The following is a 115,343-nucleotide window of genomic DNA, read 5'->3' as shown; positions in this document are numbered from 1 at the left end:
ATAACCTGTCCGCACGAACATAGTCTTTATAAACGGAATGCCGGGGAAGGCTTGATCTTCCCCGGCTTTTTGTTGATCCTTGGCGCCCGACGCCACGGAAACCGCATGACCGAACCCGCCAAACAGCCTCCTCCGCTCAACTGGGCGGCCATGGTCTTCCTGCTCAAGGAAACCTGGCAGGAATGGAACGACGACAACGTGCCGAGGCTGGGCGCGGCGCTGGCCTTCTACTCCATCCTGTCGATCGGCCCACTTCTGCTGATCGTTGTGTCGCTGGCCGGCCTAGCTTTCGGCGATGAGCGCGCCTCGGCCTTCATCTTCTATGAGATCAGCGGCCTGGTCGGCATAGACGGGGCGAGCGCCATCCGCACCATACTGACGAATTCGACCACGACAGAGTCGAGCCTGATCGCCACCGCCATCGGCGTCGTCACCCTGGTGGTCTCGGCAACGGGCTTCTTCGCCCAGCTCCAGGACTCGCTGAACACGATCTGGAACGTCGAAGGCGCCAACGCCGACATCATGTCATTTGTCAAAAAGCGCCTGCTGTCGTTCGGGATGATCCTGGGGATCGCCTTCCTGTTGCTGATCGCCCTCGTGGTTTCGGCGGCCCTGTCGGCGATCGGCGCCTATTTTGTCGAACTGCTGCCGGCTTTGGTCATGCATGGCGTCAACCTGGTCGGATCGTTCGCCGCCATCACCTTTCTGTTCGCCATCATCTTCAAGGTGCTGCCCGACGTCAAAATCCGCTGGCGCGACGTCTGGCTGGGCGCGGCGATCACCGCCCTGCTCTTTTCAATCGGCAAGACCTTGATCGGGCTTTATCTCGGCCAGAGTGCGTTTTCGTCGACCTACGGCGCGGCGGGTTCGCTGATGGTGGTGTTGGTGTGGATCTACTATTCGACGCAGATCTTCTTTATCGGCGCGGAATTCACCCAGGTCTATACGCGCTATCTCGGCCGCCAGATCGTCATCAAGAAGGGCCGCCGCAAGCCGGTCAATACCGCCAAGGAAGCGCTGAAGGGGGCCGCCGCGAAGAATGTGAAGGCGGCCGTCGATGTCGTGTGTGACGAGACCAAGGACGTGGCGGCAAAGAAGGCGGAGTAAAGCTCAGTCACTCTTCCCTGTCGCGGAGCGATGGGGAGGGGGACCGCTAGCGAAGCGCAGGCGGTAGACCCCACCACCACATCTCATTCGCTTCGCTCATTCGTCTTGCGCTTGCCGGAACTGTATTCCGGCGGCGCTCACCCGACCTCCCCATGCCTTCGGCACAGTGAGGAGAGACGGAAGCTAGCTCCTCTTTCGCTCCAGAAACGCATCCGCACCCCACTTGCCGGCGCCGGTCGTCATGAACACCAAGCCGATAAAGACCAGGATGGCGTGCGGATACTGTGAGCGGGCATCGGCGCCCGTCGTCGCGAACAGGATCACCGCTACCAGGAAGTTGACCGACAGCACCAGGCCGGCCCAGCGCGTGAACAAGCCCAGGATCAAAAGCGCGCCGACGATCAACTGTGCCCACACCGATACGACCGCGGCAACCTCCGGCCACGGACAGTTCATCGTCGCCAGGAACATGGCGAACTCGGTCATCCGGCCCTTCTCGGTGATGTTGTCCCAGACGCCCCAGATCAGGAACCCGCCAAGATACAGCCGCAAGGCCAGGAAGGCCAAAGGCTGGCCCAGCCGTTCGATCCAGTCGGCGTTCAGCTTCAATGATGCCATGCCACTCCCCGTACTTTTCAGGGGAAGCAGCATAACATCGTTCCGGAAAACGCGAACGAAAAAATGGTTACCGAGGGGTTAAACTTCCGCCGCGTCGCGGGTCACGCCGACACGCTGAGCCAGCGACGCGCCCATGAATTCGTCGAGGTCGCCGTCGAGCACCGCAGCGGTGTCCGAGGTTTCGACATTGGTGCGCAGGTCCTTGACCATCTGGTAGGGCTGAAGGACGTAGGAGCGTATCTGGTGACCCCAGCCGATATCGGTCTTCTGGTCTTCCAGCGCCTGCTGAGCCGCCTCGCGCTTCTGCAACTCGGCCTCATAGAGGCGCGCGCGCAGCATCTTCCACGCTTCGTCGCGGTTGGCGTGCTGCGAACGGCCGGCCTGGCAGGCGACCGCGATGCCGGTCGGGATGTGCGTCAGGCGCACGGCCGAGTCGGTCTTGTTGATGTGCTGACCGCCGGCGCCGGAGGCGCGATAGGTGTCGGTGCGGACGTCAGACGGGTTGATGTCGATGACGATGGTGTCATCAACGACCGGATAGACCCAGACCGAGGCGAACGAGGTGTGCCGCCGCGCGTTGGAGTCATAGGGTGAAATGCGCACCAGGCGGTGGACGCCCGCTTCGGTCTTCAGCCAGCCATAGGCGTTTTCGCCCGAGACCTTGAGCGTCACCGACTTGATGCCGGCCTGCTCGCCCGGGGTTTCTTCCTCGACCGCCACGGTCATGCCGTGCGCCGACGCCCAGCGCGTGTACATGCGCAGGAGGATGCCGGCCCAGTCGTTCGATTCGGTGCCGCCGGCGCCGGAATTGATTTCGACATAGGCGTCGTTGCCGTCGGCTTCGCCGGACAAAAGGGCTTCGAGTTCGGCGCGGCCGGCGCGGGCTTTCAGGCCCTTCAGCATGTCGCGCGCTTCCTCGATAAGGCTTTCGTCGCCTTCCATGTCGCCCAGTTCGGCGAATTCGATGGCGTCCTTCAGTTCCTTTTCGAGCGAGGTGACCGCATCGACCGATGCCGCCAGCTTGGAGCGCTCGCGCGAAATCTTCTGGGCTTCGTCGGGCTTGTCCCACAGCGTCGGGTCTTCGACGCGGGCATTGAGTTCATCGAGACGTCTTAGTGCGACATCCCAGTCAAAGACGCCTCCTGAGCAGGCCGACGGACTGCTCGATTTCGGAAGCTGCGGCTTCGATATCCAAACGCATGGGGGGATCCTTAAATTCGAACGCCGGGATGTATAGGGGGTCGCCTAGGATTTCAAGCTGAAAGCGTGGGTCCGAGTTATGCCTGCCCCCACCACCACATCTCATTCGCCATCTTTCGATGGCTCACTCGTGCGGTTCCCCTCCCCACTCGCATCTTTGCGTTGATACGTTGGAGGCGCTCATGGGGAGGAATAAGAAAAGAGCATTACGCTGGTGCCGAGCCTATCCTATTCCTCCCCATGAGCGACTCGGGAGAGGTTTCGCAAAAGATGTGAATGGGGAGGGGAACCAACGCGCCTTGGCGCGTTGGTGGTGGGGGCATTGATGACGAATATGGTGCCACCTGGCTCTGAAAGCACAGAGCTTAGTCGTTCGGCGTTCCGATTGGCGCTTCGTCGGCGGCGGGCGCATTGTCGCCGGCGTCGTCCCAGGCATCGAGATAGGGCGTCGGGCCGTCTTCGACCGGCGTATAGGTGATCTGCGGCTCGGTGCCCGGCTTGAAAGCTTCCTCGCGGCCGCGAATCGACATGTAGACCGCGTCCTTCGGCTTGTTGAACTGGCGCTTGGGCCGGTTGACATAGGCCGCCTTCATGAAGTCGATGAAGACCGGAAGCGCGGCCGATGAACCGGTTTCCTTGTCGCCAAGGCTGCGGTTGTCGTCGAAGCCGATATAGACGCCGACCACCAGATCAGCCGAAAAGCCCATGAACCAGGCTGAGCGATAATCATTGGTCGTGCCGGTCTTGCCGCCAACCGGGAAGCCCAGTTCGCGCGCCCGCACGGCGGTGCCGCGTTCGACCACGCCCTGCAGGAAGGAATTCATCTGGTAGGCGGTGATCGGGTCCATCACCTGGGTGCCCTGAGGCAGCAGGCGCGGACTTTCCAGACCGTCGAAGGCGTCCTTGCAGGCGGTCGGGCATTGGCGCTCGTCGGCCTTGTAGATCACCTTGCCGTCGCGGTCCTGGACCTGGTCGATCAGGTGCGGCTTCACACGCCGGCCACCATTGACGAACATCGAATAGGCACTGGCCAGGCGATAGGGTTGAACCTCCCCTGCCCCAAGCACCACGGCCATTTCGGCCGGCATCTTGTCGGCGACGCCAAAATCACCAACGATTTTCTGCGTGATCGGTTTGATGCCGACGCGTTGCGCCAGACGGACCGTCATCAGGTTGCGCGACAGTTCGATACCCCGGCGGATGGGCTGCGGGCCCATATAGTCGTGTTCGTAGTTCTGCGGCGTCCACATCTTGCCGTCGCCGCCCATCATCGAGATCGGGCCGTCTTCGACGATCGAGGCGGGCGTGAAGTCGCGTTCCAGCGCCACGGCATAGACGAACGGCTTGATCGACGAACCCGGCTGGCGTAGCGCCTGGGTGGCGCGGTTAAACTTGGACAGCGAGAAGGAATAGCCGCCGACCATGGCGACGATGCGGCCCGAATAGGGATCGACCACGACCATGGCGCCGTTGACGATCGGCACCTGGTGCAGACGATAGGCGCCATCGGACACCTTTGAGACATAGACCAGGTCACCGGCCTTGAGGCCCTTGCCGGCCTTGGCCCAGGCGACGTCCTCGCCGCGCAGGGTTCCCGATCCGCCGTCGTGGGCGCGCACGCCGCCCGATGCCGAGGTGACGAGGCCGATCTGCCAGTCGCGGCGTTCGGACGGCGACTTGCGGTTCATGGCCAGACGGTTTTCGACGTCCTGGGCTTCGCGTTCCCACATGTCGGTGACGGGAATATTGCCCCACGCCCCGCGCCAGCCGTGGCGGCGGTCATAGACTTCGAGCCCGTTCATCAACGATTGCAGGGCGATGGTCTGGAGCTTGGGTTCCAGCGTCGTCTTGATATAGTAGCCCTGGGTATAGATGGCGTCACGGTCGGGGAAGAGCGATTTGGCGCGGCGCTCGACCTCAGACACGAAGTAGTCGGCGTCGTGGTACTTGGCGCGTTCGGGACGGGCCTCTACGACCAGATCCTTCTGCATGGCGGCCAGCGCGTCGGCGCGCGTGATCCAGCCCGCCCTGTCCATTTCACCGATCACCCAGTTGCGGCGCGCGATCGCGGCCTGCTTGTGCGTCGTCGGGCGATAGTTTTCAGGACCCTTGGGCAGGGCGGCCAGATAGCCCACCTCTTCAAGCGTCAGGTCATCGACCGACTTGCCGAAATAGTTGAAGGCGGCCGCGCCCACGCCGTAGGAGCGGTAACCGAGATAGATGTCGTTGAGGTAAAGCTCGAGAATCTGTTCCTTCGACAGCGAATTTTCCAGCCGCCGCGCCAGGATCACTTCCTTGAGCTTGCGGCCCAGCGTCCGTTCGTTGTTCAGGAGCAGGTTCTTGGCCACCTGTTGCGTGATGGTCGACCCGCCTTCGAGGCGGCGACCGCGCACGAAGTTCAGCACGTTCTTCATCATGGCGCGGCTGAGGCCCGAGGCATCGACGCCCGAGTGGGTGAAGAAGTTGCGGTCTTCGGCGGCGAGAAACGCCTGGCTGAGCTTTTGCGGAATGCGATGATAGGGGACGTAGATGCGCCGTTCCTGGCCATATTCGCCGATCAGCGTACCGTCCCAGGCAAAGACGCGGGCCGAGGTCACCGGATGGAAGTCGGCCAGTTCGGAGCCGTCGGGCATGTCGTGGAACAGCCATGCCGCATAGGCGGCCACGGCGAAACCGGCAAGGCCGATCACCGTCATGACGCCCGCGGCGATCATTCCAAACAAACGCTCGGACGACTTTACCAAACGACTTCCCTCACCTCTCGTGGCTTAACCTTTAGCAAAAGCCCGGGAATAGGCAAAGCCATTCGGCGAAATTTCGGAATGGCTTCGCGAATGTGGCGAAATTGCCCAAAGGAAAAGGCCCCGCCGTAATCGACGGGGCCTTATAAATGCGGTCTTGTGCGGTTGGCTTAGCGGAAGCCGGCCAGCGAGGCGTAACGCACGTCGTTTTCGAAATACTTGTCGATCGCCTTGGCCACCTGCCCCATCATGGCGTCGCGCGACCGCGAATCGGTCAGCATGGCTTCATCCTTGGCGTTGTTGACAAAGCCCATTTCCAGCAGGACGGCCGGGACGTCGGGCGCCAGCAGGACGACGAAACCGGCCTGGCGCAGGCTGGTCTTGAGCAACGGCGTCGTTTCGCCGATATTGTCCATGACCAGCTGGGCGAAGGTCGCCGAACGGTTCTTGGTGGCGCGCTGGGTCAGGTCGACCAGAATGCGGCTGACGATGGCGTCGTTCGGCATGTCGTTAAGCGACCAGTCGCCCTTGACCAGGGCCTTCTTGGCAATGCGCTCGCTGCCCGAATCCGACAGGGTATAGATGCTGGCGCCGCGCGCCGTGCCGTCGCCGCCCGAATCCGAATGCAGCGAGATGAACAGGTCGGCGTCGGCGCCGCGGGCGATGCGGACGCGCGCCGGCAGGTCGACGAAGCTGTCGGTGTCGCGGGTCATGATGACCTTGTAGCGGCCGGTCTTTTCAAGACGATCCCGCAGGGCCTTGGCGGCGGCCAGGTTGATGTCCTTTTCCCAGCTCTTGCTGCCGCGCGCGCCGGGGTCCTTGCCGCCGTGGCCGGCATCGATGACGATGACCTTCTTACGCTTGGCGGGCGCTACGGGCGTGGCCTGGGCGACGGTTGCGGTCACGACCGGCGTCGCCTTGGGCGCCGTGTTCATGGGGGTATCGCCCGGCACGACGTCGATGACGTAGCGGTAGACGCTGATGCCGTCGGCGGGCGGCAGCAGGAAGCGCTTATAGATGCGCGCGCCGGTGCGGAAGTTGAGCTTCAGGCGCGCGGAACCCATGTCGTTTTCCAGCGCCCAGTCCTTGATAATACCCTGGCCCGCGCCCGACATCGGCGCGTCCATGCTGACATCGCCCAGGGCAAGGACATGGCGCGTCTGGTCGGCGCTGGTCGAGACGACCTTGCCGGCCGCGCTCTTGTCGAGTTCGATGACGATGCGGGTCGTCGAGCCGGAACCGCCCATGCGGACACGGACGACGTCGCCGGACGGCGCGGCCATGGCAGGAACAGCGACAGCGGCGGCCAGGCACACCAGGCCAGCGGCGAACACCGCTTTCAGTCGCTTGAAATTGCTTACACCCTTGCTTTTCAGGGCATCAGCCGGAAGACACATTCGGAACTCCACGCACCACATTTTCTATGTTTGCAGAAGGTTATCTGTGGCACCACTATGCCTGACCGGTGTAGAAATCCGATTAAAAGGCGTGGTTACTGCTACTTTAACCTCTTTCCTTACCAAAGCCTTAAGCACGTGAAGCCATAGCCCACTTTTTCGCGGGCTTTTTCAGGGCTTGATAAGTAAGGATTAAGGACTGACCCGGGTGGTCCATTCGGGAATTTTTACGCAGCGGGGAATACGCCCCGGACGGGTCAGTTGGGACATTATCCGCATACTCGGGACATAACGCTATTGGCTGCCTGTTTCATATCTCAGGATACCATAGGGGTCAATAATTCGCCATCTACGGCTGAATTCGGTGGCGCAATCGCCGCAGGTGTCGAAAATTGCGTTGACGCACGGTGCTTTTTCGCGCCATGTTGCAAACAGGTATCGCCACTTTCCCGAGTCCGATACGGCGCCGACAGCGCTGGACAAAGAATACGGCGAACCTTGTCATGACGAAATTGCGGCACTATCTCGCAGTCTGTCATTCAGCGGTGGCCCCTTATAGCCATTTTCGCCTGATGGTCTGCACTTTCTGCCGCCGGACCGTCATGACGCCGAATAAGTTGCGCACCTTACATGGAGCGCAAATCCGAGTTGGAACAATATCTTATGGGCTGCGCCTTACACGTCCGCACTGGAATGTCCGTGAGCACTAACGTCGTACATGACGTTGCCGCTCCCAGCGCGCGCCCCAACACCCCCTATCAGCGCCCCGCTCCCGCCACCGCCCAACGCCGCCAAAGCGCGGCCTTGCGTGCGCCTGCGTGCCGGCGCTCCGGAGACCCCTTTAATGTCAAAAACCATGTTAATCGACGCGACGCACACGGAAGAGACCCGTGTCGTCGTGCTCAACGGCCAGCAAAACGGTAACCCCCGCGTCGAAGAATTCGATTTCGAAAGCCTCAGCCGCAAACAGCTTCGCGGCAACATCTATCTGGCCAAGGTCACGCGCGTCGAGCCGTCGCTGCAGGCCGCCTTCGTCGAGTATGGCGGTAATCGCCACGGCTTCCTGGCCTTCAACGAAATCCATCCCGACTACTACCAGATCCCGGTCGCCGACCGCGAGAAGCTGATGGCCGAGCTGGCCGCCCAGGCGCAGGCCAATAATGGTCACGCCCACGACGACGACTCAGAGGACGAGGATCACGAGGACGAAGGCGACGACCTGCCCGACGAAGAGCGCCGCCTGCGCCAGCACCTGATCCGCCGCTACAAGATCCAGGAAGTCATCAAGCGCCGCCAGATATTGCTGGTCCAGGTCGTCAAGGAAGAGCGCGGCAACAAGGGCGCGGCCCTGACTACCTACCTGTCGCTGGCCGGACGTTACTGCGTGCTGATGCCGAACACGGCGCGCGGCGGCGGCATTTCGCGCAAGATCACCAATGCGGCCGACCGCAAGCGTCTCAAGTCCATGGTCCAGTCGCTGGACGTGCCGCACGGCATGGGCCTGATCGTTCGCACGGCCGGCGCCAAGCGCACCAAGCAGGAGATCAAGCGCGACTACGACTACCTGCTGCGCGTCTGGGAAACCATCCGCGAGACGACCCTGCGCTCGAACGCCCCGGCGCTGATCTACGAGGAGGAAGACCTCGTCAAGCGCGCCATCCGCGACATGTTCGACAAGGATTTCGCGGGTGTGCTGGTCGAGGGCGAGGAAGGCTACAAGTCCGCCCGCGACTTCATGCGCATGATCATGCCGTCGCAGGCCAAGAAGATTCAGCCCTATCGCGCCAATTCGCCGCTGTTCGCGCGCTATGGCGTCGAGGACATGATCTCCAAGATCTACTCGCCCGTCGTGGCTTTGAAGTCCGGCGGCTACCTGGTCATCAACCAGACCGAAGCCCTGGTCGCCATCGACGTCAACTCGGGCAAGTCGACCAAGGAACGCAATATCGAGGCGACGGCGCTCAAGACCAATCTTGAGGCCGCCGAAGAGGCCGCGCGCCAGATGCGCCTGCGCGACCTGGCCGGCCTGGTCGTCATCGACTTCATCGACATGGACGAGCCCAAGAACAACCGGGCCGTCGAAAAGAAGCTCAAGGACGCGCTGGCGGAAGACCGCGCCCGCATCCAGATGGGCAAGATTTCCGGCTTCGGCCTGATGGAAATCTCGCGCCAGCGCCGCCGCACCGGCTTCCTGGAAGGCACGACCGTCACCTGCCCGCACTGCGAAGGCATGGGCCGTGTCCGTTCGGTCGATTCCGCCGCCCTCTCGGCCATGCGCCGCATCGACATGGAAGCGATGCAGAACGGCGCCGGCGCCATCACGGTCAAGCTGCCGATGACGGTCGCGCTCTACATCCTCAACGAAAAGCAGGCGCACCTCGCCAAGCTGCGCACCGAATGGGGCCTGAAGGTCAATATCGAGGTCGATACCGATCTCGGCCATACCGACCTGCAGATCATCCGCACCGTCACCGCCGATGAGGTCGACTTTACGCCGCCCGTCCGCCCCGAACCCGTTGCCTTCGACTTCAGCGTCGACGTCGAGGATGAAGAGGAAGACGAGGAGGACGAAGAGGCTATCGAACGCGAGGACACGGATGACGACGAGGCCTCGGCCCGCGTCCAGACCCGTGAGGATCGTGACGACGGCGAAGGTGGCCGCCGCGGCAAGCGCCGCCGCCGCCGCCGGGGTGGCCGTGATGGTGGCCGCGAGCGCGGTGAAGGTGAAGCTGAAGCGGCTGCGGACAGCGCCGCCGAAGACGGCGATGACGAGGATGGCGAAGAGGACGATGGCGATTTTCGCCGCAATGGCCGTGGCCGTCGTCGTCGTGGCCGCAGGGGTGGCCGCCGCGCCGGCTTCGAGAGCCGTCCGCGCGAGCCCTACGGCTGGGTGCGTGCCCGCACGCCGTCGCTGGAAGCGCCCTATGTCTGGATCGATCCGTTCGAAGAGCAGCAGCAACAGCAGGCGGCGCGTCCGGCGCGTCCGGCCGTCGCCCCCATGGGTGACGTCGCGGGTGTCGCGGCGGCCGGCGCCATCGGCAGCACCTCGACCGCTCCGGTCGTGAACCAGCCTTTGGGCGCGGAGAACACCCAGCCGACCTCGCTGGTGCCCGACGACCTGCGCAATCAGCCGGCGCCCAAGCGCGCCCGTCCGCCGCGCAAGGGCCGCAATGTCGTGACGACCGAAGAGGCGCCCGCCGAACCGGTCGCGACCGAGGCCGCGCCTTTGGAAGCGGTTGAGGCCGAGCTGCCGCCGGTCGAGGTCCGCGCCCGTCCGAAGCGCTCGCGCAAGAAGGCCGAGGTCGCCGAGGCTGTTGAACCGACCGAAACCGTTGTCGCCGACGTGGCGGAACCGGTCGTGGCCCGCCCTGCCCGCGCCACCCGTTCGCGCAAGAAGGCCGCCGAGACGCCGTCGATCGTCGCCGCCCAGGAGACCGACCTGACCGCGCTCGATCCAGTCATCGTCGCTCCGGAACCGGCCCTGGCCGTCGCCAAGGAACTCGAAACGGTTGTCGCGGAGCCCGCGCCCGCCGCCATCGATCCGAACGACATCTCGAGCGCCGCCCCGCCGGAAAAGCCGAAGCGCGGCTGGTGGAAGCGGTAGAAGCGATATCCAAAAAGCGTGAAGCAGTTTTGGATAAATATCGCGACAAGCAAATGTGAAACAAAGGGCTTCGGTTTCATCCGAAGCCCTTTTTTATTGCCGCTCAGCGCCTTAGATTTGTCATGCTTGCCGGATAGCGATAAGCTGCTGGGGAAGTCGCGATGAAACATAAGAAGGGCGCTGATCCTGTATCGGCGCCGGGATTTACGTCCATGAACCGAGGTCCTTCGAAGATTGGTGCTGCGTTGCGCACCGGCGTTTGCATGGCGGCGGCGTTGCTGGCCTTCGCCCTGGCGGGCAATGCCCAGGCGCAGGGTGTCATCCGTGACACGGAAGTCGAGCTGTTCCTGAAAAAAGAAACCCGGCCGATCATGGTCGCGTCGGGCCTGGACGCCGACAAGGTCCAGTACCTTTTGATCGCCGACGACGAACTGAACGCCTTTGCCACCACCGGCCTGCGCATGGGTCTCAATACCGGCCTGATCCTCGAGGCCAAAACGCCCAACGAGCTGTTCGGCGTCGTCGCCCACGAAGCCGGCCACCTGAGCGGCGGCCACATGATGCGCACGGACGAGATCATGCAGGCGGCCAAGATGCCGACGGCGATCGCGCTTGGCTTAGGTGTCATCGCCTTGATGGCCAAGGCGCCGTCCGCCGGCGCCGCGCTCATGGGCTCGTCGACGACCTTCGGTACGCTGAATGCCCTTCGCTACATGCAGACCCAGGAATCGGCCGCCGACGCCGCGGGCGCCAAGGCGCTGGAGCGCGCCGGCATGTCGGGCAAGGGCCTGGTCGAGTTCTTCTACAACTTCCGCAATGTCGAGACCTTCTCGAACGCTGAACGGTACAAGTTCTTCATTACCCACCCCCTGTCGCGCGAACGCATCCAGAGCCTGCGCCGCATGGTCGAGGCGCAGCCGCACTACAATGCGGTCGATCCGCCCGAGACGGTGGCCCAGTTCAAGATCGTTCAGGCCAAGCTTGCGGGCTTCCTGAATGACCCGATCAAGACCTTCAACATGTATCCGGAGAGCGATACCTCATATCCGGCCCGCTATGCGCGCGTCATCGCGACCTATAAGCGCGGCGACTGGGACAAGGCGCTGACGCAACTGGATGGCCTGATCGCCGAACAGCCCGGCAACGCCTATCTGTGGGAGCTGAAGGGCCAGATCTATTTCGAAACCAGCCGGGCGGCCCTGGCCGAACCGGCGCACGAAAAGGCCGTTGCCCTGATGCCGGACGCGCCGCTTCTGCGCCTCAACCTGGCCCAGACCCAGATCGCCCTGGGCGACAAGGACAATCTGAACGCGGCCCTGGTCAATCTTCAGGAGTCGCTGAAGGCCGAGGAGGACAACAGCTTTGCCTGGGAGCAGATGGCCCAGGCCTATGACGGCCTGAAGCAGCCGGGCATGGCGCGGCTGGCCCAGGCCGAGGCGCAGTTCTATGGCGGCGACTATATGGGCGCGCGGACCTCGGCGGTGTGGTCGCAGAAATATCTGGAGGCAACCTCGCCGGAATACCGCCGGGCGCGTGACATCGTCATGGCGGCATCCTATGAGATGGGCGTGGCGCCGGTCGACGGCGAAACCAAGCGCCGCCGGCGTAATTAAGAACTGAAAGACATAGCCAAGTGACCGAAGACAACACCCCGGCGCCCGAAGCGCCGAAGCCTGCTCCCGCACCTTCCGCGTCGCCGCTGGCCGGCGTCTTCACCCAGGCCAATATCACGCTGGGCCTGTCCGTCCTGGCGGTCATCCTGGCGGCGGCGCCCTATGTCGTGCCGCAACTCCAGGCCTACCAGGTGCGCTCCGGCCTGATGGCCAAGCCGTCCATGCTCAAGGACGCCAGCCTGGAACTGCAAAGGCAGCAACTGGCCGAGGCGTCGGCCAAGACGCTCGAAGGCGTCAAGACGCACCAGGCGTCGCTCTACAAGGACGCATCCGACCCCGTCCTCGGCAATCCCAACGCGCCGATAAAGGTCGTCGAATTCCTCGATTACAATTGCGGCTACTGCCGCGCCGCCGCGCCCAGGCTGAAGACCTTCCTTGAGGAAAACAAGGATGTCGCGATCATCGTCAAGGAATATCCGGTCATCAACCAGAACTCGCGGCCCCTGGCGGCGTTCGCGCTGGGCGCCGCGAAGACCGGCCAGTATGAGGCGATGCATTACGCCCTGATGGAGGGCAAGGTCACGAGCGAGGCCGACATGATGGCCCTGATGACCCGCGCGGGACTGGACATCAAGGCGGTCAGCGAGGCCGCGTCGTCAAAAGAGGTCCATGACCATATCGACCGCGTCATCACGCTGGGTTCGGACCTTAACATCACCGGCACGCCGATGTTCATCGTCGGCACACGGATCATCGACGGCGCCAAGATGGATGACCTGAAAGCGGCCGTCGAAGCGGAACGCCAGAGATTAAAGGCGGGTTAATCCTTTAATTAAGAAATTCGTAGTAAACATTGATTTAAGTTTACTTTTTCACGATTTGCAATCTCTGGCTGTCCTAATCTCGGCGCGCGTCCAGCGTTTTCCGGACGATGTGTCAGTGAGAGGACAAATCATGTCTATAGAGAAAACGGTCAATGTTGCCCGGGCCGTCCAGGTCCAGATCCGCGCCGCCGAGGAAGCCATCGATACGGCGCTTGGCGAAGCGGCGCACCTGATGGAAACCTATATCACCTCACGGCGCGCACTGGAGCTGTCCCCTGCGCGGTCGACCGAGGTCAACGAGAATACCCTTAAGGCGATGCAGGCACTGAATGAAGCGCAAGGCTACATGGCCGAGGCGCACCGGGGCCTTACGCGCATTCGCAAGCATATCGGTGTTCCTGCGGCGATGATGCCGCTTGATGACAGCCCAAAGGACGGGGACAAGCCCAAGGACGACACGTCGGTCAGCCGGCTGGCCGCACCTCTTGCGACGACTTGACCGAGAGTTGAGGTTTAGCCTTGTCAGACATGCCCTTTCCCTGTTCTATCCGTCCCTGACGACGAGTCGGGCAATAACGGGGAACGGGCATGTTGCAGTCATGGGTGACACAACTTGGCGCGTGCGCCGTCGCCTTGGTGTGTCTCTACGCGATTGTCGCGGGGACATGGCGCGAACGATTCGGCGCGTTTATCTACCTGTCAGGCTATCTCCTGACCATGGGATTTTCCCTGGTTTCAAGCGATCACATCGCCGCCTATATGCTGGTGGCCGACGTCATCTGCCTGCTCGGCTTCTATATTGCCTGCTGGAACACCCAGCACCCTTGGCCGCAATGGGCACTGTTGGGGCAGATCGTCAGTGTGGCCATCGATATCATCGTGTTGCTGAATATCGGCGTCGGCGTCACGGCGTTGCTGGTTGTTCAGACTATCGCGGCGTGGGGTGTGCTGCTGGCGTTGCTGATCGGCACGATAGCCGTGACAAAGGCGCGACGGGCGGCGCGTAAGTCCGGCGTCAAGAAGGCGCCGATGACCAAGTCTCCCCTTACAAAGTCGTCGTAAGACGGTGCTCCACACAGCTTCTTTATTTTGAATGCGTTACAGTCATGGATACCGCCGTCCGCCGGTATCCCCAAAACTGAAATGCTGTCTATGTCCTATTCCTCTGCGCTTATTGCGGAACGCGTGTTCGTGCCTTCGTCCTCATCTCAGGATGACCCGTTGCGTATCCTTGTCGTCGACGACAATGTGCCGTCGGCCATGACTTTGGCCTGGGCGGTTGAATCGCACGGCTATACGGTGGAGGTATGTCACGACGGACGGTGTGCGCTTGAGGCGGTCGAGCGGTTTCAGCCGGACGTCATCCTGCTCGATCTCGGCATGCCGGGTCTCAACGGGCTGCAAGTCGCACGCGCCCTTCGCGCCGATCCGCGTCATTCCGGCATCAAGATCATCGCGCAGACCGGTTGGGGCGATTCGGAAATGCGCCGCCGCACGGCCGAGGCCGGCTTTGACCTGCATCTGGTCAAGCCCGTCGATCTTGCCGTGCTCGAGGACATGCTGGCCCTGCTGGGGCGGAAGCCGGCCTTCAAATAGGTCCCGTCAGATCAGCCCGGCCAACGGCGACGACGGATCGGCGTAGAGCTTGCGCGGCATCCGTCCGGCCAGATAGGCTTCGCGGCCGGCGATGACCGCGTGCTTCATGGCGCGCGCCATGCGAATTGGGTCCTTGGCTTCGGCAATCGCGGTATTCATCAGGACAGCATCGCAACCCAGTTCCATGGCTTCGGCGGCTTCGGAGGCCGTGCCGACCCCGGCATCGACGAGAACCGGCACCTTGGCGTTTTCGATAATGATGCGCAGCGTCACCGGGTTCTGGATGCCCAGGCCCGAACCGATCGGCGCGGCCAAAGGCATGATGGCGGCGGCCCCCGCCTCTTCCAGCTTGCGGGCATAGACCGGGTCGTCCGAACAGTAGACCATGACGCTAAAGCCGTCCTTCACCAGCAGCTTCAGCGAGCGCAGCGTTTCTTCCATGTCGGGATAAAGCGTCTTGGGGTCCGACAGGACTTCGAGCTTGACCAGGTCCCAGCCGCCGGCTTCGCGCGCCAGGCGCAGAGTGCGGACGGCGTCTTCGCCGGTAAAGCAGCCGGCGGTGTTGGGCAGGTAGGTGAATTCGTCGGGCTTGACGAAGTCCATCAGCATCGGCTGGTTCGGATCGGTCAGGTTGACTCGGCGCACGGCGACCGTAACGATTTCGGCGCCCGAAGCGCGCGCGGCCGCGGCGTTCTGGGCGTAGTCCTTGTACTTGCCCGTGCCGACGATCAGGCGCGACGTGAAGGTCCGGCCAGCGACGGTCCAGGTTTCGGCGGTGTTGAGCTCTTGAGCGATGGTATCGGGCATATCAATCATATCCTAGATAAAGCCTGACCACTTCGCCCTCCCATTTATGGGGAGGGGGGACCATCCGAAGGATGGTGGGCGGGGCCAACATACAATGTTACATGTTCGGTGTTCGGAATTTCTACAAGAAGCCCCGCCCACCGCCTATCGGCGGTCCCCCTCCCCATAAATGGGGAGGGCGAATAGTGTCCAATTTTCCATTCGATCTTGCGAAACGAGTAAGGAAGGGAAAGAAAGCAACTATCCGCCTCCCACAAAATGGACGATTTCGATCCGGTCGCCGTCGCTCAAAGCCGTCCCCAGGTACTGTGATTTGGGCACGATCTCCAAATTCCGCTCGACCGCCACCTTGCGGCCATCCAGGCCGATTTCGTCGATTAAAGCGGTGACCGTCCCCGCGGCAACCTGTTTTTCCTCGCCGTTCAGCACGATATTTACCATTTGGGAACCATATTTTTCCTAAAGCGGCGGGATTGCGGAATAGTTCGACTTGTGGCGAAACGTCCCCGTTGATACAAGTGCCGCTTCGTCAACCCGCCCGTGAGCCCGATGACTCAGACCATATATGTCCTCAACGGCCCCAACCTCAACCTGCTTGGGGTCCGTGAACCGGAAATTTATGGCTACACCACCCTCAAGGACATCGAATCGACCTGCCGTACCCGCCTTGAGGGCACCGGCTATGATCTCGTCTTCCGCCAGAGCAATCATGAGGGCGAACTGATCGACTGGATTCACGAAGCACGCGAGAAAGCTTGCGCGCTGATCATCAATCCGGCGGGTTACGGCCACACCTCCGTGGCGCTCCTCGATGCGCTGAAAGCCCTCAGCATACCGGTCATCGAGTGCCACCTGTCCAACCCTCAGACCCGCGAGCCTTTCCGCCATCACTCTTATGTGTCACTGGCGGCCAAAGGCATTATTGCGGGTTTCGGCGTGTTTGGTTATGAACTGGCGATTCAAGCCGCCCAGTCCATGACAAATAAGGCCTAACTCAGTCTTTTCCCGGGAAAAGACGGCATACAAGGTTATTACATGACGACTTCCAAAACCCCAGCCGATCCGATCGATCCGAAGCTGGTGCGCAAGCTGGCCGACATCCTCAAGGAAACCGATCTGTCGGAAATCGAGGTCGAACAAGGCGAGCTGAAAATCCGCGTCGCGCGTCAACTGACCGCCGCCCCGGCCGTGTCCTACGTCGCGGCGCCGCAAAGCCCTGCACCCGCACCCGCCGCTGCCGCCCCACAGGCCGTGCCCGCTGCGACTCCTGAAACGGCAGCCGCACCGGCCGGCGCCCCCAAGGACGCCATCAAGTCGCCCATGGTCGGCACGGTTTACCTGTCGCCGCAGCCCGGCGCGCCTGCCTTCATCAAGGTCGGCGACAAGATCAAGCAGGGCCAGACGCTACTGATCGTCGAAGCCATGAAGACCATGAACCCGATCCCGTCGCCGCGCGAAGGCACGGTGGCCCAGATTCTCGTCAGCGACGCCCAGCCGGTCGAATTCGGCGAAGCCCTCGTCGTTTTCGAGTAAGCGTCAGATGAAAACCTTCGACAAGATCCTCATCGCCAATCGCGGCGAGATCGCGCTGCGCGTCATCCGCGCCGCCAAGGAAATGGGCATCGCCACCGTCGCCGTGCATAGTGAAGCCGACGCGTCGGCCATGCACGTCCACCTAGCCGACGAAAGCGTTTGCATCGGGCCGCCGGCGGCGTCCAAGTCCTACCTCAACATCCCGTCGATCATCGCGGCCGCTGAAATCACCGGCGCCCAGGCGATCCACCCGGGTTACGGCTTTTTGTCGGAAAATGCCCGCTTCGCCGAGATCGTCGGCGCCCACGGCATGACCTTCATCGGCCCCAAGGCCGAGCACATCCGCGTCATGGGCGACAAGATCAGCGCCAAGCAGACGGCCAAGGATTCGGGCATCCCCGTGGTCCCGGGCTCCGACGGTGGCGTCTCCTCGGTCGAGGAAGCCATGGCGGCGGCCGAAACCATCGGATTCCCCGTCCTGATCAAGGCGGCGGCCGGCGGCGGCGGACGCGGCATGAAGGTCGCCAAGGACAAGGACGCCTTGGCCGAAGCGGTCATGAGCGCCCAGACCGAGGCCGCCGCGGCCTTCGGCGACGGTACGGTCTATATGGAGCGCTATCTCCAGAAGCCGCGCCATATCGAAATCCAGGTGATCGCCGACAGCCACGGCAATGTCTGCCACCTGGGCGAACGCGACTGTTCCTTGCAGCGCCGCCACCAGAAGGTGCTGGAAGAAGCGCCCTCACCCGTCATCGACAAGGCGGCGCGCGACAAGATCGGCATGACCTGCGTCGACGCCATCAAGAAGATCGGCTATCTCGGCGTCGGTACTATCGAGTTCCTCTATGAGGACGGCGAGTTCTTCTTTATCGAAATGAACACCCGTCTTCAGGTTGAACACCCGGTCACCGAATACGTCACCGATATCGACCTGGTGCGCGAACAGATCCGCATCGCCGAAGGCCATCCGCTGTCGTTCAAGCAGTCGGATATCGACATCCGCACCCATTCGATCGAAGTGCGAATCAATGCTGAAAACGCGCGTACTTTCGTGCCGTCGCCCGGCACGGTCACGGACTTCCATGCCCCGGGCGGCTTAGGGGTGCGTCTCGATTCGGCCATGTATAACGGCTATTCGATCCCGCCCTACTACGACAGTCTGATCGGCAAGCTGATCGTCCACGGCCGCGACCGGCCCGAAGCCCTGGCCCGCCTCAAGCGCGCCCTGGGCGAGACGGTCGTCACCGGCATTGACACGACGATCCCGCTGTTCCTCGACCTGCTGGGTGAGAAAGACATCCAGACCGGCGATTACAACATCCACTGGCTGGAAAAGTGGATCAAATCGCAGGAAGCGCACTGATCAACGACGCGCCTGTAAAATTATAAAAGCCCTGTGTGAACCGCAGGGCTTTTTTCTTGTCTTCCGATGCATTGATCCCCTGCTGCCGCGTGATAGTGTTAACGCAGACCGTGGGGCTGCGGTCAGGAAACAGGGACAGGGATAGGGAATGGCGCGCAAGGCGAAAGGCTCCGGCAAGGCGGCGTCGCAGCTGGTCGATGACCTGGCGACGTCGCTGGATGGCGACCGCATCACGGTCGGCACCCTGCTGAAGCATCTCGAAGGCCGGGGCCTGGGGCTCATCCTGCTCATCCTGTCCCTGCCCATGTGCGTCCCGAACATTCCGGGCATTTCGACCCTGTTCGGCCTGTTGCTGCTTGGGCCGTCGTTCCAGATGATCTTCGGCAACAAGACGCTGTGGATGCCGGGGTTCGTCAAGCGCTGGTCGTTCAAGGGTAACGACCTGCGCAAGGCCCTGCGTGCCTGCGGCAAGCTGCTGCATAAGCTGGAGTATCTCGCCAGGCCGCGTCTGACGGCCCTGACCAGCCGGCCCGGCATGTTCTATGCCGGCCTCCAGACGCTTGTCATGGCGCTGGTCCTTCTGCTGCCCATGCCGGGCGCCAATTTCCTGCCCGGTATCGCTGTCGCCTTGACCGGCCTTGGCGTTTTGCAGCGCGACGGTATCTTCATGCTGGCGGCGATGGCGGTAGCGGCCGGCACTCTTGTCTTTGTGTATATGTTCGGCAAGTACGCCATCGAGGTCGTCGTGCGGATGTATGAGCGCTATGTCGGCCTGCTCTACGAAATCTGGCTGTCGCTGGGGATTCAGATTCCCGAACTTTCCTTTTGATAGCTTCGATTTCCACTTGGAAATTTTGTGGGAAATCAGGCTAGATCGCGTCTCTTTCTCTGCTGCGACCAAGCCTTGCCAAGCTTTACCCTCGACGACCTGATCAACTGCTATCGCACCGGCGTGTTCCCGATGTCGGACCGGCGCGACGACGAATACCTGTTCCTGGTCGATCCGCCGCTGAGGGGCGTTCTGCCGCTCGACGGCTTTCACATCCCGTCACGGCTGGCGCGGACGGTGCGCAAGGACGACTATGTCGTGCGTATCGACACGGCCTTCCAGCAGATCATCGAGCTGTGTGCCGAAAGCGCAGATGACCGGCCGTCGACCTGGATTTCGCATTCGATCCAGGCGCTGTACCAGGCCTTGTTCGGCCGGGGGTTGGCGCACAGCGTCGAGGTCTGGCGCGACAATGAACTGGTCGGGGGGCTTTATGGTGTGGCGATCGGCGGCGCCTTCTTCGGCGAAAGCATGGTGTCGCGCGCCACCGACGCGTCTAAAATTGCTTTGGTGCATCTGGTGGGAAGGCTGCGCGCGGGCGGGTTTACGTTATTGGATTGCCAGTTCCAGACCGACCATCTGCGTCAGTTCGGCGTAGTTGAGTTGCCGAAGACCGAGTATCTGAAACTATTGGCCAATGCCGTCGATGAGAAGGCCGATTTCTACGCCTTGCCCGGCGCGACACCCGGGCGCGAGATTATGAAGCTGCTGTCCGGTTGTTAAGAGAAGGGTGTCCACAGATTACACAGATTGCACAGATTATGCCTGAGCAGGTGGCGCTTGAATTGCCCATTGGTTGCCGGAAATGACGGCGCCTTGCGCCGTCGTCATCCGATGATGATTGCGCAGGGCGACGTCCCAAAACGCGAATCATCTGTGCAATCTGTGTAATCTGTGGAGACTCTTGCGTCCGAGGCCGCGAACGCAGACCTACGACTTCGGAGCCGCAGCAGGTGCCGCCGGGGCCGGAGCCGCCACAGCGACGGGTGCGGCCAAGGGCTTGCGGCAGGCAATCACCCAGGCGTCGTAGATCGGGTGTTCCAGCGGGTTGAGGCTGGGCGTTGAGGCATAGGTCCAGCCGCGGAAGATTTCCTTGGAGCGTACGGTCTGCGTGTTGTTCGCCGCCGTCACCGGATTGGTCCGGACCTGCATATAGGCGATGACATCGGCCATGGGCTCGTCATCGGCTGAGGTCTCGCACGCCTTGATCGTATAGATCAGGCCCTTGTAGCGCACGGGCTGCCCGATCGGCGCCTCGAAGCGCACGCTTTCCGACGAGATCTTGTCGAGCGCCTCGATAATCGCCACGCCGTAGCGCGGGCGCTTGGCGCGGGCGTAAGAGGGAACGCTGGTTGACGAAGACGACGACTGGGCGTGCTGGCGCGGCGCGGCCGATGAAGCCTGGGCCGAAGCCGACGACGGATTGAACGGCCGCAGTTCGGTTTGCGGCGCCGGGCTGACATAGGCAGGGTCCTGGCTGCCCTGAGACTGGGGCGCGGCCTTTACCTGCTCGGCGGCGGGCCTGGCGGAAGGGCGCGACGGCTTCTTTTCCGGCACATAGGGTTTGTATTCGACGCCGTCGACATAATAGGGCTGACGGTCGTAATCGGCATTATCGACATAGTTGGGACGGTCGCGGTCACGGTCACCACGCGACGGCGGGGCGACCTGCGCGATCACGGGGACAACCGCACACAGCGCCGCCCCGGCCAGCAGGAATGCTGCCAGGCGCGAGCGCGACATGTGCGGCAGTCCCTTGCTCATGCTACGGTTTCCATGCCTCGTAATCACCGGTCGACGCCTGGCGCTCGCCCTCGGCATTCAGCGAGCCGGTCGGGAAGCGCGCCAGCGGCGTGCCGCTCATGTTCGGCATGTGCGGCAGTTCCCAGGCCTTGCGTGGCAGGGGCTGCTCCGACGGCGGTGTGTCGTAGATATAGTGCATCCAGCCGTGCCAGTCGGGCGGGATCTTCGAGGCGTCGGCATAGCCCTTGTAGATCACCCAACGGCGCTTACGGCCGGCGTCGTACGAATTCTTGGCCGTACGGTCTTCGTAGTACTTGTTGCCGAACTCGTCGCTGCCGACCAGGCGGCCACGCTTGCCGATGGTGAACAAGGTGCCCAGCGTCGCGCCGCTCCACCACAGAAAAACCTTGTCGAGCAAGATCAAAACCCTCTCAAACCGGAACCGGCGTCCCGTACACGTCAAAGGCAGTTATAATAAGCCGGCCGCGCAAGGTAAAGGCGCGCCTATGCCGCACATGGAAATAATTTCGCCTGAGGCGGAATGGTTCGACATCAATATATTGTGGACGACTTTGCATTTTCCCACCAGATTTATTGAAGCTTCGCGTGGATGGCGATAGCTTGGTCCAATTGCGTGAACCCCCGGGAGGTTGTCATGGCCTTTTTAACCCCTGCCCTTAGCCGCCTGAGCACGGTCGGCGACCTGGAATCGCGGGTTATTGAACGGTCTGAGGCCTTTATCGAGGTCATCTGTCCGCGCAGCCTGACGTCCGCGCAGGCCGAAGCCTGGCTCGACTGGGCCGAATCACTTGCGCACGATCTGCCGTCCGGCACCTGGGCGCGCGCCGGTGACGCCGACAGCGATGCTTTTGGCGGGGCGACCGCCGATTACGCGCATCGTCTGGCACAATGGGGGCTGCGGCTGGGCCATTTCAGTGACCCGGACCAGGCGGCCGATTTCGCTGAAGCCATCGAAGCGACATTGCTGTCGGGCCTAGCTGCGCCGGCCGTGGCGCTGGCGTCCGGGCATCGCGTCCATCCGACCGCCGGCGATGTCGTGGCGCGCGCAGCTGAAACCGCTCCGCTCTATCTCGACGATCATGTCGGCCGCCAGACGCTGAATCGCCTGCTGCTCGATACGCGCGCCCAGACTTTGCGCGACGCCAATCAGACGCGGCTGGCCGAGGCGCTGCAGGAGATCCATAGCGCCGTCCAGCGCGCCGAAGGCGAGCACCGCGCCAGTCCCAAGCATAACACTGCCCTCGCCCGCGCCTGCGCCAAGGCAAGGCGTTTAGGCGCCAATGACGGGCTGATCGCGCGTCAGATCCTGCTCAGCCACTCCGGCGGCGCGCCTTGGCAAGTGGGTGAGGCTTCTGGTCCGCGAGCCGTCCGCCACCACGCCGTCATCGCCCAGCGCGACCTGGTCAGCGCCGGTGATCCGTCGGCCGTCCTGCTGGCCGAAACGGCGCTGGAGGCCTCGGGCGTCCACCTCGTCTTTTCGCCGTCGGACGCCGAAGCCGTCGAGGCCCAGAACGTCGCGCCCAAGGCCGCCATCCAGGTCGAGCGCTTCCTGATCGACGGCGTTTTCAGCGAAGACGCCTTTATCGACTGCGTGAACCTGTGGGTGCACGCGCTTGATATCGAAGCGTCTATTTCTTACGCCGCCTCTTCCGCGGATGCCCAGCGCCGTGCTTCGGAACGGCCCCTGGCCCTGACGATCGGCGGCCTGGCCGAAGCGGCGATGACGCAAGGCCTGTCGCTGCGCGGGCCGGAAGGGCTGGATTTTGCCGGCCACCTGTTCGCCCTGTTCGAAGCGGCCGCCGTCAACGCCTCGGCCGCATTGGCCGTGCGCATCGGCGCCTTCGATGGCTTTACCGCCGGCAAGGCCGAGCAGATCGACCGCCTGAGCCGCCAGCTCTATCAGGTAACGGCGTTGAACGGCGTGTCGGCCTTCAAGGGCCGCGCGCTCGACCTGCTGCAACAGGGCCTGAAGCTGGCCAAGAAGACCGGTCTGCGCAATGCCCAGGTGACGGCGCTCTATGCCGATGCCGAGCTGTCGCTGCGGTTGGGTGTTGGATTGGGCGACCAGCAGGTCGGCGATATCGCCACCTTCATGGAAAGCGACGATGGCCTGATGCTGCCGGTGCTGAAGGCCTGCGTCCTGTCGGGCATCAAGGTCATCGGGGTTGATACGACCCTGGTGCGCGATGCGCGACTGGGTCATCGCAACCTGGCCGACGCCCCGCATATCAATGATTTGAGCCTGAAGGCCAAGGGGTTGAGCGACTTCGAGACCGGCCGTCTGCATGAGGCTCTGGCCGAAAGCACCTGCTTGCGCGATGTCGTTTCGCTCAACCATCTCGACGCCAATTTCGTCCGTGATATCTGGGGTTTGAGCGAAGCGGACCTTGCCGATCCGGGCTTCGACCTGCTCAAGACCATGGGCTTTACCGCGGAGGAGATCAATGAGGCCGACGCCTACCTCTTTGGTACACGCGAGCTTGACGGGCTGAAGGCCGTCGATGACATGGCCTGGGCGCTGCTGGCGCCTTTGTCGATCAAGGCACGCCTGACCCTGCGGCAAAGACTGGATGTCCTGGTCGATTCGCCGTCCACGGCTCCGGTCGAGCTCCAGTGGGACCAGGGCGTGACGGACGCCATGAAGGTCTATTCGCTGGCCGCCGGCATCCAGCTGCGCAGCCTGTCGGTGGCGCGCGCCGATGCGCCGGAGGATTTCGCGCTCGATATCCCGGAAATGGAAGAAGCGCCAAAACGTGCGCCTGCGGTCGAAAAGGCCGCTTCGCCGCGCGTCGTCGAAAAGATCATCGAACGCGATCGCACGCGCCACAAGCTGCCCGACCGCCGCAAGGGCTATATCCAGAAGGCGGCCGTCGGCGGCCACAAGGTCTATATCCACACCGGCGAATATGGCGACGGGGCATTGGGTGAGATATTCATCGACATGCATAAGGAAGGCGCGGCCTTCCGGTCTTTGATGAACAATTTCGCCATCGCGATTTCGATCGGTCTGCAATACGGCGTGCCGCTGGAAGAGTTCGTCGATGCTTACGTGTTTACGCGGTTCGAGCCGGCCGGGCCGGTGACCGGCAATGACCGGGTGCGCTCGGCGACCTCGATCCTGGACTATATCTTCCGCGAGCTGGCGATTTCATATCTTGACCGCGAGGACCTCGCCAATGCCGATCCGGATGCGCTGAATGCAGATGGGTTAGGTGCCGGGGATAATCCGCCGGATGAGGCACTGCCCGCTTCGCAGTTGATTTCAAAGGGTTTTGCGCGTGGGACGGCGACTGGCAATCTGGTTGTTGTGCCGTTCGGGCGCAAGGCTGCCGCGGAAGCGGACCTTCGTGAATCGGTCGAGGAAGACGTGGAGAACGGATGAGCCGGTAAGGCCCCCACCACCACATCTCATTCGCCATCTGCCGATGGCTCACTCGTGCGGTCCCCCTCCCCAAATCTATTGGATTTGGGGAGGTAGATGCTGCAGCGATACCTACTTTAGTGCCATGCGATTTATGTAACTTACGTTCCTGCCTCCCCAAATCCAGTAGATTTTGGGAGGGGGACCGCGCCGTGGAGCGGCGTGGTGGTGGGGGCCTCTTGGTGGCCGTAAAGCGCTCACGGCACCTATCTTGCTCTGCCTTCCGCCAAACAGCGAAGGTGTTCCCTTATGAAACGTATCGTTCTCGCCATCCTGGCCCTTGCCGCCCTGTCAGCGCCCGCCTATGCGCAGAACGCCGGCCAGATCAGCCGCGCCCAGTCCGGCGCCAGCTGCCCGAAGTGCAACCTGTTCCAGGCCGACTTCAACGGCCGCGAACTGCGCAATAAGAACTTTGCCGGCGCCCGTTTGCGCCAGGCCGACCTGTCCATGGGCGTGTTCAACGGCTCGACCTTCGCCGGCGGCGACCTGCGCGACCTGGATGGCACCGCCTCGCTCTTCGGCCGCGTCAGCTTCGCCGGCGCCAACCTGACCAATGCCACCTTCGTCGGCGCCTACCTCGAAGGTGCCAATTTCAAGGGCGCGATCCTGGACGGCGTCAACTTCTCGGGCGCCGAGATGCGTTCGGCCACCGGCCTGACCCAGCGCCAGCTCGACCAGACGTGCGGTGACGAAGCGACCGAACTTCCGCGCGGCCTGCGCATCCCGGTCTGCACCCTGCGTTAATTCCAGTAACCGCCGCGTAAAAAGCCCGCCTGAGCGATCAGGCGGGCTTTTATCTTTAGGGTGCGATGTAAGGCCATCCGTCGCTATCGAAGGCCAGTTTGTTCAGGCCCAGCTTCGGCGCGCCGTTCGAAGCGCCATCATAATAGTGGTAGACCAGCATGGGCTGACCCGCCGCGTCGATGACGCTCTGGCCGCCCGGGCCCTTGATATTGCCATGGGCGCTCAACAGGATCGTGCCGCCGCCGTCCAGCAGGTTCAGCCCGCCGCGATCGAAGTACGGCCCCGTCGGCGACGTCGCGCGCCCGACCAGGACGCGATAGCGGCTGTTCGGGTTGCAGCACGGATTGGCCGAAGCAAAGTAGTAGTAATATTTCGTGCCGTTGACCGTGTAGGGGAAGATGAACGGACCTTCGACGCCGCCTGGGCGCTTGGCGATGTCATGGAAGGCCGTACCCTTGCGCAGGCCCGTAACCGGATCGAGCTCAAGGATGTGCATGCCGTCTTCCCACGAGCCGAAGATCATCCACCACTTGCCGGTATCGTCGACGAACGGCGCCGGGTCGATGGCGTTGTACTTTGTCGTGCAGCCCGGCCGTGTGCCGCAACTTGCGATGATTTCGCCGGCGTCGGTCCACGGACCGGTCGGGGTCGGGCCGGTCGCCAGCGCGATGACGGCTTCGGCGCCCATATTTGTGCCGGCGACGCCCGGCGTGCCATAGATCGGGATCGAATAGTAGTGGTAGTACTTGCCGTTGGCGAACATGACGCTTGGAGCCCAAAGATCGGTGCGCCCTCCGCCGCCGGTCGTGTTCTTTGACGCCCACCAGCTGAAGTCGGTGGCGAACGATCCCGTCGCGACCTTGGTGAAGGTGGTCAGGTCGGCCGAACTGGCCAGGGTATTGTGGGTGCCGAAGAGCCAGTAGGTGCCGGCGCTGTCGCGGATCAGGTTGGGGTCGTGGACATCGACGCCCGCGCCGGACACGGCCTTCGGCGCCGGATAGACGGCCGAGCCGGCCGTCAGCTGCCATTCCTGGGCATTGCCCGATGTGGCGCGGGCGCCTTGGGTGACGTTTGTTCCGTCGGTTTGCAGGTAGAGGTTCGAGCGGGCATTGCGGATCAGGTAGTTGCCATTTGTCAGTCTATACAGCGTCCACAAATGGTCGTTCGTGCCGTTGTCGGCCCATTGCACGGCTTCGGCATTGGCGGCGGTCGAGGCGTCCTTGATGCCCGCGACCTGGTGCGTCAGCATGTTTTCCAGCACATACTGGCTGCTGTCCATGGTGATGGCGTGCCACAGCAGTTCGCGGCCTGAGCCGTCGGCGCCGTGCGCCAGTTTCGCGCCGGCGGTCTGGCTGGCGCCCGCGATCGTCAGATACTGGCCGCTGCTGGCATTTTTTATCTTCAGCGTGACAGTATCATCGACGACGGCCACGGTGCCGGCCTCCGGACCCGCGGATGAGGACGATGCGCCGCCTCCTCCGCCGGAGCTTCCTCCGCCACCGCCGCCGCCTCCACAGGCGCTGATCACGACCGTGGAGGCGACGAGACACAGTACGGCGGCCAACGCCTGCCGTGTTCCCTTTTTCATAACACTACTCCCTGCTCTATCGGCTTTGCGCCTTATTTGTCCGACAAATTGATATAGTCAGACAAATTATCTGTCAAGGGGATCTTCTCGGGCGCGTTATGGGGTTTGGGGCCTGAGGCACCAAGTCTTTCTAAAACCAATGAAAAAGCCCGGCCCCGAAGGGCCAGGCTTTTTCGTTGGTATCAATAAGGTTTGTGGGTCCCAAGACGCTCTTTGGCCCCACGCCCCATAATTCGTCTGAGCAGATTACACCTTGATCGGCAAAGCCGTCCGGATATGCAGTTCCTTCAACTGCTTCTCCTGCACGCCCGACGGTGCGCTCATCATCACGTCCTGGCCCTGCTGGTTCAGCGGGAAGGCAATGACTTCGCGGATCGCCGTCTGGCCGGCCAGCAGCATGACGATGCGGTCAATGCCCGGCGCCAGGCCACCGTGCGGCGGCGCGCCGTACTTGAACGCATTAAGCATGCCGCCGAACTGCGCCTCGACCACGTCCTGGCCATAGCCGGCGATCTCGAACGCCTTCAGCATGATCTCCTGCTTGTGGTTCCGGATCGCGCCCGAACACAGCTCATAGCCGTTACAGACGATGTCGTACTGATAGGCCAGAATCTCAAGCGGATCCTTGGTCAACAGCGCGTCCATCTCGCCCTGCGGCATCGAGAACGGGTTGTGCGAGAAGTCGACCTTCTTTTCGTCCTCGTTCCATTCGAACATCGGGAAGTCGACGATCCAGCAGAATTTGAACTGGTCTTCATCGACCAGGTTCAGGTCGGTGCCGACCTTGGTGCGCGCCGAGCCTGCGAACTTGTAGAAAACCTTCGGGTCGCCGGCGGCAAAGAAGGCGGCATCGCCCTGCCCCAGACCCAGCGAGCTCATCAGTGCGGTCGTGGCGTCGGCGCCGAGGTTCTTGGCGATCGGGCCGCCCCATGCGCCCTGGTCTTCCGACCAGAAGATGTAACCCAGGCCCGGCTGGCCTTCGCCCTGCGCCCACGAATTCATGCGGTCGCAGAAGGCGCGCGAACCGCCCTTTGGCGCCGGAATGGCCCAGACAGCGTTGGAAGGCGTCTCAAGGATACGCGCGAACAGGCCGAAGCCGCCGCCGCGGAAGTGATCGGACACGTCCTGCATCTCGATCGGGTTGCGCAGGTCCGGCTTGTCCGACCCATACTTGGCGATCGATTCCTTGTAGGGAATGCGCACGAACGGATAGGAGGACACGCGCTTGCCTTCGCCGAACTCGGTGAACAGTCCGTGCATCAAGGGCTCGATGGCCGCGAAGACGTCTTCCTGCGTCACGAAGCTCATCTCGACGTCGAGCTGATAGAATTCGAGCGAGCGGTCGGCGCGCAGGTCTTCGTCGCGGAAGCACGGCGCGATCTGGAAATAGCGGTCGAAACCGGAAACCATCAACAGTTGCTTGAACTGCTGCGGCGCCTGCGGCAGGGCGTAGAACTTGCCCGGGTGCAGACGTGACGGCACCAGGAAGTCGCGCGCGCCTTCCGGCGACGAGGCTGTCAGGATCGGGGTCTGGTATTCGAGGAAGCCCTGGTCGACCATGCGGTTGCGGATCGACTGGATGACCTTGGAACGCAGGACGATGTTCTTGTGCAGGGTCTCGCGGCGCAGGTCGAGGAAGCGGTTCTTGAGGCGCAGCTCTTCCGGGTAGTCGGGCTCGCCGAAGACCGGCAGCGGCAGTTCGGCCGACTCGGACAGTATCTCTACATCATTGACGACGACTTCGATCGCGCCGGTCGGCAGGTTGGCATTAACGACCTCGGCGTCGCGCGCGACGACCGTACCGTCGATCCGGATGACGCTTTCGGCGCGCAGGCGCTCGACTTTTGCGAAACCGGGCGACGACGGATTGAACACCAGCTGGGTCAGGCCGTAGTGGTCGCGAAGGTCGATAAACAGCAGGCCGCCGTGGTCGCGCTTGCGATGAATCCAGCCCGAAAGGCGGACGGCCTGGCCCGCGTCGGAGGCCCTCAGGGCGCCGCAGGTATGTGAACGGTAGATGTGCATGTATCAATCCAGCCCATGGAAAATCAGGCGGCGAAGGGCACATGTTGCGCCCGCGTTGTCAAGACGGAAAGCGATATGGTTTCCGTGTTTTAGAGCATGCTCCGAAAAAGTGGAAACCGGTTTTTCGGACAAGCATGCGACCACTAACAAGCTGGACCGTACTGCGTTTCTTTCAAAACGCAGTACGGTCCGCCACCTTAAGGACCTCCGCCGCGACGGATGACGGCTGACGCGGCGGATGGTGCGGCGCCCAGCCTGCGCTACAACTCGCGGTATGGATGCGGTAAACCTCGACGACACGCACATCAAGGTGCGCTGGAAGGACCTGGAGGTCGCCTGGGACATGCTGGCGACGCCGGAGAAACAGGCGCAGGTCGCCGACACTCTGGCGGCGCTCAAGGTCATGAGCCGGAACGTCGGACCGGAAAAAATCGTATTCACCATGATCGCGGCGACCGCCTGGTTGACCGACGATGGGCCAGCCTTCCCGAAGGACTGGCAAGCCTGACAGGGCGGAAGGGCGAAGGCGCCGGACGTGTTGGAGGGAGGGTGTGATCATGACCACACCGCTCGCGTTCGTCATCATCGCCTGGAGGTCTTCCGGGTGGCGCGCCGGACTGTCCGAGGGGGGCAGTCCGGCGGCTCGCGTTTTAGGCACGGCGATCAATCAATGTTGATCCGGAGTCTTTTCGGGATCCTTGCCTTCAAAGGGGAAGGCGCCTCTGGGTGTGCTCGACTTCGGCTTGATCAGCAGCGACAGGATCATGGTGATGACCAGAATGATGCCCGTGGCGCCCAGCGACCATTCGACCGGAATCTTGTAAAAATCGATCATCAGCATCTTGGCGCCGATCAGCACCAGAACCAGCGACAGGCCGTAAGGCAGCAGGTGGAACTTTTCATGGACGCCGGCCAGCAGGAAGTACATGGCGCGCAGACCGAGGATCGCGAAGACGTTCGAGGTCAGGACGATGAATGGATCGGTCGTGATGGCGAAGATGGCCGGGATCGAATCGACGGCGAAGACGACGTCGACAATGCCGATCAACAGCACGACGACCAGCAGCGGCGTCGCCATCGACTTGCCGTTAAATCGCGTGAAGAACTTCTCGCCATCGTAGCTGGGCGAGATCTTGAAGCTGCGGCGCACCCATTTCAGCGCCGGATTGTCGTCGAGTTCGGCCTCCTTGCCGGCAGCCAGCCACATCTTGAGGCCGGTGAAAACCAGAAAGGCGCCGAAGACATAGAGTACCCAGTGAAACTCGGAGATCAGCCAGGCGCCGACCAGGATAAGCGCGCCGCGCAATACCAGGGCGGCGAGGATGCCGATCATCAGGGCGCGCTTCTGGAATTCGGGCGGCACCGCGAAATAGGTGAACAGCATCAAAAAGACGAAGATGTTGTCGACCGCCAGCGCCTTTTCGACAAGGTAGCCGGTGACGAATTCGATGGCCTTGGTCTTGGCCAGCGCCTGTGCCGCCGGATCGGGCCCAAGCCCGCCCAGCTGCCACCACAGGAATGCGACGAAGGCAAAGGAGGCCGCGACCCAGACCAGGGTCCACAGCAGGGCTTCGCCGATCGAGACCTTATGGGCCCCCTGCTTGTTCATGGCGAAGAAATCGAGGATGAGCGCGACGACGACGAAGCCGCCGAACAGCGACCACAGTAACGGCGTACCGACGGAGAGCATGGCGAGGATCCCTCAAATAAACATGGTGACGGAAGTGTCCGTCCCTGGTCTCGCCGCACCGCGCAGAACTTTCGCGGTCATGGTGCCGGGACCGGAGGCTGTCCGATCCGTGCTGACGACACCTCTGGAACCTGGCACGCGGTTCCGGCTACTCCCCGAGGGCAGGCAGAGTTAACCAGCAAGCGCATTCGGCTGTCAACGCGAAAGCCCGGCTTAGTTGGTAAAAGTGGCGCTGCCCTACGAGGCCCGAAGATTTCCGGAGCAAAATCAAATCGATTTCTGATGCCCCCTGCCCCAGGCTTGCAAAGGTTTTTCGGGGGCGGGCAGTCCTCAGGTGTCATCATGCGTAACGGTCGCTTGGCGCATCGTCAAAACGACGATCATCATGCCGAAACCCACCATACCGGTCTTGCCGATGCGGGTCATACCGCCATCGATACGGCGCGCGAGTGGCTGCGCAAGGCTGGGATACTGGTCGCGGACGCCGCCCGTGCCTTCTGGCGCGACCTGAAGAGCCTGCCGCGCCTGGCGCAATGGGCCATCATCATCGCTGGCGTACTGATCGTCGCGGTCTTCCTGTTCCTCGCCAATCCGAACTGGAACTGGGCGCGCGGAATCGTATCGTCGCTCGCATCTACCAAGCTCAACCGGCCGGTCGCCATTGACGGCAATCTCAGGGTTCATCTCTTCCGCTGGACGCCCGATGCAACCATTGACGGATTGCGGATCGGCTATCCGGACTGGGGGCCCAGGCAGAACGTCGCCACGGCGAAGCAGGTCGCCGTCGAAGCCGAGTTCCTGCCCATCCTGACCGGCAAGATCGTGCTGCCACGCCTGCGGATCGATCAGCCAAACGTCTTCCTCTACCAGGACGCGCAAGGCCGCGCCAACTGGGACTTCTCGAACGGCAAGGCCAAGGGCGAGCCGACCAAGCTGCCGCTGATCAAGAACTTTATAATCAATGATGGCAAGGTCGAGCTGACCAGCGTGCAGCGGAAGATCAAATTCAAGGGTACCGTTAATGCCCATGAACGCGCCACGGCGTCGCGCCAGGCCTTTGGGCTTACCGGCGACGGTTCGCTGAACGGCAAGGTGTTCGAACTGAACGCCACGGGAGGACCGCTGCTCAATATCCGCACCAGCCAGCCCTATCCGTTCGACATGACCGTGCGCGCCGGGGCCACAAAACTCACGGCCAATGGCCGCGTCATCCATCCGTTCGACCTGGGCCAGTTGGAAGGCGCGGTGACGGTGTCAGGCCACAACCTGGCCGACCTCTATTACCTCACTGGCCTCACCCTGCCCAATACGCCATCCTATAGTGTCGCCGCCAATGTCCGCCGCGACGACATGGTCTACAGGATCAATGCCATCAAGGGCCGCATCGGCGGCAGCGACATCAACGGCGTTATGACGGTCGATACGCGCAACAATGGCCGGCCTTACCTGACGGCCGATCTCAACTCGCGCGCACTCAATTTCGAAGACCTGGGCGCGGTCTTTGGCGCGACTGGCGCCAATGCCCCGCAAGGCGCGGAACTGAGCGCCGCCCCGCGTCCGACCGCCGGCCGGCGTTTGCTGCCCGACGCGCCGCTGGATGTCGCGCGTATCCGCGGCATGGACGCCAAGGTCCGCTACCGCGCCCTGTCGGTGAAGGCGGTGCCCAACATGCCGCTGCGCGAGGTCAGCGTCGGCGCCACGCTCGACAAGGGGCTTTTGACAGTCGACCCGATCGATTTCGCTTTCCCGCAAGGTAGGTTGCAGGGCACGGCGAAGATCGACGCGCGCAACGCCACCCAGACCAATGACATCGACCTTAAGCTGACCGGCGTGCGCGTCCAGGACTTCGTGCCGCAGATTGGCGGCGGCGAGCCGCTGGAAGGGATTCTCAACGCCCGCGTCGTTGCCAAGGGCGCGGGCAACTCCGTCCACAAGGCCGCATCGACCGCCAATGGCGAGGTCACCGCCGTCATCCCCGCCGGCACGATACGCCAGAGCCTGGCTGAGCTGATGGGTGTGAACGCCTCCAAGGGTCTGTTCATGTACCTGTCGAAGGACAAGAAGGAGACCGATGTCCGCTGCGCTGTCGCCCATTTCGATGTGAAAAACGGCGTGCTTCAGTCGCGCTACATCGTCTTCGATACCGGCGTGGTGCTGTTGACCGGCAAGGGCACGGTCAATCTCAACGACGAGAGCATGCGGTTCGTCTTCAAGGGCAAGCCCAAGAAGTTCCGCCTGATTCGCATCAATGCCCCGATCGTCATCGGCGGCCAGCTGACCCAGCCCAAGGTCGGCATCGATGCTGGTCCGGCGGTCGTCCAGGGCGGGCTGACCCTGGCACTGCAATCGATCGTACCGCTGCTGCCGCTCGACTATGCCAAGGACAGTAATTGCGGCGCCTTGCTGGCCAGCGCCAAGGCCGAAGGCGCCTCGATCTCGACCAGGCCACCGGCCAGGAAGGCCGTCGCGGCGCCGGCGCAGCCGAAGGGGTGAAATGGCGTACCCCTCCGTCACCGCTTCGCGGCGCCACCTCCCCACGATGTGGGGGGAGAGGATGGCGAAGGCGGACGCGCACACTTCTCCTCCCTACGCTAGCGTGGGGAGGTGGCATCGAGCGAAGCGAAGATGACGGAGGGGTATTTGAATGAGGCAGCCCCTTGGCATTTCGGTTTCTCATCGATGCGCCGGTGATCCACAAGCGGTTTTAGCCGTCCACAGGCTTTCGGTTGTCATGACGCCATACACGGCCTAGATTCCCGGCATGCAGCAGTTGCCCCTCGATCTTGTCGCCATCGACGCCTTCAGCCGCGACCGCTTTGTCGAAAGCGGCTCGGTGCGGCCGGTGCTTGACGCCCTGCTGCACCCTAACACCTGGCTGGCGCCGCACTTGCTGATCACCGGGCCGGAAGGCAGCGGCAAGACACACCTCGGGCACATCTTCGCGAAGACCCATGGCGCGGTTTTCGTCGGTTCGGCCGACAGCGCGGCACTTCAGATCGCTCCTGGCCAGAGCTACGTTATCGACGACGCGGACAGCGCTTCGGAAGAGACGCTCTTTCACCTCTTCAACACCGTCCAAGCTTCGGGCGGATACCTGGTCCTGCTCAGCCGCGTCCATCCGCTGCAATGGGCCGTCACCCTTCCCGACTGGCAGTCGCGCCTGCGCGCCATGCGGCTCGTGACTCTGCCCGAGCCCGACGACGACCTGCTGGAAGCCATATTGTCGACCCTGTTCGCCCAGCGCGCCATTTCGCCGTCAACGGATGCGGTCGCCTATATCGCCAGCCGCGCCGACCGCTCGGTCGCCGCCCTTCAAAAAATCGTCACGGAGCTGGAGCACTATGCCAATGGCCGCGCCTTCACCCGTGGACTGGCGCGCGACTTCTTCGAACACAGCCAGACGCTGCCGTTCGATGAAACCGAAAGTGACAGCCGCTAAGGCTGTTTTCTTAAGGCTTTCGGCGTATTGTCCCGGTATAGTTAAAGCGTTCCCTGAAATTCCTTTCCTGCCGATGGCTTCATGACCGATTCCAGCGCCGCCACCCTGCCCTCAGAACCCGACGCCGACGCGCTTGCCGAAGCGCAAGCCGGCCTCGGTGAGCCTGCGCCGGCCAAGCCGGAAATCATCGACCTGTCGCAGCTGGAACGCCTCGGCGGCGCCTTCTACATCAACCGCGAACTGTCGTGGCTGGCCTTCAACAAGCGCGTCATCGAGGAAGCGGAAAACCCTAATCACCCGCTGCTGGAACGCCTGCGCTTCCTGTCGATTTCGGCCAACAACCTCGATGAATTCTACATGGTGCGCGTCGCCGGCCTGCAGGGCCAGGTGCGTGAGGGCGTGCGCGTCCTGTCGGAAGACGGCCACACGCCGGCCGAACAGCTCGAATCGGTCAACCGTGTCGCCAGCCAGCTTATGGCCAAGCAGCAGGCCATCTGGCTGAAGATTCGCGACGAACTGGAAGACAAGGGCCTGATCGTCCTTGACCCACAGGATGTCAACAAGACCGACAAGGCGTGGCTGGACCGCGAGTTCGACAGCCAGTTGTTCCCGATCCTGACGCCGATGGCGATCGACCCGGCGCACCCCTTCCCGTTCATTCCGAACCTCGGCTTCTCGATCGTGCTGAAGCTGGTGCGCCGCTTCGACACCAAGTCGATGTATGCCCTGGTGCCCATCCCCAATGGCGTCAAGCGCTTCTGGGAAATCGACACGGCGCGCCGCACCGCCGACGGCAGCCCGTCGCGCCGCAAGTTCATCTCGCTCGAGAACTTCGTCTCCCTGTTCATCCACCGCCTGTTCCCGGGCTTCGACATCGCCGGACGCGGCCTGTTCCGTGTCCTGCGTGACTCCGATATCGAACTGGAAGAAGAAGCCGAAGACCTGGTCCGCGAGTTCGAGGCCCTGATCAAGCAGCGCCGCCTGGGGTCCGTGGTCCGCGTCGAAATCGACGCCGGCATGCCCGACGACCTGCGCGCCTTCATCATCGAACAGCTCCATGTCGCCCCGCAGGACGAGGTCCAGATCAACGGCATCCTCGGCATGGCAGAGCTGTCCAAGCTGATCCCGTCGGACCGCAACGATCTCAAGTTCCGCCCGTTCGAGCCGCGCTTCCCCGAGCGCATCCGCGACAATGGCGGCGACATGTTCAACTCGATCCGGGAAAAGGACATCCTGGTTCACCACCCGTTCGAAAGCTTCGATTCGGTCATCCAGTTCGTCCGCCAGGCGGCGCGCGATCCGAACGTCATCGCTATTAAGCAGACCCTTTACCGCACATCGAAGGACTCGCCGATCGTCGCGGCGCTGATCGAGGCCGCCGAGCAGGGCAAGAACGTCACCGCGCTTGTGGAAATCAAGGCGCGCTTCGACGAAGAAGCCAACCTGCGCTGGGCGCGCGCCATGGAACAGGCCGGCGTCCACGTCGTCTACGGCTTCGTCGAGTACAAGACCCACGCCAAGCTGTCGGTCGTGGTCCGCCGTGAAGGCGACAGTCTGCGCACCTATTGCCATTTCGGCACCGGCAACTATCACCCGATCACCGCCAAGGTCTATACCGACCTCAGCCTGTTCACGACCAATGCCGAAATGTGCCGCGACGCCATGCGCGTCTTTAACTTCATTACCGGCTATGCCCGGCCCGAGGTCATGGAGAAGCTCTACTTCTCACCCGTTACCTTGAAGCTGGGCCTTATGCACCTGATCGACCAGGAGATTTTGAACGCAAGGGCTGGCAAGCCGGCGCAGATCTGGGCGAAGCTGAACGCGCTGGTCGATCCCTTCGTCATCAAGAAGCTGTACCAGGCCAGCCAGGCCGGCGTGCAGATCGACCTGGTCGTGCGCGGCATCTGCTGCCTCAGGCCAGGCGTACCTGGCGTGTCCGACAATATCCGCGTCAAGTCTATCGTCGGCCGCTTCCTGGAACATTCGCGCATCGTCTGCTTCGCCAACGGCCAGGCCATGCCGTCGGACCAGGCGCGCGTCTTCATCTCGTCCGCCGACTGGATGAGCCGCAATCTCGACCGCCGCGTCGAGGTGATGATTCCGGTGGAAAATCCGACCGTCCATCGCCAGGTGCTGGACCAGATTATGGTTGCCAACCTCAATGACGAAGGCCATTCCTGGCAGTTGGGTACCGACGGCACCTATTCGCGCATCGATATAAGCGCGCTGGACAAGCCCTTCTCGGCGCACGATTATTTCATGACTAACCCGTCGCTGTCCGGCCGTGGCCGCGGCGTCAAGGACATGCCCCGGGCCTTCGACCACGTCGGCGCGCGCAAGGCCGTGCGCTGACGGGCGGTCACCGTCGCATAAATATGTCTTGCATTCCAACTGCCCGGCGGGGCAAAGCCACAAGGTCTTCCATTGTGGAGCCCTGCTTTGAACTACAACAGTGCTGTCATCGACATCGGCTCCAACTCGGTGCGTCTGGTCATCTATCGTATCGAGGGCCGGTCGATCTGGCCGGTGTTCAATGAAAAGGTGCTGGCGGGCCTTGGCCGGGACATGTGGACGACCGGCCTTTTGCATCAGGACGGGGTGCGCGACAGTCTGATCGCGCTGCGCCGCTTCAAGGCCATCCTTGAATCGTTCGAACTCGACGGCCTGCACGTGGTGGCCACGGCCGCGGTGCGCGAGGCGCGCGACGGGCCGGACTTCGTCGGCGCCGTCAAGGCGCAGACCGGCTTCGATATCCGCGTACTGACGGGTGTCGAAGAGGCGTATTATTCAGCCCAGGGCGTGCACTGCGGCCATCTCGACGCCAAGGGCGTGGTTGGCGACCTCGGCGGCTCCAGCCTGGAACTGATTGGGCTCGATATCGAACCCGGCCACAACGGCATCACCCTGCCGCTGGGGCCATTTGCCCTGGGCGCCCCCAAGCCGGTCGATGCCGACAAGACCTATGCCACCATTGTCCGCCAGCTCGAGCCGCTGAAGGACCGGTTTTCCGGCGGCCAGTTCCATGCGGTCGGCGGGGCGTGGCGGAATCTGGCGCTCATCTGGATGCAGAAGCAGAACTATCCGCTGCATGTCATTCAGCAGTTTGAACTTCCGGCGCGCGAGGCCCTGTCGATCGCACGCCTGATCGCCCTGCAGTCGCCATCGTCGCTGGAACGCGTGCGCGGCATCACCAAGCGCCGTGTCGAAAACATCGGCTATGCCGCCCTAGTCCTGCAGGGGCTGATCGAAACCTTCCGGTTCGACTCGATCTGCTTCTCGGCGTTCGGCCTGCGCGAAGGGCTTTTGTTCGACGCGCTCGATCCGGCCGTCAAGGACGACGATCCCCTGATCGCCGGCTGCGCTGCGCTGGGCAGCCGGCTGGGACTAAACGATGACCTTGGTCCCGCCCTGTCAGACTGGGCGCTGGCCTTCTACAGCCGCGCCGAAGGCATTGTAGATCGGCCGGATGACAAGCTGATCCGCGCGGCGGCCAAGCTGTCGGATATCGGGGCGCGCCTGCATCCCGATCACCGCGCCGACCTGGTGTGCGATCAGGTCCTGCGCGCGCCCATAGCCGGCCAGACCCACGAAGAGCGCGTCTTTTTGGCCTGTGCTTCGTTCACGCGCTACAGCGGTGATACGTATCTCAAGGAGCCGGTGCTGATCAGTCGCATCCTCGGTGAGGATGGCCTGACCCAGGCAACGCAGCTGGGCCTGCTGCTGCGGCTGGGCTGCGACCTGTCGGCCAAGTCGGCCAAGCTTTTGAAGCTGGCCTCGGTCCGTCAGCACGACCGGCAGCTGACCTTGCGCGCCGAACCCGGCTGGGAGGACCTGCTGCTGGGCGAACAGACGCGTAAACGCGCACGGGCATTGGCGCAGGCGCTGAAACTCAACCTGACGATCCTTGCCAATTGACGAAAAACGTCGTTATCTCACATCATCGTTAACGGGGAGATGTGTGATGAAGCGTCCTGGACTTGCGATTTGCGCCGCCGCCCTGCTGGCCGCACCGGCCTTTGCGGCGGCTGACAAACCCGCCGATCTCGAAGCCGCATACAAGGCCGCCGGCATGGTCAAGAAGGCCGGCAAATGGGTCGGTTGCGCCGATGACCAGTACGCCCGCGCGGAAGTGGCCGAAGACGGCTATCGCGATCTGAACGGCGACGGCATCAAGGACCTGGTCATCAGTGACTTCGGCAGCTTCTGCTATGGCAGCACCGAACAGGGCTTCTTCGTGCTGACGAAGGCGACTGCGGCCGGTCCGTGGAAGGTGCTCTACCAGAGCCAGGGTATTCCGACGTTTCTGCCGACCAAGGTCAAGACGCCCGGCGGCTGGCCTGATGTCGAAGTCGGCGGGCCGGGATTTTGTTTCCCGATCCATCGCTGGAATGGCAAGGACTATGTCTTCAACCGCAACAAGGAATACGAAAAAGGCGCGTGTAAGCAGCGGTGAGACTGCTCATCTTATTCCTCCCCACTTGTGGGGAGGGGAACCGCACGAATGAGCCATCGACAGATGGCGAATGAGATGTGGTGGTGGGGGCCGTCTCGGTCGGTTTGTCAAACGCGGCTGGCGCCATGTCCTGTACCTGAACAGGGCCCCCACCACCATTCGCTCCGCTCATGGTCCCCCTCCCCACTCTCGTGGGGAGGAATAATATTTTAACGCCTCGCTGACGCTTCAAACAGAAATTGTTAACCAGCCCTACAGCTTGATCCGAAACAGCTTGGCCAGGTTAAAGCCGATGCCCATCCAGAACATGGTGTAGAGCCCGACAATCAGGGCGCCCGCGGCCAAGGCCATCACGCTATAGATGCCCGTAAGGACGCTGAGGATGGTATCGCCCAGCAGGTAGAAACCCACCGCGCCCCAGCCGACCAGATTGTGCTTCGCCGGTTCAATGCGCGAGTAGATCCACCAGCCGACCATTGGCGCCAGCACGAACAGAAGCGCAAAGGTCAGCGGCACCAGGGCCAGGCCAAGGATGGCGCTCAATGCCACGGCATAATCGGTCACGTGCCAGGCGCCCAACAGGGTGTCGAGCTGCGGCAGCGCGAATACTCCCCAGAAAAAGCCGTAGAGGCCGCCAGCCAGCCGCATCATGACCAGCAGGAAAATGCCGGCCTTCAGCGCCGTGACCCACGTCGCCGATCCCGCGGCGGTTGCGGGCGCGGCCGTTGTCGTTGCCTTGTTCATGGAAGCCCTCTCGTCGTTTCCGTCTCACCTGTCAAAAAAGGTTAACAGACGATTCCCGAGGGCCCTAATAAAATCGGATTAGTCCAGTTCGACGAGCTCGACCCTGGTGCCATTCAGCACCAGTGCCAGTTCACCGCGCTTGAGCTTAAGCGCGTCCTCACCGAACAGCCGCCGCCGCCACCCCTGAAGCGCCGGGACATTGGCATTGTCGTCCAAGGCGATCTTTTCCAGGTCCGACACGGTCGCCAGCAGTTTCGGCGCGACGTTTTCCTCTTCGCAGCGAATGCGCAGCAGGACCTTCAGCAACTCGACCACGGAGGCCGGCACCTGGACCGGCGGCGGCGATTTCTCGACCTTGGGCGCATAGGCATCGGGGTTCTTGAGCACGGCGCGGATGATGTCGGTCAGTTCCAGACCGAACTTCGAGGCGCCGAACCCTTTCGACGTCGAACGCAGTTGGTCGAAGGCCGCGGAGTCGGTCGGGCATTGGGTGGCGATTTCGTCGATGCCCTCATCCTTGAGGATACGGCCGCGCGGCATGTCGCGTTCCTGGGCCGTGCGTTCGCGCCACGCCGCGACCTGAGCGAAGACGCCCATATATTTGGTCGAGGTCTTGCGCGGCTTGAGACGCCGCCAGGCCTCGTCGGGGCTGGTCGAATAGAGGGTCATGTGGGTCAGGGCCTTCATCTCGTCCTGGACCCATTCCAGCCGGCCTTCGTTCGAGAGGCGGTCGCGCAGGCGGATATAGACCTTCGCGAGGTGCGTGACGTCGCCCAAGGCATACTGCAACTGCTGATCGCTCAAGGGACGGCGCGTCCAGTCGGTGAAGCGCGAGCCCTTGTCGAGGTCGATCTTCAGCTTCTGGCGCACCAGCGAATCGTAGGCGACCTGGTCGCCGAAGCCGGCCGCCATGGCCGCGACCTGGGTGTCGAACACCGGTGTCGGCATGACGCCGAGATTGACGAAGATTTCCATGTCCTGGCGGCAGGCGTGGAAGACCTTGAGAATCGATTCGTCGGCCAAAAGGTCGAGGAACGGCTTGAGGTCGATGTCGCGGGCCAGCGGATCGATGATGCCGGAATGATCGCTGCTGGCGGCCTGAATGAGGCACAGTTTGGGCCAGTACGTGGTTTCCCGCATGAATTCCGTATCTACCGTGATAAACGGCGCGGTTCTCAGCAGATCACAGAAGGCAATCAGATCAGTAGTATTTGTAATTGGACTCATTTTGTCGCTATAGCAGAGCCGAAACGCAGCCCATACCCTAATTTGCAGGATTTTTCCACAATGGCGGAATTAAAGAACGGTCTGACCTACGCCCAGTCGGGAGTCGATATCGACGCCGGCGAGGCCCTGGTCGACGCCATCAAACCCTTGGCCAAGGCCACGCGCCGTCCGGGCGCCGAGGCGTCCCTGGGTGGGTTCGGCGCGCTGTTCGACCTGAAGGCGGCAGGCTACGATGATCCCTTGATCGTCACGACCACGGACGGCGTCGGCACCAAGCTGAAGATCGCCATCGAAACCCACCGTCACGACACAGTCGGCATCGATCTGGTCGCCATGTGCGTCAACGATCTCTTGGCCCAGGGCGCCGAGCCTCTGATGTTCCTCGACTACTATGCGACGTCGAAGCTGGATGTCGATACCGCCCGCCGGGTGGTCGCCGGTATCGCCGAAGGCTGCAAGCGCGCCGGCTGTGCGCTGGTTGGCGGCGAGACGGCGGAAATGCCCGGCATGTATGGCGACAGCGATTACGACCTGGCCGGCTTCTCGGTCGGCGCGGTCAATCGCGACGCCGTGCTGCCGAAATTTGACGATCAGCGCGAAGGCGACCTGGTCATCGGCCTGGCCTCATCGGGTCCGCACTCCAATGGTTATTCGCTGATCCGCAAGGTCGTGGAGGTTGCCGGTCTGACGTGGGCCAGCCCTGCCCCGTTCGCCAAGGACCAGTCGCTGGCCCAGGCCCTGCTGGAGCCGACACGCATCTACATCAAGTCGGTCCTGCCGCTGATGAAGGCGGGCCTGATCAAGGGCGGCGCGCATATCACGGGTGGTGGGTTGATCGAGAACCCGGACCGCGGGGTGCGTGAGGATTTGACGGCGACCTTCGATTTCGACGGCTTCGAGTTCCCGCCGGTGTTCAAGTGGCTGATGGAAGCCGGTGGCATCGACAAGCACGAGATGCTCAGGACCTTCAACTGCGGCGTCGGCTTTGTGCTGTATGTGTCGCCAAAGAACGCCGATGCGGTTCTGGCGGCGCTGCTGAATGCCGGCGAAGATGCGTTTATCTGCGGGCAATTGACGAAGAAGTAGAAAGCCGGAGCCCTACTCCTTCTCTCCTCCCTGTTGCGAAGCAATGGGGAGGGGGACCGCTAGCGGCGCGAAGCGACTGCGCAGCGGTGGAGGGGTACAGCACAGGCGGTATACCCCACCACCACATCTCGCCGGTGCAAGCACCGTCTCGTGTGGTCCCCCTCCCCATCGCTTTGCGACAGGGAGGAGAAGTGAGCGAAATGACCTCTCAAAAGACAAAAACCGCCATCTTTATCTCCGGCCGTGGCTCCAACATGATGGCGCTGGTCGAAGCCGCGTCGGCGCCTGACTTTCCGGCCGAGATCGCCCTCGTCGTGTCCAACGATCCGTCAGCCGCCGGCCTCGCCTGGGCGGCCGAGCGCGGGATCAGGACGGTCGCGGTCGACCACAGGCTGTTCAACAAGGATCGCGAAGCCCACGAACGCGCCATCCACGGCCACCTGACGGCGCACGGCGTCCAGTTCATCTGCCTGGCCGGTTATATGCGCATCCTGACGCCATGGCTGGTCGAGACCTGGAACGGCCGGATGATCAATATTCACCCTGCCCTCCTGCCCGACTTCAAGGGTCTGCACACCCACGAACGCGCCATCGAAGCCGCTGTCGCCGAACACGGCGCGACGGTCCATTGGGTCACGCCCGGCGTCGACGAAGGCGAAACCATCCTGCAGGCGCGCGTGCCGGTCTTCCCGGAAGATACGGCCGATGTCCTGGCCAAACGCGTCCTTGCCGAAGAACACAAGCTTTACCCCGAGGCCGTGAGGCTGGTATTGTCCAAGCCACTTGGTGAAGACCTTACGAATTTGTAATAGCTGATTTCTTTGCCTGTTAAGGTTGCTACTGTAACATTGTCAGATGAAGTTCATTAAAACCGTCCAGTTTCTTGCCGGAATTCTGCTCGCCGGCGCCGCGCCCGCCGTGGCTGAGGAAGGCATGTGGACGTTCGACAATGTGCCCGTGACGCGCATCAACAAGACCTATGGCACGCATATCGACAAGCCATGGCTGAACCGGCTCCAGGCCGCCATTGCGCGCATCAATAGCGGCTGTACGGGGACGATTCTGTCCTCCGAAGGGCTGATGCTGACCAATCATCACTGCGTCTTCGAATGCCTGCGCGCGGTTTCAAGGCCCGACGAGGACCATATCGCCGAGGGCTTCATAATCCGGTCGAGGGAGGACGAGGAAGCCTGCCCCGGCATGGCGGCAGAGGTCCTGCTCGACGTCAGCGACCACACCGCTGATGTCAACCGCGTGACGCGCGGCTTGAAGGGTGATGCTTTCCTGAAAGCCCAGAACGCCCGTTTCGCCGAGATCGAAGCGGCGGGTTGCGGCGATGATCCGGCCGTGCGCTGCCAGATGGTAACGCTCTATCAGGGCGGCCAGTACAAGCTCTACAAGTACCGCAGGTATAACGACCTGCGCCTTGTTTTCGCTCCGGAATTTCAGTCCGCCTATTTCGGCGGCGACCCGGACAATTACAACTTCCCGCGCTATGGTTTCGATGTCGCCTTCATGCGCCTCTATGAAAACGACGCGCCGGCCGCAACGCCCCAGCACCTCGACTGGGCGCCGGTCGAGCCGAAACCGAGCGAGCCGGTCATTGTCGCCGGCAATCCCGGCTGGACCCAACGGCTCTTGACCGTATCGCAGCTTGAGACCCAGCGCGACATCATCAATCCGCCTAGTTTGGCCATGAAGTCGGAGCTGCGCGGACGCCTGATCGCCTATTCTCGCATCAATGACGACACCAAGCGTGTTTCATCGGACGCGCTGTTCGGCGTCGAGAATGGCTTCAAATCGCTGGCCGGGCAGGACCTGGCGCTACGCAATCCGCGCATCATGGCCGCCAAGCGCAAGGAAGAAGCCGCGCTGAAGGCCAGCATGAAGGGCCGTTTCAAGACAGAGATAGGCAATCCGTGGGCCGAGATCGCGGCGGCGCAGAAGGCCAGCGCCGAGCTGTACCTGCCCTATCATTTTCTCGAACAGGCGCCGAACAATTCCACCCTGTTCGCCATCGCGCGCAAGCTGGTCCGTCATGCCGCGGAGATGGAAAAGCCGTCGGCCGAGCGCCTGCCGGAATTCGCCGATCCGCGCCTGCCGACATTGCGCCGCGACCTGCTGTCGCCGTGGCCGATCGAAAAGCCGCTGGAAAAGCTCTATCTCGAATTCCGCCTGTCGAAGGCGCGCGAATACCTGACCAATGACGCGGCCGAGACGAAGCTCCTGCTGGGGGACGAGTCGCCCGAAAGCCTGGCCGAACGGCTGGTCGACGGCACGCGGCTGGACGATACCGAGTTCCGCACCCAACTGTGGGAAGGCGGCATGGCGGCGATTGCGGCCTCCGACGACCCGATGATCGAGTATGCCATCAAGCTCGATCCCGCGGCCCGCGCCCTTCGCCAGGCCTATGATGAGCGCGTCAACAGCCCTGTGCGCATCGCATCCGAAAAGATCGCGAAGGTGCGCTTCCGTTACTACGGCACTTCGACCTATCCGGACGCGACCTATTCACCGCGCCTGACCTTCGGCAAGGTCGACGGCTGGACGTGGCGCGGGAAGACAATTGAACCGGTGACACGGATTTCGGGACTGTATGCGCGGGCGACCGGGCATGATCCGTACGTACTGTCATGGCGGTTCGAGGGGGCCAAAGACAAGCTGGACGGCAATACGGTGCTGAACTTCACGACCACGACCGATATTGTCGGCGGCAATTCAGGCTCGCCCGTCGTCAATGCCGAGGGTGCTGTGATCGGCACGATCTTCGACGGCAATATCCATTCGCTGGGTGGCAACTTCGCCTACGATCCGCAATTGAACCGGTCGGTGTCGGTATCGGCGGCAGCGATCAGTGAGGTACTCGGCAAGGTGTACGGGTTGCAGGCCCTCACAGAGGAGTTGGAGCGCCGGTAACCTCGTGGGGCCTGACTTGCGAAAAGGAAGAGGCCCCGCCCACCACTCGCTCCGCTCGCGGTCCCCCCTCCCCATAAATGGGGAGGGCGAAATGGGGCAACCTGGATTACAGCCGAAAAGTCAATTAAGGCCGTTAACATCGCCCTCCCCATTTATGGGGAGGGGGGACCGCCGTCAGGCGGTGGGCGGGGCCATGCCGGCTTTTCCAGCAGCGCCTTAGCCCGTTCCGATAGGTTAGGTTATCGCATAAAGAAAAGCCCGACCCCAAAAGGTCAGGCTTTTTATTTGAAGAATAGACCTGGGGCCACAGGCCCCAGACCCCATTCGTTTAGCCGACGATCTGGTCTTCGGTGAAGAACTGCGCGATTTCAATCGCCGCGTTCTCGTCCGAGTCCGAGCCGTGAACCGAGTTTTCACCGATCGACAGGGCGAACAGCTTGCGCAGCGTGCCTTCGGCGGCCTGTTCCGGGTTGGTGGCGCCCATGACTTCGCGGTACTTCGGCACGGCGTTTTCGCCTTCCAGGACCTGGACGACGACCGGAGCAGCCGTCATCTGGCCAACCAGCTCACCAAAGAAGGGACGCTCCTTGTGGACGCCGTAGAATTGCTCGGCCTGGGCTTGCGTCATCAGGATGCGGCGCTGGGCGACGATGCGCAGGCCGGCCTCTTCGATCACGGCGTTGATCTTGCCGGTGATGTTGCGGCGGGTGGCGTCGGGCTTGATGATCGAGAAAGTACGGGACATGTGATGTTCCAATTTTGTTTTGCGTTTGCGTTGCGCTGCCTTATAGCGAGGGCCACCGCTTTCGCAACCCCTTTTATTATTGCGTTTTTCTGAATGCTGCAGATCACCAATCTGACATACGACGCCTATGGCCGCCGCTTCTTCGACGGCGCCACCCTAAGCCTGACGCCCGGCACCAAGGCCGGACTGATCGGCCTCAACGGCGTCGGCAAGTCGACCCTGTTCAAGCTAATCCTCGGCCGCGCCCAGCCCGGCGGCGGCGAAATCACCACGCCCAAGGCCTGGCGCGTTGCCTCCGTCGACCAGGAAATCGCCGCTTCGCCCCAGCACCTGATCGATGCCGTTCTTGAGATCGACACCCGCCGCCATAACCTGTTAAAGGCGCTCGAGACCGCCGATCCAATCCACCAGGCGGAAATCCACCACGACCTCTATGCCATCGGCGCGGATCGCGCCCCGGCGAAAGCGGCCGAAATTCTGAGCGGCCTCGGCTTTTCCAATGCCGACCTGACGCGTCCGATCTCGGCCTTCTCGGGCGGCTGGCGGATGCGTGCGGCGCTGGCCGGGGCGCTGTTGGCCGAGCCCGACCTGCTGCTGCTCGACGAACCGACCAACTACCTCGACCTCGAAGGCGCCCTGTGGCTGGAATCGCGCCTGAAGCGTTATCCCAATGCCGCCCTGATGATCTCGCACGACCGCGACCTGCTCAACGAGTCGGTGGACGCCATCGTTCATGTCGTAGGCCAGAAGCTCGACCTATATACCGGCAACTACGACAATTTTGAGCGGATGCGCGCGGAGAAGGCCCGCCTCAATGCCGCCAACCGCGCCAAGCAGGAGGCCGAACGGGCCCACCTGCAAAGCTTTGTCGATCGTTTCCGCGCCAAGGCGTCCAAAGCCGCCCAGGCCCAGTCGCGCATGAAGAAGCTGGAAAAGCTGCCGCCTATCGCCGCGACCGTCGAGGACCGCGTGGCGCCCTTCATCCTGCCGTCGCCGGAAAAGGAACTGGCGCCGCCGATCCTGCGTCTTGACGATGCGAGTGTGGGATATGGCGATACGGTCATCCTGCGTCACATCAATATGCGTCTCGATCCCGATGATCGTATTGGGGTTTTGGGCGTCAACGGCGCCGGTAAGTCGACTTTTGCCAAACTGCTGGCCGGTGCTTTGACCGAAAGCCACGGCACGCAATGGCGCGACCGGCGGATGACGGTCGCCTGGTTCCACCAGCACCAGATCGAGGCCATGGACCCGGAGGACACGCCGCTGGAGATGATGCGCCGTGCCCGGCCGGAAGAAACCGAATCGAGACGCCGGGCGCGCCTGGGGTCGTTCGGCATGACGGTCGAAAAGGTCGAAACCAAGGTCAAGGACCTGTCGGGCGGCGAACGTGCGCGCCTGCTGCTTAACATGGTGGCGATGGACGGCCCTCACCTGCTCATCCTCGACGAACCGACCAACCACCTTGATATCGACAGCCGCCGGGCCTTGCTGGATGCACTCAATGACTATGAAGGCGCGGTGCTAATCATCACCCACGACCGGTCGCTGATCGAGCTGGTGGCCGACAAGCTGTGGCTGGTCAATGACGGCACGGTGAAGACCTATACCGGCTCGATGGACGATTACGCCAAGCTGGTCGTCGAACGCGCCAAGACGGCGACGCGCGAGGAAGCGCAGGCCAATGCCAAAGAAAAGCCGGCCAACGTCAACACCAAGGACGCCCGAAAGGCTGCCGCGGCGGCGCGCAACGCCATTGCACCGCTGAAGAAGAAGGCGGATGAACTGGAACGCCAGATCGAGACGACGGGCAACCAGATCAAGCTTTTGGACCTGAAGCTGGGCGATCCGGACATTTACAGCAAGCGCCCGCAGGAAGCCGTCAGCCTTGGCAAGGACAAGGCGCGGCTTGAGGAAAAGCTGGTAGCGCTTGAGGCTGAGTGGATGGAAGCGGCGGAGGTGTATGAGACCGCGAAGGCTGAGGTCGGGATTTAGGGCTGTTTCCCGACCGGGTAAGCTCCTCCAATCTTATTCCTCCCCACTTGTGGGGAGGAATAAGATTGGAGAGGCCACTTCGCCCTGCCCTACTCCGCCGGCAGCGTCTGGGCCTCTTCCTTTTTGGTCGTGGCAACAGCGCCGGCGGCGGCCGCGACAACCGCTAGGATAGCCAGCCATTGTTGGCCTGACAGGTGCTCGTGGACGATAATCAGGCCCGCCAGGGCGCCGACGGCCGGGTCGGCGCTGATCATGACGCCAAAGGTCCGTTCGGGCATATGGCGCAGGGCGAACATTTCCAGCGTGTACGGGATGGCGCTCGACAACAGCGCAAGCGCCAGGGCCGGCAGGATGAGGGCCGGGTTGAACATGGCCGCGCCCACATTCGCCACGCCGATGGGCACGATGATGACGGCGGCGATGACCATGCCGATTGATACCGACGCACCGGGATGGACGCCCGCCAGCTTGCGGCCGAAGACGATATAGAGCGCCCAGAAGACGCCGGCCACAGCCGCCAGCGCCATTCCGATTGGATCGAGATTGCGCGCCTGTTCGCCCAGCGGCAGAAGCAGCAGGATACCGACGACGGCAAGGCCGACGCACACGAAGTGGACGGGCTTGCGGGCGTGCATCAGCGCCAGCGCCAGCGGTCCCGTGAATTCAATCGCCAGCGCCGGGCCGATCGGCAGGCGCTCGAGCGACATGAAGAAGAGCAGGTTCATGCCCGCGACCGACAGGCCATAGAGAAGCATGGTGCCGAGCGATTTTTGCGTCAGCTTGAACCGCCAAGGCCGCCAGATGGCCACCAGCAGCAGCGCCGCCAGCCCGACGCGATATGCGGTCGTGGCTGGCGCGCCGATGACCGGGAACAGCGTCTTGGCGAACGACGCGCCGATGCTGAACGAGATCATGGCAAGGACAACCGCCACATAAGGGGCCGCGCGTGCAAGGATGGGGTATCGTATACTGTATGCTGACATCTGGCTCATGTCGTTGTTATAGCGAGATCGTGTTTGTGTTTCCCGGCGATTTTGGCTAAATCTGTGCCTGAAACTGTCATCAGGATGGCTCATATGACGAATTTCGTCACGCTTGACGACTTCGATTACAAGCTTCTGGAGCGCGTCCGGCGCAACAACCTTGAGCCCGCGCGGGTGACGGCTGAAGCGGTGGGTCTGTCCGAGTCAGCGGTATTGCGGCGCTTAAGACGGTTGCGCGCTGAAGGGGTGATCGTCGCCGACGTCGCCATGGTCGATCCGTCGCGCATCGAGCCAAAAATCCAGATACATGCGCTGATCACCATGAAGAATCAGGAGCGCGCCGTGACCGATGCATTCAAGGCCGCCATAGCGCGGTCGCCGGAAATTCAGGGCGCTTGGGATGTGACGGGCGAGACCGACTTCCTGTTGACCCTGGCGGTCGATTCGATGGCGGAGTACGAGCGCTTCTGCCAGCGTGAACTGACAACGGACCACGGCGTGCAGTCATTCCGGACGATGATCGTTATCCGCGAAGTGGTGGGATTCGATCCGTCGCGGGCACAGCTAACCCGGTAAGCAACTGCGTGTGCGGCACCGCCGACAATACCCCTCCACCGCTGCGCTGTCGCTCCGCGCCGCTAGCGGTCCCTCTCCCCACCTTCGGTAGGGAGGAGAGAGCTTGTCGAGCCGGTTCGGCCTAGTTGGGCTCTCTCCTCCCTATGCGGAGCACGGGGAGGTGGCGGCGAGCGCAGCGAAGACGACGGAGGGGTACGACGCAGGTGTCGGCCCAACCATCGCTACCGCCCCGTTGGCGTTGTGCCGAAGTGTTCGCGGTACCGCCGCGCGAAGTGCGAGCGTGAGGCATAGCCTGCCGCTTCGGCGGCAGCGATGCTCAAGGCCCCTGACTGGATGGCGTCGCGGCCGGCGCGCAGGCGTTCGCGCGCCACGATCGCCCGGAATGAGGTTCCCGCCGCCGCCAGTTGCCGCCGCAAGGTCGAAGCGCCCAGACCAAGACGGCCGGCCACGTCCGGCACGGTCCAGGCGCGCGATGGCTGGCTGGCGATCAGCCACGCCACCTGGTCGGCCAACCCGACATGGAACAGGCACCGCGCCGCCGGATATGGGCGCATAAGCGTCAGCACTTCGGCCATGCGCAACGCCTTCAACACTTCGCTCTGGCCGTGGTCGGCGATCACCGTCGCGGCGTGGATCAGCGCCTCCATCAGGTCGCTGCCCGGCTTCACGCCGAAATCCAGCACGGGCGCCGCGGCTTCGACGACGGGCGCGATGCCGGCGGGCAAGGCCGGGACCTCCATGATCATGGCCTCGTAGAGGCACTGCCCGTCGTCACCGGGAATATTGATCACCTCCATGTCCAGGTCCGGCGGCAGGACAAACACCGCGCCCGGGCCAAATGCCTGCGCGCGGCCGCCGACCCACACCTCCTTGCAGCCCTGAAGGACAACAAGGATCGAGGGGTGCTTCATCCGCACCGAGGCGATGCGTTCGCGGTCGAACGCGCAATAGCTGAACAGGTGGCGCGCATGACTGTTGAAGCCCGAACGCGCCGACGGCAGCAGCGCCTGGAGGCGGCGGATAAAGGTCCGCGATGGGTCGGGTTCGAAATGCTGCGTGTCCATGCCGGCATCATATCGCGCCGGCCGCATTCAAAAAAGCGCGGCGCGAGCGTTTCGGGCGCATATCGCGTCAAACTCGGGCCGGTCTGTGGTCTTACAGGGGGTAAGCCGGGCGTCTCATTCGGGAGATTTTCATGAAACGCATTGCTACCGCCCTCCTCGCCTTGACCGCCGCCTTTGCCGCGCCCGTTCATGCCGCGCCCAATCAAACGCCAGATGTGGAGTTGTGGCGGCTCGATTGCGGCCAGATCACCGTCCGGGACCTCAGCGTCTTTTCCGACACGTTTGCCTATGCCGGCCTGACGCGCATCCTGACCGACAGCTGCTATCTGATCCGCCATGGCCAGGACTATATGCTTTGGGATTCTGGGCTACCGGCAGGCTTGCTTGGCGCCAAAGTCGATCCATCAGCGATGTTTGGCCCGACCTTGAAGGTCGATCTGCCGACGCAGCTGGCGCAGATCGGCGTCAAGCCGGATCAGATCCGGTATCTCGGTCTCAGCCACAATCACTTCGACCATACGGGTCAGGCAGCCACGTTTGCCAAGGCGACGCTGTTGATCGGCGCTGCGGATTTAGCCGCCTTGAAGCACGAGCCGTTGCCATTTGCGGTCGATCCGGCGCCGCTTCGCCCGTGGCTGGACGGCAAGGCGAAGACCGATCCCGTGACGGGGGATCGCGACGTCTTTGGCGACGGCAGCGTGGTCATGCTGGCGGCGCCCGGCCATACGCCGGGCGAGACGGCCCTGCTGGTGCGATTGCCGAGGACCGGTGCGGTGTTGCTGTCGGGTGACGTGGTGCACTTCGCCGAGCAGTGGGAAAAGCATGGCGTGCCGACTTTCAACGCCGATCGCGCCGACACACTGGCGTCGATGGCGCGCTTGCAGGCTGTGGCGGCGGAGTTGAAGGCGACGCTGATCATCCAGCACGAGCCGGCGGATATCGCGAAGCTGCCCGCATTCCCGAAGAGCGCGCGCTAAGCCGCCTTTATGTCGTTGGACCGTTGGGAGAAAGCCCCACCACCATTTGCTGCGCAAATGGTCCCTCCCCACTCTGGCGGGGAGGAATAAAAGAGGGCTGGCCTCAAAACGTCTTGGCGCCGTTGACGGCCAGCATCACCGAATAGAGGCTGGTGGTGGCGGTGATGAACAGGCGGTTGCGCTTGGCGCCGCCGAAGCAGACATTCGACACCGGCTCGCCGATCATGATCTTGCCGAGCAAGGTGCCGTCGGGTTCATAACAGTGGACGCATTCGGTGGCGCTGGTCCAAACCCGGCCGTCCGTGTCCAGGCGCAGACCGTCGTAATTGCCATTGTCGGCGAAGACCTTACCGCCGGTGAGCTTGCCGTCTTTGGTAACGTCGAAGACGCGGATGTGGCGCGGGCCGTCCTTGACGTGGGTGCGGCCGCTGTCCACCACATAGAGCCTTGTTTCGTCCGGGGAAAAAGCCAGGCCGTTGGGTTTTACGAAGTCGTCGAGCACGCGGGTGACGGTGCCGTAGGGATCGACGCGATAGACGTGGCTGCCGTCCTGTTCGGCGTCGGCCTTGTGGCCTTCGTAGTCGGTGTCGATGCCGTAGGTCGGGTCGGTGAACCAGATCGAGCCGTCCGATTTGACGACGACATCGTTGGGACTGTTGTAGCGTTTGTTGTCGTAGTGCTGAGTGATGACGGTGATCGTGCCATCGTGTTCGGTGCGGGTGACGCGGCGGCCCCCGTGTTCGCAGGTGACCAGACGGCCTTCGCGATCAATGGTATTGCCGTTGGAATAGTTGGCGGGATGGCGAAAGACGCCGACACTTCCGGTCGTTTCGTCCCAGCGCAGCATGCGGTCGTTGGGGATATCGCTCCAGATGAGCGCGCGGTGTGCCGGGAACCAGGCCGGGCCTTCCGCCCAGCGCGAGCCTTCATAGAGCTTTTCGATGCGGGCGCTTGACCGGATGCAGTTGCGGAAGCGTTCGTCGAGGATTTCGTAGAAGGGTGTCATGCGTCGCCTGCGATTTACGGAGCGGGGGCCAAAAAAAATGTTTTCTGGGGACCCCACAAATCTTCTGATACCAAAAGAAAAAGCCCGGCCCAAGGGGCCAGGCTTTTCTTTTGGTATTAAAGACTTGGGGCCACAGGCCCCAAACCCGTAACATTACGAGCGCGCAGGCCCAGCCTTCGCCAGCGTAAACACCACGGCCGTTCCGCCCGAGGGTGACGCCTCGATATGCATATCCCCGCCGTGCTGCAGCACGATCTTGCGCGCCAGGGTCAGCCCCATGCCCACGCCCGGAAAGGCATCGTCCGTATGAAGCTTGCGCAGTGGCCGGAACACATCGTCATAGAACATGGGATCAATGCCGATGCCGTTGTCCGACACGCAGAACTCCCATTCCGCCGGCCGTTCCTCGATAAAGATGCGGATATCCGGCGCGACGCCCGGCTTGTGAAACTTGATGGCGTTTTCGATCAGGTAGAAGAACAGCGAAAACATCCGGCGCGGATCTGCTACCAGTTCCGGCATGCGTGGATAGGACAACTGGGCCTTGGTGACGTCGATCAGCGGCTGCAGTTCCATATGACAGCGCGCCAGCGTGATCTCCAGGTCGACCATCTCCGGCGCGCGTGGCACCGTGTTCAGCCGCGAAAAGGCCAGAAGGCCCTGGATCATCTCGTTCAGCTTCTGGCTGCTTTCCTGGATCAGCTCCAGGTGCAGCCGGTCCTCCTCGCTGGCCATCTTCTTCGCGTCTTCGCTCAAAAGCTGCGAAAATCCGAGGATCGTCCGCACCGGCCCCGCAAGGTCGTGCGACACAATGTAGGCGAAATCGCGAAATTCTTCGGCCGGGTCAGTCTGGGCTTGCGCCGCGACCTGCTTAGTCTCCTGCATTTCTTTTCTCCGCCGCTCAGTCATGGGCCGCCACCGGCAATGCCGCCAGTTCCAGATAGAACCGTTCGATAATGTCTATGGCGGTCCGATACTGAGTAAGGTCTCCAGGTTTGATCAGGTAGGCGTTTGCATAAGACCGGTAACAGTTCATGATGGTATCCGATGCGCCCGAACCCGACATTACAATTACCGGTATATGCTTGAAGCGGGGATCGCCCTTGATAAGATTTAAGACGTCCATACCACTCATACGCGGAAGTCTAAGATCCAGAAGGATAATATCCGGTAACACACAGTCGGCATATTCACCCTGACGGCGTAAAATATCCATCGCCAATTCGCCAGTTGACGCAATTGTCACCACGGCGTCCATCCGGCTTTCGGCCAGAGCTTTGCGGGCCAGCATCGCATCGCCGCGACTGTCGTCGATGAGAAGAATATTAGCGGTGCGGCCAAGGCGACCAACCGCCCCCGATCCCGAACGTGCGCCTGAGCCTGCCGGTTCCTGCAAAACATGCGGCTGTGCCATGAAACCCTCATTCGCCGGCCCTGATCCGGCGCCTCGTCCGGGCGACTCGTCCGGGCTACCCATGGTAGCATCCCCGATCCCACCCTGCCATCGCAAAGCGATTAAACCGTATACTGAACTGTGAGATGTTTTTGGCTACCCGCCAAAGACTACCCACAAGTGACGGATTTGATGATCCCCGTATCAGTATCGAAAACAATGGTCTGGCGGTCGGCGCGGAACTCCTGCGTCACCACGCAGGTCGAGCAGACCACGCGGCGGCGGTCCGGATAGAGCGGCACCGGAATCTCCGTGCGCGGCTTGCCGACCAGGCTCTGGAGCGGTTGCGCGCCGCAGGTGTCATTGGCCAGGGGCTTGTATTCCGGCGCGCGCGGTGGCGGGGCCGGACGCGGCGGCACCGGCGTTGGTGACGGCACGGCCACAGCGGGCGGTGTGCTGCGCGCCGGCGGTGGAGGCGCCTCCTCGGGACCCGAGGCGCAGCCATAAAGTCCGGCGGCGATCAAACCGAGGGCGAGTACTTTTTTCAAGATCATTGCATCTTCTCCCAACGTCCGGTGTCCGACTGCTTCCAGTAGGCCAGCGACAGGCCCTCACCTTTTAGCTTTTTCCACTGGGCGCGCGCCCAGGAAAGGTGTTCCGCGTCCCGGTCCTCGAAGACGATCAGCGCGCGTTCGGCACCCGAAAGATCCGGAATGTCGGCCGGGGCGACCGACACATAGACCTCAGCGCCGTTGACCCGCTTACCGCTCTTGCCCAGCAGGATGGGCTGGCGCTCGGCGAACGGTTCGTCCTCGCGGCCATGGGCCAGGAATGAAGCCGGACTGTAACTCCACAGGTGCGAGTCTAACCCGGCAATCGTGTCATCCTCAAGACCGTGGACATAGGCGCGCCACCCCCGGCCCATCACCTTTTCGAGCAGTTCCGGCAGGGCCTGCTCCAGCGACGTGCGCTCAAGGTGATAGAACCAGATATCGGTCATCGGTTACTGTTCGTAGAACTTTGATTTTCGTAGAACTGGGCGACCAGGGCGTCGAGCGTCCGCACGCCGAAGCCGGTCGCGCCTTCCGGCACCGACGGGATGCGCTGTTCGTTCGTCCAGGCGGTCGGCGCGATGTCGAGGTGCGCCCACGGCACATTGTTGACGAAGCGCTGCAGGAACAGAGCGGCGGTGATCGAGCCCGCCGGACGGCCGCCTATATTACGGATGTCGGCGATCTTGGAATCGATCTGCTTTTCGTACTGCGCCGGCAGCGGCATGCGCCACAGATTCTCGGACGCCGATTTCGCGGCTTCACCCAAACGTTCAGCCAGTTCGTCGTTGTTGCTGAAAACGCCGGCATAATCGGTGCCCAGCGCAATGATCATGGCGCCGGTCAGCGTCGCCAGGTCGATCATGAATTGCGGCTTGAAGCGGTCCTGGCAGTACCAAAGGGCATCGGCCAGGACCAGGCGGCCCTCGGCGTCGGTATTGATGACTTCGATCGTCGTGCCCGACATGGCCGTGACGACGTCACCAGGACGCTGGGCATTGCCGTCCGGCATGTTTTCGACCAGGCCGATGATGCCCACCGCGTTCACCTTGGCCTTGCGGGTGGCCAGGGCGATCATGGTGCCGACGACAGCGGCCGACCCGCCCATGTCCCACTTCATGTCCTCCATGCCCTCGGCCGGCTTGATCGAAATGCCGCCGGTATCGAAAGTCACGCCCTTGCCGACGAAGGCCACGGGCTGGGCATCGGCACCGGCGCCGTTCCACTGCATGATGACGAGCTGGGATTCCTTGCGCGATCCCTGCCCCACGCCCAGCAGCGAATGCATGCCAAGCTCGGCCATCTCCTTTTCGCCGAGCACTTCGACCTTGAGGCCGGTGCCAGTCAGGCCCCTGACCCGCTCAGCATAGGATTCGGGATAGAGGACATTGGCCGGTTCGGACACCAGGTCGCGAGCGAAGAGGACGCCGTCGCGGATGGCCGAAAGCGGCTGCCAGGCGGCCTCGGCGGAGGCGACATCGTCGCACACCACGGTGATGGATTTCAGCGTGGGGGCCTTGTCGGCCTTGGCCGGGCCGAAATAGCGGGCGAAGCGGTAGGAGGCCAGGTGCAGGCCCAGCAGCGCCCGCGCCACCAGTTCCGGGCCATAGCCCGTAAGGTCGAGACTTAAGGCGTCGATGCCGGCGGATTTTACCGCATGATAAAGCGTGGCGGCGGCGTGTTCGATGCCTGTGGCGTCCAGCGCCTTAAGGTCCCCGACGCCGACAAAGGCGAGCGCCGCGCCGTCAAAGCCCGGAGGGGCGGCGACAACCTGGGTCTTGCCCTTGGCGGCCTTGAAGCCGGTGACCGAGAGCGCCCGGCGGGCATGGTCGGCGACGCCTGCGTCGAACGCGCCGAAGCCCGGGCTCGCCGCATCCCCTTCGCCGAGGATGACCGCGTGGATGGCATTGGCGGGGGCAATGGTGGCAAGTTCGATCTGCATGAGCGTCTCCGGTAGGCTGGTAGTCGATCTATGCGCTTTTTCGCGCGACGCAATACGCTTTTTTCGCAAGGCCAGCGTTATGCGTCTTATTTTGCCGGAAAGGCCGCTTAGTTACTTGTAATTAACTGTGTATGCGGTCAAAAGGAAGCGACGAAACCGGCGGGTTTGGCGCCCCGCCTTGCCCAGAACGGACAGCCTCCCGACCGCATGCGCATTCTCGACCGCTACATATTCCGCCAGCTGATCGTACCGGTGCTGGGCGCCGTCGCGGCCCTCACGGCAATCGCGCTGCTGAGCCAGTCGCTGAGCCAGTTCGACCTGATCGTCGAACGCGGCCAGAGCGCCTGGACTTTCATGCGCGTAACGCTCCTGTCCCTGCCCCAGTTGGCGGGACTGATCTTTCCCATCGCCATTTTCGTCGGCACCCTGATCGCGCTGACGCGCCTGCAGAGCGAACATGAAATCACCGCCGTGCGTGCCGCCGGCTCTTCCCTGATGCGCCTGGCCTCGCCTATGATTCGCATCGGCGTGTGGTTCGCCCTGATCAGCCTGGTATCGAACCTGTTCCTGCAGCCATTGACGGCGCGCGCCATGCGCGGCGAGATGTTCCGCATCCGCAACGACCTGATTTCCAGCCTGGTCAAGGAAGGCGCCTTTTCCACCGCCTCATCGGGTTTGACCATCTACGTCCAGCGCATCGACCAGAACGGCCTGCTGCGCCAGATTTTCATCCGCACGCCCGAAGCCAACGGCAAGGACCGCACTTACGTCGCCAGCGAAGGCAAGATCAGCAATGTCGATGGCGCGAACATCCTGATCATGCGCCGCGGCTCGACCCAGCAGGTCAATGACTCCGGCGCGATCACCAACGCCACTTTCGACGAAACCAGCTTCGACGTTTCGCGCTACTTCTCCAGCGACGACTTCCTGCATTACAAGGAAGGCGACCGCTATATCCATGAGCTGTTCTTTCCGAACATTGCGCTCGACTGGGAAAAGGGGAACCGGACCAAGCTGCAGGCCGAAGGGCACGCGCGGCTGGCCGGCCCGCTGTACAACCTGACCTTCATGCTGCTGGCCATCGTCGCCGTGCTGGGCGGGCAGTTCAGGCGCGGCGGTTATGGGCAGCGCATCGCTGCGGTCGCCGGCATCGCCGCCGTCGTGCGGATTCTGGGCATCGCGGCGGAAACGGCGTCGGCCGGAAGCGTCGTCATGAACGTGCTGCAATATGCCGTGCCGATCATCCCCATCGTCATCTGCCTGCGCCTGCTCCACAAGCGCGACAGCAAGCGCGGCCTCGCCCGCTCCCAGCGCATGTCCACGCTTGAAACGCTGAGGCCCGCCGCATGACCTGGCTTAACGCGTTCAGCTACCTCAACCCGTGGCGGCACAGCCGCATCGAGACCTATATTCTCCAGGCCTGCATCGCGATGTTCGCCTCGGCCCTGGCGGTCGTCTCCAGCCTGATCCTTTTGATGGACTATATCGGTGTGTCCAAGCTGGGCGCCGAGGCCGACCTGTCGGGCGTCGACGTCCTGCTTCTGATCCTGCAGAAGTCGCCCAGCCTGATCCTGGTGCTACTGCCCTTCGCCTTCCTGTTCGGGTCGATCTTTGCCTTTATCGGCCTGAACCGGCGCAGCGAACTGATCGCCATGCGCGCGGCCGGTATGTCGGCCTGGCGCTTCGTGACGCCTGCCGCCGTCACAGCCTTCGCCTTTGGCGTGCTGACCATAACCGCGCTCAATCCGATCGCGTCGCGGCTGCAGGAAAACTACGACCGCAGGGTGTTGGCCATCCAGAAGGCCGCCCCGGACGCCCCGGACGCCGGCGGAGTCTATATCCGTCAGGGGGGCAGCCGTAAACAGACCATCGTCCGCGCCGATGCCGGCTCCCCCGCCGAAGGCCGCCTACAGAAGGCGACCTTCTGGACCTATGAACTGGATGCGCGCGGCGTGCCGGCCTTCACCAGCCGCGTCGATGCGGATTCGGCGGTCCTCACGCCCGGCTTCTGGCAGTTGCGCAATGCGCGCGAAACCAAGCCCGGCGAGCAGCCCCTATATTACGAGCGCCTGTCGATCCCGTCCAATCTTGACGCCCAGGCGGCCTTCCGCAGGCGTGCCTCGACACAGTCGGTGCCGTTCTGGGAACTTCCTGTGCTGATCCAGCGCAACGCCACCGCCGGGCTGCCGACGACCGTCTATCGCCTCAAGCTGCACCAGTTGCTGTCGACGCCGTTGATGTTCGCTGCCATGGCCATGCTGGGGGCGGTCTTTTCGCTGCGGCTGATGCGCCTGGGCGGGCTGACGGCGCTGGTGGTGTCGGGCGTCTCGCTGGGCTTCATGATCTTCTTCGTCAACCAGCTGTTTTCCAGCCTGGGGATGGCGGACCTGATCCCGGTTGAACTGGCCGGCTGGTCGCCCGCCGTCCTGGCCATGCTTGGGGCCATGACCCTGCTTGTCTACACCGAGGACGGCTAGAGGAGACGGAAGGGGTGTTCCGGGGGATGGCCGGAACAGATTTTGTGCTATAGAACCGTGACCGCGAATAATAAGGCCGTGATGAATCGCAATTCTTTCAAGCTGGGTGTGGGACTTATGTCCCTGGCCATCGGCGCCGGGATCGGACCGGCCGCGGGTGCGCAGGGCCGTGACGCCTCGCCCGCGCGCATGGCGACCGGATCGCAGCTGGCCTTCGAACTGGCGATGGCTCAGGCAGCCCAGAGTCAGGCAGCCCAGGCGCCCGGCCCGCAGGCCACAGAGACCATTCCCGGTCCGGACGGACTGACGAAGGGCGCGGCCTTCATCCAGTCGCAGGAACTGACGACGACGGACAAAGACACCATCGTCGCGCGGGGCAATGTCGAAATGCGCCAGGATGACCGGCTCATCCGCGCCGACAGCGTCACGCACAATTCCAAGACTGGCGTCACGACCGCCGAAGGCAATACGCAAACCATCAATGCCGACGGTTCGGTGCAGTATTCCGACCGCATCACCTACGACGATGAAAACCAGTCGGGCGTCAGCAAGAACTTCGCCGCCATCGCCGCCGACAATTCCAAGGTCTTCGCCCGGCGCGTCGAACGCGTGAACGACTTCACGACGCGGCTGACCAACATCATCTATACGCCCTGCCAGCTGTGCCAGAAGAACGGCGTGACGCAAGAGCCGTCATGGTCGATCCAGGCTAGCGAGATCACGCAGCGCAAAGACAAGAAGATGGTGTACTACAACAACGCCGTCGTGAAGCTCAAGGGCGTGCCGGTGCTGTACATGCCCTATATGTGGTCGCCGGATCCGGAGCTTGAACGCGCTTCCGGCTTCCTGCAGCCCGACGTCCAGTTCACGCGCAAGCGCGGCGGCTTTTCGTACCAGCAGCCCTATCTGTGGTCGATTTCGCCTTACTCGCAGTTGATCATCAGCCCGCAATTCAATGCCGGCGTCAATCCGCTGATCGCGCTGGAATACGGCCGTCACTTCTATTCCGGCAAGCTGCGCGTGCGTTTCGGCTTTACCAATGAAGCCTATTTCGACAATTCGGGCGAGCGGATCGGCGAGGCCGAGACGCGCGACTACTTGCTGGCGGATGGCGACTTCACCATCAATCCGGACTGGCGCTGGAACTTCACCGCCCAGCACGTGAAGGACGAGAGCGGATATAGCCGTACGAATCCGTCGGATCCCGCCTTTGGGCGCCCCTATGACAACGCCAACTTCTTCGAACGCTATAGTGTCGATGACGCCTTCGAGGAGGATATTGGCGAGTGGCAGGCGGAACACCGCCAATTGGTCAACCAGGCACACCTGATCCGCCAGACGCCGACCAGCTACGTCCAGTTTTCCATCGCCAACTTCCAGAGCCTGGCGGTCGGCGGCTATCTCGATCCAATGACGGGTGCGGTCGCTTCTACGATCACGGATTACCCGATCGCGGTCAATTCGGACCTCTACCCCGCCATCCTGCCCATGGTGCAGGCGTACTGGTCGCCGCAAAGCCGTCTGCTGGGCGGCCAACTGACGCTCAGTGTCAACGCCCTGGCCCTCCAGCACAAGCTGTACACCAGCGCCGGCGCGCCGGACTTCTTCCGTCAGCCCGGCGTCCTGCCGTCGCCCTACGATACCGCGCGGGCCAGCATTGGCGCGTCGTGGTACGGCAATATGACCACACGCGGGGGGCTGCGCTGGGGGCCGTTCTTCGACTACCGCCACGATCAGTATACGGTGTCGCACCTGGACGCCGCAGGCCGAGAGGAATCGATCTCGCGCGATCTTGGGACGGTCGGCTTCAACTTCAGCTATCCGATGGTGCGCAAGTTCGAGCACTTCACCGCCGTGCTGGAGCCCATGGCCCAACTGGCCGCGTCGCCCGAGCATCAGGTCAGCCCCTATCTTCCGACCGAGGACAGCCAGTCCTTCGAGTTCGACACCACAACCCTGTTCCAGGCCAACAAGTCGCCGGGTTTCGACGTCTATGAAGGCGGTACACGCTTAAGCCTCGGCCTGCGCTCGCAACTGCAGTTCAAATCCGGGCTGGAAGTCCAGGCCATGGTTGGCCGGATTCTGCGCGACAAGCCGGAAAACCAGTTCCTCAATACCGTCCAGGCGCGATTCAACGGCACGGCTTACGACAGCTACACCTATTACAACGGCGTGCCCGACACGCCGCCGCCGGCCGGTTACATCCAGCGCACCTACGACATTTCCGGGCTGGGCGGCAAGTCGTCCGACTGGGTGGTCGATGCCAGCTTCGACACTGGCAAGGGGCTTTACGGCTATACCCGCCTGCGCCTCGACACCGACAGCTTCCGGCTGGCCCAGGGCGAAGCGGGCCTGAGCGCCTTTACACCCAATACCACGGCCACGCTGCGCTACATCTTCAACGACGTCATGATCCAGCCGACGCTCGATCCGGACGGAAAGCTCAGGCGGTTCGGCGACAATTATCGCAACCTGCAGTTCTACGCCCGCCACTTCTTCACCAAGAACTGGGGCGTCAGCGCCCGCCTCGACCGCGACCTGGTCGAGAACCAGTGGCGCCGATCGACCGTCAGCGCGATCTATCGCGACGACTGCATCTGGTACGAACTCGTCTATCAACGCAACGATACGGTCTTGACCCGCTTGAACGGCAAGCCGCAATCTTCGATACTGTTCCGCCTTAACCTCGCCACATTGGGCAAGTCTGGTGCAGACTTCGCCAATGTCCGCTAAACACCGGGTCACCTGTTCATCCATGCCGATCTTGTCCTCGTTCCGAACCGCGCTGAAACTTCACACGGCCAAGGCTTGTCTTATGGGGGCCTGCATCGGGCTTGCCGTCCTGGCTGTTCCCGCTGTCGCGCAGGAAGCCACGCCGGACACGGGTGACGCCGCGCTGGCCTCGGCCTCGACGCTGGGCCACGACGCCCAGGCGCCGCAACTGCCGGCGCTTGGCGAAGGCATACTTATGTCGGTCAACAAGGACATGATTACCTCCTACGACCTCAAGCAGCGCATGCTGCTGCTCATGGTCACCTCCGGCGTCCAGGTCACCCAGGAGAACTATTCGTCCTTCCAGCAGCAGGCGGTCACGTCGCTGGTCGAGGAGCGCCTGCAGAAGCAGGAGATGGAGCACTGGAAGGTCAAGGTCGAAGAAAAGGAAATCGACGAGGAAATCGAGCGCATGGGCCGCCAGAGCGGCATGGACGGCAAGCAGCTGCTGGCGGAGCTCAAGAAGCTGGGTATCGAGCCTCAGACTCTCCGCGACCAGATCCGCGCCCAGACCGGCTGGAGCATGCTGGTCGGCGGCCGCTACCGTTCCAACGCCGCCGTCGGCAAGGCCCAGGTCGAGGCCACCATGGACAAGGTCGTCGCCGATGGCCAGAAGCCGCAATACTACGTCGCCGAAATCTTTATCGACCCGGCGCAGGCAGGCAGCCTGGCCAACGCCCAGGCCGGCGCCCAGCAGCTCTATCAGCAGATGCAGGCCAAGGTCGCCCCCTTCCAGGCCGTTGCGCGTCAGTTTTCGCACGCCCCATCGGCCGCCCAGGGCGGTGACGCGGGCTGGCTGGTGTCCGGCAATATCGATCCGCAGGTCGAGGCCGCCCTCGCCGCGGCCAATCCCGGCGACATGATCCCGCCGATCACCACCAAGGACGGCGTCTACATCTACCTGCTGCGCCAGAAGTCCAATGGTAACGCCGACATGGTCTTTCATGTCCGCCAGGCCGCGGTGCCCCTCAGCCCAAATGCCTCGCCGGCCGAGGTCAGCCGCGCCGAGGCCGCGCTCAACGCCGTCCGCGCCAAGGCCCGGACCTGCGAGGACATCGACGAGCTGAAGGCGTCGGGCGTCCAGATCACCAATCTGGGTGAGGCCCAGCTGAGCCTGCTGAAGCCCACCTATGCCGACGCCCTGCGCCCGCTCAAGGCCAACCAGGCGACGGCGCCGATGCGCAACGACCAGAACATGAACGTCCTGTACGTCTGCGACCGCCAGCTGGCCGGCGACAACGCCGTCACGCGCGACCAGATCCAGAGCAGCCTGGTCAATGAGCGCATCTCGATGCTGGGCAAGCGCTACCTGCGCCAGCTCCGCGCCGGGGCGACGATCGAGCAGCATCAGTAGGTTTGGGCTTGACCCCGGGAACGGCTGAGCCTAGCTCCGGGGCATGACTTCCCTACCTCCCCTTGTCGTCAGCCTGGGCGATCCCTGCGGCATCGGTCCCGAGATCGTGGCCGCCGCCTGGCAGGCCGTGCGCGGCGATCCCGACCTTGCCTTCTGCGTCATCGGCGATGCCGGTGTCATGGCCAGCCAAGGTGTGCCCGTGGGGGTAATCGCCCATCCGTCCGAAGGCCCAGGTGGGTTTGGCGCTGCTCTTCCGGTGATCGATCAACCATTGACGGCGCACCCCGTGGCGGGTCACCCCAACCCTGCGCACGCGCCGCACATCATCGACTGGATCAAGGCCGGCGTCGGCTACTGCCGTTACGGCTCGGCGCGCGGGCTGGTGACCGCGCCGATCGCCAAGTCGGTGCTGTATGCGTCGGGCTTCAGCTTCCCCGGCCACACCGAATATCTGGCCGAGCTGTGCCGCGACGGCGACGCGCCTGCGCCCATGCCGGTCATGATGCTGGCGGCCAAGGATCTGCGCGTCGTGCTGGCGACCATTCATACGCCGCTCTCGGAGGTCGCGGCTCGGCTGTCGGGCGAAGACCTGAAGGCGCTGGTCCGCATCACGCATGCGGCGCTGATCCGCGATTTCGGCCTGGAGACGCCGCGCCTGGTCATGGCGGGCCTGAACCCGCATGCCGGCGAGGACGGCACCATCGGCCGCGAGGAGATCGATGTGCTGGCGCCACTGGTGGCGTCGCTGCAGGCCGAGGGCATCATTATCCGCGGCCCCTACCCGGCCGATACGCTCTTCCACGACGAGGCACGCGCGGAGTATGACGCCGCCGTATGCATGTATCACGATCAAGGATTGATTCCACTGAAGACGCTCGACTTCTGGGGCGGGGTCAATATCACGCTCGGCCTGCCGATCGTGCGCACCTCGCCCGACCACGGCACGGGCTTCGGCATCGCCGGCAAGGGGATTGCGCGCGCCGACAGTTTCATCAACGCCCTGCGCATGGCCGACAGCATCAGCCGTAACCGAGCCCTGACATGAACGACCTGCCCACTCTGCGCGAAAGCCTTGAACAGCACGGCCTGATGGCCAAGAAGGCGTTCGGCCAGCACTTCCTGCTCGACCTCAACATCACGCGCAAGATCGTGCGCTTGGGCGGGCCGTTCGATGGCGACGCGGTGATCGAGGTTGGTCCCGGACCTGGCGGTCTGACGCGCGCTCTGCTGGAGACCGAGGCTTCGAAGGTCATCGCGGTCGAGAAGGACGCGCGGTTCATCGAATTGCTGGGAGAGCTGAACGCCGTCTATGGCGAGCGCTTTGCCGTCATCGAAGGCGATGCGCTGAAGGTGTCCGAGGCAGACCTGGCGCCAGCAGCGCATATCGTGTCGAACCTGCCCTATAATGTCGGTACGCCGCTTCTGGTCAAGTGGCTGACGGGGCCTTGGCGGCCGCTGTCGATGACGCTGATGTTCCAGCTGGAGGTCGCCTTACGCATCGTCGCGCCCGTCGGCGATGACGATTACGGCCGGCTGAGCGTGCTGGCGCAGGTTTTGTGCGACTGTGAGAAGATCATGGACCTGCCGGCGCGGGCCTTTACACCGCCGCCCAAGGTCGACAGCGCCGTGGTGAAGCTGGTGCCCAAGGCTGCGCGCCCGGATGATGCGATCGTACGCAACCTGGAGAAGATCACCGCCGCCGCGTTCGGTCAGCGCCGCAAGATGCTGCGCTCGTCGCTGAAGGCACTGGGTGGCGAAGCCCTGCTGGAAAAGGTCGGGATCGAACCGACTGCCCGGGCGGAAGTCGTGGCGCCTGCGGACTTCCTGCGATTGGCGGAAGTGCTCTAACCTTATGCCTCCCCAAATCTATTGGATTTGGGGAGGCATAAGGGATTAAATCTTCTCCGCCATCAGCTCATCCACAAACGGCGAGATCCACAGTCCCCGCGACCGACGCGAAATCTCGGCATGATAGATGTGGACCAGTTCGGCGTACGACCGGTCGAAGTCGTCGTTCAGGATGACATAGTCGTATTCCGCCCAGTGCGAAATCTCGCTCTTGGCGCGCTGGATGCGGCGGGCAATGACGTCCTCATCATCCTGGGCGCGGGCGTTCAGGCGGCGGTTCAGTTCGGCGATCGACGGCGGCAGGATGAACACCCGCACCACATCCGAAGGCGCCCGCGCCGAAATCCGCTGGGCGCCCTGCCAGTCGATGTCGAACAGGACATTGTGGCCCTGGCTCAGTGCCTTTTCCACAGGGTCGCGCGGCGAACCGTAACGCGCGTCGTGGACCGAAGCATATTCCAGCAGGGCCTGCTCCTTGATCAGACGATCCATCTCCTCGTCGCCGATGAAGTGGTATTCGCGGCCATCGCGCTCACCGGGACGCGGCCCGCGCGTCGTCACCGAGATCGACAGTTCGAGATCGGAGTGATCGGCCACCAGGCGACGGCACAGCGACGTCTTCCCTGCCCCCGACGGCGCGGCGACGATCAGCATCAGGCCACGGCGAATCCGCTCGAAACTCATATGGGGGTTAGGCGACATGGGTTACTCCAAATTGTTTAGTTCAGGAACTACCTGAAAAAACTGAACAGACTATTCTACGTTCTGAACCTGTTCGCGGAACTGGTCGATCACCGCCTTCAGTTCCAGGCCGGTCTGGGTCAGCTCGATAAAGGCCGCCTTGGAACACAGCGTATTGGCTTCGCGCATGAACTCCTGCGCCAGGAAATCCAGTTTCCGGCCGGGCGCGGCTTCTCCGTCGATCAGGGCGTGCGCCTGGTCGAGATGCGACGACAGCCGGTCCAGTTCCTCGCGCACATCGGCCTTGGCGGCCAGCAATGCCGCTTCCTGAAGGATACGCTCCTCGAGGCCCTCCTTGGCGTTGTCGGGCAGGATTTCTTCCAGCCGGCGGGTAAAGCGTTCGCGGATGACCTCGGCCTGCTGGTCGGCGACGGCCTTTGCGCGCTCGACGGCCGCGCCGATGGTCACCAGGTGGCCTTTCAGCACGGCTTCGATGGCGCGGCCTTCGCTGTCACGTGCGGCCTTCAGGCGGTCGAAGGCTTCGGTAAGCGTCGCGGCCAAGGCCGCCTCGCCGTCCTCCGCCAGGCCGGAACGCTCCTCGCCGGCGGCCTCGATGACACCACGCAGCGACAAAAGACCATCCGAGGCCGGCATGACCGCCTTGCCTTCGGCCAGAAGCCGGTCGCTGGCCGCCAGATAGACGTTCAGCACGTCTTCGTTGATGGTGACGCCGGCGTTTGCGCCCGGCGTCTGGACCTGCAGCGTCAGGTTCATCTGACCGCGCTGGAACCGCGCCTTGGACAGGTCGCGCCCCAGACGCTCGGCGGCCTCATAGCCCGGCGGAAAGCGGTATTTGATATCGAGATTGCGGCCGTTGACGCTGCGGACTTCGACTGTCCAGCTGACGTCCCTCAAGCCGCCGTCGGCGCGGGCAAAGCCCGTCATGGAGGACAGAGACATGGGTTAGTTCTTGCCTTTTGTGGCCGCGGCGACGGGTTGACCGGCAGCGGGCGCCACGGCCGATGCATTGACCGCCGCATCAAAGGCCGGGGTCGTGTACAGGCTGACCTCGGCCTCGACCTTGCGCCACTTGGCGACATTGGCCAGGTGTTCGTCGTAGGTGGCGGCGAAGACGTGCCCGCCCGTGCCGTCGGCGACGAAGAAGATGTCCTCGGTCTTGGCGGGATTGAGCACGGCGCGCAGCGCGTCGCGGCCGGGATTGCCGATCGGCGTCACCGGCAGGCCGTCGATGATGTAGGTGTTCCACGGTGTCTTCTTGTCGAGCTCCGAGCGCAGCAGGCCACGCCCCAGGGGTTCGCCATTGCTGATCCCGTAAATGACGGTCGGGTCAGATTCCAGCCGCATCCCCTTGCGCAGGCGATTGACGAAGACAGCGGCGACGCGCGGACGCTCCGAGGCGATGCCGGTCTCCTTTTCCACGACCGAAGCGAGGATCAGCGCCTCTTCCTTGGTCTTGACCGGCAGGTTCGGCTGACGTTTAGCCCACTCTTCGTCCAGTGCCTTGCGGCCGGCGTCCAGCATGCGGTCCAGCACGGCCTGGCGTGTTTCACCGCGCTGGTAGTCGTAGGTTTCCGGCAGCAACGAGCCTTCCGGCGGCACGTCGATCTCGCCGGTCAGCTCAGGCACGGCCTTGAGAATGCGCACGGCCTGGGCCGAGGTGCGTCCTTCCGGGATGGTGACGAAGCTGCGGATGACCTTGCCGTCCTCGATCTGGTGCAGGACGGTCATCATCGACGCCCGCGCCGGGAACTGGTAGGTGCCGGCCTTGAAACGGTTGGCCTTGCCGCCCAGGCGCGCCGCGACGCGGAAGGCCAGGCCAGACCGAATGATCTTCTTGTCTTCGAGCTGGCGCGCCATGGCGGCGACGCTGGTGCCGGGGGCGAAGCTGATTTCAGACACTTGCGCGGGGCCAGGACCGAAGACGGTCGACCATGTAAACAGCAGCGCCGCCAGGCCAAGGAGCAGGATGCCAATGCCAAGTCCCGCCAGCGGGCCTTTCAGCCCCTTGCGTTTCACAGGCGGTTCGGCACCCGGCTCAATGCGTATCATGGCTCGACCTGGCCGAGGATCAGCGCCGCGTTGGTGCCGCCGAAGCCGAACGAGTTCGACATCACCTTCTTGACCGTCATCTTCTTGGCCTTGTGCGGGACCAGGTCGATGGGGGTTTCCACATCCGGGTTGTCCAGGTTGAGCGTCGGCGGGACGATCTGGTCGCGGATGGCCAGGGCGCAGAAGATGGCTTCTACGGCGCCGGCGCCGCCCAGCAGGTGGCCGATGGCCGACTTGGTCGACGACACGGTGCCGGTCTTGGCGCGTTCGCCCAGGAACTTCTCGATGGCCTTGAGCTCGATGCCGTCGGCCATGGTCGAGGTGCCGTGAGCGTTGACATAGTCGATCTCGGCCGGATCGATGCCGGCATCCCTGGCGGCCGCGACCATGGCGCGGTAGCCGCCGTCGCCGTCTTCGGAAGGCGCGGTGATGTGGTAGGCGTCGCCCGACAGGGCATAGCCCAGGACTTCGGCATAGATCTTGGCGCCGCGCGCCTTGGCGTGTTCGTATTCTTCCAGGACGACGACACCCGCGCCTTCGCCCATCACGAAGCCGTCGCGGTCCTTGTCGTAGGGACGCGAGGCGCGCGTCGGCTCATCATTGAAGGCGGTGCACAGGGCGCGGCAGGCGATGAAGCCGGCAATGCCGATCGGCACGATGGCCGATTCCGCGCCGCCGGCGACCATGAGGTCGGCGTCGCCATGGGCGATCAGGCGGGCGGCGTCGCCGATGGCGTGAGCGCCGGTGGCGCAGGCCGTAACGACCGAGTGATTCGGCCCCTTGAGGCCATGGCGGATCGATACCTGGCCCGAAGCAAGATTGATCAGCGACGACGGAATGAAGAAGGGTGAGATGCGCTTGGGACCCTTGTCGCGCAGTTCCAGCGCGGTGTCGGCGATGATGCCCAGACCGCCGATGCCGGAGCCGATCATCACGCCGGTGCGGATCTTGTCCTCTTCGCTTTCGGGGTGCCAGTTGGCATCATTCAGCGCCTCGTCGGCGGCGGCGATGGCGTAGAGGATAAAGTCGTCGACCTTGCGGCGTTCCTTGTTCGACAAGGTCTTGGACGGATCGAACGACCCTTCGACATCGGGTCCGCCGCCGCCACGGCCCTCGACGGTCGGCACTTCACAGGCGACCTGGCAGGCATAGTCCGTGGTATCGAACGCGGTGATCTTTCCTGCGCCGGACTCGCCGTTCAAAAGGCGCTTCCAAGTGATGTCGACGCCTGCGCCCAGCGGCGAAACCAGACCCAGACCTGTAATGACAACGCGACGAACCATGTAGTCTCCACCCTGATGGCGTGCGGCCTCTAACGCGGCCCGCCATTCCTGCCCCTGGCCATTCCGCGCGTTTCCCCCGGCACGGCACTCAATGTAATGATAGTTGGCCGCATTTCCCGCCGCGTTCAACCCCTTCTTCCGAAAAAGCCTGCCGCAACGGAAAATGCCAGCCCGAAACGCGAATTGGAAATGCCAATCAGAAACGAAAGAAGCGCGGTCAAACCCTGGAAAAAGGGCCTGAGAACCGCGCTCCGTGAAAGCCGTTTCCCGGCCTTAAGCCGCCAGCTTTTCCTGAATGTAGTTGACGGCGTCGCCGACGGTCAGGATGTGTTCGGCCGAATCGTCGGGGATTTCGATATCGAATTCCTCTTCGAAAGCCATGACCAGCTCGACGATGTCGAGGCTGTCAGCTTCCAGATCGTCGATGAAGCTCGCCTTTTCGGTGACCTTGTCCGGATCAGCATCCAGGTGGTCGATCACAATCTTGCGAACACGTTCAAGAACTTCAGACATTTAACGTCCCTTCAGAGGTTTAGACATTCGGATACCTCGTGAGCGTTCGCCTGCGGGGCCATCAGAATCCGGGTTTGACTTTTATTCACACAATCAGCGCGATTCAAGCGATTTCGCGCTGTGTTTAACCAACTGTCCGTTGCGCCGCAAGATATGGCGCGTTTATGTGTACGGACTGGTACGGTTTGATGGCCTAAATCATTGCCATGCCGCCGTTGACGTGGAGGGTCTGACCCGTCACGTAACCGGCTTCGTTGCTGGCGAGGAAGACGGCGGCGGCGGCGATATCCGCGCCCTTGCCGAGGTCGCCGGCCGGGATTTTGGCCAGGATCGTCGCGCGCTGTGCTTCGTTCAGTTCGTCCGTCATCGGAGAGGCGATGAAGCCCGGCGCGATGCAGTTGACCGTGATGCCGCGCGAGCCGACTTCCTGCGCCAAGGCCTTCGAGAAGCCGATCATGCCGGCCTTTGAGGCGGCATAGTTGGTCTGGCCGGGATTGCCGGTGACGCCGACGATCGAGGTGATGCCGATGATGCGGCCATGGCGGCGCTTCATCATGCCCTTGGTGGCGGCGCGCGCCAGGCGGAAGTAAGCTTCGAGGTTGACCTTGATGACCGTGTCCCAGTCCTCGTCCTTCATGCGCAGGATCAGGCCGTCGCGCGTGATGCCGGCATTGGCGATCAGGATGTCGAGGCCGGCGCCCGCGACCTCTTCGGCCTTGGCGACCAGGCCGTCAACCGAGGCTGCGTCCGACAGGTTGGCGGCGGCGACGAAGGCGTTCTCACCCAGTTCACCGGCGAGGTCGGTCAGCACGTTTTCGCGGGTGCCGGAAAGCACGACTTTGGCGCCTTGCTTGTGCAGCGCGCGGGCGATTTCGGCGCCGAGGCCACCCGTGGCGCCGGTGACAAGGGCGGTCTTGCCGGTCAGTTCAAACATGTGATCTCCCGCGATATGGTGTTTTCAGTGGTCGCGCCTTACGCGATGAAGCGGAAAGGATCAAGCAGTTTACAAAGCCGTATAAACTTCGCCCTCCCCATTCATGGGGAGGGGGGACCGCCGAAGGCGGTGGGCGGGGCGTCTTGCAAAGCTAGCCAGCGCCCCAAGGCCAGGTTGACTACGCCATTAGCGGTCTCATCTGGATCAGCCAGCAGATCGACCGCGTTGATTCGATGAACATAAATGCCCTGCTCTGTAAGCCATTGATCGCGCTTTTCATCATGCGCGCGCTGGTAATCACGAGTATGAATTTCACCGTCAACCTCGATGCATAACTTCGCCTTTGGGCAGTAGAAGTCGAGTACATACGTGCCAATCGGATGTTGATTGCGAAAGACAAGGTCGCCTGTTCGCTCCTTCAACCGCAGCCACAGCCAAAGCTCCGGTTTCGTAAGTTGCTTGCGCAATCGTCGAGCCGTCTTGTTAACAGCGCCTTGCCGTAGTGTGCGTTTCATCTTTCAAAGGCCCCGCCCACCGCCTGCGGCGGTCCCCCCTCCCCATGAATGGGGAGGGCGAAGGATAGATGATTTATGCTTTCAGCGATTGCGCGAATGCCTCGAAGTCGGCAGCCGAGTTGAGCGCGACGGCGTTGGCTTCAGGGGCGATGCGCTTGATCATGCCCGTCAGAACCTTGCCGGCGCCCAGTTCAGCGACGGTGGTCGCGCCGCCCTCGCCTGCCAGCCATTGGACGCTTTCGCGCCAGCGCACGCGGCCCGTCACCTGCTGCACCAGCAGGTCGGCGATTTCGGACGTACCGCCAATCGGACGCGCCGTGACGTTGGCCACAAGCGTAGAGACCGGTTCGTTGATCGTGGCCTTCGCCAGGGCCGCGCGCATTTCCTCCGCTGCCGGCTCCATCAGGGGCGAGTGAAACGGCGCTGATACATTCAGCAGCATGCCCTTCGCGCCCAGTTCCTTGGCCTTTTCGATCGCCAGTTCGACCGCAGGCTTCATGCCGGAAATGACGATCTGGCCGGCATTGTTGTCATTGGCCACCACGACCACGCCCGCCGCCGATCCGGCCTCGCACGCCTTTTCGGCCAGTTCGAGGTCAGCCTTGCCGATCAAAGCCGCCATGGCGCCCACGCCTACGGGCGCCGCGCGCTGCATGGCCTGGCCGCGCAGCTTGAGCAGGCGCGCGGTTTCTTCAAGCGAGAATGTTCCCGCCGCCGCGTGCGCCGAATATTCACCCAGCGAATGGCCCGCGACGTATTTCGCCGCCGAACATTGAATGCCGAAATCACCTTCCAGCACTTTCGCCACCGCCAGGGACACAGCCATGATGGCCGGTTGGGCGTTTTCGGTCAGGGTCAGTTGATCCTCAGGCCCGTCCTTCATCAGCTGGAACAGCTTCTGGCCAAGCGCCGCATCGACGGCGTCGAAGACCTCACGGGCGCGGGGGAAGTTGTCGTAAAGCTCCGCGCCCATGCCGACGCTCTGCGAGCCCTGACCGGGAAATACGAAAGCCAAGGTCATGACGCTGTCTCCGGAATCTGTGGATTTGTGGCCTGACTAGGCCAAAGCTCAAGCCTCGGCAAGCGCAAACCACCGGCGCGGAATTGTCCTCAGACAGAATTAACGAGGACGAATTTGGGGGCTGACACCTGCCTGGACCGTGATATGGTTGCATTTGATAAAGTAACGCTTGGGGGCATTCCATGACGATCAATAGACGCCACACCATTGCATCCGCAATGGCGCTTATGCTTGCTGCAAACGCCGGCAGCGCCTTTGCCGCCGCCAATCCGCTGGGCGCGCCACCGCCACTGGAGGTCTATGGTCACCTGCCTGCGATCAGCCACGTCACGCTGTCGCCTTCGGGCACGCATGTCGGCATGGTCATGCGCAAGGGCACCGAGCAGTTCGTCGTCGATTACGACATCGCGACCAAGGCGGTCGAAATGCAGCCCGTCGGCAAGCTCGTCGTCGAGGACCTGGACTGGGTCGACGACACCTACATGACCTTCGTCAACCGCCGTACCCTGCGGTCCGGCGAGACCATGACCGTCAACCAGGGCCTGATCCTGAACGTACGGGCGCACAAGACCATTCCTATCGGGACAGGCCGAAACCAGGACCCGTTCCTGTACGACCAGCCGCGCGTCATCGAAAAGGACGGCCGCAAGCTGATCTACATGATGCTGATGGAGCAATCGCATGACAGCCGCCTCGAAGGCCGGAACATAAAGCTCTACAGTGTCGATCCCGCGACCGGCAAGGCGACAGAGATATGGACCGACATCCCCGTCGAGGCATACTTCCCGAGTGGGAAGGGTGATTTCATCAGCGGCATTGAGTACAAATGGGATGCGCAGATCTGGCGGTTGAAGTTCAATCAAAACGGCGACTGGAAGACCGTACTCGAGCGTCGGGGTCGTCTCGACCTGCCGGAACTCTGGGGTCTTGGGCGTGACGACACCTCCGTCACTCTATTCATGAATGACGACACTCAGGAAGGCTATTACGAAGTAAAATCGGACGGCACGCTGTCAGCCGAACTGAACCCGGACAATCCCGAAAGCCGCCCGGTGCACAACCGCAGGACCAAGCATCGCGTTGGCTTCGCCAATTATGGCGATTGGGTCAGCTACGATTTCGCCGATCCTGTCATGAAAACCCTGCCGGCTCTGACGGCCAAGGCTTTCGAGGGATATAGGACCAGCTTCGCCGCCTATGCGGATGACCCGCGCAAGGTGGTCGTCTACAGCGAAGGCGAAGATGACGCAGGCACCTATACCTTCGTCGATTTCGCCAAGGGCGGCTACACCGAAATTGGCCGCACCTATCCGGACCTGGCGCCGGAATGGATCGCGCAAAAGACGGCGTTCGATTTCACGGCGGCCGATGGCCTTGAGCTGCGTGCCTATCTGACGCTGCCCCCGGGCCGGGAGGCAAAAGACCTGCCGCTGATCGTCCTGCCGCATGGCGCGGCCGAAGGACGCGACAACCTGTCGTTCGAGTACGATGTGCAGGCGCTGGCCTCGCGCGGCTATGCTGTCCTTCAGGTCAATTCACGCGGATCGGACGGCAAGGGCCGTGCGTTCAATCAAAAAGGCTATGGCGAATGGGGCCGCAAGATGCAGACCGACCTGTCGGACGGCGTTCGCTATCTGGCGGCGCAGGGGAAGGTCGATGCCAAACGCGTCTGCATTGCCGGCTGGTCGGCCTACGGCGGTTATGCGGCGCTGGCCGGCGTGGCCTTCGACCCGGGCATCTATCGTTGCGCCGCGTCGGTGTCCGGCGTCAGCGACCTTAAGGAGTTCGTCGACTGGAAGGTCCACGACAGCGGCGGCGAGACCTCAGTTCCTGCGCTCTACTGGAAGCGCATGCTGGGAGATCAGGCCCAGTGGGGGACCTATTCGCCCGCGCAGAACGCCGCAAAGATCGGCGTTCCCGTCCTGGTTATGCACGGCAAGGACGACACGAGTGTACCAATCAAGCAGAGCCAGATCATGGTCAAGGCTTTGCAGGCGGCCGGAAAGCCATACGAGTTCGTCGAGCTGGCCAATGAAGACCACTTCATGTCGACCAGTGAGAACCGTCTGAAGATGCTCCAGACGCTAATCAAATTCATGGAAAAGAACAACCCGGCTTACTGAGCCGGAACGGGGGGATCGATATGCGCGTGCTGGCCGGTTTCTGTTCCGTCATGGCCCTGATCGCCGGAGGCGCCCAGGCGCAGAATCCGCTGGGCGCGCCACCGCCGCTGGAGGTGTTTGGCCAGTTGCCCGAGGTCCAGCACGTCGATCTGTCGCCTGACGGCAGGCATGCCGCCATGGTCGCGACGCGGAGCGGCCAGCGCTACCTGGTCGACCTGGACCTGACGACGGAAAAGACGGTGGCCCAGCCACTGGGCGACATCCGCGTCCGAGACGTGATGTGGGTCGGCAATCGCCACGTGGCCCTGGTCAAGAGCTGGACCACCACGGCTCCGATCTATTCGACGTTCAAGACCGAGCTCTATACTGTCAATCTGCAGGATATGGTGACGGGCAAGTCCCGCCAGCTGTTTCTCGGCATGGAGGACAGGGAAGTCGATCCGGTCGTGACCGGCGATATCCATGTCGTAAAGGATGCCCAGGATTACCGCGTCACCGCCTCGGCCTTTTCCAGGGCCAACGAGGGCAACTACCTGTTCTACAGCTTCGGCGCCAATGACAACAGGACGAACCAGATCGACTTTGCCGGCCGCAACGTCGTTGATTGGGTGCTGACTTCGGATGGCAAGCCGCATGCGCGCTCGGAATATGACTTCGAGCGCAAGATCTGGCGACTGAGGTTTCGCTCGGGAAGCGACTGGATGAGTGGGCTGGAAATTCCGGCCACGATCGATATTCCCGATACCCGAGGACTGGGACGCGACGGCCAGTCCGTCCTTGTCTTTCAGGAAGGCAAGGGCTTTTTCGAAGTATCCGCCGACGGCACGACCGGCGCCCTGGAGTCAGGGACCTATTCCAGCCCCCTCTTCCACCCCCTGACAAGGCGTTTCAATGGTTTCGCCAGTCACGGCGGCTGGGTCGATTACGACTTCCTCGATCCGGACATGAAAGCCCTGCCGGCGAAGGTCGCAAAGGCCATGCCGGGCTACCGGACGCAATTCGCGGCCTTCGCCGAAAATCCGCAAAAGCTGATCGTCTATGGCGAAGGTCCCGGCGACGCGGGCAGCTATACCTTCATCGACTTCGCCACCGGTACGTCCGTGCCGGTGGGCGCGACCTATCCGGACATTCCCGAGGCCTGGGTGCCGGTCAAGCAGGCGATAAAGTACAAGGCCGCCGACGGGCTTGAGATCGAAGCCTACCTGACCCTGCCGCCCGGCCGCGACGCGAAATCCCTGCCGCTGATCGTCCTGCCCCATGGCGGGCCGGAGACGCGCGACGACCTGTCATTCGAATGGGACGTCGCGGCCTATGCCTCGCGCGGCTATGCGGTGCTTCAGCCCAATTTCCGCGGTTCGGCGGGCTATGGCGCGGATTTCGTCGCCGCCGGTCATGGTGAGTTCGGCCGCAAGATGCAATCGGACCTGAGCGATGGCGTGCGTCACCTTGTCTCCGGCGGGCTGGTCGACGCCGCGCGCGTCTGCATCGTCGGCTATTCCTATGGCGGCTACGCGGCCCTGGCCGGCGCAACCTTCGAAAAGACCTATCGTTGCGCCGCCTCCTATGCGGGCCTCAGCGACCTGCCAGCCTTCACATCCTATATTTCCACCAAGACCTATAGCGACAAGAGCGCGGGTAGCCTTTACCTGCGCCGCTACCTGGGCGACATGGCCAGCCAGGCCGCCGTATCTCCCGCCCGTCACGCTGCCGGTGTCGATATTCCCGTCCTGATCATCCACGGGCGGGACGATACCACCGTGCCCGTCATGCAGGCCCTGACCATGCGCAACGCCCTGAAGGCCGCCGGAAAGGCCCACGAGTATGTCGAACTGAAGGGCGAGGACCATTATCTCAGCCGCGCCGAAACCCGTCTGCAGATGCTGAAGGCCGTCGTGGCCTTCGTCGAAAAGCACAATCCGGCCTACTGATCCCGCGGTGTGCAGGCGGCCGGCGCGAGGTGGCCTTGCCGATTTTCCGAATACGAACTAACGTGGCTATCGGCAGGGCACTGCCAGGGGAAGACACCGGGGGCATAATCATGATCAAATCCACGAATCCGTCGCGCCGCGCTGTGGTCGCGGGCCTCACCGCCGGGGGCGCGCTCATGGCGGCCAGGCCAACGTTGTCGCAGACACCGTCCCTGCCGCCGCTGACCCTCTGGGGCAAGCTGCCCGCGGTCGAAGACGTTGCCTTGTCGCCGGACGGCAAGCGCGTCGCCATGATCATGGACAAGGGCGGCGAGCGCGCCATAGTCGACTATGAGCTGGCGACCGGCAAGGCGTCGGCCGCCATCATCGAGGGCGACAAGCTGCGCGACCTGATGTGGGCGGACAACGAGCACGTCGCCGTCGTTTCGTCCAACATCATGAAAGACGTCGGCACGCAGTGGGAACAGTGGTTCGGGCTGATGATGAACGTGCCCGCCGGCAAGCGCCGCATCATGTATGACGGCATCGGCGGTGTGAACAGCACCGTGATTTCCGGCAATATCAACCGCATCCTGACGAAGGATGGTTACCGCATCACCGCTTCGAGCTGGAAGGTGCCGGAAGGCGTCAACATGGTCAACAGCGACAGCGGCGGCAATTCCTATAACGAAAACTACGTCGAATGCCTCTACTACTTCAATCCGGCCACCGGGCGCGGTTTCAAGCTGGACGAGGAGGCGCGGAACATCGACGACTGGGTGGTCAAGGCCGATGGCCGCATCGCCGCACGTTCGGAATATAACGACGACCAGGGACGCAACTTCATCGTCCGCATGAAGACCGAAAAGGGCTGGAACGAGGTCTATCGCGTCAAGGCCGACATGGACCGCCCAAGCCTCATGGGCCTGGGGCGCGACGGCGAATCCGTGCTGGTCGGCATCCAGGGCGGCCAGAAGGCCGACACCTATTTCGAGCTGGACGCCATGGGCAAGGTCACGCCGCTAGAGGCGCAAGGCGTCGGCCACTACCCGATCTTCCATCCGGCGACGCGGGCGCTGGCCGGCTTCGGCAATGCCGGGCCGATCGACACCTACACCTTCTACGATCCGGTCATGCAGCGCCTGCCCAAGCTGATCAACGGCGCCCTGCCCGACAGCATCAACGACCTGGTCTCCATCGGCGAAAATCCGCGCCAGGTCGTGGTCCGCAGCGAAAATGTCGAGGACGCCGGCACCTATTTCTATTTCAACTTCACGACCGGTGAGTTCAAGGAGATCGGCTCCAGCTATCCCGGCCTGACCGCCGAATGGATCGCGCCCAGGTCCCACATCACCTACAAGGCCGCCGACGGGCTCGACATCGGCGCGTGGCTGACCCTGCCGCCGGGCGGCAAGCCAGCGAAGAACCTGGCGCTGGTCGTGCTGCCGCACGGCGGGCCGGAATCGTTCGACGACGCGCGCTTCGACTGGATGTCTCAGGCCATCGCCTCGCGCGGCTATGCGGTGCTGCAGCCGAACTTCCGCGGCTCGTCCGGGCACGGCAAGGCCTTTACCGAAGCGGGCTATGGCGAGTTCGGCCGCAAGATGCAGACCGATCTGTCCGACGGCGTCGCGCACCTGGTCAAGCAAGGTATCGTCAATCCGAAACGCGTCGCCATCGCCGGCGCATCCTACGGCGGCTATGCGGCGCTGGCGGGCGTGTCCCTGCAAAAGGGCATCTATAATTGCGCCGTGTCGATCGCCGGCCTGTCGGACCTCAAGAGCTTCAACGCCTATCTCAGCGAATGGAGCAATTTCGACGGCAATTCCTACACCATGCGCTACTGGAAGCGGTTCACCGGCGAAGCCGGCCTGGACGAGGTCTCGCCGATCCGACACGTCGACGCCGTCAGCGTGCCGGTGATGCTGATCCACGGCAAGGACGATATCGTCGTCCCCTACAAGCAGACCGAGTTGATCAACGACGCCCTGACAAAGGCCGGCAAGCCCGTCGAACTGGTGGTGCTGAACGGCGAGGACCACTGGCTGTCGCGCGAACCCAGCCGCGTCCAGACGCTGGAAAGCATGGTTGGCTTCCTGCTCAGGCATAATCCGCCCGCTTGACCTCCACCGGCTTGACGGAACAGGCCTAAATGTCCGACAAAAGGACATTGACCGCAAAAAGGGCCCGTCCATGACCGCACTGCGTACCTATGCTTTCCTCCTGGCCCTCGCCGCCGCCCCGGCCGTGGCGCGCGACGACGCACCCGGATCGAACCCGATCATCCGCGATGTCTTCTCGGCCGATCCGGCGGCACTGGTCGTGGGCGATCGCGTCTACCTCTATGTCGGGCGCGACGTATCGGACGACAACAAATACCGCATGCCGGACTGGCTGGCCTATTCATCGGCCGACATGACGCATTGGCAGTCGCACGGCACGGTGCTGAAACCGACTGACTTCAAATGGGCGCGCAGCGACGCCTATGCCTCGCAGGTCGTCGAGAAGGACGGCAAGTTCTACTTCTACGCCACCGCCAAGCACAACGCGCCCGACACCGCCATGGCGATAGGCGTCGCGGTAGCGGACAGCCCGACCGGCCCGTTCACCGACGCGCGCGGCACGGCGCTGATCACCAACGCCATGACGCCCGAAGCCAAGCACGACTGGAGCGACATCGACCCGACCGTCTTTACCGACGACGACGGCACGTCCTGGCTGATGTGGGGCAATGAGAAGTGTTTCATCGTCAAGCTCAAGGCCAACATGATCGAGCTGGACGGACCGGTCCGCGAGGTCGCCCTGCCCCACTATACCGAAGGCCCGTGGCTGCATAAGCGTGGCGGCCTGTACTACGTGACCTATGCCTCGTGGGACAAGGGCGATGACGGCGAATATATTTCCTACGCCACGGCGCCATCGGTCCAGGGGCCGTGGACCTATCGCGGCCAACTGACCGGCAAGGCGGAAAACAGCAGTACCATCCACCCGGCGATCATCGACTTCAAGGGCCAGTCCTACTTCTTCTACCACGACGGCGGATGGACGATCGGCGACAAAAAAGGCGGCAGCTACCGCCGCGCGGTGCGCGTCGAACGGCTCTACTATAACGCCGACGGCACCATCCGCCCGATCGTCCAGACGAAGGCGGGCGTGTCCGCGCCTGCGGAATAGCCCGCGATCTCAGCGTGACGGGCGCAGGGCCGCGCCAAGGCCGGCGGAAATCGCCGCCGCCGTCTCGGCCAGTATATCCTTCGCCTGGTCGCTGTCGATGGTCTGCGAACCGTCGATCAGCTTGAGGAAGGGCACGGTCACAGCGGCCGCGATCGTGCCGTCGAAACCGAAAACCGGAAAGCTGATGTCGGTGACGCCCAGCGTCCGCGTGCTGGCCATCATCTCATAGCCCCGCGCCTTGACCTCGCGCAGCATCGCCGCCAGCTTTTTGTCTTCGACGGCGTCATTGCCGAAGGCCAGCAGGACATGGCCCGAGCACGAGGCGGCCAGCGGGATCGCGGCGCCGGTCCGCACAGCGAAGCCGGTGGGTCCGGGGTTCTCCTGGCGCAGGATCACCAGGCCGTGGTCGTCGGCGCGGACGACCAGATGACAGGACTGGTCGATACGGTTGGCGAGGTCGCGCATAAGGGGCGCCGCGACAAAGGCCAGCTCTTCGGCCGGCGTGGCGCGAAAGGCCAGTTCCAGCATGCGCGGCGTCACGCGATAACGGTCGCCCGGCGCCTTGCGCAGCCAGTCGCGGCGTTCCATCACCATGATGACGCGGAAGATCTCGCTCATCGACAGGCCAAGGCCCGCGGCGATCTCGGTCACGGTCAGCCCGCCCGGCACGCCGGCCAGCAGTTCGATGACGTTGAAGCCCTTTTCGAGCGCCGGGGCGGCATAGCTGGCGTTGCGCGGCGTATCGGGTGAAGCGGGGACGGTAGGTTTGGCCATATCCCCTGCCTAAGGCGATTGCGCCCTTTATACAAGCTTCCTAGAGGCTGGCGATCGCCTTCAGGACGCCGTCGCGGCTGTCGATCAGGTCCGGTACGACCGACGGAAGATCATGAAGCGCGAAGGCGTGGGTTTGCAGGGCGCGCGTCGGCAGTTCGCCCGCGCGGATCAGGTCGATGACCAGCCGGAAGTCGTGATGGGTGGCGTTGCGGCTGCCGATCAGCTGCATTTCGCGCTTGTGGAACTCAGGATCGGCGAAGGTGATGGCGTCCTTGACCACGCTGACCAGGACGTAGCGGCCACCGTGGGCGACATAGCCGAAGCCCTTTTCCATGGCCTTGGCGTTGCCGGTCGCATCGAAGACGGCGTCGAAATAGTCGCCTTCGGTGCGCGCGCGCAGCCAGTCGTCGAGCTCGGGCCCAACGCAGGCCGTATGCGGCAGGCCCAGCGCCGTGCGGGCATAGTCGAGCCGGGTCTGGCTGGTGTCGATCAGGCTGACATCAGCGCCGGCCAGCCTGGCCAGGAGGGCGACCGCGACGCCGATCGGCCCCGCGCCCGCCACCAGCACGCGCTCGGTTTCGGTGATCGCGCCGCGCCGGACGGCGTGCATGCCGACCGACAGGAACTCGACCATGGCGGCCTCTTCGGGCGTCAGCCCAGGCACGGGGATGACGGCTGCTTCGGGCACGCAGACGAAATCGGTCATGCCGCCGTCGATATGGACGCCCATGACGCGGACATTGACGCAGCAGTTTGGCTTGCCCTTGCGGCAGGCAATACAGCGGTTGCACGGCAGGTAGGGATTGATCGTGACCAGTTGTCCGGCCTGCAGGCTTGAACCGCCGTCGCTGTCGACGACTTCGCCGGCCAGTTCGTGGCCCATGACGCGCGGATAGGACAGGAAGGGCTGGGTGCCGCCGAAGATGTGATAGTCGGTGCCGCACAGGCCGACACGGCGAATGCGGATCATGACCTCGCCGTCCTTGCGGACCGGCCCCGGACGGTCGACGACGGTCAGTTCGAACGGCTTTTCACATACCACGGCTTTCATAAGTGCATCCTGTTGCAGACTCATTATTATCATATACGAAAGTTACTTCCATTATGGAAACTATGCAAGCCGGCTTGATCACTTGGCGAAATCGCGCACTATCCGGACCCAACGCAGCGTCGACTGCGGTAAAGGAAGGACACGCCATGCCAGATTTTTCAAAGGACATGACCCGCCGCACCGCCGTAACCGCCACGCTGGCGGCGCTGGGTTCCAGCGCCCTGGCCGGGCGAGCGGTGGCCCAGGCCGCATTCAAGCCGGCCGATGCGACCTTGACCGGCACGCCCCAGGCGCCGGTGATCATCCCCGCCCGGCCGGAACCCAAGGGCCTGCTGTCGGACGAGGTCGTTGAACTGTGGCCCGCCGGGCGCGTGCCGGGGGGCGAAGGCATGGCCGTGACGCGCCTGGTGTTGGAGCGCGGCTCGCCCGCCGCCCACGACCGGGCGGTGATGCACGTGTCAAAACCGATCCTCGAAGTCTTTCGGCCGGAAGAACCCAACGGCGCGGCGATGATCCTTGCGCCCGGCGGCGGCTATGTCCGGCTGGCGGTCGACAAGGAAGGCGCGGGCGGCGCGCGAAGGCTGATGCAGGAGGGCATCACCTGCTTCGTCCTCAACTACCGCCTGCCGGGCGACAGGTGGCCTGTTGGCTACGACGTCGCGCTTCAGGACGTCCAGCGCGCCGTGCGGTGGGTACGCGCCAACGCGGCCGCCTACGGCATCGACCCCAAACGCATCGGCGTCATGGGATTTTCGGCGGGCGGACATCTGGCGGCGGCCGCCCTGACCCGGTTCGACGCCAAGGTTTATGAACCAGTGGACGCCGCCGACCAGGTATCGGCTCGGCCGGACATGGTTATGCTCGGCTACCCCTTCATCGATCTCGGCAAACGCCCCCTGCCCGGCTTGCCGCCGTCGGCCGAAGCCGCAAAGCCTCTGAATGAGCGAGTGGTCAAAGGCCTGCCGCCGGTCTTCCTGCTGCACGCCGCCGACGACACATCGGTGCCTGTGGCCAACAGCCTGGCCATGTACCAGGCGTTGAACGCCGCCAATGTGCCGGCCGAAATGCACCTTTATCAGGAAGGCGGCCACGGCTTTGGCTTCAGCCTGCCCGCCAGCCGTCCCGCTTCGCACTGGCCTGACGCGTTCACGGCCTGGCTCAGGGGCATCGCGTTTATCTGAACAGGGCGCCGTTCACACGCTGGTTTCTCGGCATATTACCGGCCGACTTGCCCAATGGGGCGTACAGGCCTATCGTTCACGTGTCGGGTGATTTGCGCTCTTCAGGAGGCTCAAGATGAAGACCGTTTTCGCTGCCGTTATTGCCGCATCGTTCGTGCTTGCCTCGCCGGCTTTCGCCGCGCTGAAGGTCGGCGACAAGGCGCCGGACTTTACGTTGAAGGCCGCGACCAATGGCGTGGTGTCGGACTTCTCGCTGAAGCAGGCGCTCAAGAGCGGTCCGGTCGTGGTCTATTTCTATCCCAAGGCCTTTACCGGCGGCTGTTCGCTGGAGGCGCACCAGTTTTCGGTTGCAATCGACAAGTTTGCCGCGAGGAAGGCTCGCGTCGTCGGGGTATCGACCGACGATATCGAGACGCTTAAGACGTTCTCGACCGCCGATTGTCAGGGCAAGTTCCCGGTCGCCGCCGACACTTCGGCCAGTGTGGCGTCCAGCTATGACGCCAAGCTGCCCGTGGTCAACATGGCTGGCCGTGTGTCCTATGTCGTTGGCAAGGACGGCCGCATCGCCTTCGTTCACGACAGCGGCGACGCCGCGACACATGTGCCGGCGCTGCTGGCGGCCGTGGGTGCGAAGTAGGCGGTTTCAGAGCTTGCGGTGCTGACGGAATACCCCTCCACCGCTTCGCGGTCCACCTCCCCATAAAGCAGGGAGGAGGGAGCGCGTCGCCCCGCCTCATCCCTCCTCCCTAACGCGCAGCGATGGGGAGGTGTCAGCGAGCGAAGCGAAGATGACGGAGGGGTAAAACTCAGGCAATCACCCGCACACCGCCCTACCCGTTCGGCTTGAGCTTGCGCTCGAAGAAATCGAGATACAGCCGGTAACGCTGCAGGTTTTTCGCATTCCCCCGCACGCCATGGCGTTCCCCGGGATACAGCATCAGCTCGAACGGAATGCTTTTCTTTTGCAAGGCGGCCATGACACGCGTTGTATTCGACAAGAGAACATTGTCGTCCGCCATGCCGTGCATCAGCAGCAGCGAACCGGGCTTCAGGTCATCCAGCCGGCTAAGTGCATCCGACTTGGCGTAGCCGTCGACATTCTCCTCGGGCTTCATCATGTAGCGTTCGGTATAGGCGGTGTCGTAGAGGCTCCATTCCGTCGGCGGCGCACCGGCAGCGGCGGCGGCAAACGGCGTGTCCTTGGCCGTGATTGCCATCAGCGACACGAAGCCGCCGTACGACCAGCCCATGATGCCGATATGCGCGGCGTCCACGTAAGGCTGGCTTTGCAGCCACTTCGCGCCCTTGATCTGGTCGTCGATATCGACCTGGCCCATCGACTTATAGATGGCGCGGCCGAACTTGACCGACCGGTGCGGCGTGCCGCGGTTGTCGAGCGAAAAGACGATATAGCCCGCTTCCTGGAACAGGCGGTCGGACGCCGCGACCCAGCCCTTCTGCACCGTCGCTTTGCCCGGGCCGCCATAGATCGAGACGACCACGGGATACTTTTTCGCCGGATCAAAGCCCTTGGGCTTCAGCATCGACCAGTGCAAAGCCTGGCCGTCGTCGGCCGTAATCGTGCCGAATTCCGGCGCCGGGTACTGGTCCTTGTAGGCGAACCACGGATGGTTTTCGTCGACGCGGTTCTCTTCGATCCAACGCAGGCGCTTGCCCGCACCGTCATAGAGCGCGGTGTTTTCCGGCGTTGTGGGATCGGAATAGCTGCCGATAAAGGCCGCGCCATTGCCGGTCACGCTGGCCTTCCACCAGCCGCCGGCGCTCGTCAAAGCCACGGGTTCGGCCGGCTTCTTATAGCTTGCCTTATACAAGCGGTGCTCCAGCGGCGTGTCCTTGCCGGCGGTGAACCACAGCTCACCCGTCTTTTCATTGACGTCATTGGCGTGGTTGGCGCCGGCCAGGCTGTCGACCGGCCAGTCGCCCTTGGTGATCTGGCGCGCCAGCCGTCCCAGCGAGTCGTAGAGATAGAGGTGCTTATGGCCGTCGCGCTCCGACGCCCAGATGAAGCCACCCGATTTCAGCGGCCGGAAGTCGTCGTGCAGTTCGACCCAGGTGTCCGAGTTTTCCGACAGCAGGACCTTTGACGCGCCGGTGGCCGGATCGACCGCGAGAAGATCAAGTGTGTGCTGGTTGCGGCTCAGGCGCTGGACGTACAATGTCTTGCCATCGTGGCTCCAGTTGACGCGCGCCAGGTAAAAGTCCGGATTGGTTCCAAGATCGACCTTGACCGCCTGGCCGCCCGAAACCGGCTTGACGTAAAGCTCGACCACCGCATTGGGTGTGCCAGCGTAAGGATAGCGCTGCTTGATGATCTTGACATCGTCGCCGTTGATCTCGACGCGTTCGGCGATTTTCACGCCGCTTTCGTCGGTCTTCTGATAGGCGATGCGGTTCGCGGTCGGGCTCCACCAATAGCCTTGGTGGCGGTCCAGTTCCTCTTCGGCGATGAATTCGGCCGTGCCATAGGTGATGGTGTCGGCGCCCTTGGGCGAAACGGCCGTCTCGTTGCCAGTCTTGATGTTACGAACATAGAGGGTCTGATCGCGGACGAAGGAGACGGACGCGTTGTCGGGCGACAGGCGGGCATCGACCTCATCGCCTTCGGTGTCGGTCAGGCGCGTGACGGCCGAAGTCTTGCGGTCCCACATAAAAACGTCGCCGTCGAGCGGCACCAGGACCGACTGGCTGTCTTCGGCCCAATTGAACGCCACGACGCCGCGAACCGAGACGCGCATGCGTTCGCGGCGCGACTTTTCGGCTTCGCTAAGGACCTTCGAGCTATCGGACAGCTTATCGGCATCGACCAGGATGAAGGGTTCGCCGCCCTTGACCGGCACGGCCCACAGGTCCTGGACGTCGCTCTTGTCCTTCTTGGGCTGGAGATAGGCCAGGAGCTGGCCGTCGGGCGACAGCTTGACCGTCGTAGCCTTGGGGCCGGTAATGGCAGGATCGGAAAAGACGCGTTCGGGCGTAAGGGGTGTCAATGCAAAGGCCGTCAGGCTGGTGGTCGAAAGCAGGAGCGCGCCGAATAGGGCGGCGGACAGGCGGGTCAGTTTCATTGCGGATTCCCCTCACCTCCGCAAGACGCGCGGACGGTATAAGACGTTTGCGTGACGCTATCCCTGTGGTGATGTGTGCGTCAAGCCCGTTGCGGGTGAAACGAGTGAAGTCGGTAGAGTGAGGCGCCTGTTGCATCTACGTTAGGCCTCGCCCACCGCCTTCGGCGGTCCCCCCTCCCCTGAATGGGGAGGGCGTTATAAAGCCTTTGTGTGGGGTCTAAGGCAGGCTGAATATTCTAAATCAGAAGCTCCCACTTCGCCCCCATTCATGGGGAGGAGCGACCATCTGCGGAGCAGATGGTGGGCGAGCCATCTATGATCGGCCACGAGCTTCGTCGGTGCTACATTCAGAACAAAGGCTCATCTCACCACTTACTCCGCCAAGCTCTTCATTAACGATCTGATCCCACGATTAGGATGACAATTCGCCGCTAACCGCCCGCGCAATGCGATCGTTGAGAAAGTCCTTGAGTTCCGCCCACGCCTGGCTGTCTTCCTGAAGTTGGTGTTCCATCGTTCAATCGTCCCAGAAGCCATCGTTTTGCAAGGGGCGTAGATCCGCCTCGAGCCCCGCATCGATCAGCAGGTCGCGCGCCTTGTCGAAGTGCTCCGGCGCCACCAGGATGCGGCGCGGAAACAGGCCGATCGAGCCTTCGGACGCGCTCACCGCCTGGTCGGCGACGAAATAGCGGATGTTGAGCCCTTTCAGCAGTGCCTCTACAAAGGAAATCAGGACAGGATTGTTGGTCCGCAGCATCTCCTTCATTCGGACGGCCGCGTCAGGATGAAAATGGCGCACAAGGCGCAGACCGCGCCCGGCACATAGGCCCACACGCCGCGCAGCAAAAAGAACGAGACGACGGACGAGACGGCCATGGCGCTGACGGCGGCAATCTTGGCGCGCCGGCCGATGACGCCGCGCTCGCGGAAGGCCTTGATGGGCGGGCCGAGCTTGGGGTGGTTCATGATGCGGGCTTCCCACGCCGGGTTCGACTTGGCGAAGCAGATGGCGGCGATCAGGAAAAAGACGACGGTCGGCATAACCGGCACGAACATACCGACGATACCGAGCCCCACGCACAAAAGTCCCGCCAGCATGAGAATTATTCGCATGAGGGGAGACTACAGGGGGAATGTACGGCTGGCTAGGGCGATCCTGACGAAAATTAGAACAACTTGTTCAGCAGTTCCGGCGCGCTGGATTTGAGTCTATCCAGCATACTGTTGACATAAAACATGTCTGGGGCCGCAATTGCAGGCAGGACAATAACCGAATAGTCCGGTTGATCCTTATTCAAAGAGAAGGTCACCAACCCAACACCGTGAATGCTGCACAACGACTTGAGGCGACTCAGGTCGTCGTTGCTCGTAGAGTCAGGCACAACGATATAACTTTTATGAGAAAAGAGACGGTAAGCCACCGCTTGACCGAATGCTACAACTGGCTGACTGGGAACCGCCTTAATTTCCGCCGTGACAATCTGGGGTTCAAATTTGAAAATGTCTTGAGCGCGCGGCTTTAGGACGGCGATCACATCTGGTGTTCCCCATTTTCCGCCAAGACTGGCGCCACCAAGGGCGAACGCGGCTGTCGCCTCGTCGTTTTCAACTAGCCATTCGGCAAAGCTTTCATAGAAGTCTTGTTCCGTAACTGTTTCCAGTCCTTCCGCTTGGACAAGGACAGATGCGGTGTCGGTAATCGAGGCTTGCTGGTCAGCGACCAGATTGTCGGCGGCGACGAATTTCGCGAGCCGATAAGTACCTCGCGCAACTTTCACGATATCGGCGCTCCGCGTCGTAAGCAGGTTATGCAGCGCACCATGAATACTGTTATGTGGCGTTTCCCCGGCGTCCGCTTCAACGGCGCGGAGCAATTCGGTCCACCGGACGCCCTGCGGACTGACATCAAGTATAGCCATTGCTCTCTCAGATATTTGAGCTCGATTCAATTTCAAGAGCGAATCCCGTTCAGGCAAAATTATCCGCTCCTTTTATGCCCTTGAGCACATTACGCGTGCAAGTCCTACGTACTGATTCACGCAATCGACCGTTACCGGCAGTGGGGGAGAGATTGATCTCGGCGGCTTCACTCATGACGCGTGACTTGAGCATATTGACACGCACTGGGCTACACGACCTATGATAGTCGTGGTGATGGCACCTCGGGTGCGGAATGCAAGCGACATGACGGACGCTTGCAGATGAAAAGAGGTGCTCCTTGATCAGGCTGTTTGGTGCGGCCCTGGCGCTCGTTCTGATGGTGTCAGGGCCGGTTTATGCGGTCGAAGCGCCCGACGCGGTGGCCAAGGCGACGCTGCGGCAGGCACTGGGGGCGATTTCGCAGGCCGATGGGACGGCGGCGCAAAAGCTGATCGCGTCGATCAATTTGGCCGATCTGCCCGAGGATCAAAGACCTCTCGCCGTCTGCATAGCCGGCCGGTTGACGGCACCGGTCACGTCGCCGCGTCAGGTGACCGATGCCTCTACTGACGACACTCTACAGGCTTATCGGCATTACTGGCAGGACGTGGCGATGGGCCGGGACACGGCGGAACCGGCCGAAGACGCCTTGCGTGCTAGGTTGGCGGCTGCGTACGATCTGCCGAAAGACGCGGACTGGGGCAAGGTTGAAGCCGCACTCCAGGCCAGGTTTAAGGACCGTGGCCTCGGCGTGCTGCTGGGCCGGACGGGCCGCCTGCGGGAACTGATGGTATGGACGTCCGAAAAGACCGAACGGCGCGATGTTACCCTGCCGGAAGGCGCGTTCAATGTCTCGATCACCTATCTGGACGCCTTTGAAAGCATGGGCTGGTCGCGATACCTGTCGTGCGACAGGATCGGCACCGGCGGCTGGGCGAAGCCCGACGGGCTTTACGCCGTCGTGCCCGCCTACCCTTCGCTGGACGACGAGCTGTTTCGCTTAAGCTTTCTCGGCCACGAAACCCAGCATTTTTCGGACTATAGCCGCTTTCCGGGGCTCAAGCCGTGGGAGCTGGAATACCGCGCAAAGCTGGTCGAGCTGCATTACGCCGAGCGCATCTCGCCCATGTTGCTGAGGGGCTTTGCCAGCGCCGTTGGCCCGAACCCGGAAGATTCGCACGCCTATGCCAATGGTCGTGTCATTGCTGAGTTGAAGGCGCGCCTCAAAACCGAAGACCTCGCCGCGCTGCCTGTTGCCGATATTCAGCGGGCGGCGCTCGAAGCCCTTCTGGCTGACTCGAAAAAGCGGCAAGCGAAATGATGGCCACGCGGGTCGTCGTACCGCGATGCCATCGCTTTTTTACAAATCCGCGCTTTCGGGCGGGCGCGAATTTATAACCAGCCAGCTAGCATCACGCCGCTTCACAACTTTTTCAGGAAGACGTTATGCGCACCACCGGCAAATCCCTCATGGCCGCGGCCTCCCTCTCCACCCTCGTCCTGCTGGGCGGCCTTAGCGCCTGCACCAAGGCCGAACAGAACGAAGCCGGCAACGCCACCGAAAGCGCCGCGGCCGAGGCCGGCGCCGCCGCCAATAATGCGGGCAGCGCCATCGCCGATGTCGTCACCCACGACACGCCGCAGCAGTTCGCCGACAAGGCCGCTGTCGCCAACCTGTTCGAGATCGAAACCAGCAAACTGGCCGTCAAAACGTCGAAGAACAAGGACGTCCTGGCCTTCGCCAACAAGATGATCACGGACCACACCAAGGCGGGCACGGCCTTCAAGGCCGCTGTCGGCAAGGCCACGGGCGTCACGCCGCCGGCCGAAAAGCTCGACGCCGCGCACCAGGCCAAGCTCGATGACCTGAAGGGCAAGACCGGAGAGGACTTCGACAAGGCCTATATCGACGCACAGCAGGACGCGCATGACGAGGCGGTCAGCCTGTTCGACTCCTACGCCAACAACGGCGAGGATGCGGCGCTCAAGGCCTTCGCCGCCGAGACCCTGCCGACGTTGAAGGCGCACGAGGAACACATCGACAAGATGTAAGGTTACGCGGCCTGCCTGAAGCCTTCCAGTTGCGCCGTCAGGGCGCGCTGGAAGGCCGGGCGGGCTTCGCAGCGCTGCTTGTAGGCCTTCAGTTTCGGAAAGCCGTCGATCAGGTGGGTGCTGTCGATGATACGCAGCACGTCGACCATCATCAGGTCTCCGACCGTAAAGCGACCTTCGAGATAGGCCTTATCACCCAGGGCCTGCTCGACCGAGGCCAGGCGGCGGCGGACAAAGCTTTCGACCTGGGGCCGGCGTTCTTTGGCCCAGTTCGCGTCCTCATGGAAGAAGACGATTTCGCCCAAAGGCTGGACGGCGGTTTCGACCGAGTTCAGCGCGGCGAACAGCCAGGCGATAGCGCGCATGCGGCCGATATCGTCGCGCGGCATCAGGACTTCGGACTTTTCGGCGATATAGAGCGCGATGGCGCCGCTTTCGAACAGGGTCAGACCGCCCTCCTCTATCGCCGGCGCCTGGCCGAAGGGCTGGCGCGCCAGGTGCTCGGGCGAGCACTGTTCGGCCCCCAGGGCGACGTGGCGCACGCTGTATGGCAGCCCCGCCTCCTCCAGCGCCCAGCGGACGCGAAAGGCGCGCATCAAGGGTGCGGCGAAATCCGGCACCCACGGATAGGTGGTCAGTGTGATCATATGCGGATCCCCTGTCCTTGGGCGATCGCGACGTTTTCAACATAGAGCTGCTGGCGGTTGAACAGTGAATTCCAGCCGCCGACGTGCATGTCGCGGATCTCGACCGTCGAGAACGGCGTCTGGTGGAAGCTCTGGACCGTCATTCCGGCCTCTTCGCTGAAGGTGACCGTGACGATGGTTTCCAGGTCGAAGCCGGAGCCCTCTTCCCAGGCGAAGGTGAAGACGATGCGTTCGTTCGGCACGACTTCGCGGATGACACCGCCCATGTGCGATACCTTGCGATTGAAGGGCTTCGACGCCATGGTCGCGCGCCATTCGTATCCGGGCGTCAGGTCCCAGTCGAGCTCGATGCAGGTGAACATCTCCGGGCCCCACCAGCGGATCATGTGGTCGCGGCTTTCCCACATGCGCCAGACCAGCGCCAGCGGCGCGTCGAAGGTGCGGTCGAGCCGCAGCTCGTCGTCACCGGTCGCCAGGTTGCGCGGTTCGACCTCGATCAGGCCTGCGGAATCAGCGGTCATTGGGGGTCTCCTGTCGTGTCGGGTTTTTGCTGGATGAGTTGCAGGTAGGCGTCCATGCGGTCGAAGGAGCCTTCCCAGAAGCGGCGATAGTCGCCGAGCCAGGTATCGACGGCCTTCAGTGGCGCGGTCTCCAGGTGGCATGGTCGCCATTGGGCTTCGCGGCCGCGCGAAATAAGACCGGCCGCCTCAAGCACCTTGAGGTGGCGCGAAATGGCCGGAAGCGAGATGTCGAAGGGCCTGGCGAGGTCGTTGACCGTCGCTTCGCCCTGGGCGAGTTGGGCCAGTATGGCGCGGCGGGTGGGATCGGCCAGGGCCGAAAGGGTTTGTGAGAGCGTGTCCATAGTCCATATTTAACATATGTGTTAATTAACGCAAGTGTTAAATTAAGGAGATAAAAATCGCGACAGTCTGCCGAATAGGTGATTGTCGCCGCAGCCCGCCTATCTGACAGCTCAGCTATTGGAGGCAGAATTGATTACGATCGAGGGCAAGACTCATCACAATCTGGCTGGTTCTTAAGACATCAGAGCTTGGGTCGATAACCGCGCGTAAACCCCTTCCGCCGCCGTGTGGTTGACGCCGGGCGAAAACCTCCCTCCTGGTCTTTTGGACGCGGTCGTCAGGGCTGGAGCCGTTTCGTTATCCGGCGCCGCTGAAGAACGCTGATGGTCGGATTTTTATGTTGGAATGAAGGATTAGCTGGCGCCACCAGTATAGTTTTAGTCTTTGTTGGTGAAGAGACTAAATTCCAACCAAAAATTTGGCGGAACGGGCAACTCCCAATGCCGGCAGGCCATCAGTATGATTGGCCAGAATCCAGTCTTATTAGCGGAGAGACTTTCAAAGCCTTTATCCGTTCCACATAGCTCCGAAATGACGGCTGCCAAAGTGGTACCTGGTTTAATGGGTAAGTCACACAACCCTAAGCCATGCTCATCAGAATTGACATACATGTGCACTTCTGACGAGGCATCAGCAGTCCAAAGCTGCATGGTCGTGTGATCGAGTTTTTCTCCGACCATTTTCTCCATGCTCGCTACTACATCGAAGTGGCCCAAAGCGTTTAGCCAACAGGCAAGCAAAGGAATTAATGTGCTTCCAGCCGTCGCTTCCTTGAAATACCCCTCGTCCCTTCGGGGATGAATCAACAGGTCTTCGTACTCGATTGATATTGTAGGATAGTCAACCTGGGTCAAAACAGAATAATTTAATCTCGCCGAAGTCTGCACTAACCATTTTTCGCACCGCTCTTGGTGTGCTCCGCTTGCAAGACAAAGTAACAAGAATAGCGCGATACTGGTTGCCTGTGCATCGTGGCAAGGGAGGTAGAGCGCCGGATTGTTTTCGATGATGTCGAAGGCTGATCCGACCAATGAAGTCAGACCTTGTATGTGCGTGGGAGAATTAATCTCTAAATGCTCGTTCAGCCAATGGTGAATTAAACCCATCATTGCCAGACGCCCAAGCATATCAAACAGTTTCAAATTCACATCTATCCGTGAATGTGAATGTGTAGCAACGGAAAGACTGTGTCTTTTGTTGGAATAAGGCAGTATGCGCTTGCCAATCAACTCGGCACCAATAACTTGATACAGCTGAACAAGTTGGAATAGAACTTTAGTTATTTCCTCGTTGTCGCTGCCACCGTTCTCAATTAACGGTTTAACCAGTTCCCATACATTCAAAATGGCGAGTTCGCATGCACGGTAAGCGGAATCGACATTTTCGGCATCACGCGCCCACACAAACAGTATCCAGACGCAAATATAGATTTGACGCGCCGATCTAACTCGCTTGCTTTCTTCGCCACCTATTTGGCGAAGTTGAGTTACTAAGCTCGAAAAATGCTTGTAGGAAATATCGGGTTCATCGACGAGAGCTACGGACTTTTGAAAATGAGACCGTAGGTCCTTCGGTAACATTTCTTCCCGAAGTATACCTTCTGAAATTAAACCGGCAATTTTATCGCCATTCCATTCTTCAAAAGATAGGTCATCAGTCGTTCGCTTTTTTTGATAACCGGAAACGTCAGCACGAATGGTCTCCTTTACGTACCCGCCGAAGCAGAGACAGATAATTATCTTTAGACCGACATACTCGACGGGGATGCTTGATGGTATGTACACATCTTGGATTTCATCCAAAGAGGGGCGTAAGGCTTGGTTTCCGACATTCCAGTCTTGTCGAGTTAGATCCCCTTTTTTCACAGAAAAGAGGTATACGCACTTTTCCCCAGCCTCGTTGTAGCCCACGGCTGCAATGTCAACACCATGCTGCTTGGTGCCCCTGGCTGGCTTGGAAATAATAGTGAAGCCCATTTCGCTTAGAAGATCAGGCAGTATGGCGTCAAGTTCGTCGCGCTCTCGTAACGACGCAAGATATTCACGAATGATCAGCTTCATCTATAAGTTGCTCAACACGAAACGAACGAATTTTGTAGTTAATTCCGATTGGGTCAATAACCGAAAGTCGAGGAAACTCAGCCGACACGCCGTGACTTTGCATCTGAATTTCCATAGGACGACTTTCACCGCCCGGCCCATAAACCATGCTTACAGATTTCCGGCCGTGTAATAGTACCGAACGTTTCACGAGGTTTAGGAAAACGGACTTTTTCTGTGCGTCCTTGAAAGAACGGCGGACTTCATCGTTCGATTTTCGTCGCGCGCGGTCACGTTGCATTTGTGACGGGTGAAGCTCCTTAATGACCCCAGCCTGATCCAGACCATTTATATATGCTTCGCGACGCTCGATACTGCGTTGCACGCTATCGAAGGCGAGATCGTCCTGAGCAATAGATTTTAGATAAGTGCTAAGGTCACCACCATAGTTGATTTGCATCGGATCGAACAGGAGGTCTTCCAAATCTGATCTACTATCTTTGTGAGCCACACGCAGAATTGAGACTAGGATAGATGCCGCCGTTACTGGTGAAATAAAAAAGAAGCCAATCGCCTTTCGGGCGAGAAAAAATTGTAGCGCAGGTTCCTCAGGAAGAAATTCAGCCGGTATGTCAATGATAACGCCTCCATCCTCTATACTCTGCAGGAGTTCAGATATAGCTTTACAAAGTTGCTGATTTCCCGACCCTAGCCAAGCAACAAGGGTTTTATGGAAGTGCGCTTGATTCGTGCTGACTAACGCACCGCCAAAGCTATCAAAGTCAGAAATTTTGAACCCTTGATCGGAGTTTAAAAGAAGGTCTTTAACAAGTTCGGTAACTTCACTGCACGCGTTACCATGCATGAGTTGGCTTAGTGCTGTATCGAGGTAGTCCACCGTTCCCTTATTGGAACGCTTCAGCTTTCGTAAGGCATCAAAAGCAATTTTTAGGGCCTGCTTTGTGAAGACTGCTGAATGTGAGAATAAGCCTGCCGCCACCCAATGAAGAACTCCGTCAGCGTGTGACCTTGTTACGGCATATAAAAGTTCAGTAGCACCAGCATCTTCAAAAGTCCCTATCCCGTCCAATATTTTCGGCAGTACCCCCATTAACGCGGAAAGAGTAGGCTCATCTTGGTCGTCACTCACAACACTAGTGAATTGTTCGATTGTCTCTTTAACAGTTGTGAGGTCATTGTGTGAAATTCGACCCAATGCCGTGATTGCGGCTAGTCGGCGGTTGCCGTTGAAAGCTAGCATTATCCGCCTTGCCTCGGTGACATCGTCCAACGCTTCTAAGGCAAATGACAAGTGGTCGGTCGCTAAATTATTCCCATCAACAGCCTCGGCCACAATATGATAAGCGCGTTGGAGGTCATTTGCGCACCAAGTCGTAAAGGCTGTGAATGGTAGATTGCCGGCCAAGTCGTCGCCAGCCTTTGCGACCAACACATCAACACAATGCATCATGTCGTCCACCGGCGCATTTAGATCCGGAATAAGCTTTATGTATACTTGTTGTATTGCAAAGAAGTCTCGTGAGGATATCTCGTCAAATTCCGGACTCTCTAATAGAGAAAGCAAATTTATATCACCCGAATTGTGAGCTTCGATACACAAGGTTATCGGTCCAGCCATCTCGGTGGAATTCAATCGCTCAAAACGGATTGAAAACGCGCGAAGTAGTTTGTTGCTTTTGTACAATTGGATAATTTGTTCGCGACTTATGGCCATAGCCTTACCTGAATCAACCGGCATATATCTATCGGTATATGGATTTATGGCGAACTTTCAATCTTTAGGTCTCGGCAGATTTTGGCCTCCTTTACCCGCTTGGCGCATCTCCGCTTTGGCCAAAACTTCAGGTCCAACTCCGAGCCATGCCGCCGCACGACCTGGCATGGCGAGATTCGCTTTCGCCCTTGATCCACAGGCTGAAGTGGTCGGGCAGGTGCACATTGTCCAGAACCACGATCTTTGCGCCGCCGTGTAAGATATTAACGGTGGCGGCTCTGTGCGTGGTGTGGACGGTGTGGCAGTCGGCGAGTTTGCATGAGGGAGTAACCAACACACTGGTGACAACCTTCGGCTTATGCAGGCGCATATTGTGGCGGATTCGAAGAGGCGGTCTACTTCGCCGTCTTTGCAGGGCCGTCGATGCCGAGCGCATAGGCCATGACTTGGTAGATGTAGCTCGACTCGTTGACGCCGGTGAGCAGATGCGCCTGCGGGCCGCGGGCATAGACCGGCACGTCCTCGCCCGAGTGGGCGGCGCTGGTCATCGGCACCAGGGCCGGATGCTTCTCGCCGGCGGTAAGCGTATCCTGGCTCAGTTCGGGATCGTCCTCGCCGTGATGGTCGGCGCCAGGACCGGTGGCATAATTGATGACGGCGTAAGGGTGGCCCTTGCCGTCCTTTATGGCCTGGCCGTCGATGCGCGCCAGGCCGAGGATCGGCTCGCCCAGGCTCGCATAGCCCGACTGCGTCACGCCGTGGCTGTGGTCGGCCGTGACGATGATCAGCGTGTCTTCAGGATTGGTTTTGGCGGCGGCGACCGCGACGGCGTCGGACAGTTCCTCGACGTCGTGGAGAGCACGTCTGGCGTCATTGACGTGGTGCCACTTGTCGATCGAGGCGCTTTCGACCAGCAGAAAATAGCCCTTGGGGTTGCGCGACAGCACGCTGATCGCCTTGTCGGTCATGTCGGCCAGTTTCGGATTGTCGGGCGACTGGGCGCGGTCGAGCTGCGACGGCAGGTCGCCGGGCGCGAACAGGCCCAGCACGTGGTCGCTCGACTTCGGGTCAAAGGCTTTCAGCTCGGTTTCGCTGCGCAGGACGCGGGCCGTCCGGGTCTGCTTCGCCCAGGTCTGGGTTAGGTCGCGGCCGTCCTTGCGCTTGCCGCCCGCGGAGACCGGCACGAAGCGCGCCAGGTCGCCGCCCATGATGACGTTCATGCGGATGTTGGCGGGCGCTTCGACCGCCTGGCGCGCCAGGTCGATGCAGCCGGCCGCTGCGGCGGCTTCCGGCAGTTCCGCGTCTGAGCGCCAGTTGCGGGTGGAGACGTGGCCATAGGCGCCGGCCGGCGTCGCGTCGGTGACGCCCGACGTGGTGACGACGCCCGCCGACAGGCCCTTCAGACGCGCCTGTTCAGCGATGGTCCGGACGTGGCCGCTCAGGCTGGTCGGGCAGTCATTGCGCTTGGCCGACCCGTCGACGCCGACGCCGCCATTGATGGTCTTGACGCCCGTGGTGATGGCCGAAATGCCGTTGGCCGAGTCAGTCACCTGGTTGTCGGTCGAATAGGTCTTGGACAGCCCCGTGTAAGGAAACTGGTCGAAGGCCAGTTGGTAGGTCACGCCGGTCTCGCCGCGCACCTGGCCGGCCAGTATGCGGCCGGCGGTGACCGAGTTGATGCCCATGCCGTCGCCGATGAACAGGATGACATTCTTGGCCTTGCCGGTATTGGGCACGCGCTTGAGCGCGGCTTCCAGCTGTTCCTTGCCGGTGACATAATAGATGTTCTGGCTTTTGTCGGCGCCCATTGCGCAAGCAGGCAGGATGGCGGCAGCGAAGCAGAGGGCAAGCAGGCGGCGGTGCATGGACGATTCCTGAGGATGCGGTTACCCTCCTCTAGGACAGGTTCGACACGGTTTTGTGACGCTCTCAAGGACGGCGCTAAATCGTGGAAGCGCCATAAAAAAACGCTTGCTTCTTTTACATAAGAAAATAATTTCCACTTACGGAAATAAGAAAAACGGGTTGGAGCAACACCATGACAGATATTCACCGCCGCGGGCTGATGACGGCCGCAGCCGCCCTTGTGGCTGCCTCGGGCCTGCCGCGTGAAGCGCTGGCGGCATCGGGCCAACCTGAGCGGCTGTGGTACCAGCGTCCGGCCGGGACGTGGGACGAAGCGCTGCCGGTCGGCAATGGCCGTCTGGGGGCCATGGTGTTTGGCCGCGTTGCCCAGGAACGCCTGCAGCTCAATGAGGATACCTTGTGGGCCGGCGGGCCTTACGATCCGGTCAATCCCGACGCCAGGGCCGGGATCCCCGAAGTGCGCCGCCTGCTCGAGGCCGGAAAATTCAAGGAAGCGACCGACGTGGCCAGTGCCAAGGTCATGGCGAAGCCGCTGTGGCAGATGTCGTACGGAACCCTCGGCGACCTGTTGCTGAGCTTCGATGGTGCGGAGACGCCGTCCGGCGGTTACCACCGCGAACTGGACCTGAAGACGGCGGTCACGACGACGCGCTTCAGGACGGCGCGTGGCGCGGTCCGGCGTGAGACCTTTGCGTCGGCGCCTGCCCAGGTCGTGGTGCTGCGGCTGGAAGGGCCAAAGGGCGGGCTTGACTTCGCGCTCGACTGGCGGGCGCCACGCAGGGTTGAGTACACCTCGCCCGCCTATACAGGATCGGCGACCAAGCTGACCGAAGCCCAGGAGACCGACTGGCTGCACAAGGAGTCCATCGAAGGACGCGCGGGCGTGGCCGATGGCGATGGCGCGATCCTGTTCACCGGCCGCAACGAGGACGGGCCGGATACGCCGGGCCGGCTCACCTATGCGATGCGCGTCAAGGCGGTGTCGGACGGCCAGGTCACAGTCGATAATGGCCGGCTGATCGTGCGTGGCGCCAGCAAGGTCACGCTGCAGATCGCGGCGGCGACCAGTTTTATGGGCTATGACGATGTTTCCGGTGAGCCGGTCGCCAGGGTGCGCGCCCAGACCGACGCCGCCGCGCGCCAGTCCTACGCCGCCTTGAAACGCGCCCACATCGCCGATCATCAGGCGCTTTATGGCACGATGTCGCTCGATCTCGGCGGCCACGGCGCGGATGGCCAACCGACCGAAAGCCGCATCGCCGCGGCGGAGACCTCGGTCGATCCGGCGCTGGCCGCGCTCTATTTCGCCTATGCGCGCTATCTCCTGATCGCCTGTTCGCGGCCGGGGACGCAGCCCGCCAACCTCCAGGGCATCTGGAACGAAGGCACCAACCCGCCGTGGCAGAGCAAGTACACGGTCAATATCAATACAGAGATGAACTACTGGCCGGCCGACCCGGCGGGCCTGAGCGCCTGTGTGGAACCGTTGCTGCGTATGGTCGAGGACCTGTCGGTCACGGGGGTCAGGACGGCCCAGGTCATGTACGGAGCGCGCGGCTGGGTGACGCACCATAACACGGATCTTTGGCGGGCGACCGCGCCGATCGACGGGCCGATGTGGGGGCTGTGGCCGTGCGGCGGGGCGTGGCTGTGCAACACGCTGTGGAACCATTACGACTACACCCGCGACCCGAAGGTGCTGGCGCGGCTTTATCCGGTAATGAAGGGCGCATCGCTCTTCTTCCTCGATACCCTGGTCGAGGACGCCAAGGGGCGCGGCCTGGTCACCTCGCCATCGGTTTCGCCGGAAAACCAGCATCCGTTCGGCTCATCGGTCGCCATCGGCCCGGCCATGGACCGTCAGATCGTGAAGGACCTGTTCGACCACACCGTGGCAGCCGGAAAGCTCCTGGGACAGGATGCCGAACTGCTGGGTCAGATCGCCGCGACGCGCGCACGGATCGCGCCCGATCGCGTCGGCGCCGGCGGCCAGTTCCAGGAATGGCTGGAAGACTGGGACGCTCAGGCGCCGGAACAGCACCACCGCCACGTCTCACATCTTTATGCCGTCTACCCCAGTTCGCAGGCCAATGTCCGCGACACGCCGGACCTCATCAGGGCCGCCAAGGTGACGCTCGACAATCGCGGCGACCTGGCCACCGGCTGGGGGACGGCGTGGCGGCTGTGCCTGTGGGCGCGCATGGGTGACGCTGAGCGCGCCCATGGCATCCTCAAGGCGCTGCTTGGGCCGCAACGCACCTATCCCAACATGTTCGACGCCCACCCGCCTTTTCAGATCGACGGCAATTTCGGCGGCGCCGCCGGCATACTGGAGATGATCGTCCAGTCGTGGGGCGGCGAGGTCCGCTTGCTGCCCGCCCTGCCCTCGGCCTGGCCGTCGGGCGAGATCAAGGGTGTGCGCGCACGTGGCGGATTGTCGGTCGATATGGCGTGGGCGGCCGGCAAGGTCCGGTCGCTTGGCGTCACAGGCCCGGCCAATGCCGCTGTACGTCTCCGCATCGCCGGTGAGGTTAAGGACGTCGTTCTGGACGCGCGCGGACGCTACAAGCTTAGGGCTTAGGTGCGAACATCAGGTTGCGGTCGAAGAACGGCAGCACATGGTTCTGGAAGCGGTCGGCCACGCCCGAAACGTGGTCGCCGTCATAGAGCTGGAAGCTATTGGCGACGCCGTAGTCGTTCAGGGTCTTGTGCAAGGCTTCGGTGTCGGTCTTCAGGCCGTCGCGGTCGCCGACGTCGAAGGCGATCGCCTTGAAACTGCGCATGGCCGGAATGTACTGATGGACCATGGCCAGCGGCGAATTGGCCGCCCAGCGCGCCAGAACGTCGGGTTGCACGACGCCGTCCCTGGTCGGCAGGTCCAGATAGAAGGGCGGCTTTTTCGGATTGGGTGACCATGCCGAAGCGGTGGCCAGCGTCGCCCGTTGCATGAAGCCGAGGCTCACCGATTGATCGGGCGTCTTGAGACCTTCGAGCTGGGCCGAGGTTTCCGCCGGCGGCGCGCCGCGCACGCCCAGGCAGCACGGGCTCATGGCGTAGATGGCGCCGAAGACTTCCGGATGCTTCATGGCAATGCGGACCGTGCCGTAGCCGCCCATGGAATGACCAGCCAGGCCCCGGCTGTCGCGCGTGGCAAGCGTCCGGTAATGGCTGTCGATATAGCCGACCACGTCCCTGGCGATGAAATCCTCGAAATTGCCGGTCGTCACCGAATTCGAATACATAGAGCCGTTGTGCAGTGTCCGGCTGTCGGGCAGGACGACGATCATGTCCTTGACGCCCGCGGCGAACGCGCCGTCGATGGTCGCGGGGGTCCTGATCTCGGTCGTCCACTTTTCGTTGTCGATCGAATAGCCGTGCAGGGCATAGACGACCGGATAGCGCTTGTTTGAGGTGCGGTAATCGGCCGGCAGGTAGACAATGACCTTGCGGTCGGCCGGATTGCCTTCGAGATTGCCCTCCAGCGCTGTGCCGTGGACGGTGATGCGTTCCGTGATGACAGGCTCACCGGCCGTGGCCGGAGCCGTCATCAGGACGAAGCCAAGCGCCAATGCGGAAAGGGATGTCGCGGCGGCGCGCGTTATGGATATCATATGTCACTCCCATTTGCCTGTCCGCCGTTTCAGTGGCGGTTCCGGTCAGCGTTCACCGCTGCTATGATAGCGCTACCACGTGTCCGGAAAGATGGGAAGGCATTTGTCGGACTTTTGTGCCCGTCAGGACACAGGGGCTCTTTTCGGAAACAGCAGCTCGCCGAGGTTGAACCTGGCGCCGACGACCTTGCCGGAGGTCTTGCCCGCGCTCTTGCATGCAGATGTATTGCCGAGCTTGCAGGCCATCTTGTAGTAGCGCGCGGCTTCACCGGCATTGGCGGCCGTGCCCGCGCCCTTCTCGTACATCATCCCCAGGGCATGGCAGCCCGCGCCGTTGCCAAGATCGCACGACTGCTTGAAGGTCCGGGCGGCGGCGGGCTCGTCCTTGGCGGCGACGGTGCCGGTGACGTACATCCGGCCCAGGATCAGGCAGGCATTGGCGTCCTTTGCCGTACAGCCCTTTTGCGCGTCGGCGAGAATGATGGCGTCGGCCGTGCTGGCGGCGGACGTGGCCGGGACGGACCTGGCGGATGTATTGGCCTTGGGAAGAGCCTTGGGTGGAACCGGCGCGGCGGGTTTTGGCGGTGCAGGCACTGGCTTCGACGGGGCGGCGGGTGATGGCTTGGGAGTCTTCGCGGGCTCCGTCGGCGCCGATGTGGGCTTTTGCACCTTCACGGGCGCAGGCTGGGCAGCCGGCTTCGGCTTGGTCGCCTTTGACTGAACCGCCTGTGCGGGTGCGGGCTTCGATGGCGTTTTGAAAGCTTTCTTCAATGCCGCCTTGGGCGCGCTTTTGGCGTCTGTTTTTGCCTGGACCTGAGGCTTGGGTTTGGGTTTCGCAACGGGCTTAGCAACGGGTTTGCCGCCGTCCGTGTCACCGGCGACCGTCCAAATCCGGCCAAGCGGTTCATTCGACGTTTTCGGCAAGGGCTTGGCGGCCGGCCAGTAGGGTCCGGAATCGCGCGCGTCCACAGCTTGCGCGGCAACGATTTCCGGGCAGGCCAAGCCCGTGAGGATCAATAAGATGGCGCCGAAAGTCGCAGGCTTCATTGTTTCATGGTCCCATGACAGGCATTCTGCCGGACGCGAAAGAGAAACCCCCAAGGGTAGGCTTACAAACGCGGGCTAACCGCATACGGCAACGCCGGGCACGGATTAAGTAGCTCATTTTGCGGCGCACAATGCAAGCCTAAAGTTAAACGGCGCGAGTACGCATACGTCTGCAACCTGTGGGGCGAGTTAAGTGCCCTACCACACCTAGGAGCGCCCTCACCCCGCCTTCTTGGCTCGCTTCTTCGCGGGCGACGGCTTGGCGTCATTGGCGGCGGGCTTGCCCTCGGCCAAGCTCTTGCGCAGGGCGTCCATCAGGTTGACCACCTTGGGCGCCGGCTTGTCCTTTTCGACCACCGGAGCGCGGTTTTCGATGCGGGCGTCGACCAGCTCCTGCAGCGCCTCGGTATAGTGGTCGGTAAAGGCGTCCGGTTCGAACGCGCCGACCTTGCGCTTGATCAGCTCCTTCGCCAGGTCCGCCTCCTCGGCGTCGGCGGTGACGGCCTTGATGTCGCCGAAAAAGTGACCGGACCGTTTGATTTCGTCGGGATAGTGCAGCGTTTCCAGCAGCAGGCCCTGGCCGCACGGCTTGACGGCGCACAGGCGTTCGCGGCCGCTGATGACGATCTGGCCCAGGCCCATGACCTTCAGTTCGCGCATCGCATCGCGGATGATCGAGAAGGTAGCGAGATCCGCCTTGCCCGACGGCGCCAGGTAATAGGGCGTGTCGAACCAGATAGCGTCGACGTCCGCGTAGGATACGAAGCGGCTGAGCTCCATCGCCTTGCTGGAAGGGATTTTCAGGTCGCTGATCTCTTCGGGTTCGAACAGGACGTATTCGCCTTTTTCGACCTCGTAGCCCTTGACGATATCGTCGCGTTCGACGACCTCGCCGCCGGCGACGAGTTGCTGACGGACGCGCTCGCCCGACGGTTTGTGGATCTGGTGGAAGGCGATCTTGCGGCCGGAATCGAGCGCCGTGAACATGTCCACCGACAGTGAGACCAGCGACACGCGGATGGTGCCGCTCCAATAGGGGCGTAATGCCATGGTATCCTCGCATTCTTCGAGGGCTGAAAACGGGAGGAGCCTAACCGGAAAGGCCGTAAGTTTTCAGTCGGGGATGGCCGGCGGGTTTGGTAAATGGCCGGCTGCGCGGGATAAGAATAACCACGAACCTCACGAACAAACACGAACGCTGCGTCAGAAATTGGACTGTTCGTGAGGTTCGCGGTTATATCTCTTTTCTGCCGAACCGTCAGAACGCCGTGGCGATCGCCTCGGCCAGTTCGGCTTTATAGGTTTCAGCGTCACGCAGGGCCGTCTTCAGGTGCCCCGCCAGGTGGGGTTTAAGATACTTCATCGCGTCGTCGGCCGGCAGGTCCTTCGCCGTCAGGAAAAGCGCCAGGTTGAAGACAAGATCGGCTTCGGGCAGGTAGCCGCTGCGGCTGGTGCTCCAGCCCTGCGTGCCCGTGCCGTCGTCGCGCCACTGTTCGAAGGCCAGGACGTTGTTGGCCATGAAGACGCCGAACCCCAGGAAGCACGCCGTCTGGTCGGTCAGGAACTCCTCTTCGGCGGGACCGCACGGCAGGGTGTCATGTATCGAATGCACAACATAGTGCGCCAGTTCATGGGCCAGGGTGGCGATCAGGTTGGCCGGGGTTTTGAGCAGTCGCGGCGCATAGGCGATACGGACCATATTGTCGGTGTCGGCCATGAATAGCCCAAGCGGCGTATGGCGGCTGGTCGCCTGGACCAGGTCGGTGTTGCGCTCATAGGTTTCGACGTCGGAGACCAGTTCGGCCGGCCAGTCGCCCATGCCGGCATAGGTCCTGACCCGATCGAAGATGGCTTCCGCCTGGGCGTGACCGGTTGCGCCGCCGGTGTCGAAAAAGCCCGGCGCCGGCAGGATGAGCCGCGTATCGGTGAACATGGGCGTCCGCGCCAGATTGCGCAGCAGCCAGCAAAAATTGCTGACGTGCCAGTGCGCGGTGTCAGCGTCCAGAAGCGGCTTTGATTTGAATGGCCACATGCGTCCCCCCCTTTGTGCGGCGGGCCATTTAAGGCTGAAACCAGTATTGCCGCAAGTCTTCAGGCTTCCGGCAGGACCCTTGCGATGCCGCTCCGCACCGCGGCGACAAAGCGCGCCATGGTCCCGGCTTCGTTCAGCAGGTGCGACATCAGTTCGTGGCTGATATCCAGCTCGACGCCGCGCATCCGCAGGCCGCGATTGCAGATATTATCGGGATGCTTGGCGCGGCTTTGCAAGGGTTCGTCGTGCACCACGAACCCGAAGCCGGTAAGTGTCCGGCCAAGCGCGGCGATAAGCTCGGCGTCCAGGCCGTCGACGCAGACCTCGCCCAGGGCGTCGTGGCAGGCGTGCCGGCCCCGGATGCTGATGACGCTCTGGCATTTTTCCGCCAGGGCGATGCCGTCGGGGTGGTTATGCAAAGGCCTTGGCACCAGCCGGTTCTCGCCATTTTCGGCTTCCCAGACCGCCCGGCACGACACGACGGTGTGGATACTGAGGTCATCGCCCGCGATACGCAGAGCACAGATGTCAGTGCCCGGTTCCGCCAGTCCGCCATATTGCGCGAACAGCGCGACATTGAGGCTGGCCGTGCGCGTGGAAACGGCGAACTGGGCCGGACTGCTGAAGGCAACCGTCTCGACCGGCTTTTCTAACACGAACCCCGCTGGCATTTTGAAAGTCTCCAAAACCCCTAGCCAGGCCATTATATGCCGGCATGGCTAACAAGGTTTGAAGGAATCCCCGTTCGCAAACTTGTGATAAACAAGCAAACGGGAAGCGTTCTGCAGCCGCTCCCCGTTGAAGTTCTAATCGATCACTTTGTTATGTTGGAGCATGCTCCGAAAAGTGGAAACCGGTTTTTCGGACCAAGCATGCGACCACCAAGAATCCGGATTTCAGCACTCAGGCAGAACAGATTCAAAACCATGCCGTACGGCTGCGGCGAAGCGCGCCATCCTGCCGGCGTCGTTGAGCAGGTGCGACATCAGTTCGTGGCTGATGTCCAGCTCGACGCCGCGCATGCGCTGGCCACGGTTGCAGATATCGCCCGGCTGTTTCGCCGGGCTGTGCGACGGCGCGTCCTGCACGACAAAGCCGGCGGCCGCGAGGGCGTCCATGAGGGAGGCGACCAGGGCGCCGTCCAGTCCGTCGACCCGGACCGCGCCGGTGCGGTTGTGGCAGGCGTGGCGGCCGCGAATACTGACGATGGTCTGGCATTTCCGGGCCAGGGCCAAGCTGTCCGGATGATGGTGCACGGGACTGGGGACCAACCGGCCGCCTTCCTTTTCGACGGCCCAGACCGCCCGGCTCGACACCATGGTGTGGAGGCTCAGGTCGTTCCGGGCGATGTGCGCCGCGCAGATATCCGTGCCCGGCTCGATCATTCCGCCATGCTGCGCAAAAATCGCCAGGCGCAGGCTGGCTGTACGTGTTTCGACCCAGGACTGGGCGGGGTTGCCGAACGACACACCTTCTGTGGACTTTGGGGATGCTAACCCTGTAAGCATTTTTGCTTCTCTCCTACCCCTGCCCGGCACAACCATAGCGGATATGACCTAATAAATTTTGAAGGAATCCATCCTCTCAAAGTTGTGATATTGATGTTATGGTTACGGTGTCGTTAGGCAGTTGGCGCAGGCAAAAAGGGTTTGTTGCCAACGCGTTACGTGTTCACGAATGACACAAAAAGACAGGGCGCGGAGCCCCTCCGCGTCCTGTCAATTATCGGATTCAATAACCATTCAGACCTTGATAACGATCTTTCTGGTGTGCAGAATCCACGCGAACAGCCAGCAGACGAGCATGTAGAGCACCGCGAACAGCAGTGCGCCGGGCGCGCCGGGAACATAGGCCTGGAGATTGCCCGACAGCCAGCCCGTCACTGACTTGCCGCCGATATCGAACTGCCACGATATGACCGCCAGAAGTTCGGCGAACAGGTAGACGATCAGGGGGTTCTTGCCGAATATCTCGAAGAAGGTCACGCCGAATTTCTGTTTGGCCTGGTCGATCCAGGCGATCAGGCCGGCCAGGACGATCAGGTCGATGCCGACGGTCAAGAGCACGAAGCTCGAGGTCCACAGCTTCTTGCCGATCGGGAAGACCGTTCCCCAAGCCAGGGCCGCCAGAATCAGCACCACGCCCATACCGATAAAGCGGATCATGACGAAGTGGCCGGGCGTGTGCTTGCGGATGTAGAGCCCCGCCAGGTAGCCCAGGATGACATTGACGGTGGCAGGGATGGTGCCGAGGAGGCCCTCGGGTTCGAAGCCCTCGTCCCACGGATAGAGGTGCGACTTGCCGAGGATCAGCTGGTCGACATAGTTGCCGATATTGCCGGTCTTGGTAAGGGCCAGTTCGGGCGGCGCCGAGGCCAGCAATATGCCCCAGTAGCCGAGCAGCAGGACCAGGGACAGCAAGATAAGGCCGCGCACGCCCAGATAGCGCGCGGCGATGGCGGCGAAACCGTAGCACAGCGCCAGGCGTTGGAGGACGCCCATGATCCGCGTGTCCTCGATGGGCTTCATGACCCAGCCGGCGTCGGTGTGCTTGAAGAAGGGGAACCAGTAGAGGAGATAGCCCAGGGCAAAGATGATCGCCACGCGGCGCAGGGTCTTCAGCCAGAATTCGCCCGGCGCCATGTCTTTCTTGCCGAACGCCAGGGCGTTGCCCATGGCGAACAGAAAGGACGGAAAGACGATGTCCGCCACCGTGAAGCCGAACCAGTCGGCGTGGCCGAGGATGGGGTATGCGCCCTCCCCCTGCATGTTGACGACGATCATCAGGCAGATCGTCAGGCCGCGAAAGACATCGAGCGACGTAAAGCGCACGCGTTCCATGGGTTAGCCCTCCCTTTTTTTGGAAGTCTCCGCCAAACTGGTCTCATGCGCAAGCATACCAATTTTATTTTGTCGGCCAGGGCGCAAATCGGATAAGCTTGGGCCATGAACAACACCAGCGCCGCCGATGTCCGGCTGAATCCCGATGCCCGCGTAAAGCTGCGCACCATCGGCGCCGAGCAGAACCCGCTGCTGATCATCGACGATGTGCTGGAAGACCCCGAGGCCATGGTCGACGCGGCCGTGAATGCGTCATGGGCGCCGCCCAACGGCACCTTCTATCCGGGCGTGAATGCCGACCTGCCCGTGGGATATCTGCGGACCTTGTTGCCGGTCCTGAAGCCGTCGTTCGAACGCGCCTTCGGTTTGCGGCAGGACCAGGCGCTTATCGCCTATGGCTTTTATGCGCTGGCGACCTGGGGGTTTGAGCGGTTTCAACCGTTGCAGCGCATCCCGCACTTCGACCAGCCCAATCCGATGAGCCTGGCCATGGTCCATTATCTGTGCAGGAACCAGCCGGGCGGCACGGCCTTCTTCCGGCATCGGCTGAGCGGGTACGAGTCGATCGATAACCGCCGCCGCGACGGCTATATGCAGGCGGTGGCACAGGAGATCGACCGGGACGGTGAGCGGCTGACGGGCTTCGCCGGACCGGATACGCCCAATTACGAGATGATCGACAGTGTGGAGTTGCGCTTCAACCGATTGGTGATCTATCGCAGCAATGTCCTTCATTGTGCTTTGTTTGATGGCACCGCCTTAAGCGACGATCCGAGGACCGGGCGCTTGACAGCCAACAGTTTTTTCAGCCCGAAAGGTTAGCGCGCGGGGCAAGCACCGCAAGCCCCGCCCACTGCCTTCGGCGGTCCCCCCTCCCCATAAATGGAGAGGGCGAAAGAGGAGACATTCCACCAGTTTAAATAGCGAGTTGGCGTAATTTTCTACACCCTCCCCATTTATGGGTAAGCGCAGCGAGGGTATTGCCCTTGCAGGCGCAGGGACCGCGAGCGGAGCGAGTGGTGGCCGGGGCATGCATAGTCTGCAAAGGGCGCATTCAATAGCTTGCACGTCTCTCAAATGAGCGATATATTTGCTCACATGAGCACAAACGCATCGCAAGCTGCCGTCAGGGTCACCCGCCCACGTAAAGCGCCCGGCATCAAGAAGACATGGACTATATCCCTGGTCGATTTCGCCGGGGTCTATCAGTCCGATCCATCCGACCGGGTGGCGATGATCCGCGCCGGAGTGCCCGCCACCGACGCCAAGAAGCTGCTCGAAAAGCTCGATGTCTCGCAAGGCGCGGTCCTGAAAAGCCTCAACCTGTCGACCGCCACGCTGAACCGCAAGGTGAGCAAGGGCGAGGCCCTGTCGGCCGAGGACAGCGAACGCATCGTCGGCATGTCCAAGCTGATCGGCCAGGTCCAGACCATGGTCGAGCAATCCGGCGCGCCCCAAGGCTTCGACGCGGCCAAATGGGTCGCCGGCTGGCTGCAGACCCCCGTCGCGGCATTGGGCGGCGGGCGGCCGGTCGACTACATGGACACCATGGAAGGCCAAGGCATGGTCGCGGCCCTCCTGGCGCGGATGCAGAGCGGGGCCTACGCGTGACGGTTTCCGTCTGGCGCATCGCGACCGACACGCCTGACTACGAAGCCGACGACCTCTCCGGCGCAGGCGCCTGGACCACCGGCGGACGCTGGAACCGGGCGGGAACGCACATGGTCTATGCTTCGGAAAACATCGCCCTGGCCTGCCTTGAGACCTTCGTGCACCTGGCGGCCAATCCCTTGCCGTTCAACCGCTACCTGGTGCGGATCGACATTCCGGATGCGGTCTGGGCGGCGGCTGAAGTGGTGACGCTCAAAGACGCGCCGGTCGGCTGGGACGCCCTGCCCGCCGGCCGCGCCAGCATCCGGTTCGGCAGCGATTGGGCCGCAAGTGGTCTATCGGCCTGTCTGCGCGTGCCGTCGCTGATCACGCTGGATGAATGCAATATCCTGCTCAATCCGCTGCACGCCGACGCAGCGGGGATAAGGGCAACGAAGATCCGCAAATGGCTCTATGATCCGCGCATGGGGCGTTAGCTAGATCGGAACGATTTTAGATGGAAGCAATCATCCCGATCTAAGTTTTTGCTTTGTCGCGATATTTATGGCGAAAACCGCTTCACACTTTTCGCCATATCGCTCTAGCTATTCCGGGGCGCGCGCATCGAAGGCGGCCTGGGCGGCCAGGATGGCGGCGTGGTTCTGATAGGCCCACTGGCCCAGGGCCTCGACCGGCCCGCGTAGCGAATGGCCGAGCGGCGTCAGCTCATAATCGACGCGCGGCGGATTGGTCGGCGTCACCTTCCGCGAGACAAAACCATCGCGCTCCATGCCGCGCAGCGACAGGGTCAGCATGCGTTGCGAGATCGTGCCGCAGGCGCGCTTGATCTCGTTGAAGCGCAATGGCCCGCCGCGCAGCGCGATGACGATCAGCACGCTCCACTTGTCGCCGACGCGCGACAGCACCGCCTTGGCCGGCACGCAGGCCTCCGATAGCGGGTTATGGGGATGATGCGGCGATGGTAAAGCGGATGTATCCAAGGGAAACCGTTGTGCTCAGGTATGGAAATTGTGCCTTCTTGCGGGGTTTAGCACGGTCACATAATTAGTCCAGGTATTCTTTTTATACTACTTGGAGACTGTCATGACCCGACCCAGAATCGCCATCCTCATTGGCACGACCCGCCAGGGCCGCTTCGCCGACCAGCCGGCGCGATGGCTGATGGAGATGGCCGGCCAGCGCGACGACGCCGACTATGACCTGCTGGACCTGCGCGATTTCCCGCTGCCCTTCTTCGATGAGCCCGCCTCGCCGATGTTCGTCCCGCCGGCCGATCCGGTGGCGCAGCGCTGGGCGCAGACGCTTGAGCGCTATGACGGCTTCGTCATCATCGCCGCCGAATACAATCATTCGATGTCAGGCGTGCTGAAGAACGCGCTCGACTATGCCTACAGGGAATTCAACCGCAAGGCCGTCGCCTTTGCCGGTTACGGCGGCGTCGGCGCGGCGCGGGCCATCGAGCAGCTGCGCCTGGTCTGTGTCGAGCTGCAGATGGCGCCGGTCAAGGCGGCGGTGCACATGAACATGCCGGAATTCCTGGGCATCTGGCGCGAAGGCAAAAGCTTTGACGACTATCCGCACCTGGCGCAGGCCGCGAACACCATGTTCGACGACCTGAACTGGTGGACGCGCGCGCTTAAGGTCGCACGGCCCTGACCGGCGGGTGGGAGGCATACACGCACCTCCCGCCGCATCCCGGCATATGGAATGCTCGCTCCTCTGGCGAAAGTGTTTCTTAATTAATACGCGTTAACCGTAATACATCTCGCCCGGTGAATCCGGATGAGTTTCGCCAGCGGTTTTTCATAACTGAGGAGAAATCCAGTAATGCGGGTTGCGGCCAAATTCTGGCCCTAATTTGTTACCAAGTATAGCCTACCCCTATTGTTCGGGCGCCTCTCCATTTCGCCCGTCAATTTAAACCGCATTCCATTTGCAACTTTAGATACAGCACCTGCATTGCTGTTGGTCGTTTTTGCGTGCCATGCAGGACTGTCGCCGGGGGGCGAAAAGACATGGTTGACTATTATATTTCACCGGCCGGCAGCGGCCTGAAGACTGGCGCGGGGCTCAAGAATGCCGCGACGCTGAACCAGCTCGACCTGCTGATCGACAAGGCCAGGCCGGGCGACCGCATCCTGCTCATCGCCGACAAGGGCGATTACAACATCACCAAGGCGATCAACCTGTCGCACGGCGGCAGCGCGTCAGCCGACATCACCATCAAAGGTGTGTCGTCCTCCGGCGCCGACATGGCGGCGACCTTTGTCAGCAACCGCGCCGACCGTTATTCGCCAAAGGCCGAAGCGGGCGAAGAGGTCTTTCGCCTGCTGGACGGCGCCAGCCATCTCAGGTTCGAAAACATGGCATTCGAGGACGTCAACACCGCCTTCCGGCTGGCCGGCAGGATCAGCGATATCTCGCTGGCGCACATGACCGCCGACAATATCAACCGCTTCGTCTACAATCTGGAGACGGACGGGGGTGACGCGACCGTGTCGGGCCTGATCATCCGCGATGTCGATGTGACGGGCTTCGCCAAGGCGGTCGTATCCCTGCGCTATGATACCAACAACGTCCTGATCGAGGACGTGTCGGGCGACAGCCGCCAGATCGACGGGGCGAACTTCGCCACCGGCGTGCAACTGGAAGGCACGGTGCATGCGGTCGTCATCAAGGACGCCCGCATGGGCAATGTCCGCGATACGGTGAACGATTACTGGAATGGCGACGGTTTCGCGACCGAGGAAAATGTCTACGACGTCGCCTTCATCAATACCTACGCCTACAACAACACCGACGCCGGCTATGACCTGAAGTCGTCAAAGACCACGCTGGTCAATGCCGTCGCCGAAGGCAATACGCGCAATTTCCGCCTGTGGGCCGACGATACCGTACTGGAAAACGTCACGGGCATCGATCCCCGCTACCATGGCGGCGACTCGGTCAATCCGTCCAATGTCTGGCTGGCCGCCGATGCCAGGGCGACGATCAGGGATTCGAAATTCACCGATGCCGGCGGCGACGCCTTCCTGTTCGACCTGAAGAACAACCGCGCCGGCCTGACTATCTCAAATGTCGTGACCGACCAGTTGAAAGCCGACGACATTGCAAAATCCCTGACCGCGAAGCTGACCGGCGCCGTCAAGGCGATCGTGGCCCTGCCCTCAGCCGTCAACGGCAGCGAGCGCGACGACGTGCTGAGCGGCACCGCCGGAAACGACGTCATCAGCGGCAAAGGGGGCAAGGATAAGCTCTTGGGCGGCAGGGGCAATGACAGCCTGACCGGCGGGGCGGGCGACGATGTCTTCGCGTTCGAAGCCAGCGGTTTCGGCCGCGACATCATCGTCGATTTCAGCCGGACGGCCGGCAATACGGACAGGATCGACCTCAGCAAGATGAAGGTCAGTTTCGCCGACCTGACGCTCAAGGTGGTCGGCAAGGACACGGTCATAAGCTTCGCCAGCGGCGACACCATCACCGTCAAAAACGTCACCAGCCTGACCAAGGATCAGATCATCGCGGCGGTGGCGCCCGAGCCCGCTCCCGCCACGGGCCGCTATGAAAAGGTCGTCGGCGCGGGCATCGAGACCAACAAGACGACCTATATTCTCACCGGCGGGATGAATGACCTGACCTTTACGGGTGACGAGACCTTCCGCGGCGTTGGCAACGGGCGCGACAATACCGTGTCCGGCGGCATGGCCCGGGACACGCTGGAAGGCGCCGGTGGAAACGACAGGATCTATGGCATGGCCGGCCATGACAGGCTCTATGGCGGCGAAGGCAATGACACCCTCTATGGCCGCCAGGACAACGACACGCTTTTCGGCGAAAACGGCGCGGACAACCTGATGGGTGACGGCGGCCGCGACGCGCTGATCGGCGGGCGCGGCAATGACGCCCTGGCCGGCGGCGACGGGGGCGACCGCTTCATCTTCGCGCCCGGCGACGGCAAGGACGTGATCGCCGACTTCCGCGCGGACGATGTCATCGACTTTTCGGCGGCGGACCTGACGCGGGCGGACATCAGGATCCAGGGTACGGCCGAGGGCCTGCTGATCCGCTACGGCGACAACGGCAGCCTTGGCGACAGCATCCTGCTGAAGGGCGTGAAGGCGATCGACATGGACCAGTTCATCTTCGGCGGGTGAGGCATCGCCTTGATGCAGTTATTTTGAGTAGACGGCGTGATTGCCAAAGATAACTTCGCCCTCCCCATTTGTGGGGAGGGGGGACCATCTGCGGAGCAGATGGTGGGCGGGGCCATTGAAAGATGAGACGCACTCTGAGGCAGGGCGCAATAAGTAAAAAGGCCCGGCGGTTGCGTAAACAACTGACGAAGCCAGAGCTATGGTTATGGCTGCGGTTAAAGAGCGAACCAGCGAACTGGTTTTCCGCAACCAGCATCCGATAGGCACCTATGTCTTGGACTTTTACTGCCCGAAAGCAAAGCTGTGTATTTAGGTCGATGGTGAAATTCACACTCGCGATTGTCAGCGCGCATGACGAAAAACGCGATCAGTGGTTTATGGAGCAGGGTATCTACATCCAGCGGATCAACGCAGTCGATTTGCTTGCTGACGTGGATGAAACTGCTGGTGGTGTAATCAATCTGGTTATTGAGCGGTGGCAAGCCCTGCAAGAGGCCCCGCCCACCGTCGCAAGCGACGGTCCCCCCTCCCCATAAATGGGGAGGGCGAAATGCAGATACAGATGCTTTCTATTAACACGCTGTATCGGCCCAGCTCTGACGAATAATACACTACCTTTGTACATGTTTCGCCCTCCCCATTCATGGGTAAGCGCCGCGTGGGTATGGCGAAGACCTATAACGAGGCCTCCTCCTCTCCGCCGATCCCGGCCAATATCGCCTCCAGCTTTCGTGGGTCGGCGGGTTTGACCAGGTGGTGGTCGAAGCCCGCCGCCGTGGATTCCTCGCGATCGCTGGCCTGGCCATAGCCGGTCAGCGCGATCACCGTGGCCGTTTCGAATTCCGGCATCGCCCGCAAACGCCGCGCCAGGTCATAGCCCGTCATGTCCGGCAGGCCGATATCAAGGATAAAGACGTCCGGCCGCAATTTTTCCACGGCTTCGAGGACCGCCCGCGCATGATCGAAGACCGCCACCGTATGGCCATTGGCCTCCAAAAGCATGGCCAGGGAGCGCGCCGCATCGATATTGTCGTCCACCACGACCAGCCGCCGCGCCGAAGCGGCCGTCGCGCCGGACGGGGTGACGGCCGCCGGCATCTGGGCCGTCAGGTCGAGCGGCAGGACCACCGTGAAGGTCGTCCCCTGCCCTGGCCCGTCGCTTTTGGCCTCGACCGTACCATCGTGCATCTCGACCAGGCTTTTGACGAGCGCCAGGCCTATGCCTAAGCCGCCTTGAGAACGATCGAGCGTACGCGGACCCTGCGTGAACAGGTCGAAGACGAAAGGCAGCAGGTCGGCAGCGATGCCCTCGCCGGAATCGCTGACCGTAACAACGGCCTTGCGGCCGCGGACCGCCACGTCCAGGCCGATCTCGCCACCCGGCGGGGTGTATTTGGCGGCATTGTTCAGCAGGTTCGACAGTATTTGCACCAGCCGCGTCCGGTCGCCGTCGACGTGGACGGGACCGGCCTCCATATGCGTCTTCAGGACATGGTTGCGCGTCTCGATCAAGGGGCGGACCTGCTCGACGGCAGTCATGGCCAGCGCCTTGAGGTCGTGGAGGCCGCGGTCGAGCTGGACCAGTCCGCGCGTCACCCGCGACACATCCATCAGGTCGTCGATCAGCTCGGTCATGTGCGCGACCTGGCGCGAAATGACCTCGGCGGTCTGGCGCACGCGCGCCTCATCGAACCGGGGCAGGCGCAGGAGATCGGCCGACATGGCGATGGGCGCCAGAGGGTTGCGCAGCTCGTGAGCCAGCATGGCCAGGAATTCGTCCTTGCGGCGGCTGCCGTCGCGCAGGGCCTGTTCGGCGATCTTGTGCGCGTCGATATTGAGCACCGCGCCGATTAGGCGCTGGCTGCCATCGAGGCCGACGCGTTCAACCCTGGCCCAGGTCGCCAGCCAGCGCACGCCGCCGTCCGGCAGCACGGCGCGGAATTCGAGCGAAAAGCCGCTGTTGTCGGCCAAAGCGGTCTCAACTTGGCCCCAGAGGACGGGCAGGTCTTCGGGATGGATCAGGGCCGTGTAGTTTTCGACATTGAGCACGAAGGTCGCGCGATCGACGCCATGGATGTCGTAAATGCGGTCTGACCAGATGATCCTGCCCGACGCCGTATCCCACTCCCAGATGCCGATGTCACCGGCTTCGGTCGCCAGCCGCAGCCGCTCCTCGGCGACGCGCAAATCCTTCTGGGCGGCGTGGACGGCGGAAATGTCGGTGGCGGTGCCGAACCAGTGACGGATCTGCCCCTGCGCGTCCTTCAAAGGCGCGATCAGGATGAGAAACGGCCGGTAGACGTCGTCCCAGCCCTTCAGATTTGCGGTGATGTGAACGCGCTCACCTGTGGCGACTGAACGGTTGCGGACGTCCTGCATCCACTTCATTTCATCGGGATGGGCGGCGCGGCGCCAGCTGTAGCCGTCCTCGCTGTCGGGGTCGATTCCGGTGTAGTCGTACCATTGGCCGTTGTACCATATGACGCGGCCGTCGGCTTCGGACATCCAGGCTGGCTGAGGGATGCTGTCGGCCAGCTGGCGCAGCCGCTCTTCGCCGTAGCGCAACGCCTCTTCGGATTCGACCTGGGCGGTGACGTCCTCGTGGATCAGCATGACTTCGCAGACGGCGCCCGCTTCGTCGCGAATGGGATGGGCCGAGGCCTTCACCCAGCGCGGCCGTCCAGGCAGGCCGACATCGCCGGGATCGTAGCAGATGGCCGGGATCTGCACCGCCTCGCCGGCAAAGGCGCGGCGCAGGTACGGGGTAATGCCCTTGGTCTCCAGCTGGGGGTCCATCAGGACATTGTAGCCGTCGAGCACCAGCGTCTTCATGCGGTGTTCGCCTTCAGAGTCCCACATGGCTTCCCAGGCGTGGTTGACGGCCAGTGTCCGGCCATCGGCGGCAAGGAGCTGGACGCTGAACGGCGCCTGTTCGAACAGGGTGCGGAAGCGGAGATCGTTATCGGGTGGCATCAAACGCGAATCAGTTTCTGACGCCATTTTTACTCTACGCCCCGTGAATGCCCTGAATTCGCGGACATTTTTATAATTGGCCGACTCTAGCGCCATCCAATGAAGCGTCAAGCTTATAAGAAAGCAATAAGCGCCGCGTTGTATGCGCCGCCGCCTACCCCTTCAGATACTTGTTCGGCACGTTGCGTATGGGCGCGATCGTGCCGTGCTTGCGGCGGTAGAGGTAGCTGATGATGTCGTAGATCTGTTCGGGCCTGCGGTGGAATTGGGGCAACAGGCCTGATTGCGCATAGGATAGCGGCGTGGCGTCGAACAGGGTCGTGTCCCAGTCAAATCCGCGCCCCCATGACAGGGCCTCGACGCAGATGTCGAGGCTGGCGCCCTCGTCAACCAGCAGTTCCAGCATCGGCCGGCAATGGTCGCCATTGCTGTTGACGGTGTGGAAGATGGGCGAATGACCGCCCGTGCCGTCGTCCTGCAGGTCGGCCAGGTCGTCGACATTGGCGCCGGCGCCCAGCAGCAGCCGCGCGCAGTTGATGGAGTTGTATTCGGCGCAGACGTGGAGCGCGCTGACGCCTTTGAGCGAGGTGTAGGCGCAGTCGAGATAGAAGCGGTGCTCCAGGATCTGGCGCAGGTTGCCGATAAGGGCTTCGGCGTCGTCGAGCAGCAGCGGTGTCAGCAACGGGTCGGGGCTTTGCGCGCCCGCGTCGATGAGGACTCGCAAGGCTTCGGCGAAATGCGGTGAGCGGGTGTACATTTCATAGAGCCACACAAAGGGCGTCTTGCCACCGATGGGCGCGTTGGGGTCGGTTCCGTCCGTCAGCGCCTTACGGATGGCGGCGACGTCGTGCGTCTCAAAAGCATCGATGAGCGCGCTCATGTCTGAATGTCCAACACACGTGGTGTGGTGGCGCGGACGGCCGTCAGTAAGGCAGGCATGAGCGTTTCCCCGACGTTATGTTATTTGGCCAGAGCCTGTCACGATTGCTGAATGATTGCAAGACACCGGTGTCATGGATGACTGGAAATGTTGGTCGGAGTGGTAGGGGCTCCGGGCTTACGGTTTAGATATGGGCGGTTGGCGACAGGCGAACCAAAAAGTCGTGCCCTTCTCAGCGTTTATAAATGACATTCGAGCGTGAATGGATCACCTGAGACGTACCCTTTCCCATGCCTTCGGCACAGGGAGAGAGGGTGCGCCAAAACAAAAACCCCTCCGGTTCGCACCGGAGGGGTTCTGTTATTGTGGCTGTCCCCTCACCGCTTGAGCTCTGATGAGCTCAGTCGCGAGTCCGGGTCCAGGGTCCCTCGGACCCTGGTTACTCGATGATCTTCGAGACGACGCCGGCGCCGACGGTACGGCCGCCTTCACGGATAGCGAAGCGCAGCTTCTCTTCCATGGCGATCGGCGTGATCAGCTCGACGTTCAGCTCGGCGTTGTCGCCCGGCATGATCATTTCCACGCCTTCCTTCAGCTTCACGATGCCCGTCACGTCGGTCGTACGGAAGTAGAACTGCGGACGGTAGTTGGTGAAGAACGGGGTGTGACGGCCGCCTTCTTCCTTCGTCAGGATGTAGGCTTCAGCGATGAACTTGGTGTGCGGGGTGATCGAACCCGGCTTGCACAGAAC

The 115,343-nt window shown here is 62.2% G+C and carries 101 protein-coding genes; 48 read left to right on the top strand and 53 right to left on the bottom strand.

All coding sequences use genetic code 11. From position 1 onward, the window contains the following. The first annotated feature begins 105 nt into the window (after positions 1-105). Entirely contained in the window at positions 106-1,107 is a 1,002-nt protein-coding gene (locus J2X24_RS03600; RefSeq protein WP_209716785.1) for a YihY/virulence factor BrkB family protein, read from the top strand. A 183-nt stretch (positions 1,108-1,290) separates the two neighbouring features. Here J2X24_RS03600 and J2X24_RS03595 read toward each other — a convergent pair whose 3' ends face one another. From J2X24_RS03595 to J2X24_RS03580, 4 genes are all read right to left on the bottom strand, one after another. Continuing rightward, complete coding sequence (locus J2X24_RS03595) at positions 1,291-1,725, bottom strand: DoxX family protein (RefSeq protein ID WP_209716783.1); 435 nt, start codon at positions 1,723-1,725, stop codon at positions 1,291-1,293. Positions 1,726-1,803: 78 nt separating this feature from the next. Next, a protein-coding gene (gene prfB / locus J2X24_RS03590; protein ID WP_209716780.1) for a peptide chain release factor 2 occupies positions 1,804-2,926 on the bottom strand; the annotation gives its coding sequence in 2 pieces (ribosomal slippage) (positions 1,804-2,856 and positions 2,858-2,926; 1,122 coding nt in all). A 364-nt stretch (positions 2,927-3,290) separates the two neighbouring features. Continuing rightward, positions 3,291-5,669 carry a penicillin-binding protein 1A gene (locus J2X24_RS03585; RefSeq protein ID WP_342591057.1) on the bottom strand — a complete coding sequence of 793 codons (2,379 nt, stop codon included), beginning with the start codon at positions 5,667-5,669 and terminating at the stop codon, positions 3,291-3,293. Between the two features lie 167 nt (positions 5,670-5,836). Next, a complete protein-coding gene (locus J2X24_RS03580; RefSeq protein ID WP_209716777.1) occupies positions 5,837-7,063 on the bottom strand; it encodes an N-acetylmuramoyl-L-alanine amidase family protein in 1,227 nt (408 codons plus the stop codon). A gap of 844 nt (positions 7,064-7,907) precedes the next feature. Here J2X24_RS03580 and J2X24_RS03575 point away from each other — a divergent pair. The 6 genes from J2X24_RS03575 to J2X24_RS03550 all read left to right on the top strand — a co-directional run bounded on the left by J2X24_RS03575 (position 7,908) and on the right by J2X24_RS03550 (position 14,700). Continuing rightward, positions 7,908-10,667 carry an Rne/Rng family ribonuclease gene (locus tag J2X24_RS03575; RefSeq protein ID WP_209716775.1) on the top strand — a complete coding sequence of 920 codons (2,760 nt, stop codon included), beginning with the start codon at positions 7,908-7,910 and terminating at the stop codon, positions 10,665-10,667. Between the two features lie 212 nt (positions 10,668-10,879). Next, the gene (locus J2X24_RS03570) at positions 10,880-12,280 is read left to right on the top strand and encodes a M48 family metalloprotease (RefSeq protein ID WP_209716773.1); all 1,401 of its coding nucleotides are present in this window, start codon (positions 10,880-10,882) and stop codon (positions 12,278-12,280) included. A 20-nt stretch (positions 12,281-12,300) separates the two neighbouring features. Next, a complete protein-coding gene (locus J2X24_RS03565; protein ID WP_209716771.1) occupies positions 12,301-13,104 on the top strand; it encodes a DsbA family protein in 804 nt (267 codons plus the stop codon). A gap of 130 nt (positions 13,105-13,234) precedes the next feature. Beyond that, a complete protein-coding gene (locus tag J2X24_RS03560) occupies positions 13,235-13,603 on the top strand; it encodes a hypothetical protein (protein WP_209716769.1) in 369 nt (122 codons plus the stop codon). Positions 13,604-13,692: 89 nt separating this feature from the next. After that, positions 13,693-14,166, top strand: coding sequence for a hypothetical protein (locus J2X24_RS03555; protein WP_209716767.1), 474 nt, complete (start codon positions 13,693-13,695; stop codon positions 14,164-14,166). Positions 14,167-14,325: 159 nt separating this feature from the next. Beyond that, positions 14,326-14,700 (top strand): response regulator, encoded by a 375-nt coding sequence (locus J2X24_RS03550; protein WP_245344431.1) that lies wholly within the window; start codon positions 14,326-14,328, stop codon positions 14,698-14,700. 6 nt (positions 14,701-14,706) lie between these two features. Here J2X24_RS03550 and J2X24_RS03545 read toward each other — a convergent pair whose 3' ends face one another. After that, the gene (locus tag J2X24_RS03545; RefSeq protein WP_245344430.1) at positions 14,707-15,507 is read right to left on the bottom strand and encodes a thiazole synthase; all 801 of its coding nucleotides are present in this window, start codon (positions 15,505-15,507) and stop codon (positions 14,707-14,709) included. Between the two features lie 240 nt (positions 15,508-15,747). Beyond that, on the bottom strand, positions 15,748-15,948 hold the full coding sequence (thiS, locus tag J2X24_RS03540) for a sulfur carrier protein ThiS (RefSeq protein WP_209716760.1): 201 nt from the start codon (positions 15,946-15,948) through the stop codon (positions 15,748-15,750). Between the two features lie 108 nt (positions 15,949-16,056). On the opposite strand from thiS, the gene aroQ reads away from it, so the two are divergent. The 5 genes from aroQ (at position 16,057) to aat (ending at position 19,955) form a co-directional block, all read left to right on the top strand. Further along, positions 16,057-16,500 carry a type II 3-dehydroquinate dehydratase gene (gene aroQ / locus J2X24_RS03535; RefSeq protein ID WP_209716757.1) on the top strand — a complete coding sequence of 148 codons (444 nt, stop codon included), beginning with the start codon at positions 16,057-16,059 and terminating at the stop codon, positions 16,498-16,500. A gap of 42 nt (positions 16,501-16,542) precedes the next feature. Then, entirely contained in the window at positions 16,543-17,040 is a 498-nt protein-coding gene (accB, locus tag J2X24_RS03530; protein ID WP_209716753.1) for an acetyl-CoA carboxylase biotin carboxyl carrier protein, read from the top strand. 7 nt (positions 17,041-17,047) lie between these two features. Further along, entirely contained in the window at positions 17,048-18,403 is a 1,356-nt protein-coding gene (gene accC / locus J2X24_RS03525; protein WP_209716750.1) for an acetyl-CoA carboxylase biotin carboxylase subunit, read from the top strand. Between the two features lie 148 nt (positions 18,404-18,551). Next, on the top strand, positions 18,552-19,232 hold the full coding sequence (locus J2X24_RS03520; protein WP_209716747.1) for an exopolysaccharide biosynthesis protein: 681 nt from the start codon (positions 18,552-18,554) through the stop codon (positions 19,230-19,232). 75 nt (positions 19,233-19,307) lie between these two features. Further along, positions 19,308-19,955 carry a leucyl/phenylalanyl-tRNA--protein transferase gene (aat, locus tag J2X24_RS03515; RefSeq protein ID WP_209716744.1) on the top strand — a complete coding sequence of 216 codons (648 nt, stop codon included), beginning with the start codon at positions 19,308-19,310 and terminating at the stop codon, positions 19,953-19,955. A gap of 207 nt (positions 19,956-20,162) precedes the next feature. Here aat and J2X24_RS03510 read toward each other — a convergent pair whose 3' ends face one another. Both J2X24_RS03510 and J2X24_RS03505 read right to left on the bottom strand, forming a co-directional pair. Continuing rightward, positions 20,163-20,996, bottom strand: a complete 834-nt coding sequence (locus J2X24_RS03510; RefSeq protein WP_245344429.1) for a DUF2155 domain-containing protein — start codon at positions 20,994-20,996, stop codon at positions 20,163-20,165. Between the two features lies 1 nt (position 20,997). After that, positions 20,998-21,393, bottom strand: a complete 396-nt coding sequence (locus J2X24_RS03505; protein ID WP_209716741.1) for an NADH:ubiquinone oxidoreductase subunit NDUFA12 — start codon at positions 21,391-21,393, stop codon at positions 20,998-21,000. Positions 21,394-21,630: 237 nt separating this feature from the next. Here J2X24_RS03505 and J2X24_RS03500 point away from each other — a divergent pair, with 237 nt between their 5' ends. Next, positions 21,631-24,378, top strand: coding sequence for a TSCPD domain-containing protein (locus tag J2X24_RS03500; RefSeq protein ID WP_209716738.1), 2,748 nt, complete (start codon positions 21,631-21,633; stop codon positions 24,376-24,378). A 288-nt stretch (positions 24,379-24,666) separates the two neighbouring features. Continuing rightward, positions 24,667-25,161: a pentapeptide repeat-containing protein gene (locus tag J2X24_RS03495; protein WP_209716735.1), complete on the top strand. Its 495-nt coding sequence runs from the start codon at positions 24,667-24,669 to the stop codon at positions 25,159-25,161. A gap of 55 nt (positions 25,162-25,216) precedes the next feature. On the opposite strand, the gene J2X24_RS03490 is transcribed toward J2X24_RS03495, so the two are convergent. After that, positions 25,217-26,749: a family 43 glycosylhydrolase gene (locus J2X24_RS03490; protein ID WP_209716732.1), complete on the bottom strand. Its 1,533-nt coding sequence runs from the start codon at positions 26,747-26,749 to the stop codon at positions 25,217-25,219. 246 nt (positions 26,750-26,995) lie between these two features. Beyond that, complete coding sequence (gene aspS, locus J2X24_RS03485) at positions 26,996-28,774, bottom strand: aspartate--tRNA ligase (protein WP_209716729.1); 1,779 nt, start codon at positions 28,772-28,774, stop codon at positions 26,996-26,998. Between the two features lie 274 nt (positions 28,775-29,048). Between aspS and J2X24_RS03480 the strand changes: the two genes are divergently transcribed. Beyond that, complete coding sequence (locus J2X24_RS03480; protein WP_209716726.1) at positions 29,049-29,282, top strand: hypothetical protein; 234 nt, start codon at positions 29,049-29,051, stop codon at positions 29,280-29,282. 159 nt (positions 29,283-29,441) lie between these two features. On the opposite strand, the gene J2X24_RS03475 is transcribed toward J2X24_RS03480, so the two are convergent. Further along, positions 29,442-30,464 carry a TerC family protein gene (locus J2X24_RS03475; protein WP_209716722.1) on the bottom strand — a complete coding sequence of 341 codons (1,023 nt, stop codon included), beginning with the start codon at positions 30,462-30,464 and terminating at the stop codon, positions 29,442-29,444. 342 nt (positions 30,465-30,806) lie between these two features. Between J2X24_RS03475 and J2X24_RS03470 the strand changes: the two genes are divergently transcribed. The 5 genes from J2X24_RS03470 (at position 30,807) to J2X24_RS03450 (ending at position 38,359) form a co-directional block, all read left to right on the top strand. Beyond that, positions 30,807-32,957, top strand: a complete 2,151-nt coding sequence (locus J2X24_RS03470; protein WP_245344428.1) for an AsmA family protein — start codon at positions 30,807-30,809, stop codon at positions 32,955-32,957. 268 nt (positions 32,958-33,225) lie between these two features. Continuing rightward, entirely contained in the window at positions 33,226-33,903 is a 678-nt protein-coding gene (locus J2X24_RS03465) for a P-loop NTPase family protein (RefSeq protein WP_209716719.1), read from the top strand. Positions 33,904-33,984: 81 nt separating this feature from the next. Continuing rightward, entirely contained in the window at positions 33,985-36,258 is a 2,274-nt protein-coding gene (locus J2X24_RS03460; protein ID WP_209716715.1) for an RNA degradosome polyphosphate kinase, read from the top strand. Between the two features lie 87 nt (positions 36,259-36,345). After that, the gene (locus J2X24_RS03455) at positions 36,346-37,821 is read left to right on the top strand and encodes a Ppx/GppA family phosphatase (protein ID WP_209716712.1); all 1,476 of its coding nucleotides are present in this window, start codon (positions 36,346-36,348) and stop codon (positions 37,819-37,821) included. A gap of 46 nt (positions 37,822-37,867) precedes the next feature. Continuing rightward, on the top strand, positions 37,868-38,359 hold the full coding sequence (locus tag J2X24_RS03450) for a hypothetical protein (protein ID WP_209716710.1): 492 nt from the start codon (positions 37,868-37,870) through the stop codon (positions 38,357-38,359). A 252-nt stretch (positions 38,360-38,611) separates the two neighbouring features. On the opposite strand, the gene J2X24_RS03445 is transcribed toward J2X24_RS03450, so the two are convergent. Together J2X24_RS03445 and rnd are read right to left on the bottom strand one after the other, a co-directional pair. Beyond that, a complete protein-coding gene (locus tag J2X24_RS03445) occupies positions 38,612-39,103 on the bottom strand; it encodes a hypothetical protein (RefSeq protein WP_209716707.1) in 492 nt (163 codons plus the stop codon). Between the two features lie 78 nt (positions 39,104-39,181). Further along, positions 39,182-40,330: a ribonuclease D gene (rnd, locus tag J2X24_RS03440; protein ID WP_209716704.1), complete on the bottom strand. Its 1,149-nt coding sequence runs from the start codon at positions 40,328-40,330 to the stop codon at positions 39,182-39,184. Positions 40,331-40,390: 60 nt separating this feature from the next. On the opposite strand from rnd, the gene purM reads away from it, so the two are divergent. The 3 genes from purM (at position 40,391) to J2X24_RS03425 (ending at position 44,332) form a co-directional block, all read left to right on the top strand. Continuing rightward, on the top strand, positions 40,391-41,416 hold the full coding sequence (purM, locus tag J2X24_RS03435; RefSeq protein WP_209716701.1) for a phosphoribosylformylglycinamidine cyclo-ligase: 1,026 nt from the start codon (positions 40,391-40,393) through the stop codon (positions 41,414-41,416). Between the two features lie 200 nt (positions 41,417-41,616). Next, positions 41,617-42,225 (top strand): phosphoribosylglycinamide formyltransferase, encoded by a 609-nt coding sequence (gene purN, locus J2X24_RS03430; protein WP_209716698.1) that lies wholly within the window; start codon positions 41,617-41,619, stop codon positions 42,223-42,225. Positions 42,226-42,271: 46 nt separating this feature from the next. Then, a complete protein-coding gene (locus J2X24_RS03425) occupies positions 42,272-44,332 on the top strand; it encodes a S46 family peptidase (RefSeq protein WP_245344427.1) in 2,061 nt (686 codons plus the stop codon). Between the two features lie 328 nt (positions 44,333-44,660). Here J2X24_RS03425 and ndk read toward each other — a convergent pair whose 3' ends face one another. Beyond that, complete coding sequence (gene ndk / locus J2X24_RS03420; RefSeq protein ID WP_209716695.1) at positions 44,661-45,077, bottom strand: nucleoside-diphosphate kinase; 417 nt, start codon at positions 45,075-45,077, stop codon at positions 44,661-44,663. A gap of 93 nt (positions 45,078-45,170) precedes the next feature. On the opposite strand from ndk, the gene J2X24_RS03415 reads away from it, so the two are divergent. After that, entirely contained in the window at positions 45,171-47,072 is a 1,902-nt protein-coding gene (locus J2X24_RS03415; protein ID WP_209716692.1) for an ABC-F family ATP-binding cassette domain-containing protein, read from the top strand. Between the two features lie 89 nt (positions 47,073-47,161). Here J2X24_RS03415 and J2X24_RS03410 read toward each other — a convergent pair whose 3' ends face one another. Further along, on the bottom strand, positions 47,162-47,986 hold the full coding sequence (locus tag J2X24_RS03410) for an EamA family transporter (protein WP_245344426.1): 825 nt from the start codon (positions 47,984-47,986) through the stop codon (positions 47,162-47,164). A gap of 162 nt (positions 47,987-48,148) precedes the next feature. On the opposite strand from J2X24_RS03410, the gene J2X24_RS03405 reads away from it, so the two are divergent. After that, on the top strand, positions 48,149-48,631 hold the full coding sequence (locus tag J2X24_RS03405) for an Lrp/AsnC family transcriptional regulator (RefSeq protein WP_209716685.1): 483 nt from the start codon (positions 48,149-48,151) through the stop codon (positions 48,629-48,631). A 221-nt stretch (positions 48,632-48,852) separates the two neighbouring features. Here the strand turns inward: J2X24_RS03405 and J2X24_RS03400 are convergent, their stop codons facing one another. Further along, positions 48,853-49,695 (bottom strand): helix-turn-helix transcriptional regulator, encoded by an 843-nt coding sequence (locus tag J2X24_RS03400; protein ID WP_209716682.1) that lies wholly within the window; start codon positions 49,693-49,695, stop codon positions 48,853-48,855. 131 nt (positions 49,696-49,826) lie between these two features. Here J2X24_RS03400 and J2X24_RS03395 point away from each other — a divergent pair, with 131 nt between their 5' ends. Further along, entirely contained in the window at positions 49,827-50,672 is an 846-nt protein-coding gene (locus J2X24_RS03395) for an N-acyl homoserine lactonase family protein (protein WP_209716679.1), read from the top strand. Between the two features lie 103 nt (positions 50,673-50,775). Here J2X24_RS03395 and J2X24_RS03390 read toward each other — a convergent pair whose 3' ends face one another. From J2X24_RS03390 to J2X24_RS03365, 6 genes are all read right to left on the bottom strand, one after another. Next, on the bottom strand, positions 50,776-51,678 hold the full coding sequence (locus J2X24_RS03390) for an SMP-30/gluconolactonase/LRE family protein (RefSeq protein WP_245344425.1): 903 nt from the start codon (positions 51,676-51,678) through the stop codon (positions 50,776-50,778). A gap of 153 nt (positions 51,679-51,831) precedes the next feature. Next, positions 51,832-52,563, bottom strand: a complete 732-nt coding sequence (locus tag J2X24_RS03385; RefSeq protein WP_209716676.1) for a sensor histidine kinase — start codon at positions 52,561-52,563, stop codon at positions 51,832-51,834. A 16-nt stretch (positions 52,564-52,579) separates the two neighbouring features. Continuing rightward, positions 52,580-53,092 carry a response regulator gene (locus tag J2X24_RS03380; protein WP_209716673.1) on the bottom strand — a complete coding sequence of 171 codons (513 nt, stop codon included), beginning with the start codon at positions 53,090-53,092 and terminating at the stop codon, positions 52,580-52,582. A gap of 149 nt (positions 53,093-53,241) precedes the next feature. Further along, positions 53,242-53,625, bottom strand: a complete 384-nt coding sequence (locus J2X24_RS22470; RefSeq protein ID WP_245344424.1) for an I78 family peptidase inhibitor — start codon at positions 53,623-53,625, stop codon at positions 53,242-53,244. Beyond that, positions 53,622-54,071, bottom strand: a complete 450-nt coding sequence (locus tag J2X24_RS03370; protein ID WP_209716670.1) for a DNA polymerase III subunit chi — start codon at positions 54,069-54,071, stop codon at positions 53,622-53,624. The genes J2X24_RS22470 and J2X24_RS03370 overlap by 4 nt, the downstream gene beginning before the upstream one ends. Then, a complete protein-coding gene (locus J2X24_RS03365; protein WP_209716667.1) occupies positions 54,068-55,564 on the bottom strand; it encodes a leucyl aminopeptidase in 1,497 nt (498 codons plus the stop codon). Before J2X24_RS03365 ends, J2X24_RS03370 begins: the two co-directional genes overlap by 4 nt. A 165-nt stretch (positions 55,565-55,729) precedes the next feature. Here J2X24_RS03365 and J2X24_RS03360 point away from each other — a divergent pair, with 165 nt between their 5' ends. The 6 genes from J2X24_RS03360 (at position 55,730) to rsmA (ending at position 64,015) form a co-directional block, all read left to right on the top strand. Then, positions 55,730-56,914, top strand: coding sequence for an LptF/LptG family permease (locus J2X24_RS03360; protein ID WP_245344423.1), 1,185 nt, complete (start codon positions 55,730-55,732; stop codon positions 56,912-56,914). After that, the gene (locus tag J2X24_RS03355; RefSeq protein WP_209716664.1) at positions 56,911-58,041 is read left to right on the top strand and encodes an LptF/LptG family permease; all 1,131 of its coding nucleotides are present in this window, start codon (positions 56,911-56,913) and stop codon (positions 58,039-58,041) included. The genes J2X24_RS03360 and J2X24_RS03355 overlap by 4 nt, the downstream gene beginning before the upstream one ends. Before the next feature lie 81 nt (positions 58,042-58,122). Further along, entirely contained in the window at positions 58,123-60,774 is a 2,652-nt protein-coding gene (locus J2X24_RS03350; RefSeq protein WP_245344422.1) for an LPS-assembly protein LptD, read from the top strand. A gap of 82 nt (positions 60,775-60,856) precedes the next feature. After that, positions 60,857-62,167, top strand: coding sequence for a peptidylprolyl isomerase (locus tag J2X24_RS03345; protein WP_245344421.1), 1,311 nt, complete (start codon positions 60,857-60,859; stop codon positions 62,165-62,167). A 43-nt stretch (positions 62,168-62,210) separates the two neighbouring features. Beyond that, positions 62,211-63,212, top strand: coding sequence for a 4-hydroxythreonine-4-phosphate dehydrogenase PdxA (gene pdxA, locus J2X24_RS03340; protein ID WP_209716655.1), 1,002 nt, complete (start codon positions 62,211-62,213; stop codon positions 63,210-63,212). Then, a complete protein-coding gene (rsmA, locus tag J2X24_RS03335) occupies positions 63,209-64,015 on the top strand; it encodes a 16S rRNA (adenine(1518)-N(6)/adenine(1519)-N(6))-dimethyltransferase RsmA (protein ID WP_209716652.1) in 807 nt (268 codons plus the stop codon). The genes pdxA and rsmA overlap by 4 nt, the downstream gene beginning before the upstream one ends. Positions 64,016-64,060: 45 nt before the next feature. Here the strand turns inward: rsmA and gmk are convergent, their stop codons facing one another. The 8 genes from gmk to fabD form a co-directional block, all read right to left on the bottom strand. Further along, entirely contained in the window at positions 64,061-64,717 is a 657-nt protein-coding gene (gene gmk, locus J2X24_RS03330) for a guanylate kinase (RefSeq protein ID WP_245344420.1), read from the bottom strand. A gap of 51 nt (positions 64,718-64,768) precedes the next feature. Next, complete coding sequence (locus tag J2X24_RS03325) at positions 64,769-65,656, bottom strand: YicC/YloC family endoribonuclease (protein WP_209716649.1); 888 nt, start codon at positions 65,654-65,656, stop codon at positions 64,769-64,771. A gap of 3 nt (positions 65,657-65,659) precedes the next feature. Next, entirely contained in the window at positions 65,660-66,766 is a 1,107-nt protein-coding gene (gene mltG / locus J2X24_RS03320) for an endolytic transglycosylase MltG (RefSeq protein ID WP_209716646.1), read from the bottom strand. Continuing rightward, positions 66,763-68,049, bottom strand: coding sequence for a beta-ketoacyl-ACP synthase II (gene fabF / locus J2X24_RS03315; protein WP_209716643.1), 1,287 nt, complete (start codon positions 68,047-68,049; stop codon positions 66,763-66,765). The genes mltG and fabF overlap by 4 nt, the downstream gene beginning before the upstream one ends. A 273-nt stretch (positions 68,050-68,322) precedes the next feature. Then, positions 68,323-68,562: an acyl carrier protein gene (locus J2X24_RS03310; protein WP_192620312.1), complete on the bottom strand. Its 240-nt coding sequence runs from the start codon at positions 68,560-68,562 to the stop codon at positions 68,323-68,325. A 193-nt stretch (positions 68,563-68,755) separates the two neighbouring features. Then, positions 68,756-69,496: a 3-oxoacyl-[acyl-carrier-protein] reductase gene (fabG, locus tag J2X24_RS03305; protein WP_209716640.1), complete on the bottom strand. Its 741-nt coding sequence runs from the start codon at positions 69,494-69,496 to the stop codon at positions 68,756-68,758. Positions 69,497-69,597: 101 nt separating this feature from the next. Beyond that, positions 69,598-70,011, bottom strand: coding sequence for an endonuclease domain-containing protein (locus J2X24_RS03300; protein ID WP_209716637.1), 414 nt, complete (start codon positions 70,009-70,011; stop codon positions 69,598-69,600). A 73-nt stretch (positions 70,012-70,084) separates the two neighbouring features. Further along, the gene (fabD, locus tag J2X24_RS03295) at positions 70,085-71,032 is read right to left on the bottom strand and encodes an ACP S-malonyltransferase (protein WP_209716634.1); all 948 of its coding nucleotides are present in this window, start codon (positions 71,030-71,032) and stop codon (positions 70,085-70,087) included. Positions 71,033-71,214: 182 nt separating this feature from the next. On the opposite strand from fabD, the gene J2X24_RS03290 reads away from it, so the two are divergent. The 4 genes from J2X24_RS03290 to J2X24_RS03275 all read left to right on the top strand — a co-directional run bounded on the left by J2X24_RS03290 (position 71,215) and on the right by J2X24_RS03275 (position 78,236). Next, a complete protein-coding gene (locus J2X24_RS03290; RefSeq protein WP_209716631.1) occupies positions 71,215-73,155 on the top strand; it encodes an alpha/beta hydrolase family protein in 1,941 nt (646 codons plus the stop codon). Positions 73,156-73,175: 20 nt separating this feature from the next. Next, on the top strand, positions 73,176-75,083 hold the full coding sequence (locus tag J2X24_RS03285) for an alpha/beta hydrolase family protein (RefSeq protein WP_209716627.1): 1,908 nt from the start codon (positions 73,176-73,178) through the stop codon (positions 75,081-75,083). A gap of 110 nt (positions 75,084-75,193) precedes the next feature. Beyond that, the gene (locus J2X24_RS03280; RefSeq protein WP_209716623.1) at positions 75,194-77,185 is read left to right on the top strand and encodes an alpha/beta hydrolase family protein; all 1,992 of its coding nucleotides are present in this window, start codon (positions 75,194-75,196) and stop codon (positions 77,183-77,185) included. A gap of 70 nt (positions 77,186-77,255) precedes the next feature. Beyond that, positions 77,256-78,236 (top strand): glycoside hydrolase family 43 protein, encoded by a 981-nt coding sequence (locus J2X24_RS03275; RefSeq protein ID WP_209716620.1) that lies wholly within the window; start codon positions 77,256-77,258, stop codon positions 78,234-78,236. A gap of 9 nt (positions 78,237-78,245) precedes the next feature. On the opposite strand, the gene J2X24_RS03270 is transcribed toward J2X24_RS03275, so the two are convergent. Both J2X24_RS03270 and J2X24_RS03265 read right to left on the bottom strand, forming a co-directional pair. Further along, a complete protein-coding gene (locus J2X24_RS03270; protein WP_209716618.1) occupies positions 78,246-79,010 on the bottom strand; it encodes an IclR family transcriptional regulator in 765 nt (254 codons plus the stop codon). 40 nt (positions 79,011-79,050) lie between these two features. Then, a complete protein-coding gene (locus J2X24_RS03265; RefSeq protein ID WP_209716614.1) occupies positions 79,051-80,061 on the bottom strand; it encodes a zinc-binding alcohol dehydrogenase family protein in 1,011 nt (336 codons plus the stop codon). 146 nt (positions 80,062-80,207) lie between these two features. Here J2X24_RS03265 and J2X24_RS03260 point away from each other — a divergent pair, with 146 nt between their 5' ends. After that, entirely contained in the window at positions 80,208-81,242 is a 1,035-nt protein-coding gene (locus J2X24_RS03260) for an alpha/beta hydrolase (protein WP_245344419.1), read from the top strand. A gap of 115 nt (positions 81,243-81,357) precedes the next feature. Beyond that, a complete protein-coding gene (locus J2X24_RS03255) occupies positions 81,358-81,879 on the top strand; it encodes a peroxiredoxin (protein ID WP_209716611.1) in 522 nt (173 codons plus the stop codon). A 193-nt stretch (positions 81,880-82,072) separates the two neighbouring features. On the opposite strand, the gene J2X24_RS03250 is transcribed toward J2X24_RS03255, so the two are convergent. The 4 genes from J2X24_RS03250 to J2X24_RS03235 form a co-directional block, all read right to left on the bottom strand. After that, positions 82,073-84,322, bottom strand: a complete 2,250-nt coding sequence (locus J2X24_RS03250; RefSeq protein WP_209716608.1) for a S9 family peptidase — start codon at positions 84,320-84,322, stop codon at positions 82,073-82,075. Positions 84,323-84,839: 517 nt separating this feature from the next. Then, on the bottom strand, positions 84,840-85,088 hold the full coding sequence (locus J2X24_RS03245) for a putative signal transducing protein (protein WP_209716606.1): 249 nt from the start codon (positions 85,086-85,088) through the stop codon (positions 84,840-84,842). Beyond that, positions 85,085-85,420, bottom strand: a complete 336-nt coding sequence (locus J2X24_RS03240) for a YbaN family protein (protein ID WP_245344418.1) — start codon at positions 85,418-85,420, stop codon at positions 85,085-85,087. The genes J2X24_RS03245 and J2X24_RS03240 overlap by 4 nt, the downstream gene beginning before the upstream one ends. Before the next feature lie 68 nt (positions 85,421-85,488). Beyond that, positions 85,489-86,241, bottom strand: coding sequence for a hypothetical protein (locus J2X24_RS03235; protein ID WP_209716601.1), 753 nt, complete (start codon positions 86,239-86,241; stop codon positions 85,489-85,491). A gap of 299 nt (positions 86,242-86,540) precedes the next feature. Here J2X24_RS03235 and J2X24_RS03230 point away from each other — a divergent pair, with 299 nt between their 5' ends. Together J2X24_RS03230 and J2X24_RS03225 are read left to right on the top strand one after the other, a co-directional pair. Further along, entirely contained in the window at positions 86,541-87,563 is a 1,023-nt protein-coding gene (locus tag J2X24_RS03230; RefSeq protein ID WP_209716599.1) for a hypothetical protein, read from the top strand. 125 nt (positions 87,564-87,688) lie between these two features. After that, positions 87,689-88,294, top strand: a complete 606-nt coding sequence (locus J2X24_RS03225; RefSeq protein WP_209716597.1) for a DUF4142 domain-containing protein — start codon at positions 87,689-87,691, stop codon at positions 88,292-88,294. Between the two features lie 2 nt (positions 88,295-88,296). Here J2X24_RS03225 and J2X24_RS03220 read toward each other — a convergent pair whose 3' ends face one another. From J2X24_RS03220 to J2X24_RS03195, 6 genes are all read right to left on the bottom strand, one after another. After that, positions 88,297-88,941, bottom strand: coding sequence for a glutathione S-transferase family protein (locus J2X24_RS03220; RefSeq protein ID WP_209716594.1), 645 nt, complete (start codon positions 88,939-88,941; stop codon positions 88,297-88,299). Beyond that, positions 88,938-89,462 (bottom strand): SRPBCC family protein, encoded by a 525-nt coding sequence (locus J2X24_RS03215; protein WP_209716591.1) that lies wholly within the window; start codon positions 89,460-89,462, stop codon positions 88,938-88,940. Before J2X24_RS03215 ends, J2X24_RS03220 begins: the two co-directional genes overlap by 4 nt. Then, positions 89,459-89,803 carry an ArsR/SmtB family transcription factor gene (locus J2X24_RS03210; protein WP_209716588.1) on the bottom strand — a complete coding sequence of 115 codons (345 nt, stop codon included), beginning with the start codon at positions 89,801-89,803 and terminating at the stop codon, positions 89,459-89,461. The genes J2X24_RS03215 and J2X24_RS03210 overlap by 4 nt, the downstream gene beginning before the upstream one ends. Before the next feature lie 378 nt (positions 89,804-90,181). Next, positions 90,182-91,864, bottom strand: a complete 1,683-nt coding sequence (locus J2X24_RS03205) for a hypothetical protein (protein ID WP_209716585.1) — start codon at positions 91,862-91,864, stop codon at positions 90,182-90,184. Further along, on the bottom strand, positions 91,845-93,602 hold the full coding sequence (locus J2X24_RS03200; protein ID WP_209716582.1) for a hypothetical protein: 1,758 nt from the start codon (positions 93,600-93,602) through the stop codon (positions 91,845-91,847). The genes J2X24_RS03205 and J2X24_RS03200 overlap by 20 nt, the downstream gene beginning before the upstream one ends. 371 nt (positions 93,603-93,973) lie before the next feature. Continuing rightward, on the bottom strand, positions 93,974-95,443 hold the full coding sequence (locus J2X24_RS03195) for an alkaline phosphatase (protein ID WP_209716579.1): 1,470 nt from the start codon (positions 95,441-95,443) through the stop codon (positions 93,974-93,976). Between the two features lie 173 nt (positions 95,444-95,616). Between J2X24_RS03195 and J2X24_RS03190 the strand changes: the two genes are divergently transcribed. Then, complete coding sequence (locus J2X24_RS03190) at positions 95,617-98,025, top strand: glycoside hydrolase family 95 protein (protein WP_209716577.1); 2,409 nt, start codon at positions 95,617-95,619, stop codon at positions 98,023-98,025. On the opposite strand, the gene J2X24_RS03185 is transcribed toward J2X24_RS03190, so the two are convergent. From J2X24_RS03185 to J2X24_RS03155, 7 genes are all read right to left on the bottom strand, one after another. Beyond that, positions 98,015-99,055, bottom strand: a complete 1,041-nt coding sequence (locus J2X24_RS03185; protein WP_209716574.1) for an alpha/beta hydrolase — start codon at positions 99,053-99,055, stop codon at positions 98,015-98,017. The genes J2X24_RS03190 and J2X24_RS03185 overlap by 11 nt on opposite strands. 123 nt (positions 99,056-99,178) lie before the next feature. Then, positions 99,179-100,102 (bottom strand): tetratricopeptide repeat protein, encoded by a 924-nt coding sequence (locus tag J2X24_RS03180; protein WP_209716571.1) that lies wholly within the window; start codon positions 100,100-100,102, stop codon positions 99,179-99,181. Between the two features lie 219 nt (positions 100,103-100,321). Further along, positions 100,322-101,152: a non-homologous end joining protein Ku gene (gene ku / locus J2X24_RS03175; protein ID WP_209716568.1), complete on the bottom strand. Its 831-nt coding sequence runs from the start codon at positions 101,150-101,152 to the stop codon at positions 100,322-100,324. Positions 101,153-101,360: 208 nt separating this feature from the next. Next, positions 101,361-102,134, bottom strand: a complete 774-nt coding sequence (locus J2X24_RS03170; RefSeq protein WP_209716565.1) for a hypothetical protein — start codon at positions 102,132-102,134, stop codon at positions 101,361-101,363. Positions 102,135-102,193: 59 nt separating this feature from the next. Continuing rightward, positions 102,194-102,805, bottom strand: a complete 612-nt coding sequence (locus J2X24_RS03165; RefSeq protein ID WP_209716562.1) for a poly-gamma-glutamate hydrolase family protein — start codon at positions 102,803-102,805, stop codon at positions 102,194-102,196. A gap of 225 nt (positions 102,806-103,030) precedes the next feature. After that, positions 103,031-103,642 carry a poly-gamma-glutamate hydrolase family protein gene (locus J2X24_RS03160; protein ID WP_209716559.1) on the bottom strand — a complete coding sequence of 204 codons (612 nt, stop codon included), beginning with the start codon at positions 103,640-103,642 and terminating at the stop codon, positions 103,031-103,033. A 234-nt stretch (positions 103,643-103,876) separates the two neighbouring features. Then, positions 103,877-104,974 (bottom strand): acyltransferase family protein, encoded by a 1,098-nt coding sequence (locus J2X24_RS03155; protein WP_209716556.1) that lies wholly within the window; start codon positions 104,972-104,974, stop codon positions 103,877-103,879. Positions 104,975-105,079: 105 nt separating this feature from the next. On the opposite strand from J2X24_RS03155, the gene J2X24_RS03150 reads away from it, so the two are divergent. The 3 genes from J2X24_RS03150 to J2X24_RS03140 all read left to right on the top strand — a co-directional run bounded on the left by J2X24_RS03150 (position 105,080) and on the right by J2X24_RS03140 (position 107,061). Continuing rightward, on the top strand, positions 105,080-105,796 hold the full coding sequence (locus J2X24_RS03150) for a DUF6445 family protein (protein ID WP_209716553.1): 717 nt from the start codon (positions 105,080-105,082) through the stop codon (positions 105,794-105,796). A 276-nt stretch (positions 105,797-106,072) separates the two neighbouring features. Then, on the top strand, positions 106,073-106,585 hold the full coding sequence (parS, locus tag J2X24_RS03145; RefSeq protein ID WP_209716550.1) for a type II RES/Xre toxin-antitoxin system antitoxin: 513 nt from the start codon (positions 106,073-106,075) through the stop codon (positions 106,583-106,585). Continuing rightward, positions 106,582-107,061: an RES family NAD+ phosphorylase gene (locus tag J2X24_RS03140; RefSeq protein ID WP_209716547.1), complete on the top strand. Its 480-nt coding sequence runs from the start codon at positions 106,582-106,584 to the stop codon at positions 107,059-107,061. Before parS ends, J2X24_RS03140 begins: the two co-directional genes overlap by 4 nt. Before the next feature lie 108 nt (positions 107,062-107,169). On the opposite strand, the gene J2X24_RS03135 is transcribed toward J2X24_RS03140, so the two are convergent. Then, complete coding sequence (locus tag J2X24_RS03135; protein ID WP_209716545.1) at positions 107,170-107,505, bottom strand: winged helix-turn-helix transcriptional regulator; 336 nt, start codon at positions 107,503-107,505, stop codon at positions 107,170-107,172. A gap of 163 nt (positions 107,506-107,668) precedes the next feature. Between J2X24_RS03135 and J2X24_RS03130 the strand changes: the two genes are divergently transcribed. The 4 genes from J2X24_RS03130 (at position 107,669) to J2X24_RS03115 (ending at position 111,275) form a co-directional block, all read left to right on the top strand. Beyond that, positions 107,669-108,241, top strand: coding sequence for an NADPH-dependent FMN reductase (locus J2X24_RS03130; protein WP_209716542.1), 573 nt, complete (start codon positions 107,669-107,671; stop codon positions 108,239-108,241). 359 nt (positions 108,242-108,600) lie between these two features. Next, positions 108,601-110,739 (top strand): calcium-binding protein, encoded by a 2,139-nt coding sequence (locus J2X24_RS03125; RefSeq protein WP_209716539.1) that lies wholly within the window; start codon positions 108,601-108,603, stop codon positions 110,737-110,739. A 199-nt stretch (positions 110,740-110,938) separates the two neighbouring features. Beyond that, entirely contained in the window at positions 110,939-111,052 is a 114-nt protein-coding gene (locus J2X24_RS22900) for a DUF559 domain-containing protein (protein WP_404977811.1), read from the top strand. A gap of 4 nt (positions 111,053-111,056) precedes the next feature. Beyond that, positions 111,057-111,275: a hypothetical protein gene (locus J2X24_RS03115; protein ID WP_209716533.1), complete on the top strand. Its 219-nt coding sequence runs from the start codon at positions 111,057-111,059 to the stop codon at positions 111,273-111,275. 139 nt (positions 111,276-111,414) lie between these two features. Here J2X24_RS03115 and J2X24_RS03110 read toward each other — a convergent pair whose 3' ends face one another. The 3 genes from J2X24_RS03110 to J2X24_RS03100 form a co-directional block, all read right to left on the bottom strand. After that, positions 111,415-113,712: a hybrid sensor histidine kinase/response regulator gene (locus J2X24_RS03110; protein ID WP_209716530.1), complete on the bottom strand. Its 2,298-nt coding sequence runs from the start codon at positions 113,710-113,712 to the stop codon at positions 111,415-111,417. Between the two features lie 154 nt (positions 113,713-113,866). Beyond that, positions 113,867-114,592 (bottom strand): ankyrin repeat domain-containing protein, encoded by a 726-nt coding sequence (locus J2X24_RS03105; RefSeq protein ID WP_209716527.1) that lies wholly within the window; start codon positions 114,590-114,592, stop codon positions 113,867-113,869. A gap of 439 nt (positions 114,593-115,031) precedes the next feature. Continuing rightward, positions 115,032-115,343, bottom strand: a 312-nt coding sequence (locus tag J2X24_RS03100) for an EF-Tu C-terminal domain-related protein (RefSeq protein ID WP_483415014.1), incomplete at its 5' end; no start/stop codon positions are given.

Origin of the sequence: Asticcacaulis solisilvae (assembly GCF_017875235.1) — a bacterium.
Lineage (GTDB): Bacteria > Pseudomonadota > Alphaproteobacteria > Caulobacterales > Caulobacteraceae > Asticcacaulis > Asticcacaulis solisilvae_A.
Note: the sequence above shows the minus strand (reverse complement) of the source record. Positions and strands in the feature narration are given on the sequence as shown.

Bases quoted from the DNA above. Each gene is read 5' to 3' on its own strand.
- J2X24_RS03225 (WP_209716597.1), top strand. From the start codon at position 87,689: ATGCGCACCACCGGCAAATCCCTCATGGCCGCGGCCTCCCTCTCCACC.
- aroQ (WP_209716757.1), top strand. From the start codon at position 16,057: ATGACTCAGACCATATATGTCCTCAACGGCCCCAACCTCAACCTGCTT.
- accC (WP_209716750.1), top strand. From the start codon at position 17,048: ATGAAAACCTTCGACAAGATCCTCATCGCCAATCGCGGCGAGATCGCG.
- rsmA (WP_209716652.1), top strand. From the start codon at position 63,209: ATGAACGACCTGCCCACTCTGCGCGAAAGCCTTGAACAGCACGGCCTG.
- J2X24_RS03480 (WP_209716726.1), top strand. From the start codon at position 29,049: ATGGATGCGGTAAACCTCGACGACACGCACATCAAGGTGCGCTGGAAG.
- J2X24_RS03115 (WP_209716533.1), top strand. From the start codon at position 111,057: ATGGTGAAATTCACACTCGCGATTGTCAGCGCGCATGACGAAAAACGC.
- J2X24_RS03185 (WP_209716574.1), bottom strand. From the start codon at position 99,055: ATGATATCCATAACGCGCGCCGCCGCGACATCCCTTTCCGCATTGGCG.
- J2X24_RS22900 (WP_404977811.1), top strand. From the start codon at position 110,939: ATGGTTATGGCTGCGGTTAAAGAGCGAACCAGCGAACTGGTTTTCCGC.
- fabG (WP_209716640.1), bottom strand. From the start codon at position 69,496: ATGTTTGAACTGACCGGCAAGACCGCCCTTGTCACCGGCGCCACGGGT.
- fabD (WP_209716634.1), bottom strand. From the start codon at position 71,032: ATGACCTTGGCTTTCGTATTTCCCGGTCAGGGCTCGCAGAGCGTCGGC.
- J2X24_RS03465 (WP_209716719.1), top strand. From the start codon at position 33,226: ATGCAGCAGTTGCCCCTCGATCTTGTCGCCATCGACGCCTTCAGCCGC.
- J2X24_RS03255 (WP_209716611.1), top strand. From the start codon at position 81,358: ATGAAGACCGTTTTCGCTGCCGTTATTGCCGCATCGTTCGTGCTTGCC.
- J2X24_RS03210 (WP_209716588.1), bottom strand. From the start codon at position 89,803: ATGGACACGCTCTCACAAACCCTTTCGGCCCTGGCCGATCCCACCCGC.
- accB (WP_209716753.1), top strand. From the start codon at position 16,543: ATGACGACTTCCAAAACCCCAGCCGATCCGATCGATCCGAAGCTGGTG.
- J2X24_RS03105 (WP_209716527.1), bottom strand. From the start codon at position 114,592: ATGAGCGCGCTCATCGATGCTTTTGAGACGCACGACGTCGCCGCCATC.
- J2X24_RS03150 (WP_209716553.1), top strand. From the start codon at position 105,080: ATGAACAACACCAGCGCCGCCGATGTCCGGCTGAATCCCGATGCCCGC.
- rnd (WP_209716704.1), bottom strand. From the start codon at position 40,330: ATGAGTCCAATTACAAATACTACTGATCTGATTGCCTTCTGTGATCTG.
- J2X24_RS03555 (WP_209716767.1), top strand. From the start codon at position 13,693: ATGTTGCAGTCATGGGTGACACAACTTGGCGCGTGCGCCGTCGCCTTG.
- purM (WP_209716701.1), top strand. From the start codon at position 40,391: ATGGCGGAATTAAAGAACGGTCTGACCTACGCCCAGTCGGGAGTCGAT.
- J2X24_RS03600 (WP_209716785.1), top strand. From the start codon at position 106: ATGACCGAACCCGCCAAACAGCCTCCTCCGCTCAACTGGGCGGCCATG.
- J2X24_RS22470 (WP_245344424.1), bottom strand. From the start codon at position 53,625: ATGATCTTGAAAAAAGTACTCGCCCTCGGTTTGATCGCCGCCGGACTT.
- J2X24_RS03595 (WP_209716783.1), bottom strand. From the start codon at position 1,725: ATGGCATCATTGAAGCTGAACGCCGACTGGATCGAACGGCTGGGCCAG.
- pdxA (WP_209716655.1), top strand. From the start codon at position 62,211: ATGACTTCCCTACCTCCCCTTGTCGTCAGCCTGGGCGATCCCTGCGGC.
- J2X24_RS03345 (WP_245344421.1), top strand. From the start codon at position 60,857: ATGGGGGCCTGCATCGGGCTTGCCGTCCTGGCTGTTCCCGCTGTCGCG.
- J2X24_RS03300 (WP_209716637.1), bottom strand. From the start codon at position 70,011: ATGAAACGCACACTACGGCAAGGCGCTGTTAACAAGACGGCTCGACGA.
- J2X24_RS03215 (WP_209716591.1), bottom strand. From the start codon at position 89,462: ATGACCGCTGATTCCGCAGGCCTGATCGAGGTCGAACCGCGCAACCTG.
- J2X24_RS03510 (WP_245344429.1), bottom strand. From the start codon at position 20,996: ATGAGCAAGGGACTGCCGCACATGTCGCGCTCGCGCCTGGCAGCATTC.
- J2X24_RS03270 (WP_209716618.1), bottom strand. From the start codon at position 79,010: ATGGCCAAACCTACCGTCCCCGCTTCACCCGATACGCCGCGCAACGCC.
- J2X24_RS03475 (WP_209716722.1), bottom strand. From the start codon at position 30,464: ATGCTCTCCGTCGGTACGCCGTTACTGTGGTCGCTGTTCGGCGGCTTC.
- J2X24_RS03445 (WP_209716707.1), bottom strand. From the start codon at position 39,103: ATGAACAAGGCAACGACAACGGCCGCGCCCGCAACCGCCGCGGGATCG.
- ku (WP_209716568.1), bottom strand. From the start codon at position 101,152: ATGGCATTACGCCCCTATTGGAGCGGCACCATCCGCGTGTCGCTGGTC.
- J2X24_RS03325 (WP_209716649.1), bottom strand. From the start codon at position 65,656: ATGTCTCTGTCCTCCATGACGGGCTTTGCCCGCGCCGACGGCGGCTTG.
- J2X24_RS03125 (WP_209716539.1), top strand. From the start codon at position 108,601: ATGGTTGACTATTATATTTCACCGGCCGGCAGCGGCCTGAAGACTGGC.
- J2X24_RS03380 (WP_209716673.1), bottom strand. From the start codon at position 53,092: ATGGCACAGCCGCATGTTTTGCAGGAACCGGCAGGCTCAGGCGCACGT.
- J2X24_RS03370 (WP_209716670.1), bottom strand. From the start codon at position 54,071: ATGACCGATATCTGGTTCTATCACCTTGAGCGCACGTCGCTGGAGCAG.
- J2X24_RS03155 (WP_209716556.1), bottom strand. From the start codon at position 104,974: ATGGAACGCGTGCGCTTTACGTCGCTCGATGTCTTTCGCGGCCTGACG.
- purN (WP_209716698.1), top strand. From the start codon at position 41,617: ATGACCTCTCAAAAGACAAAAACCGCCATCTTTATCTCCGGCCGTGGC.
- gmk (WP_245344420.1), bottom strand. From the start codon at position 64,717: ATGTCGCCTAACCCCCATATGAGTTTCGAGCGGATTCGCCGTGGCCTG.
- J2X24_RS03560 (WP_209716769.1), top strand. From the start codon at position 13,235: ATGTCTATAGAGAAAACGGTCAATGTTGCCCGGGCCGTCCAGGTCCAG.
- J2X24_RS03450 (WP_209716710.1), top strand. From the start codon at position 37,868: ATGAAGCGTCCTGGACTTGCGATTTGCGCCGCCGCCCTGCTGGCCGCA.
- ndk (WP_209716695.1), bottom strand. From the start codon at position 45,077: ATGTCCCGTACTTTCTCGATCATCAAGCCCGACGCCACCCGCCGCAAC.
- J2X24_RS03460 (WP_209716715.1), top strand. From the start codon at position 33,985: ATGACCGATTCCAGCGCCGCCACCCTGCCCTCAGAACCCGACGCCGAC.
- J2X24_RS03570 (WP_209716773.1), top strand. From the start codon at position 10,880: ATGAACCGAGGTCCTTCGAAGATTGGTGCTGCGTTGCGCACCGGCGTT.
- J2X24_RS03245 (WP_209716606.1), bottom strand. From the start codon at position 85,088: ATGAAGGAGATGCTGCGGACCAACAATCCTGTCCTGATTTCCTTTGTA.
- J2X24_RS03170 (WP_209716565.1), bottom strand. From the start codon at position 102,134: ATGTGGCCATTCAAATCAAAGCCGCTTCTGGACGCTGACACCGCGCAC.
- J2X24_RS03390 (WP_245344425.1), bottom strand. From the start codon at position 51,678: ATGACACCCTTCTACGAAATCCTCGACGAACGCTTCCGCAACTGCATC.
- J2X24_RS03470 (WP_245344428.1), top strand. From the start codon at position 30,807: ATGCGTAACGGTCGCTTGGCGCATCGTCAAAACGACGATCATCATGCC.
- J2X24_RS03580 (WP_209716777.1), bottom strand. From the start codon at position 7,063: ATGTGTCTTCCGGCTGATGCCCTGAAAAGCAAGGGTGTAAGCAATTTC.
- J2X24_RS03500 (WP_209716738.1), top strand. From the start codon at position 21,631: ATGGCCTTTTTAACCCCTGCCCTTAGCCGCCTGAGCACGGTCGGCGAC.
- J2X24_RS03275 (WP_209716620.1), top strand. From the start codon at position 77,256: ATGACCGCACTGCGTACCTATGCTTTCCTCCTGGCCCTCGCCGCCGCC.
- J2X24_RS03490 (WP_209716732.1), bottom strand. From the start codon at position 26,749: ATGAAAAAGGGAACACGGCAGGCGTTGGCCGCCGTACTGTGTCTCGTC.
- J2X24_RS03200 (WP_209716582.1), bottom strand. From the start codon at position 93,602: ATGCCGGTTGATTCAGGTAAGGCTATGGCCATAAGTCGCGAACAAATT.
- J2X24_RS03405 (WP_209716685.1), top strand. From the start codon at position 48,149: ATGACGAATTTCGTCACGCTTGACGACTTCGATTACAAGCTTCTGGAG.
- J2X24_RS03290 (WP_209716631.1), top strand. From the start codon at position 71,215: ATGACGATCAATAGACGCCACACCATTGCATCCGCAATGGCGCTTATG.
- mltG (WP_209716646.1), bottom strand. From the start codon at position 66,766: ATGATACGCATTGAGCCGGGTGCCGAACCGCCTGTGAAACGCAAGGGG.
- J2X24_RS03575 (WP_209716775.1), top strand. From the start codon at position 7,908: ATGTCAAAAACCATGTTAATCGACGCGACGCACACGGAAGAGACCCGT.
- J2X24_RS03425 (WP_245344427.1), top strand. From the start codon at position 42,272: ATGAAGTTCATTAAAACCGTCCAGTTTCTTGCCGGAATTCTGCTCGCC.
- J2X24_RS03165 (WP_209716562.1), bottom strand. From the start codon at position 102,805: ATGCCAGCGGGGTTCGTGTTAGAAAAGCCGGTCGAGACGGTTGCCTTC.
- J2X24_RS03285 (WP_209716627.1), top strand. From the start codon at position 73,176: ATGCGCGTGCTGGCCGGTTTCTGTTCCGTCATGGCCCTGATCGCCGGA.
- J2X24_RS03415 (WP_209716692.1), top strand. From the start codon at position 45,171: ATGCTGCAGATCACCAATCTGACATACGACGCCTATGGCCGCCGCTTC.
- thiS (WP_209716760.1), bottom strand. From the start codon at position 15,948: ATGGTAAATATCGTGCTGAACGGCGAGGAAAAACAGGTTGCCGCGGGG.
- J2X24_RS03350 (WP_245344422.1), top strand. From the start codon at position 58,123: ATGAATCGCAATTCTTTCAAGCTGGGTGTGGGACTTATGTCCCTGGCC.
- J2X24_RS03260 (WP_245344419.1), top strand. From the start codon at position 80,208: ATGCCAGATTTTTCAAAGGACATGACCCGCCGCACCGCCGTAACCGCC.
- J2X24_RS03220 (WP_209716594.1), bottom strand. From the start codon at position 88,941: ATGATCACACTGACCACCTATCCGTGGGTGCCGGATTTCGCCGCACCC.
- J2X24_RS03130 (WP_209716542.1), top strand. From the start codon at position 107,669: ATGACCCGACCCAGAATCGCCATCCTCATTGGCACGACCCGCCAGGGC.
- J2X24_RS03280 (WP_209716623.1), top strand. From the start codon at position 75,194: ATGATCAAATCCACGAATCCGTCGCGCCGCGCTGTGGTCGCGGGCCTC.
- J2X24_RS03365 (WP_209716667.1), bottom strand. From the start codon at position 55,564: ATGCAGATCGAACTTGCCACCATTGCCCCCGCCAATGCCATCCACGCG.
- J2X24_RS03180 (WP_209716571.1), bottom strand. From the start codon at position 100,102: ATGAAGCCTGCGACTTTCGGCGCCATCTTATTGATCCTCACGGGCTTG.
- J2X24_RS03195 (WP_209716579.1), bottom strand. From the start codon at position 95,443: ATGCACCGCCGCCTGCTTGCCCTCTGCTTCGCTGCCGCCATCCTGCCT.
- J2X24_RS03265 (WP_209716614.1), bottom strand. From the start codon at position 80,061: ATGAAAGCCGTGGTATGTGAAAAGCCGTTCGAACTGACCGTCGTCGAC.
- J2X24_RS03240 (WP_245344418.1), bottom strand. From the start codon at position 85,420: ATGCTGGCGGGACTTTTGTGCGTGGGGCTCGGTATCGTCGGTATGTTC.
- parS (WP_209716550.1), top strand. From the start codon at position 106,073: ATGAGCACAAACGCATCGCAAGCTGCCGTCAGGGTCACCCGCCCACGT.
- fabF (WP_209716643.1), bottom strand. From the start codon at position 68,049: ATGGTTCGTCGCGTTGTCATTACAGGTCTGGGTCTGGTTTCGCCGCTG.
- J2X24_RS03310 (WP_192620312.1), bottom strand. From the start codon at position 68,562: ATGTCTGAAGTTCTTGAACGTGTTCGCAAGATTGTGATCGACCACCTG.
- J2X24_RS03545 (WP_245344430.1), bottom strand. From the start codon at position 15,507: ATGCCCGATACCATCGCTCAAGAGCTCAACACCGCCGAAACCTGGACC.
- J2X24_RS03190 (WP_209716577.1), top strand. From the start codon at position 95,617: ATGACAGATATTCACCGCCGCGGGCTGATGACGGCCGCAGCCGCCCTT.
- J2X24_RS03410 (WP_245344426.1), bottom strand. From the start codon at position 47,986: ATGATCTCGTTCAGCATCGGCGCGTCGTTCGCCAAGACGCTGTTCCCG.
- J2X24_RS03520 (WP_209716747.1), top strand. From the start codon at position 18,552: ATGGCGCGCAAGGCGAAAGGCTCCGGCAAGGCGGCGTCGCAGCTGGTC.
- J2X24_RS03235 (WP_209716601.1), bottom strand. From the start codon at position 86,241: ATGGCTATACTTGATGTCAGTCCGCAGGGCGTCCGGTGGACCGAATTG.
- J2X24_RS03110 (WP_209716530.1), bottom strand. From the start codon at position 113,712: ATGCCACCCGATAACGATCTCCGCTTCCGCACCCTGTTCGAACAGGCG.
- J2X24_RS03160 (WP_209716559.1), bottom strand. From the start codon at position 103,642: ATGCTTACAGGGTTAGCATCCCCAAAGTCCACAGAAGGTGTGTCGTTC.
- J2X24_RS03355 (WP_209716664.1), top strand. From the start codon at position 56,911: ATGACCTGGCTTAACGCGTTCAGCTACCTCAACCCGTGGCGGCACAGC.
- J2X24_RS03495 (WP_209716735.1), top strand. From the start codon at position 24,667: ATGAAACGTATCGTTCTCGCCATCCTGGCCCTTGCCGCCCTGTCAGCG.
- J2X24_RS03400 (WP_209716682.1), bottom strand. From the start codon at position 49,695: ATGGACACGCAGCATTTCGAACCCGACCCATCGCGGACCTTTATCCGC.
- J2X24_RS03385 (WP_209716676.1), bottom strand. From the start codon at position 52,563: ATGCAGGAGACTAAGCAGGTCGCGGCGCAAGCCCAGACTGACCCGGCC.
- aspS (WP_209716729.1), bottom strand. From the start codon at position 28,774: ATGCACATCTACCGTTCACATACCTGCGGCGCCCTGAGGGCCTCCGAC.
- J2X24_RS03395 (WP_209716679.1), top strand. From the start codon at position 49,827: ATGAAACGCATTGCTACCGCCCTCCTCGCCTTGACCGCCGCCTTTGCC.
- J2X24_RS03205 (WP_209716585.1), bottom strand. From the start codon at position 91,864: ATGAAGCTGATCATTCGTGAATATCTTGCGTCGTTACGAGAGCGCGAC.
- J2X24_RS03250 (WP_209716608.1), bottom strand. From the start codon at position 84,322: ATGAAACTGACCCGCCTGTCCGCCGCCCTATTCGGCGCGCTCCTGCTT.